The 110870-nt window shown below is 71.1% G+C and carries 114 protein-coding genes and 1 tRNA gene (2 of these 115 cut by a window edge); 71 read left to right on the top strand and 44 right to left on the bottom strand.

The window, feature by feature from the left end:
- A protein-coding gene (locus NYZ95_RS17790; RefSeq protein WP_262852673.1) for a TrmH family RNA methyltransferase crosses the window boundary here: on the top strand, positions 1-664 show its 3' portion. It extends 161 nt beyond the left edge of the window; only the last 664 of its 825 coding nucleotides appear in the window; its start codon lies off the left edge, out of view; it ends in the stop codon at positions 662-664.
- 19 nt (positions 665-683) lie between these two features.
- On the opposite strand, the gene def is transcribed toward NYZ95_RS17790, so the two are convergent.
- Positions 684-1277 (bottom strand): peptide deformylase, encoded by a 594-nt coding sequence (gene def / locus NYZ95_RS17785; protein WP_262852672.1) that lies wholly within the window; start codon positions 1275-1277, stop codon positions 684-686.
- A gap of 147 nt (positions 1278-1424) precedes the next feature.
- On the opposite strand from def, the gene NYZ95_RS17780 reads away from it, so the two are divergent.
- From NYZ95_RS17780 to NYZ95_RS17765, 4 genes are all read left to right on the top strand, one after another.
- Positions 1425-2747, top strand: coding sequence for an acyl-CoA dehydrogenase family protein (locus tag NYZ95_RS17780; protein WP_262852671.1), 1323 nt, complete (start codon positions 1425-1427; stop codon positions 2745-2747).
- A gap of 28 nt (positions 2748-2775) precedes the next feature.
- Positions 2776-3987: an acyl-CoA dehydrogenase family protein gene (locus NYZ95_RS17775; protein ID WP_262852669.1), complete on the top strand. Its 1212-nt coding sequence runs from the start codon at positions 2776-2778 to the stop codon at positions 3985-3987.
- Between the two features lie 170 nt (positions 3988-4157).
- Positions 4158-4631 carry a MarR family winged helix-turn-helix transcriptional regulator gene (locus tag NYZ95_RS17770; protein WP_262852668.1) on the top strand — a complete coding sequence of 158 codons (474 nt, stop codon included), beginning with the start codon at positions 4158-4160 and terminating at the stop codon, positions 4629-4631.
- A 31-nt stretch (positions 4632-4662) separates the two neighbouring features.
- The gene (locus tag NYZ95_RS17765; protein WP_262852667.1) at positions 4663-5031 is read left to right on the top strand and encodes an FKBP-type peptidyl-prolyl cis-trans isomerase; all 369 of its coding nucleotides are present in this window, start codon (positions 4663-4665) and stop codon (positions 5029-5031) included.
- A gap of 54 nt (positions 5032-5085) precedes the next feature.
- On the opposite strand, the gene NYZ95_RS17760 is transcribed toward NYZ95_RS17765, so the two are convergent.
- A complete protein-coding gene (locus NYZ95_RS17760; protein ID WP_262852666.1) occupies positions 5086-5916 on the bottom strand; it encodes a DUF427 domain-containing protein in 831 nt (276 codons plus the stop codon).
- A gap of 69 nt (positions 5917-5985) precedes the next feature.
- Between NYZ95_RS17760 and NYZ95_RS17755 the strand changes: the two genes are divergently transcribed.
- A complete protein-coding gene (locus NYZ95_RS17755) occupies positions 5986-6459 on the top strand; it encodes a hypothetical protein (protein WP_262852665.1) in 474 nt (157 codons plus the stop codon).
- 12 nt (positions 6460-6471) lie between these two features.
- Here the strand turns inward: NYZ95_RS17755 and hrpA are convergent, their stop codons facing one another.
- The 5 genes from hrpA to NYZ95_RS17730 are packed head-to-tail and all read right to left on the bottom strand — an operon-like array spanning position 6472 to position 13081.
- Positions 6472-10338, bottom strand: coding sequence for an ATP-dependent RNA helicase HrpA (hrpA, locus tag NYZ95_RS17750; RefSeq protein WP_262852664.1), 3867 nt, complete (start codon positions 10336-10338; stop codon positions 6472-6474).
- A gap of 25 nt (positions 10339-10363) precedes the next feature.
- Complete coding sequence (locus tag NYZ95_RS17745) at positions 10364-11158, bottom strand: CPBP family intramembrane glutamic endopeptidase (protein WP_262852663.1); 795 nt, start codon at positions 11156-11158, stop codon at positions 10364-10366.
- A gap of 5 nt (positions 11159-11163) precedes the next feature.
- Positions 11164-12060, bottom strand: a complete 897-nt coding sequence (ypfJ, locus tag NYZ95_RS17740; RefSeq protein ID WP_262852662.1) for a KPN_02809 family neutral zinc metallopeptidase — start codon at positions 12058-12060, stop codon at positions 11164-11166.
- Between the two features lie 44 nt (positions 12061-12104).
- Positions 12105-12416 carry an AzlD domain-containing protein gene (locus tag NYZ95_RS17735; RefSeq protein WP_262852661.1) on the bottom strand — a complete coding sequence of 104 codons (312 nt, stop codon included), beginning with the start codon at positions 12414-12416 and terminating at the stop codon, positions 12105-12107.
- The gene (locus NYZ95_RS17730) at positions 12413-13081 is read right to left on the bottom strand and encodes an AzlC family ABC transporter permease (RefSeq protein WP_262852660.1); all 669 of its coding nucleotides are present in this window, start codon (positions 13079-13081) and stop codon (positions 12413-12415) included. The genes NYZ95_RS17735 and NYZ95_RS17730 overlap by 4 nt, the downstream gene beginning before the upstream one ends.
- A 131-nt stretch (positions 13082-13212) precedes the next feature.
- Here NYZ95_RS17730 and NYZ95_RS17725 point away from each other — a divergent pair, with 131 nt between their 5' ends.
- The 4 genes from NYZ95_RS17725 to NYZ95_RS17710 are packed head-to-tail and all read left to right on the top strand — an operon-like array spanning position 13213 to position 17327.
- Complete coding sequence (locus tag NYZ95_RS17725; RefSeq protein WP_262852659.1) at positions 13213-13740, top strand: helix-turn-helix domain-containing protein; 528 nt, start codon at positions 13213-13215, stop codon at positions 13738-13740.
- 29 nt (positions 13741-13769) lie between these two features.
- Positions 13770-15044 (top strand): DUF445 domain-containing protein, encoded by a 1275-nt coding sequence (locus tag NYZ95_RS17720; RefSeq protein WP_262852658.1) that lies wholly within the window; start codon positions 13770-13772, stop codon positions 15042-15044.
- 25 nt (positions 15045-15069) lie between these two features.
- A complete protein-coding gene (locus NYZ95_RS17715; protein WP_262852657.1) occupies positions 15070-15948 on the top strand; it encodes an AAA family ATPase in 879 nt (292 codons plus the stop codon).
- The gene (locus tag NYZ95_RS17710) at positions 15945-17327 is read left to right on the top strand and encodes a vWA domain-containing protein (RefSeq protein WP_262852656.1); all 1383 of its coding nucleotides are present in this window, start codon (positions 15945-15947) and stop codon (positions 17325-17327) included. Before NYZ95_RS17715 ends, NYZ95_RS17710 begins: the two co-directional genes overlap by 4 nt.
- Here NYZ95_RS17710 and NYZ95_RS17705 read toward each other — a convergent pair.
- Both NYZ95_RS17705 and NYZ95_RS17700 read right to left on the bottom strand, forming a co-directional pair.
- Positions 17307-17960 carry a GrpB family protein gene (locus NYZ95_RS17705; RefSeq protein ID WP_262852655.1) on the bottom strand — a complete coding sequence of 218 codons (654 nt, stop codon included), beginning with the start codon at positions 17958-17960 and terminating at the stop codon, positions 17307-17309. The genes NYZ95_RS17710 and NYZ95_RS17705 overlap by 21 nt on opposite strands.
- A complete protein-coding gene (locus NYZ95_RS17700; protein WP_262852654.1) occupies positions 17957-18592 on the bottom strand; it encodes a LysE family translocator in 636 nt (211 codons plus the stop codon). Before NYZ95_RS17700 ends, NYZ95_RS17705 begins: the two co-directional genes overlap by 4 nt.
- A gap of 48 nt (positions 18593-18640) precedes the next feature.
- On the opposite strand from NYZ95_RS17700, the gene NYZ95_RS17695 reads away from it, so the two are divergent.
- Genes NYZ95_RS17695 through NYZ95_RS17680 form a run of 4 tightly spaced genes read left to right on the top strand, consistent with a single transcriptional unit; the run spans position 18641 to position 21088 of the window.
- Entirely contained in the window at positions 18641-19159 is a 519-nt protein-coding gene (locus NYZ95_RS17695; RefSeq protein WP_262852653.1) for a CGNR zinc finger domain-containing protein, read from the top strand.
- Entirely contained in the window at positions 19156-19512 is a 357-nt protein-coding gene (locus tag NYZ95_RS17690; protein WP_262852652.1) for a DoxX family protein, read from the top strand. Before NYZ95_RS17695 ends, NYZ95_RS17690 begins: the two co-directional genes overlap by 4 nt.
- Positions 19509-19934, top strand: coding sequence for an SRPBCC family protein (locus NYZ95_RS17685; RefSeq protein ID WP_262852651.1), 426 nt, complete (start codon positions 19509-19511; stop codon positions 19932-19934). The genes NYZ95_RS17690 and NYZ95_RS17685 overlap by 4 nt, the downstream gene beginning before the upstream one ends.
- Positions 19935-19963: 29 nt before the next feature.
- The gene (locus NYZ95_RS17680) at positions 19964-21088 is read left to right on the top strand and encodes an aromatic acid exporter family protein (protein WP_262852650.1); all 1125 of its coding nucleotides are present in this window, start codon (positions 19964-19966) and stop codon (positions 21086-21088) included.
- A 9-nt stretch (positions 21089-21097) separates the two neighbouring features.
- On the opposite strand, the gene NYZ95_RS17675 is transcribed toward NYZ95_RS17680, so the two are convergent.
- Both NYZ95_RS17675 and NYZ95_RS17670 read right to left on the bottom strand, forming a co-directional pair.
- Positions 21098-22243 (bottom strand): GTPase family protein, encoded by a 1146-nt coding sequence (locus NYZ95_RS17675; RefSeq protein ID WP_262852649.1) that lies wholly within the window; start codon positions 22241-22243, stop codon positions 21098-21100.
- A gap of 24 nt (positions 22244-22267) precedes the next feature.
- A complete protein-coding gene (locus NYZ95_RS17670) occupies positions 22268-23167 on the bottom strand; it encodes a DMT family transporter (protein ID WP_262852648.1) in 900 nt (299 codons plus the stop codon).
- A 28-nt stretch (positions 23168-23195) separates the two neighbouring features.
- Here NYZ95_RS17670 and pdxR point away from each other — a divergent pair, with 28 nt between their 5' ends.
- From pdxR to NYZ95_RS17615, 11 genes are all read left to right on the top strand, one after another.
- Entirely contained in the window at positions 23196-24698 is a 1503-nt protein-coding gene (pdxR, locus tag NYZ95_RS17665) for a MocR-like pyridoxine biosynthesis transcription factor PdxR (protein WP_262852647.1), read from the top strand.
- Between the two features lie 23 nt (positions 24699-24721).
- On the top strand, positions 24722-26182 hold the full coding sequence (locus tag NYZ95_RS17660; protein ID WP_262852646.1) for a hypothetical protein: 1461 nt from the start codon (positions 24722-24724) through the stop codon (positions 26180-26182).
- A gap of 67 nt (positions 26183-26249) precedes the next feature.
- Positions 26250-29741 (top strand): TM0106 family RecB-like putative nuclease, encoded by a 3492-nt coding sequence (locus NYZ95_RS17655; protein WP_262852645.1) that lies wholly within the window; start codon positions 26250-26252, stop codon positions 29739-29741.
- 61 nt (positions 29742-29802) lie between these two features.
- Complete coding sequence (locus NYZ95_RS20505; protein WP_262852644.1) at positions 29803-30681, top strand: Rv0361 family membrane protein; 879 nt, start codon at positions 29803-29805, stop codon at positions 30679-30681.
- A gap of 88 nt (positions 30682-30769) precedes the next feature.
- Complete coding sequence (locus NYZ95_RS17645) at positions 30770-32377, top strand: MFS transporter (protein ID WP_262852643.1); 1608 nt, start codon at positions 30770-30772, stop codon at positions 32375-32377.
- Complete coding sequence (locus NYZ95_RS17640) at positions 32374-32754, top strand: VOC family protein (protein WP_262852642.1); 381 nt, start codon at positions 32374-32376, stop codon at positions 32752-32754. Before NYZ95_RS17645 ends, NYZ95_RS17640 begins: the two co-directional genes overlap by 4 nt.
- A gap of 34 nt (positions 32755-32788) precedes the next feature.
- Complete coding sequence (locus tag NYZ95_RS17635) at positions 32789-34192, top strand: cytochrome ubiquinol oxidase subunit I (RefSeq protein WP_262852641.1); 1404 nt, start codon at positions 32789-32791, stop codon at positions 34190-34192.
- Positions 34189-35196 carry a cytochrome d ubiquinol oxidase subunit II gene (locus tag NYZ95_RS17630; RefSeq protein WP_262852640.1) on the top strand — a complete coding sequence of 336 codons (1008 nt, stop codon included), beginning with the start codon at positions 34189-34191 and terminating at the stop codon, positions 35194-35196. The genes NYZ95_RS17635 and NYZ95_RS17630 overlap by 4 nt, the downstream gene beginning before the upstream one ends.
- Positions 35197-35247: 51 nt before the next feature.
- Positions 35248-36396: a zinc-dependent alcohol dehydrogenase gene (locus NYZ95_RS17625; RefSeq protein WP_262852639.1), complete on the top strand. Its 1149-nt coding sequence runs from the start codon at positions 35248-35250 to the stop codon at positions 36394-36396.
- A gap of 12 nt (positions 36397-36408) precedes the next feature.
- On the top strand, positions 36409-36999 hold the full coding sequence (locus NYZ95_RS17620) for a hypothetical protein (protein WP_262852638.1): 591 nt from the start codon (positions 36409-36411) through the stop codon (positions 36997-36999).
- Positions 37000-37088: 89 nt separating this feature from the next.
- The gene (locus tag NYZ95_RS17615; RefSeq protein ID WP_262852637.1) at positions 37089-37895 is read left to right on the top strand and encodes a restriction endonuclease; all 807 of its coding nucleotides are present in this window, start codon (positions 37089-37091) and stop codon (positions 37893-37895) included.
- Between the two features lie 23 nt (positions 37896-37918).
- On the opposite strand, the gene NYZ95_RS17610 is transcribed toward NYZ95_RS17615, so the two are convergent.
- On the bottom strand, positions 37919-39292 hold the full coding sequence (locus NYZ95_RS17610; RefSeq protein ID WP_262852636.1) for a chymotrypsin family serine protease: 1374 nt from the start codon (positions 39290-39292) through the stop codon (positions 37919-37921).
- Positions 39293-39450: 158 nt separating this feature from the next.
- Positions 39451-39536 (bottom strand) — tRNA-Leu (locus NYZ95_RS17605).
- Between the two features lie 127 nt (positions 39537-39663).
- On the opposite strand from NYZ95_RS17605, the gene NYZ95_RS17600 reads away from it, so the two are divergent.
- A complete protein-coding gene (locus NYZ95_RS17600) occupies positions 39664-40986 on the top strand; it encodes a M20/M25/M40 family metallo-hydrolase (protein ID WP_262852635.1) in 1323 nt (440 codons plus the stop codon).
- A 248-nt stretch (positions 40987-41234) separates the two neighbouring features.
- Here NYZ95_RS17600 and NYZ95_RS17595 read toward each other — a convergent pair whose 3' ends face one another.
- Together NYZ95_RS17595 and NYZ95_RS17590 are read right to left on the bottom strand one after the other, a co-directional pair.
- Positions 41235-41423 carry a DUF5703 family protein gene (locus NYZ95_RS17595; protein ID WP_443677485.1) on the bottom strand — a complete coding sequence of 63 codons (189 nt, stop codon included), beginning with the start codon at positions 41421-41423 and terminating at the stop codon, positions 41235-41237.
- Between the two features lie 8 nt (positions 41424-41431).
- The gene (locus NYZ95_RS17590) at positions 41432-42376 is read right to left on the bottom strand and encodes an aldo/keto reductase (protein ID WP_262852633.1); all 945 of its coding nucleotides are present in this window, start codon (positions 42374-42376) and stop codon (positions 41432-41434) included.
- Positions 42377-42491: 115 nt separating this feature from the next.
- On the opposite strand from NYZ95_RS17590, the gene NYZ95_RS17585 reads away from it, so the two are divergent.
- Together NYZ95_RS17585 and NYZ95_RS17580 are read left to right on the top strand one after the other, a co-directional pair.
- Positions 42492-43544, top strand: a complete 1053-nt coding sequence (locus tag NYZ95_RS17585; protein WP_262852632.1) for an LLM class F420-dependent oxidoreductase — start codon at positions 42492-42494, stop codon at positions 43542-43544.
- A complete protein-coding gene (locus NYZ95_RS17580) occupies positions 43541-44380 on the top strand; it encodes an undecaprenyl-diphosphate phosphatase (protein ID WP_262852631.1) in 840 nt (279 codons plus the stop codon). The genes NYZ95_RS17585 and NYZ95_RS17580 overlap by 4 nt, the downstream gene beginning before the upstream one ends.
- Here the strand turns inward: NYZ95_RS17580 and NYZ95_RS17575 are convergent.
- A complete protein-coding gene (locus NYZ95_RS17575; protein ID WP_262852630.1) occupies positions 44377-45231 on the bottom strand; it encodes a helix-turn-helix transcriptional regulator in 855 nt (284 codons plus the stop codon). The two genes, NYZ95_RS17580 and NYZ95_RS17575, sit on opposite strands and share 4 nt — an antisense overlap.
- 111 nt (positions 45232-45342) lie before the next feature.
- Between NYZ95_RS17575 and NYZ95_RS17570 the strand changes: the two genes are divergently transcribed.
- On the top strand, positions 45343-46059 hold the full coding sequence (locus tag NYZ95_RS17570) for an SDR family oxidoreductase (protein ID WP_262852629.1): 717 nt from the start codon (positions 45343-45345) through the stop codon (positions 46057-46059).
- A 4-nt stretch (positions 46060-46063) separates the two neighbouring features.
- On the opposite strand, the gene corA is transcribed toward NYZ95_RS17570, so the two are convergent.
- On the bottom strand, positions 46064-47050 hold the full coding sequence (corA, locus tag NYZ95_RS17565) for a magnesium/cobalt transporter CorA (RefSeq protein ID WP_262852628.1): 987 nt from the start codon (positions 47048-47050) through the stop codon (positions 46064-46066).
- Positions 47051-47099: 49 nt separating this feature from the next.
- Here corA and NYZ95_RS17560 point away from each other — a divergent pair, with 49 nt between their 5' ends.
- Genes NYZ95_RS17560 through NYZ95_RS17530 form a run of 7 tightly spaced genes read left to right on the top strand, consistent with a single transcriptional unit; the run spans position 47100 to position 52564 of the window.
- A complete protein-coding gene (locus tag NYZ95_RS17560; protein WP_262852627.1) occupies positions 47100-47792 on the top strand; it encodes an MSMEG_4193 family putative phosphomutase in 693 nt (230 codons plus the stop codon).
- Between the two features lie 49 nt (positions 47793-47841).
- A complete protein-coding gene (locus NYZ95_RS17555) occupies positions 47842-48366 on the top strand; it encodes a DUF3090 family protein (protein ID WP_262852626.1) in 525 nt (174 codons plus the stop codon).
- A complete protein-coding gene (locus NYZ95_RS17550) occupies positions 48359-49177 on the top strand; it encodes an SCO1664 family protein (protein ID WP_262852625.1) in 819 nt (272 codons plus the stop codon). The genes NYZ95_RS17555 and NYZ95_RS17550 overlap by 8 nt, the downstream gene beginning before the upstream one ends.
- 23 nt (positions 49178-49200) lie before the next feature.
- Entirely contained in the window at positions 49201-50433 is a 1233-nt protein-coding gene (gene mshC, locus NYZ95_RS17545; protein WP_262852624.1) for a cysteine--1-D-myo-inosityl 2-amino-2-deoxy-alpha-D-glucopyranoside ligase, read from the top strand.
- 47 nt (positions 50434-50480) lie between these two features.
- Positions 50481-51335, top strand: a complete 855-nt coding sequence (locus NYZ95_RS17540; protein ID WP_262852623.1) for a PAC2 family protein — start codon at positions 50481-50483, stop codon at positions 51333-51335.
- A gap of 41 nt (positions 51336-51376) precedes the next feature.
- On the top strand, positions 51377-52075 hold the full coding sequence (locus tag NYZ95_RS17535) for an HAD family hydrolase (protein WP_262852622.1): 699 nt from the start codon (positions 51377-51379) through the stop codon (positions 52073-52075).
- A 9-nt stretch (positions 52076-52084) separates the two neighbouring features.
- On the top strand, positions 52085-52564 hold the full coding sequence (locus NYZ95_RS17530; RefSeq protein ID WP_262852621.1) for an anthrone oxygenase family protein: 480 nt from the start codon (positions 52085-52087) through the stop codon (positions 52562-52564).
- Here the strand turns inward: NYZ95_RS17530 and NYZ95_RS17525 are convergent.
- The 3 genes from NYZ95_RS17525 to NYZ95_RS17515 all read right to left on the bottom strand — a co-directional run bounded on the left by NYZ95_RS17525 (position 52537) and on the right by NYZ95_RS17515 (position 55382).
- Positions 52537-53829 carry an MFS transporter gene (locus NYZ95_RS17525; protein WP_262852620.1) on the bottom strand — a complete coding sequence of 431 codons (1293 nt, stop codon included), beginning with the start codon at positions 53827-53829 and terminating at the stop codon, positions 52537-52539. The genes NYZ95_RS17530 and NYZ95_RS17525 overlap by 28 nt on opposite strands.
- Positions 53826-54428 (bottom strand): winged helix-turn-helix domain-containing protein, encoded by a 603-nt coding sequence (locus NYZ95_RS17520; RefSeq protein WP_262852619.1) that lies wholly within the window; start codon positions 54426-54428, stop codon positions 53826-53828. Before NYZ95_RS17520 ends, NYZ95_RS17525 begins: the two co-directional genes overlap by 4 nt.
- Before the next feature lie 63 nt (positions 54429-54491).
- Positions 54492-55382: a RecB family exonuclease gene (locus NYZ95_RS17515; protein ID WP_262852618.1), complete on the bottom strand. Its 891-nt coding sequence runs from the start codon at positions 55380-55382 to the stop codon at positions 54492-54494.
- 63 nt (positions 55383-55445) lie between these two features.
- On the opposite strand from NYZ95_RS17515, the gene NYZ95_RS17510 reads away from it, so the two are divergent.
- The 5 genes from NYZ95_RS17510 to metH all read left to right on the top strand — a co-directional run bounded on the left by NYZ95_RS17510 (position 55446) and on the right by metH (position 63887).
- A complete protein-coding gene (locus NYZ95_RS17510) occupies positions 55446-56633 on the top strand; it encodes a site-2 protease family protein (protein ID WP_262852617.1) in 1188 nt (395 codons plus the stop codon).
- The gene (locus NYZ95_RS17505) at positions 56626-57522 is read left to right on the top strand and encodes a tRNA (adenine-N1)-methyltransferase (protein ID WP_262852616.1); all 897 of its coding nucleotides are present in this window, start codon (positions 56626-56628) and stop codon (positions 57520-57522) included. The genes NYZ95_RS17510 and NYZ95_RS17505 overlap by 8 nt, the downstream gene beginning before the upstream one ends.
- A 168-nt stretch (positions 57523-57690) precedes the next feature.
- Positions 57691-59451: a proteasome ATPase gene (gene arc / locus NYZ95_RS17500; protein WP_262852615.1), complete on the top strand. Its 1761-nt coding sequence runs from the start codon at positions 57691-57693 to the stop codon at positions 59449-59451.
- A gap of 86 nt (positions 59452-59537) precedes the next feature.
- On the top strand, positions 59538-60017 hold the full coding sequence (locus NYZ95_RS17495; RefSeq protein ID WP_262852614.1) for a GNAT family N-acetyltransferase: 480 nt from the start codon (positions 59538-59540) through the stop codon (positions 60015-60017).
- A 72-nt stretch (positions 60018-60089) separates the two neighbouring features.
- Entirely contained in the window at positions 60090-63887 is a 3798-nt protein-coding gene (gene metH, locus NYZ95_RS17490; RefSeq protein WP_262852613.1) for a methionine synthase, read from the top strand.
- Between the two features lie 216 nt (positions 63888-64103).
- Here metH and NYZ95_RS17485 read toward each other — a convergent pair whose 3' ends face one another.
- Positions 64104-64628, bottom strand: a complete 525-nt coding sequence (locus NYZ95_RS17485) for an NUDIX hydrolase (protein WP_262852612.1) — start codon at positions 64626-64628, stop codon at positions 64104-64106.
- A 52-nt stretch (positions 64629-64680) separates the two neighbouring features.
- Between NYZ95_RS17485 and dop the strand changes: the two genes are divergently transcribed.
- From dop to prcA, 4 genes are all read left to right on the top strand, one after another.
- The gene (gene dop, locus NYZ95_RS17480; RefSeq protein ID WP_279307888.1) at positions 64681-66198 is read left to right on the top strand and encodes a depupylase/deamidase Dop; all 1518 of its coding nucleotides are present in this window, start codon (positions 64681-64683) and stop codon (positions 66196-66198) included.
- Between the two features lie 426 nt (positions 66199-66624).
- On the top strand, positions 66625-66834 hold the full coding sequence (locus NYZ95_RS17475; RefSeq protein ID WP_262852611.1) for a ubiquitin-like protein Pup: 210 nt from the start codon (positions 66625-66627) through the stop codon (positions 66832-66834).
- Positions 66834-67649 carry a proteasome subunit beta gene (gene prcB / locus NYZ95_RS17470; RefSeq protein WP_262852610.1) on the top strand — a complete coding sequence of 272 codons (816 nt, stop codon included), beginning with the start codon at positions 66834-66836 and terminating at the stop codon, positions 67647-67649. Before NYZ95_RS17475 ends, prcB begins: the two co-directional genes overlap by 1 nt.
- 48 nt (positions 67650-67697) lie before the next feature.
- Positions 67698-68396, top strand: coding sequence for a proteasome subunit alpha (gene prcA, locus NYZ95_RS17465; RefSeq protein WP_262852609.1), 699 nt, complete (start codon positions 67698-67700; stop codon positions 68394-68396).
- Positions 68397-68424: 28 nt separating this feature from the next.
- On the opposite strand, the gene NYZ95_RS17460 is transcribed toward prcA, so the two are convergent.
- Entirely contained in the window at positions 68425-69261 is an 837-nt protein-coding gene (locus NYZ95_RS17460) for an ABC transporter permease (protein ID WP_262852608.1), read from the bottom strand.
- Positions 69258-70250, bottom strand: a complete 993-nt coding sequence (locus tag NYZ95_RS17455; RefSeq protein WP_262852607.1) for an ATP-binding cassette domain-containing protein — start codon at positions 70248-70250, stop codon at positions 69258-69260. The genes NYZ95_RS17460 and NYZ95_RS17455 overlap by 4 nt, the downstream gene beginning before the upstream one ends.
- A 152-nt stretch (positions 70251-70402) precedes the next feature.
- Here NYZ95_RS17455 and pafA point away from each other — a divergent pair, with 152 nt between their 5' ends.
- The 7 genes from pafA to NYZ95_RS17420 all read left to right on the top strand — a co-directional run bounded on the left by pafA (position 70403) and on the right by NYZ95_RS17420 (position 78826).
- Positions 70403-71764, top strand: coding sequence for a Pup--protein ligase (gene pafA / locus NYZ95_RS17450; RefSeq protein WP_262852606.1), 1362 nt, complete (start codon positions 70403-70405; stop codon positions 71762-71764).
- A 114-nt stretch (positions 71765-71878) separates the two neighbouring features.
- A complete protein-coding gene (locus tag NYZ95_RS17445) occupies positions 71879-72793 on the top strand; it encodes an FKBP-type peptidyl-prolyl cis-trans isomerase (RefSeq protein ID WP_262852605.1) in 915 nt (304 codons plus the stop codon).
- Positions 72794-72852: 59 nt separating this feature from the next.
- Positions 72853-73854, top strand: a complete 1002-nt coding sequence (locus tag NYZ95_RS17440) for a helix-turn-helix transcriptional regulator (protein ID WP_262852604.1) — start codon at positions 72853-72855, stop codon at positions 73852-73854.
- Entirely contained in the window at positions 73851-74816 is a 966-nt protein-coding gene (locus NYZ95_RS17435) for a helix-turn-helix transcriptional regulator (RefSeq protein WP_262852603.1), read from the top strand. The genes NYZ95_RS17440 and NYZ95_RS17435 overlap by 4 nt, the downstream gene beginning before the upstream one ends.
- Positions 74817-74855: 39 nt before the next feature.
- The gene (gene tatA / locus NYZ95_RS17430) at positions 74856-75125 is read left to right on the top strand and encodes a Sec-independent protein translocase subunit TatA (RefSeq protein WP_262852602.1); all 270 of its coding nucleotides are present in this window, start codon (positions 74856-74858) and stop codon (positions 75123-75125) included.
- Between the two features lie 65 nt (positions 75126-75190).
- Positions 75191-76063 carry a twin-arginine translocase subunit TatC gene (gene tatC, locus NYZ95_RS17425; RefSeq protein ID WP_262852601.1) on the top strand — a complete coding sequence of 291 codons (873 nt, stop codon included), beginning with the start codon at positions 75191-75193 and terminating at the stop codon, positions 76061-76063.
- A 9-nt stretch (positions 76064-76072) separates the two neighbouring features.
- Positions 76073-78826: a DEAD/DEAH box helicase gene (locus NYZ95_RS17420; RefSeq protein WP_262852600.1), complete on the top strand. Its 2754-nt coding sequence runs from the start codon at positions 76073-76075 to the stop codon at positions 78824-78826.
- A gap of 52 nt (positions 78827-78878) precedes the next feature.
- On the opposite strand, the gene NYZ95_RS17415 is transcribed toward NYZ95_RS17420, so the two are convergent.
- Entirely contained in the window at positions 78879-79178 is a 300-nt protein-coding gene (locus NYZ95_RS17415) for a thiamine-binding protein (RefSeq protein ID WP_262852599.1), read from the bottom strand.
- Positions 79179-79289: 111 nt separating this feature from the next.
- On the opposite strand from NYZ95_RS17415, the gene NYZ95_RS17410 reads away from it, so the two are divergent.
- The 8 genes from NYZ95_RS17410 to NYZ95_RS17375 all read left to right on the top strand — a co-directional run bounded on the left by NYZ95_RS17410 (position 79290) and on the right by NYZ95_RS17375 (position 86971).
- Positions 79290-80216, top strand: coding sequence for a 5'-3' exonuclease (locus NYZ95_RS17410; RefSeq protein ID WP_262852598.1), 927 nt, complete (start codon positions 79290-79292; stop codon positions 80214-80216).
- 34 nt (positions 80217-80250) lie between these two features.
- The gene (locus NYZ95_RS17405) at positions 80251-81357 is read left to right on the top strand and encodes a M24 family metallopeptidase (protein ID WP_262852597.1); all 1107 of its coding nucleotides are present in this window, start codon (positions 80251-80253) and stop codon (positions 81355-81357) included.
- A gap of 74 nt (positions 81358-81431) precedes the next feature.
- A complete protein-coding gene (locus NYZ95_RS17400) occupies positions 81432-81872 on the top strand; it encodes an Lrp/AsnC family transcriptional regulator (protein ID WP_308212260.1) in 441 nt (146 codons plus the stop codon).
- 6 nt (positions 81873-81878) lie between these two features.
- Complete coding sequence (locus tag NYZ95_RS17395; RefSeq protein ID WP_262852596.1) at positions 81879-82478, top strand: GNAT family N-acetyltransferase; 600 nt, start codon at positions 81879-81881, stop codon at positions 82476-82478.
- On the top strand, positions 82478-84031 hold the full coding sequence (locus NYZ95_RS17390; RefSeq protein WP_262852595.1) for an amidohydrolase: 1554 nt from the start codon (positions 82478-82480) through the stop codon (positions 84029-84031). The genes NYZ95_RS17395 and NYZ95_RS17390 overlap by 1 nt, the downstream gene beginning before the upstream one ends.
- Before the next feature lie 199 nt (positions 84032-84230).
- The gene (gene lnt / locus NYZ95_RS17385) at positions 84231-85766 is read left to right on the top strand and encodes an apolipoprotein N-acyltransferase (protein ID WP_262852594.1); all 1536 of its coding nucleotides are present in this window, start codon (positions 84231-84233) and stop codon (positions 85764-85766) included.
- On the top strand, positions 85763-86506 hold the full coding sequence (locus NYZ95_RS17380; protein WP_262852593.1) for a polyprenol monophosphomannose synthase: 744 nt from the start codon (positions 85763-85765) through the stop codon (positions 86504-86506). The genes lnt and NYZ95_RS17380 overlap by 4 nt, the downstream gene beginning before the upstream one ends.
- A gap of 12 nt (positions 86507-86518) precedes the next feature.
- The gene (locus NYZ95_RS17375; RefSeq protein WP_262852592.1) at positions 86519-86971 is read left to right on the top strand and encodes an FxsA family protein; all 453 of its coding nucleotides are present in this window, start codon (positions 86519-86521) and stop codon (positions 86969-86971) included.
- Positions 86972-87071: 100 nt separating this feature from the next.
- Here the strand turns inward: NYZ95_RS17375 and NYZ95_RS17370 are convergent, their stop codons facing one another.
- The 4 genes from NYZ95_RS17370 to NYZ95_RS17355 form a co-directional block, all read right to left on the bottom strand.
- Positions 87072-87479 (bottom strand): RNA polymerase-binding protein RbpA, encoded by a 408-nt coding sequence (locus NYZ95_RS17370; RefSeq protein ID WP_262852591.1) that lies wholly within the window; start codon positions 87477-87479, stop codon positions 87072-87074.
- Between the two features lie 130 nt (positions 87480-87609).
- Positions 87610-89004, bottom strand: a complete 1395-nt coding sequence (locus NYZ95_RS17365) for an MFS transporter (protein WP_262852590.1) — start codon at positions 89002-89004, stop codon at positions 87610-87612.
- Positions 89001-89792, bottom strand: coding sequence for a glycerophosphodiester phosphodiesterase family protein (locus NYZ95_RS17360; protein ID WP_262852589.1), 792 nt, complete (start codon positions 89790-89792; stop codon positions 89001-89003). Before NYZ95_RS17360 ends, NYZ95_RS17365 begins: the two co-directional genes overlap by 4 nt.
- Positions 89793-89907: 115 nt before the next feature.
- A complete protein-coding gene (locus tag NYZ95_RS17355; RefSeq protein ID WP_262852588.1) occupies positions 89908-91437 on the bottom strand; it encodes a helix-turn-helix domain-containing protein in 1530 nt (509 codons plus the stop codon).
- 128 nt (positions 91438-91565) lie between these two features.
- On the opposite strand from NYZ95_RS17355, the gene add reads away from it, so the two are divergent.
- The gene (gene add, locus NYZ95_RS17350; protein ID WP_262852587.1) at positions 91566-92627 is read left to right on the top strand and encodes an adenosine deaminase; all 1062 of its coding nucleotides are present in this window, start codon (positions 91566-91568) and stop codon (positions 92625-92627) included.
- A gap of 3 nt (positions 92628-92630) precedes the next feature.
- Here the strand turns inward: add and NYZ95_RS17345 are convergent, their stop codons facing one another.
- Genes NYZ95_RS17345 through NYZ95_RS17335 form a run of 3 tightly spaced genes read right to left on the bottom strand, consistent with a single transcriptional unit; the run spans position 92631 to position 94535 of the window.
- Positions 92631-93341, bottom strand: coding sequence for a VIT1/CCC1 transporter family protein (locus NYZ95_RS17345; RefSeq protein WP_262852586.1), 711 nt, complete (start codon positions 93339-93341; stop codon positions 92631-92633).
- A 1-nt stretch (position 93342) separates the two neighbouring features.
- The gene (locus NYZ95_RS17340) at positions 93343-93990 is read right to left on the bottom strand and encodes an MBL fold metallo-hydrolase (protein WP_262852585.1); all 648 of its coding nucleotides are present in this window, start codon (positions 93988-93990) and stop codon (positions 93343-93345) included.
- Positions 93991-94046: 56 nt separating this feature from the next.
- Positions 94047-94535 carry a class I SAM-dependent methyltransferase gene (locus NYZ95_RS17335; protein WP_262852584.1) on the bottom strand — a complete coding sequence of 163 codons (489 nt, stop codon included), beginning with the start codon at positions 94533-94535 and terminating at the stop codon, positions 94047-94049.
- Positions 94536-94622: 87 nt separating this feature from the next.
- Between NYZ95_RS17335 and NYZ95_RS17330 the strand changes: the two genes are divergently transcribed.
- Positions 94623-94958, top strand: a complete 336-nt coding sequence (locus NYZ95_RS17330) for a YnfA family protein (RefSeq protein WP_262852583.1) — start codon at positions 94623-94625, stop codon at positions 94956-94958.
- A gap of 30 nt (positions 94959-94988) precedes the next feature.
- The gene (locus tag NYZ95_RS17325) at positions 94989-95381 is read left to right on the top strand and encodes a hypothetical protein (RefSeq protein ID WP_262852582.1); all 393 of its coding nucleotides are present in this window, start codon (positions 94989-94991) and stop codon (positions 95379-95381) included.
- Here NYZ95_RS17325 and NYZ95_RS17320 read toward each other — a convergent pair.
- Positions 95327-95527 carry a DUF1918 domain-containing protein gene (locus NYZ95_RS17320; protein WP_262852581.1) on the bottom strand — a complete coding sequence of 67 codons (201 nt, stop codon included), beginning with the start codon at positions 95525-95527 and terminating at the stop codon, positions 95327-95329. The genes NYZ95_RS17325 and NYZ95_RS17320 overlap by 55 nt on opposite strands.
- Before the next feature lie 59 nt (positions 95528-95586).
- Positions 95587-95967, bottom strand: a complete 381-nt coding sequence (locus tag NYZ95_RS17315) for a nuclear transport factor 2 family protein (protein WP_262852580.1) — start codon at positions 95965-95967, stop codon at positions 95587-95589.
- Between the two features lie 130 nt (positions 95968-96097).
- On the opposite strand from NYZ95_RS17315, the gene NYZ95_RS17310 reads away from it, so the two are divergent.
- Positions 96098-96928, top strand: coding sequence for a helix-turn-helix domain-containing protein (locus NYZ95_RS17310; RefSeq protein ID WP_262852579.1), 831 nt, complete (start codon positions 96098-96100; stop codon positions 96926-96928).
- Between the two features lie 13 nt (positions 96929-96941).
- Here the strand turns inward: NYZ95_RS17310 and NYZ95_RS17305 are convergent, their stop codons facing one another.
- The 4 genes from NYZ95_RS17305 to NYZ95_RS17290 all read right to left on the bottom strand — a co-directional run bounded on the left by NYZ95_RS17305 (position 96942) and on the right by NYZ95_RS17290 (position 99639).
- A complete protein-coding gene (locus NYZ95_RS17305) occupies positions 96942-97517 on the bottom strand; it encodes a CG0192-related protein (protein WP_262852578.1) in 576 nt (191 codons plus the stop codon).
- Positions 97518-97521: 4 nt separating this feature from the next.
- A complete protein-coding gene (locus tag NYZ95_RS17300; RefSeq protein WP_262852577.1) occupies positions 97522-97947 on the bottom strand; it encodes an SgcJ/EcaC family oxidoreductase in 426 nt (141 codons plus the stop codon).
- Positions 97948-97997: 50 nt separating this feature from the next.
- Positions 97998-98918, bottom strand: coding sequence for a sulfite exporter TauE/SafE family protein (locus NYZ95_RS17295; protein WP_262852576.1), 921 nt, complete (start codon positions 98916-98918; stop codon positions 97998-98000).
- A 97-nt stretch (positions 98919-99015) separates the two neighbouring features.
- Positions 99016-99639 (bottom strand): LysE family translocator, encoded by a 624-nt coding sequence (locus NYZ95_RS17290; RefSeq protein ID WP_262852575.1) that lies wholly within the window; start codon positions 99637-99639, stop codon positions 99016-99018.
- Between the two features lie 69 nt (positions 99640-99708).
- Here NYZ95_RS17290 and NYZ95_RS17285 point away from each other — a divergent pair, with 69 nt between their 5' ends.
- Complete coding sequence (locus tag NYZ95_RS17285; RefSeq protein ID WP_308212259.1) at positions 99709-100173, top strand: Lrp/AsnC family transcriptional regulator; 465 nt, start codon at positions 99709-99711, stop codon at positions 100171-100173.
- Between the two features lie 110 nt (positions 100174-100283).
- Here the strand turns inward: NYZ95_RS17285 and NYZ95_RS17280 are convergent, their stop codons facing one another.
- A complete protein-coding gene (locus tag NYZ95_RS17280; protein WP_262852573.1) occupies positions 100284-101219 on the bottom strand; it encodes an SMP-30/gluconolactonase/LRE family protein in 936 nt (311 codons plus the stop codon).
- 136 nt (positions 101220-101355) lie between these two features.
- Here NYZ95_RS17280 and NYZ95_RS17275 point away from each other — a divergent pair, with 136 nt between their 5' ends.
- Positions 101356-102669: an HNH endonuclease gene (locus tag NYZ95_RS17275; RefSeq protein WP_262852572.1), complete on the top strand. Its 1314-nt coding sequence runs from the start codon at positions 101356-101358 to the stop codon at positions 102667-102669.
- Position 102670: 1 nt separating this feature from the next.
- Here NYZ95_RS17275 and NYZ95_RS17270 read toward each other — a convergent pair whose 3' ends face one another.
- Entirely contained in the window at positions 102671-103603 is a 933-nt protein-coding gene (locus NYZ95_RS17270; RefSeq protein ID WP_262852571.1) for a sigma-70 family RNA polymerase sigma factor, read from the bottom strand.
- 149 nt (positions 103604-103752) lie between these two features.
- Between NYZ95_RS17270 and NYZ95_RS17265 the strand changes: the two genes are divergently transcribed.
- Both NYZ95_RS17265 and NYZ95_RS17260 read left to right on the top strand, forming a co-directional pair.
- A complete protein-coding gene (locus tag NYZ95_RS17265) occupies positions 103753-104103 on the top strand; it encodes a DoxX family protein (RefSeq protein ID WP_262852570.1) in 351 nt (116 codons plus the stop codon).
- Positions 104104-104131: 28 nt separating this feature from the next.
- Entirely contained in the window at positions 104132-104569 is a 438-nt protein-coding gene (locus NYZ95_RS17260; protein WP_262852569.1) for a phosphatase domain-containing protein, read from the top strand.
- On the opposite strand, the gene NYZ95_RS17255 is transcribed toward NYZ95_RS17260, so the two are convergent.
- From NYZ95_RS17255 to NYZ95_RS17245, 3 genes are read right to left on the bottom strand one after another with little or no spacing between them, the layout of a single operon-like run.
- Positions 104550-105305, bottom strand: coding sequence for an SDR family NAD(P)-dependent oxidoreductase (locus NYZ95_RS17255; protein ID WP_262852568.1), 756 nt, complete (start codon positions 105303-105305; stop codon positions 104550-104552). The two genes, NYZ95_RS17260 and NYZ95_RS17255, sit on opposite strands and share 20 nt — an antisense overlap.
- Before the next feature lie 37 nt (positions 105306-105342).
- Positions 105343-105597, bottom strand: a complete 255-nt coding sequence (locus NYZ95_RS17250; protein ID WP_262852567.1) for a helix-turn-helix domain-containing protein — start codon at positions 105595-105597, stop codon at positions 105343-105345.
- Positions 105597-106085 (bottom strand): DUF2975 domain-containing protein, encoded by a 489-nt coding sequence (locus NYZ95_RS17245; protein ID WP_262852566.1) that lies wholly within the window; start codon positions 106083-106085, stop codon positions 105597-105599. The genes NYZ95_RS17250 and NYZ95_RS17245 overlap by 1 nt, the downstream gene beginning before the upstream one ends.
- Before the next feature lie 92 nt (positions 106086-106177).
- Here NYZ95_RS17245 and NYZ95_RS17240 point away from each other — a divergent pair, with 92 nt between their 5' ends.
- Genes NYZ95_RS17240 through NYZ95_RS17230 form a run of 3 tightly spaced genes read left to right on the top strand, consistent with a single transcriptional unit; the run spans position 106178 to position 109507 of the window.
- Positions 106178-106663: a helix-turn-helix transcriptional regulator gene (locus NYZ95_RS17240; RefSeq protein ID WP_262852565.1), complete on the top strand. Its 486-nt coding sequence runs from the start codon at positions 106178-106180 to the stop codon at positions 106661-106663.
- 20 nt (positions 106664-106683) lie between these two features.
- Positions 106684-107091 (top strand): VOC family protein, encoded by a 408-nt coding sequence (locus tag NYZ95_RS17235; RefSeq protein ID WP_262852564.1) that lies wholly within the window; start codon positions 106684-106686, stop codon positions 107089-107091.
- A 55-nt stretch (positions 107092-107146) separates the two neighbouring features.
- Positions 107147-109507, top strand: coding sequence for an ATP-binding cassette domain-containing protein (locus NYZ95_RS17230; protein WP_262852563.1), 2361 nt, complete (start codon positions 107147-107149; stop codon positions 109505-109507).
- Positions 109508-109786: 279 nt separating this feature from the next.
- Here the strand turns inward: NYZ95_RS17230 and NYZ95_RS17225 are convergent, their stop codons facing one another.
- Positions 109787-110395: a VOC family protein gene (locus NYZ95_RS17225; protein WP_262852562.1), complete on the bottom strand. Its 609-nt coding sequence runs from the start codon at positions 110393-110395 to the stop codon at positions 109787-109789.
- Between the two features lie 112 nt (positions 110396-110507).
- On the bottom strand, positions 110508-110870 hold the 3' portion of the coding sequence (locus tag NYZ95_RS17220) for a Fic family protein (protein WP_262852561.1). It continues 1113 nt past the right edge of the window; 363 of the gene's 1476 nt are visible here — the last part of the coding sequence; its start codon lies beyond the right edge, outside the window; its stop codon occupies positions 110508-110510.

Raw genomic sequence — 110870 nt, 5'->3', positions numbered from 1 at the left:
GGCCCGTTCGTTCCTCATGGCGCCGCGCTGGCTGGAGACGCTGTCGGACGTGCTGGAGACCGCTGACGCGCCGGTGTACGTGATGAGCGAGAAGGCGATCGAGGGGGTGACGGGCTTCCACGTCCACCGCGGCGCGCTCGCGAGCCTCGACCGGCGTCCTGTCGCCCCGGTCGAGGAGGTGCTTGCAGGTGCCCGGCGCGTCGTCGTGGCCGAGGACCTGGTCGACCACACGAACATCGGTGCGGTCTTCCGCAGCGCCGCCGCGCTCGGCTTCGACGCCGTGATCCTGTCGCCGCGCTGCGCCGACCCGCTCTACCGACGCGCGATCAAGGTCTCGATGGGCTCGGTGTTCTGGCTCCCGTACGCCCGGGTCGAGGACTGGTACGGGTTCCCGGCGCTGCTGCGCGAGCTCGGCTGGACGAGCCTCGCGATGACCCTCGCCGAGGACGCTCGCGACCTGCGCGAGCTCGCCGGGACCGAGGTGGGGGAGCGGATCGCCGTGATGGTCGGCTCCGAAGGCGACGGCCTCTCCCCGCACTGGACGCGTAGCGCCGACGTCCGGGTGACCGTACCGATGGCCGCCGGGATCGACTCGCTCAACGTCGCTGCCGCCACCGCGGTCGCCTGCTGGGCCCTCGGCGGCACCCCCCACCCCAGCGCCTAGCGCCCGAGGGAGCGGGAGGTCAGAGGTCGTGGGCGCCGCTGACGCGGGCGACGGCGGGCCACTCCGGCGGGTAGTCCTCGGCGATCGCCTCGGCCTGCTTGTAGAGCTTCTTGCGCGCCCGCGAGGAGACGCGGTCGCCGAAGACGGTGCCCATCAGGTGGTCGGTCTCGTGCTGCAGGCAGCGCGCGAGCGTGCCGCCCTCGCCGACGTACGTGACGGGCGTGCCGGTGTGGTCGGTGCCGTCGACCTGCGACCAGTCGGGCCGCGCGCAGAACGTGTACGCGCCGGGCAGCGAGAGGCAGCCCTCCTCGCTGTCGTCGAGGTTGCGGTCGCCGGCGTCGGGGAGCGTGAGCACCGGGTTGCACACGACGCCCGCGACACGCTTGCCGGCGCCGTCGGTGCAGTCGAACACGAAGACCTGGAGGTCGACACCGATCTGGTTGGCGGCGAGCCCGGCGCCCTCCGCGGCGTACATCGTGGCGAACATGTCCGCGACGAGCCTCTCCAGCTCCTCGTCGTACTCCGTGACCGGCTGCAGCTTGTGGTGCATCACGGGCTCACCCCACCGGGTGATCGGACGTACGGTGCCTCCGGAGGGCAGGGTCACGGACAACGGGGGCTCCTTCAAGGGCGTACGAGGCCTGCGGGGACTGACGGGGGAAGGGTATCTCGACAAGAATCACGGGTTGCTGTGCACATTTGTGCAACTCAGAGTTACAGTAGGCCCCAGTCCTACTCGTATGACTCACCAGGAGACGCTGTGACCGCGCACTCGACGCGCCGAGACCCGATGAGCAAGGGGCTCGCCGTCCTCAACCGGATCGCCTCACTCCCCGTCCTCGACCGGCTCAACCTGCGCGGCCCGTCCGAGCAGGCGGTCTACCACGGCGCGCGCGTCGGGTTCCGTACGGCCGCGGCGGTCAGCCGGGGCTTCACCCGGGTCCCCGGCAAGGGCGCCCCGGTACGCCCGGTGGCCGCGCGCGAGAGCGGGATCTTCGACCTGACGCCGACCGAGGACCAGCAGATGCTCGTCGGTCTCGTCGACGAGTTCGCCGCCGAGGTGGTGCGCCCCGCCGTGGAGAAGGCCGAGGCGGCCACCGACACGCCGAGCGACCTCGTCGCCGCCGCCGCCGAGCTCGGTCTCCCGCTCCTGGGCCTGCCCGAGGACCTCGGCGGTCTTGCCGCGGAGCGTTCGGCGACCACCGGTGCGCTGGTCGCCGAGGCGCTGGGCAAGGGCGACATGGGCATCGGCGCGGCGCTGCTGGCCCCCGGCTCGGTCGCCACCGCGATCGGCCTGTGGGGTGACGCGGCGCAGCAGGCGACTTATCTGCCGGCGTTCACCGGTGCGGACGTCCCCGCCGCCGCGCTGGCGGTCGCCGAGCCGTACGCGCTGTTCGACCCGATGGCGCTGCGCACGACCGCCCGCAAGGTGCCGGGCGGGTACGTCCTCGAAGGCGTGAAGTCCGGCGTGATCCGCGGCGCTGCCGCCGAGCTGTTCGTCGTCGCCGCACGGCTCGACGACGATCGCCACGGGCTGTTCGTCCTCGAGTCGACCACCCCAGGGCTCCTGATCGAGACCGACCCGTCGATGGGTCTGCGTGCGGCCGCGCTCTCTCGCCTCGTGCTGGACGGCGTCACGGTCAGCGACGACGCGCTGCTCGCCGAGAGCGTCGACGGCTACGCCGACTCGGTGCGCCTGGCGCGCATCGCGTGGAGCAGCCTCGCCCTGGGCGCGATGCGCGCGGTCCTGGACTACGTCGGCCCGTACGTGAAGGAGCGCAAGGCGTTCGGCGAGCCGGTCGCGCACCGCCAGAGCGTCGCGTTCATGGTCGCCGACATCGCGATCGAGCTCGAGGGCGCCCGGCTGGCGACGCTGCGCGCCGCCTCGCGCGCCGACCTCGGGATGCCGTTCGCGCGCGAGGCTGCGCTCGCACGCCGGCTCTGCACGGACTACGGCATGAAGATCGGGACGGACGGCGTCCAGCTGCTGGGCGGGCACGGGTTCACCAAGGAGCACCCGGTCGAGCGGTGGTACCGCGACCTGCGTGCCGTCGGCGTGATGGAGGGCGGGCTCCTCGTCTGAGGGGGCCGCAGAAGAGGAAGAGCAGCAGATGATCAATCTCGAGACGCCGAAGAAGTTCCGTACGTTCGTCGAGCAGGCCCATCGGGTCGCGACGGAGTTCCTTCGCGCCAACTCGCGCAAGTACGACCTCGCCGAGCACACGTACCCCAAGGAGCTCGACATCCTCGCCGCCCTCGTGGACGGCATGGGCGACTCTGGGGAGGGGCAGGGCGCGGGCGCCACCGGAGTGCGGCGGGCCTCCGGCGACAGCGGTGACGGTGTGCGCAACGCCTCCAACATGGCGTCCGTCCTGTCCGTGGCCGAGACGTGCTGGGGTGACGTGGGCCTGACGCTGTCGATGCCGCGGCAAGGCCTCGGCAACTCGGCCATCGCGTCGGTCGCGACCGATGAGCAGCTCGAGCGCTTCAAGGGCATGTGGGCGTCGATGGCGATCACCGAACCCGCCTGCGGGTCGGACTCGGCCGCGATCACGACGACCGCCGTGAAGGACGGCGACGCGTACGTGCTCAACGGCGAGAAGATCTTCGTCACCTCGGGGGAGCGCAGCGACGCGGTCGTCGTGTGGGCAACCCTCGACAAGTCCCTCGGCCGGGCCGCGATCAAGTCGTTCGTGGTCCCGAAGTCGCTGCCCGGCATCACCGTCGAGCGGCTCGAGCACAAGCTCGGCATCAAGGCCTCCGACACCGCGACGATCGTCCTCGACAACTGCCGCGTGCCCGCGGAGAACCTCCTCGGCGATCCGGAGGTGCACGTCGACAAGGGCTTCGCCGGCGTCATGCAGACCTTCGACAACACCCGCCCTCTCGTCGCGGCGATGGCGGTCGGGTGTGCGCGCGCCTCGCTGGACCGTACGCGCGAGATCCTCGAGGAGGCGGGCGTCGTCGTGGACTACGACCGTCCCGCGATGGCGCAGTCCGCGGCGGCCGCGACCTTCCTGCGGATGGAGGCCGACTGGGAGGCGGCCTACCTGATGATGCTCGAGGCGGCGTGGATGGCTGACAACCGCAAGCCGAACTCGCTCGAGGCGTCGATGGCCAAGGCGAAGGCCGGCCGCGTCGGCAACCAGATCACGCTCACGTGCGTCGAGCTGGCGGGGACGCTCGGCTACGGCGAGGACGAGCTCCTCGAGAAGTGGGCCCGCGACTCGAAGATCCTCGACATCTTCGAAGGCACGCAGCAGATCCAGCAGCTCATCGTCGCCCGACGCGTCCTGGGCCTGAGCTCGGCTGAGCTCAGGTAGAGACACCCTCGTGCCCCAGGTCGGCCGCCTCACCGACCGTCCTGGACCCGTCACGGCGACGTGGCGCTCCCAGCCCCGGCTGCTGCCCCCGCGCCGGGGCTGGGGTGCGCGTGCCGACGCTTCGTGACATCACCGATGCCGACGGCTGCGGGCTGGTTACCCTTGCCGCTATGACCACGCCTGCGCAGGTGCCGTTCGACCTCACGCACGACGTCGAGTACGAGGTGACACGGCTGCTCCGCCGCGCTCGGCTGCGTGGTCTGGGGACGATCGCCCAGATCCATCCCGAGCTCGACTTCGCCTCGTACCTGCTGCTCGTCGCGATCTCCGACGCCAAGCCGGGAGGTGGCGGCATCCGCGGGTCCGACCTCGCCGACGCCGTCAGCGTGCACAAGTCGACGGTCAGCCGCGGCATCGCGCAGCTGGAGCGGCTCGGCCTCGTCGAGCGGGTGCCCGACCCGACCGACGGCCGCGCCCGCCTGATCTCCCTCACCCCCGTCGCGGCCGAGCGGATCGCCGCCGTCCAGGCAGCACGCCGCGCCACCCTCGCCCGCGCCATCGCCGACTGGGACGAGCAGGACCTGGACGTCCTCGCCCAGCTCCTCGGCCGTCTGAACGCCGGGCTGGAGAGGCCCGTGGAGTGAGGTCCGCAGGGATCTCTGGGAGGGTAGGAGCATGAGCAATCTCGAGAAGCCAGTCATCGAGTTCCCCGAGGGCGACGAGCCCGAGGACCTCGACATCCTCGACATCGTCGAGGGCACCGGAGCCGAGGCGAAGCCCGGCGACTACGTGACGGTGCACTACGTGGGAGTCAAGTTCCGTGACGGTGCCGAGTTCGACGCGTCCTGGAACCGCGGAGAGTCGATCCGGTTCCCGCTCCAGGGCCTCATCCAGGGGTGGCAGGAGGGCATCCCCGGCATGAAGGTCGGAGGGCGCCGTCAGCTGACCATCCCGCCGCACAAGGCGTACGGCCCGGCCGGCGGCGGTCACCCGCTTTCGGGCGAGCCGCTGATCTTCGTGATCGACCTGCTGGGCGTCGGCTGAGCGACACCGACGAGCCTGGGCGGGGGCCGCGGTCGGACCGGCCGCGGCACCCGGTCAGGACCACGGCGTGACCGGACGCTCCTGCGCCACGCCGTCGACGCGGCGGTCGACCCGCTCGTCGAAGAAGGCCACCATCCCCGCGACCGGGGTCGCGTCGTGACGGGGCGAGGGGTAGGACCACGCGACGTCCTGACCGACCTCGCCCGGTGACGCGTACGACCAGGACCGCGCCGTTCCCTTGTACGCGCACACCGAGGTGGTGTCCGACGCGTCGAGGAGGTCGTCCCTGACGTCGTCCCACGGCAGGTAGTACCGCGGCGGGAGCCACGTCTCCAGGAGCATCACGGGCCGGCGGCTGTCAGCGAGCACCTGCCCGTCGACCGCGACCTCGACGTGACGGTCGCTCGCGAGACAGTCGATGCGCGAGAACGGGTCGTGCGGATGGCCCACCATCTCCTCGTCCTCCTCCAGCCAGTGGTCGAACGCCGCCCAGTCCAGCACCACGTACCCGCGCAGCGCGGGGTCGTCGGGAGCGAACGCGGCGCCGTCGAGCACCGCCTCGGGCGTACGGAGGTCGAGCGCGGTGCCGTCGGTGGTGTGGGCACCGAAGCCGGTGCTCGGGTCGAGCACGGGCGATCCACCCTCGTCGATCTGCACGGCGTGCTCCTCACCGCGCCCGGCGGCGGCGTCCACGGTCTCGGCAGCGACGTGCGCGACCGGGACGGCGTACGAGGGCACGATCCGGCGCGGTTCCCAGACGAGCAGCGCCGCGGTGCTGTCCACGACGGTCGTCGTGCCGACGAGCGCCCGGACCCGCTGAGGCACCGGGTGCGCCCTCAGGTCCTCGCGCGCGGCCCCGAGCGTGTCACGCATCCACGTGGTCATCCTCTCAGTGTGCGCGTACGGGGTGCCGGGCGCGCGGAGCATGCGCACCCCGCCGGTACGGTAGAGACGATGAGCAACTTCTCGGGACGTCCTCCGCGACGCGCGGCCCTCACGGCGGGTGGCGCGCTCGCCGTGCTCCTCGCCGTCTCGGCCTGCTCCGCAGACGAGCCGGCCGATCCCGGCCCGAAGGAGCCGGCCGAGCCGACGCTGTCCAGCCTGGGCGAGCTGTCGGGCCTCACGATGATCGACACGTCGTGGGAGAGCTTCCGTACGGCGAAGGTGACCGCGGTCACGGGGCGCCCGGACTCGCGTGCCGTGGACGTCACGTACGAGGCGAGCGACGCCACGTGCGAGCGCTTCGCGGGCTTCGCCGAGGACCGGACCGACGACGAGCTCCAGGTGACGATCGTGATCGGGCGGGAGGACGGCTGCGAGCCGGGCGCACCGGTCCCCACCACCACGTCGATCCCGCTCAAGGAGCCTCTCGGCACGGTGACGCCGGTCGCCTCCCCGTTCTCCAAGGAGTCGATCGCGATCGGATGAGCCGGTCTGCGCTCAGCCGATCGCGTCGATGAGCTTCGTCACCCGCTTGGCAGACACCGTCGTCGCGGTGCGCAGGCGCTGGGCGAAGAGGCTCACCCGCAGCTCCTCGAGCGCCCACCGCGCCTCGAGCACGGCGTCGGAGCGGCGCTCGACGTCGGGGAGGTTCTCGACGACGTCGTAGAAGCGGGCCTCCAGGTCCTGGACGGTGTCGCGCTTGTGCGCCTCGCTGCGGTCGTCGGCGTGCTGCAGCCGGTGCGCGGCGGCACGGAGGTAGCGCGGCAGGTGCCGCAGGTGCTCCAGCCCGGTCTCGGCGACGAAACCGTCGTACACGAGCCAGGAGACCTGCACCTCGACGTCACGCACGATCTGCGGCTTCGCGGTGCGGTAGCGGTCGAGATCGCCGCGCAGCGCGCCGAGGTCGGAGATCGTGCGTTCGACCTCTCGTGCGACGGCGAGCGTCTGGGCGTACCCCTCCGAACGCACCTGCTCGCGCAGCAGCGCGAACGCCTCACCGTCGCGGACGACCGCCCGCCCGGTGACGGCGTCGATGCCGGCCAGGACGCAGTCGGCCATGAGCAAGGACGTCGACCGGTACGGCGCGCCGGCGAGGACGAGCAGCGACCGCGTGCCGAGGTCCTTCGAGACCTGGGCGGCAGGCGAGCTGGTGTTGAGCGCGAGGAGCCTGCGCACACCCTCGCGCATCGCGATCTCGGCGTGCTGCGCCGACGCGAACACCTTGAGGTCGACGTGCGTGACGCGGTCGACGAGCGCCGGGTACGCGGTCACCTCGTGGCCGCGGCTGGTCGACGTCACCTCCGAGGGGATCGTCCCGAGGTCCCAGGCGAGGATCCCGTCGCGCTCGATGCTGCTCGACGCGGCGGCGATCGTGGCACCGACCTTCGGACGCAGCGCGAGGCGGAGGCTGTCGAGGTCCTTCCCGCGTGCCACCTCGGTCTCCCCGTCGAGGACGCGGAACGTCACCCGCAGGTGCCGGGGGAGGGAGGACAGGTCGAACGTCTCCGGCTTCACCACGTCACCGGTCAGCGCGCGCAGCCCGGCCGACATCGCCTCCGCGACCGGCAGCGAGGTGTCGAGCGGCAGCGCCATCAGGCGTCGGGCGACGTCAGGTGCAGGGACGAACTGCCGCCGGACCTGCTTGGGGAGGCCGCGCAGCAGCGCCGTCACCAGCTCCTGGCGGTATCCAGGGACGCCCCACAGGAACGCGGTCTCGTCCAGGTCGGCCAACCGCTCCAACGGCACGTCCACGGTGACGCCGTCGACGTCGCTGTCGGGCTCGAACGCGTACGACAGCGGCAGGGCGAGGCCGGCTGACTCCCAGGTCGTCGGGTAGGCGTCGAGCGACACGGTGTCGGCCTCGTCGCGGACCAGGTCCTCCGGAGTCAGGTCGAGGAGGTCGGGCTGGCGTCGGCGTGCCTTCTTCCACCAGGAGTCGAAATGGCGGACCGAGACGACCTCGGGTCCGACACGCTCGTCGTAGAACGCGAACAGTGCCTCGTCGTCGACGCGGATGTCGCGTCGGCGGACCCGGTCCTCGATGCCTTCGATCTCGGCGAGGACCTCGGCGTTGTGAGTCCAGAACGGGTGGTGGGTGCTCCACTCGCCCTGCACGAGCGCGTGGCGGATGAACAGCTCGCGCGCGACCTCGCGGTCGACCTTGCCGTACGAGACGAGCCGGTCCGCGACCACGGGCACCCCGTACAGGGTCACGCGTTCGTGCGCCATGACGGCGCCGCGGCGGCGCGACCAGTGGGGCTCGGAGTACGTGCGCTTGAGGAGGTGCGCGCCTTCCTCCTCGATCCACGCGGGCTCGACCTTGGCGACCGTACGGGCGAAGAGACGTGAAGTCTCGACGAGCTCGGCGGCGACCACCCACTGCGGCGGCTTCTTGGCGAGGCCGGAGCCGGGGAAGAGCGCGAAGCGGGCGTTGCGGGCGCCGAGGAAGTCGCGCGTGTCGCCCTCGCGGAGCCCGATGTGGGAGAGCAGGCCGGCGAGCGCGGCCTGGTGGACCCGGTCGGGGTCGCCGGGTGTGCTGTTGAGGTCGAGGCCCATGCCGCGGCACTGGTCGCGCAGCATCGCGTGGACGTCCTGCCACTCGCGGATGCGCAGGAAGTGGAGGTACTCGTCGCGCACCATCCGGCGGAACGCGTTGCCCGAGAGCGCGCGACGCTGCTCGCGGAGGTAGTTCCACAGGTTGAGGTAAGCGAGGAAGTCCGAGGTCGAGTCGCTGAACCGCGCGTGCTTCGCGTCGGCCTGCTGCTGCGCCTCGAGCGGCCGCTCGCGAGGGTCCTGGATCGACAGCGCCGAGACGATCACGAGCATCTCGCGCAGCACCCCGTACGAGGACGCCGCGACCAGCATGCGCGCCAGGCGCGGGTCGAGCGGGAAGGCGGCGACCTGCCGCCCCGTCTCGGTGAGCGACGAGCGCATCCCCCTGGCGCCCTCGGTGAGAGCGCCGAGCTCCTCGAGGAGGCTGACGCCGTCGCGCACGGCACGCTGGTCGGGCGGGTCGAGGAACGGGAAGTCCTCGACCGGGCCGAGGTCGAGCGAGGCCATCTGCAGCAAAACGGCGGCGAGGTTCGTGCGGAGGATCTCCGGGTCGGTGAACTCCGGGCGGCCCTCGTAGTCCTCCTCGGAGTAGAGGCGGATGCAGATGCCGTCCGAGGTACGCCCGCAGCGGCCGGCGCGCTGGTTCGCGCTGGCCTGCGAGACGGGTTCGATCGGCAGCCGCTGGACCTTGAGCCGCTGGCTGTAGCGGGAGATGCGGGCCGTGCCGGGGTCGATGACGTACCGGATGCCGGGCACGGTCAACGACGTCTCGGCGACGTTCGTCGCGAGCACGATCCGGCGCCCGGTGTGGGGTTCGAAGACCTTGTGCTGCTCGGCCGCCGACAGCCGGCCGTACAGCGGGAGCACCTCCGTACGCCGCAGCTTGCGGTCGCGCAGCATGTCCGCGGCGTCGCGGATCTCGCGCTCGCCCGACAGGAACACGAGGACGTCGCCGTCGGACTCGCGTCCCAGCTCGTCGACGGCGTCGCTGATCGCAGCGAGCACGTCGCCGTCCTCGCGCTCGGCGAGCGGACGGTAGCGGACCTCGACGGGGTACGTCCGCCCGCTGACCTCGATGATCGGCGCCGGGTTGCCGTCGGCGTCGGCGAAGTGCTCGGCGAACCGCTGGGGGTCGATCGTCGCGGAGGTGATGACGACCTTGAGGTCGGGCCGCCGGGGGAGGAGCCGCTTGAGGTAGCCGAGCAGGAAGTCGATCGTCAGCGACCGCTCGTGCGCCTCGTCGACGATCACGGTGTCGTAGCGCAGCAGCAGCGGGTCGTCGTGGATCTCGGCCAGCAGCACGCCGTCGGTCATGACGCGGACGAGCGTGTCGCGGCTCGAGCGGTCGTCGAAGCGCACCGCGTAGCCGACCTGCTCCCCGAGGCTTGACTTGGTCTCCTCGGCGATGCGGGCGGCGACGCTGCGGGCGGCGATCCGCCGCGGCTGCGTGTGGGCGATCGTGCCGCGCACCCCGCGGCCGAGAGCGAGGGCGATCTTCGGCAGCTGCGTGGTCTTGCCCGAGCCGGTCTCGCCGGCGACGACCACGACCTGGTGCGCCTCGATCGCGTCGGCGATGTCGTCGCGACGGTCGGTGACGGGCAGCTCGGCGGGGTACTCCAGCGCCGGCACGGAGGCCGCCCGGCGGGCGACCCGACGTTCGGCCGCCTCGACCTGCTTCTCGAGCTCGGCGATCTCGTGCGTACGGCGGCCCGCGTCGCGCTGGGACGCGGCGCGGTCCAGGCGGCGGCGCAGGCGTCGCTCGTCGCGCAGCGACACCTCGCGCAGCCGCGTGCGCAGCTCGCCGACGGTCATCCGAGAACCCCTAGGGCTGTAGTGATCAGGGAAGGTTCAGCGCGTCCTTGAACAGCGCGTACCCGACGAACGCGACGATGTCGAGGACCGCGTGCGCCACGACCAACGGGACGACGCGCCCGGTCCGCTGGTACCAGTACCCGAACACGATACCCATCACCGCGTTGCCGAGAGCCGGCCCGATGCCTTGGTAGAGGTGGTACGAGGCGCGGATCACCGCGCTGGTCGCGAGCACCGTCCAACGGTTCCAGCCCAGCTGGGTCAGCCGCCACATCAGGTACCCGACGACGATGACCTCCTCGAGCACCGAGTTCATCAGCGCCGACGCGAGGAGGACGGGGATGCGCCACCAGTGGTCGTCGAGCGCGCTGGGGACGATCGTCGCGGTGATCCCGAGCGCGCGCCCGACGAAGTAGAGGCCGAGCCCCGGGATGCCGATGAGCGCCGCGAGGCCGACCCCCCAGCCCGCGTCGCCGGCCGCCGAGCCGCGGCCGATGCCGAGCACGCGGCGCGGACGGTCGCCCGACCGGACCAGCAGGTACAGCACGAGCGCGACCGGCATCAGCGCGAAGCCGATGCCGAGCACCTGGTACGTCAGGTCGAGCCACGGACGGTCGCTGCGCGAGGCGTTGAGCGTCGCCGTCTGCTCGGCCAGCGGCCCCCGGGTCAGCTTCGCGATCAGCGACACCGTCGCGTACACGCCCGACTGCAGCAGCGAGAGCAGGAGGACGATCCAGACCTCGGTGCTCAGCAGCCGCCGCTCGGGGGCGGCGACGCGGGCGGGATCGGGGACGAGCGTGCCCGGGAAGGCAGGGGCCACCGGACTCAGAGCTTCTTGGCGGACAGGGTGTCGCAGGCGTTGAGGGTGCCGGCCTCGTACCCGGCCAGGAACCAGCGCTGGCGCTGCTCGGCCGAGCCGTGGGTCCAGCTCTCCGGGTTGACCCGCCCGGTGGCCGACTCCTGGATGCGGTCGTCACCGACGGCGGCGGCGGCCGAGAGGGCCGAAGAGATGTCGGACTTGGTCAGCGGCTTGATCAGCGTGGTGCCGTCCTCGTCCTGGGTGTTGGCTGCGTGGTGGGCCCACACGCCGGCGAGGCAGTCGGCCATCAGCTCGACCCGTACGGCGCCGGAGGTCGGGCCCTGACGGTCCTGCTGCGCGTACTGAAGGACGCCGAGGATGTTCTGGACGTGGTGACCGTACTCGTGCGCGACCACGTACATCTGCGCGAGAGCGCCGTCGTCGGCTCCGAAGCGTGACGTCAGCTCGTCGAAGAACGCCGCGTCGATGTAGATCTGCTCGTCGGTCGGGCAGTAGAAGGGACCGACCGCGTTGCTCGCGGTGCCGCACGGCGACTGGGTCTGCCCCGAGTAGAGGACGGTGTAGGCGTCGCGGTACTGCCGGTTCGCGTCGGCCGGCAGGGCGTCACGCCAGTAGTCCTGGACGCTGTTGACCGTGCCGACGATCCGGCAGGTCACGTCGCGGTTGGCGTCGGCACCGGTCTGGCACTGCGAGAAGTCCGCCTCGGACGCGCCCGCCTGCTGGACCTGCGAGGTGTCGAATGCGGCGCCGCCGCCCTGGTCGAACGGGTTCACGCCGAGCAGGAGGCCGATGACGAGCAGGATGATCGAGCCGGCACCACCGCCGATGAGAACTCCGCCTCGGCTGGAGCCCCCGCTGCGCACCTGGCTCGTGTCGAGATCGGCGCCTTCGTTGAACGTCATGGTCGGAGTCTAGGACGCGCGCGTGCGCCCGGCGGCGCGAGCGTTCACGCGGCACGCAGGGCGGCTGTCGTCACCGCGGCGACGACCACGACGACGACCAGCGGCGCGCGAAGGACCGCGGCGGCGACGCCGGCCGCGACCCCGGCTGGACGGGCGGCGTCGGCGGGGGAGGAACCGTCGAAGAGCGCTCCGGTGAGTGCGACTGCGACCAGGAGCACCGCGACCGCGCGGTCCACCAGTCCTCGGACGTCGTCGGTCATCGGCATCCGGCCTCCTGCCGCGACCCCGCCGAACCGCAGTGCGTACGTCCCCAGGGCCAGGACGGTGAGGCCGACGACGAAACCCGCGGCGCTCACGGTCGCCTGCCTGACCCCGGTCGGCGGTGCTGGGGCCGTCGTACGAGGCCGGCCAGCGGGACGACGAGGAGACCCAGCAGCGCGGCCACGGGCGCGAGCCCGGGTGCGAGGTGGGGGAGCGCGACGACGGCGACCGCACCGCCGACCGCGGCGGCCGCGAGGGTCTCCCTCTGGCGCAGCGCCGACAGCGCCAGGGCGGCGATGACGGCTGGGAACACGGCGTCGAGGCCCCACACGCCCGGGTCCGGCACGACCCGGCCCAGCCCCGCGCCGAGCACCGCCCCGAGCGGCCACGCGACCGCGATCCCGAGACCGCAGACCCAGAACGCCCGACGGCCGGCGGCCCTCGTGGGTGCGGCGGTGGCGAGCGCCGTCGTTTCGTCGTTGACCAGGTGCGCACCGACCGCCCGCTCCCGGCCCGGACGCAGCAACGGCGCGAGCGCCATCCCGTACGCGGTGGTCCGCACGTTGACGAGGAGCCCCGCGGCCGCAGCGACGACAGGATGGGCTCCGGCTGCCGCGAGCGCGACGAAGAGCAGCTCCGAGGAGGCGCCGAGCACGCCGACCGCGAGCAGGACCACCTGCCACAGCGCGAAGTCGGCACTCGTCGCGCTCACCCCGTACGAGACGCCGATCAGCGCGACGGTGAGGCAGAGCGGGAGCACGGTCCTTGCGAAGGACCGATCAAGTGTTCGCCAAACCGAACGCATCGTTCTAGCATGAGAGGGTGAGCACCGATCGTCAAGCCGAACACGCAGACTTGTCTACCGAACGGCCGACCGACCTCCGTCCCGTCGTGGCGCGTGCACTGCGCCATGAGCGCACGGCGGCAGGCCTGAGCCTCTCGAAGCTCGCCCAGCAGGCCGGCGTCGCGAAGTCGACGCTGTCCCAGCTGGAGGCAGGGAGCGCGAACCCCAGCGTCGAGACGCTGTGGGCGCTGAGCACGGCGCTCGGCATCCCGTTCTCGCGCCTGGTCGACGCCGAGACGCCCCATGTCGCGGTGGTCAGGGCGGGGACGGGACCGCAGGTCGCGGCAGGCGAGGCGGCGTACGCGGCGACGCTCTTGTCGGCCTGCCCTCCGCACGCACGGCGCGACCTCTACCTGGTGACCGCCGAGCCTGGCTCTGCGCGGCGGTCCGAGCCGCACCCGCGGGGCACCGTCGAGCACGTCGTCGTCAGCGCGGGGCGCGCGCGCGTGGGTCCGGCAGACGACCCAGTCGTGCTCGACCCCGGCGACTACATGGTCTATCCGGGCGATGTGCCGCACGTGTTCGAGGCGCTCCAGCCCGCGACCACGGCGGTCGTCGTGACGGAGCAGCGGTGACGCGCGGAGCGGCCCGATAGCCTTCACCCGTGACTGACACGCGCGCTCTCGGGTTCACCGTGCCGGCGTCGCTCGGGGGATCCGACGAGGTCCGCCGACGTGGCCTGCGCCGCATGCGCACTCTCGCGACGAGCCTGCTCGTCCTCGCCGCGATCGTGTACGCCTTCACGTACGGGGAGGAGGGCGGGCTCGGGTACGTCAACGCCGGCGCAGAGGCGGCGATGGTCGGTGCGCTCGCGGACTGGTTCGCCGTGACCGCGCTCTTCAAGCACCCGCTCGGCCTCCCGATCCCGCACACCGCGCTCATCCCCAAGCGGAAGGACGCCCTCGGCGCCAGCCTGCAGGAGTTCGTGTCCGACAACTTCCTCAACGAGGCGGTCGTCCGCGAGCGGGTCGAGGCGGCCCGCATCAGCCTGCGGATCGGGCAGTGGGTCTCGCGCCCCGAGCACGCGCGCCGCATCGTCGACATCGGCTCGCGCGTCCTGCGCGACGGGCTGTCGCGCATCGACGACGACGACGTGGCCGCGATCGTTCGCGAGGTCGTGGTGCCGCGGCTGAAGTCCGAGGAGCTCAGCCCAGCAGCCGGCCAGGCGCTGGGCGAGATCGTCCGCGACGGGGCGCACCACGGGCTGGTCGACATCGGGGTCGAGGAGATGCACCGCTGGCTCCTCGAGAACCAGGAGACCGTCGAGGGCATGGTCGCCGACCGTGCGCCGTGGTGGACACCGCAGTGGGTCGACGACAAGATCTCGACCCGTCTCTACCGCGAGGCGCTCGCGTGGGTCGACGACGTCCGGTCCGATCCGGAGCACCGCGTACGCCAGTCGCTCGACGCGTTCCTCGTGACGCTGTCCGAGGACCTGCAGCACGACCCGGACACCATCGCGCGTGCGGAGGCGTTGAAGGAGCGGGTGCTGTCGCAGCCGCGTGTCGTCGACGTCGCGGTCGCGCTGTGGAGCGGGCTGCGGCAGGCGCTGCTCGACTCCCTCGACGACGCTGCGGGCATGCTGCGCAGCCGTACGGAGACGATCCTGCGCGAAGCCGGCGAGCGGGTCGCCTCCGACACCGAGCTCCAGGCGCGCCTCGACCGGACGCTCAGCGACACCGCCGCCTTCGTCGTCACGAACTACGGTGACGAGATCGCGACCGTGATCTCCGAGACGGTCAACCGGTGGGACGGCAAGGAGGCGTCGCGCAAGATCGAGCTCCACGTCGGACGCGACCTGCAGTTCATCCGGATCAACGGCACGGTCGTCGGCGCGCTGGCCGGGGTCACGATCCACGCCTTGTCGCACCTGCTGTGACGGGACCGGGCCTTAGGCTGGGCCCGTGAGTGAGCGATTCGCCTCCGTCGAGGACGTGACCGACCGTCTGGCCGAGCTCGGCTACCTCGCGTCGCCGTCCGTCGCGACCACCGTGTTCCTGGCCGACCGGCTCGACAAGCCGCTGCTGGTCGAAGGGCCGGCCGGTGTCGGCAAGACCGAGCTGGCGCGCGCCGTCGCGCAGGCCACGGGAGCCGACCTCGTACGGCTCCAGTGCTACGAGGGGGTCGACGAGGCGCGGGCGCTCTACGAGTGGAACCACGCCAAGCAGCTCCTGCGCATCACCGCCGGTCGGGGCGAGACGTGGGACGAGACGCGCGACGACATCTTCACCGACGGGTTCCTGCTCGCCCGGCCGCTGCTCCAGGCGATCCGCTCCGAGACGCCGCGCACGCTCCTCATCGACGAGGTCGACAAGGCCGACATGGAGATCGAGGGCCTCCTGCTGGAGGTCCTCAGCGACTACGCGATCACCGTCCCCGAGCTCGGCACGCTGACCGCGCGGCACGCGCCGTTCACCGTGCTCACCTCCAACGCCACCCGTGAGCTGAGCGAGGCCCTGCGTCGTCGCTGCCTCTTCCTGCACATCGACTTCCCGGACCCCGAGCTGGAGGAGCGCATCGTCCGGACCCGCGTCCCGGGCGTCGACGAGGTGCTCGCCGCCTCCCTCGTACGGGTCGTCAACGCGCTGCGCCGCATCGACCTCCGCAAGGCGCCGTCGGTCTCGGAGAGCATCGACTGGGCCCGTACGCTCCTGGCGCTCGGTGCCGACACCCTCGACGAGGCCGTCGTCCGCGAGACGCTCGGGGTCCTGCTCAAGCACACCGACGACATCGCGCGTGCGCGCCAGCACCTGCAGCTCGACGAGGCGGACGTACGACGATGAGCGAGGCGCTGCCGGCGAGACTGGTCGCGATGGTCGAGGCGCTGCGCGGCCACGGACTCGTCGTCGGCACGAGCGAGACGGTCGACGCCGCGCGCGCGATGGAGGTGCTCTCGCTCGCCGACCGCACGCTCCTGCGTGAAGGGCTGGCGGCGTCCCTGGTCCGGCGGACCGGGCAGCGCAGAGTCTTCGACGCCGTCTTCGACGTGTACTTCCCTCTGGGTGTCGGCGCGCGCGAGAACGACCGCGAGGCGGACGCTGCCTCCGAGCCGCAGGACTCGGTCGGGTCTCTGCGCGACGCGCTCGTCGACGCCCTCGCGCGGGGCAGCAGCCAGGCGCTCGAAGACGTCGCCGCGTCGGCCGTCGAGGCGCTCGGGCAGGTCCACGGCGGCGAGGGCCCCGGCGCGTCAGGGTCGGGCTGGTCGGCGCGCCAGACCTTGGAGCAGTTGCGCCCGCAGACGACAATCGTGCGCGCCCTGGCCGCGCGCGGAAGCAGCGAGGGGTTCGTCGAGCGCCTCGACCGCGACGAGGTCCGCCGCGATGTCGAGCGGTTCCGCGCGCTCGTCCAGACCGAGGCGACGCGGCGCACCGCCGAGGTGCGCGACCGCGACCGCGTGGCCAGGTACGCCGTGCGGCCCGACGCCGAGCAGGTCGAGTTCCTCTCGGCGAGCCGTGACCAGGTCCTCGAGCTGCGCCGGACCGTCCAGCCGTTGGCGCGACGACTCGCGACCCGGCTCTCGGCACGCCGTCGACGACGCAACCGCGGCCAGGTCGACATCCGGCGGACGCTGCGGCGTTCGATGTCGTACGGGGGAGTGCCGCTGAGCCCGGCGTACGAGCACCGGCGCAAGGCCCGTCCTGAGCTCGTGCTGCTGTGCGACGTCTCGGGGTCGGTCGCGGGGTTCGCCGGCTTCACGATGCTCCTCGTGCAGGCGCTGCGCGACCAGTTCAGCAAGGTGCGCGTGTTCGCGTTCGTGAACCACACCGACGAGGTGACCGAGCTGATCACGTCGGGCGAGGCGGACCCTGCCGCGCTGGCGGAGCGGATCATGGCGAACGCGAACGTCGCCCCGTGGCACCCGTCGAGCGACTACGGCCGCTCGCTGCGCTCGTTCGTCAGCCGGTACGGCGCCGCAATCGGCCCGCGGACGAGCGTGCTGATCCTCGGTGACGCGCGCTCCAACCACCTCGACCCCGACCTCGACGCGCTGCGCGACATCGTCGGCCGCGCGCGCCGGACGTTCTGGCTCAACCCCGAGCACGAGAGCCGGTGGGGGCTCGGCGACTCCGTCGCCCCGGCGTACGCCCAGGTGGTCGACATGCACGAGTGCCGCACCGTCGACCAGCTCTCGGGCGTGGTCTCACGGCTCCTGCCGGTCTGAGGTGTTCTCGAGCGGCTGGGGGTCGTGCGGGTGCTGCGGGTCCGCCGCGAACGCACGCTCGTAGATCGCGTAGATCAACGCCGCCTTCGCTGCGTTGTACTCCATCACCCGATCGAACCGCTGCGCCGCGAGGTCGGTCTTGAGCGTCGCGTACGCCGCGCGGTCCGCAGCGTCGCTGCGCAACCGCTCGCGGAACATGAGGTGGCGTCGCGGCTCCGCGGCGTCCGGCCCGAAGACGTGCAGGTTCACCAGCGGCGCCTCGAGCCGCAGCATGCGGTGCTGCTCCCACCACGGCTCACGGATCCGCAGCGTGTAGCCGAGGCGCTCCAGCGCCGGCACGTACGATGCCTCGTCGGCGGGGTCGGGCACGACGAGGTCGATGTCGAGGATCGGCTTCGCGGCGAGCCCGGGCACGGAGGTGGACCCGACGTGCTCGAGCGCCACCACCTGGTCCCCGAGGGCGTGGCGGATCGCAGCCGCCAGCTCCGCGTACGTCACCGGCCACGACGGGTCGTACGGGACGACCGTGATGCGGCCGGTCGTGTTGCGCGGCTCGGTGCCGGCGACGAACGCGGCATCGGTCGTCGCCTGGTCGGGGATCTCGTACGGGCGCCAGAGGGGGTGCGTGCTCACTCCGCGAGCGTACGGGCGGCCTCGACGAGCAGGAGCACCGCGAGCCCCGCGTACACGCAGGCGGCGACCACGGTCAGGGTCGTGCCGGCCCGTCCGTGCGCGTCGAGCGCGCGCCCGAGCCGCCCGGCGAGGACGCCGATGGCGACGTCGCAGACGAGGCCCACGAGGAGGAAGAGCGTCCCGAGCGTGAGCATCTGGACAGCGGGACTTCCGTGACCGTCTTTCACGAATCCGGGGAGGAAGGCCGCGAAGAAGAGGATCACCTTCGGGTTCGTGAGGTTGGTGAGGGTCGCGCGGACGAGCACGTCGCGCGTCGCGGGGACGCCGTCCATCGCCGTCCGGCTGCCGAGCCCGCGGACCGCGTCGAACGCGAGCCAGGCCAGGTAGGCCGCTCCGCCCACCTGGATCACGACGATGATCTCCGGGTTGAGACGGAGGAGGGCTGCGAGGCCGAGGGCGGCCGCGGTGACGTGGACGACCATGCCGCACGCCATGCCGAACGCGGAGAGGACCCCCGCCTTCGGCCCGTGCCTCAGGGCGACCGCGGCGATGTAGGTGTTGTCGGGCCCTGGCGCCAGCGTGACGGCCGTGACGGCCAGGACGAATGCGGGAAGGGCGGACACATCGACCATCGAGTAACAGTAACGCAAAAAGCGGTGTTTAGCGTTACAGTAGCTGGCATGACCCACCTACGGCCCTACGCCCTGGTCACGCTGGTGAACGAGTGGGGGACCCGTCCCCGCGTCGAGGCCGGCGAGCAGGGACAGCCCTTTCCGGACCCAGGTGTCGTCGGCCTGGACGCCGGAGCGGATCCCGACGACCTCGTGCGCGTCGCCGACCTCCTGCACCCGGTCTTCGCCGCCGCGTCCGTGGGCGAACGCGTACGCCGCCTCGACGCGCTCCTTGTCGATACCGGGCTGACGGTCCGTCTGCGCGAGGCGCCCACGGGCCAGGCGTACGAGGAGTGGGAGCCGGCGCGGGCCGTGGACGCCCTCCTCGTCGCCACCCTGCGGACGCTGACCGAGGTCGTGCTGACCCGGGGGCCGGCCGCGATCGGGGTGTGCGGAGGCGAGGAGTGTGTCGACGTCTGGATCGATGCGCCGCGTGGCCGCCCCCGGCGCTACTGTTCCTCTCAGTGCGGCGGACGCGTCCGCGTCGCGGCGCACCGCCGTCGACAGCGCACGGAGGAGAGAGCGTGAACGCACTTCCCGACCCGGTGTGGCCGGTCGTGGTGCTGGCCGTGATCAGCGCGGTCGATGCCGTGCTGTGCATCGGCCCGGTGGCCTTCGTCCGTGCATGCCTGACCGACGTCCGATTCCCGGCTCGGTACTGGTGGGTCCTCACCCCGGTCAAGCTGGCCGCCGCAGCCGGGCTCGTCGCCGGCATCTGGATCCCCTACCTGGGGGCGGTGACGACGGTGGCGCTCATCGCCTACTTCCTCGTCGCTCTCACCATGCACGCCCGCGCCCGCGACTTCGGTCGCAACATGCTCGTGAACGCCACCGGCATGCTCGTCCTCTGCGTCGCGACGCTCTGGTGGTCGTTCCTGTGAGGTACGAGGTGCAGGTCGACGTCGACGCCCCTCCCGTGGTGCTGTGGTCGGTGCTCGCTGATCCCACGGAGTGGCCGATGCTCAGCGACAGCTTCCTCAAGGTCGAGCAGGTGCGCGGCAGCGGCCTGGAGCGGGGAGCCGCCTACAAGGTGCGCCAGCCGAGCATCCGCGCGATGCGCTGGACGGTGACGGCGTTGGAGCCGGGGACAGCGTTCACCTGGCGGATGGCGGTCCCCGGCACCACCACGACCGGGGCCCACCGGGTGGTCCCGCGGGGGACGGCCTCGCGCCTCGAGCTGGTGCTGGAGCAGACCGGCTTCCTCTCGCGCCCGCTGTGGGCGATAGGCGGCGCGCACTACCGCGCGCTCGTCGAGCGGGAGGCAGCGACCTTCGCGGGCGCGGCCGAGCACCGGGCACGCTGAGCGCGGCGCCGCGGCACTACCGTGGCGGGATGAGGTCGACCAGCAGCAGCGACCCCCTGCTCGGGTCACGTCTCCACATCGCCGTCAAGGCGGCCGTCGCGGCCGCGGTCGCGTGGCAGCTCGGCAACCTCATGCCGTCGCCGCTCGGCGACTACGCCTACTACGCGCCGCTCGGGGCGGTCCTGGTCGTCCACCCGAACGTGGTGGGCTCGCTGCGTGACGCCGGGCAGCTGTTCGGCTCCCTGCTGCTGGGCGCCGCCATCGGGGCCGCGTTCCACGCGATGCCGATGCCCGGGTCGGTCGGCGTCGGTCTGCTGGTGGGGGTGGCGGTGGTGGCCGCCGGGTGGGACCTGCTCGGGGGCCAAAGGAACTGGGTCATCTCGGCGGCACTCTTCACGTACATCCTCGGCAACCTCGACACCTCCGCCTTCGTGTCGGGTCTGGTCGGCCAGGTCTCCTTGGGGGCGGCCATCGGGTTCGCGGTCACGTTCGTGCTGCCGCCGGTGCCGGTCCGCGTCGCGCAGCGCCACCTGGAGGCGGTGGCCGACCAGGCGGCCGCCCAGCTCGACGACATCGCCGCGGCGCTGGTCGCGACCGACGACAGCGTGGCGTGGCAGAACGTCACGCGCGAGCTCCTCCCGGAGGCGCTGCGCCTGCGCGAGAGCCACGACGCGCTGGACGACGCACTGCGCGGGAACGTCCGTGCCGGACGGTGGCGCGACGTCGTCGCCCGGCGCCGTGCGATCGCGGACGTGGTCGAACGCGTGGCCGCGCTCAGCGAGAACCTCGCCTACACGCTCGGCGAGGTGCAGACCTCGGAGGGACGGTGGCTGCGCCCCGGTGGCGAGGCTGCCTCGATCGTCGCGGAGACGCTGCGCGACCTGGCCGTGGTCGTGCGCCGGTTCGCACGCCACGAAGAGGTCCGCGCCGCCGAGGCGGAGGTGCTGTCCGCGGCCGTGGAGCGGCTCGCCGGCGTGGTCGCCGCCTCCGTCGACCGGGGCGAGGAGTCGTACCCGGGCGCCGCGGTCCTCGTCAGCCTGCGCCGCATCCTCGGCGCGATCCCGGTGGAGGAGGGTGCGACCGACCTCGGCGGGATCCCCCCGCTCGCCTCACCTGCCTGGCCCCCGCGACGGCGCCGCCGCCCACCGGCTTGAGCCGTGCGGTCAGCCGTCGATCGCGTCCGTACGCCGGCGCTTGGCCTGCTTGCGGAACTCCTCCATGAACACCTTGCGGATCAGCGCGCTGTCGAGCACGCCGCCGACGCTCTGCAGCTCACCCTGGGTGAGGCGTTCGCAGACGCGGGTCCACGCGTGGCCGACCGCGTACGTGAGCGTCCCGGCGACGGCCGCGTTGATCGTGCCGCCCACCAGCGTGCCGGCACCCGGCACGAACTTGATGAGGCTCGTGACCGCCGTCCGCCCCGCGACCGTCGCCGCGGCGGTGGCGGCCAGCGACGCCGCCGTCGAGCGCTCCAGCGACAGGCCGTACGTGTGGGCGATCGAGGCCATCATCGTGATCTGGAGAGGCACGAGGACCGCGGCGTCGGAGAACGGGATCGGGCTCGCGCCCGCGGTGCCGGCCGCGCTCGTCGCGACCTTGATCGCGTCACCGGCACGCTTGCGCTTGCGGGCGAGGTCGATGCGCTGGGCGGCGGTGATCGCCGCCGCTACGCCGTCCGGGGCGCAGCGAAAGGTGGCATCGAGCAGCTCCATGAGGCCGTGCGCCTCGTAGCCGGAGAAGGTGTCGGCGACCGCCATCGTGAGGAAGACCTTGCCGCGGTGCACGGGCAGCTCGCGTGCTTCGATCTCCGCCGCGAGCGCCAGGGCGTCGGGGTGGATCCGGCCACCGACCTGCGGCACCTGCGTCATCACGAGCATGACCGGGACGCCCAGCCGCGCAAGCTCGCGGACGAAGTCGGCTTCGGTGTCCTCGAAGCGGCGGTCACCCGCCCGTACGCAGAACCACGCGACGTGCACCTGGTCCTCGAGCGGACGACGTCGCATGCGGGTCACGTGGTCGGTGACCTCGGCGAGGATCGCGTCGTTGTCGACGCCGACCTCGAGCCCGCGGGTGTCGAGCACCCCGAGCGTGCCGCTGGTGTGGAGGTAGAGGTGCTCCTCGCGGGTGACCGGCTCACCGATGCCGGTGGCGGCGATCTCGTCGCCGAAGATGGCGTTGACCAGCGTGCTCTTGCCGACGCCGGTCTTGCCGAAGATCGCGAGGTTGAAGCGTCCCAGCTTGCGCTGCTCGTTCTCCCAGGCGCCGCGGAAGGCGTCGGCGAACCAGCTCTCGGTCGGTGTCTCGGGCACGCCTCCAGCCTGCCAGAGGTGTGGTCACCGTCGGGCGAAGCGCACCGGCCGCCTGCGCACCCTCAAGCCGCTCGCGAGCCCGGCCACCACGACAGCGACGCCGGTCCAGACCAACGGGCCGGGCAGGTGACCGGTGACCGCCACGCCGAGCAGGGCGGCGGCGACCGGTGCCACCCCGGTGAGCAGACCCGCGGACGCGCTCCCGACGCGCGCCACCGTCGCGTACCAGAGCACGAAGGCGACGGCCGTCACCATCACCGCGAGGTAGGCGACGGCGGCGAGGTGGGTGGCGTCCAGCCGACGTACGGCGCCGACGCCCTCGAGCGGCACCGCCAGCGCGGCGAACATCACCGCGCCGATCACCACCGCGTACGTGGAGACGCCCCAGGCGCCGAGGCGGGGCAGCAGCGGGACGGCGAGCAGGGTGAACGCCGCCTCGCACGCCAGCGCCAGCCCGGCGTACGCGACCCCCGTCGCGTCGGTCTGTCCGGTGCCCTGGACGAGGATGCTGCCCGCGGTGACGACCCCGGCCGCGACGAGGATGCGTGCGGTGGGGGTGCGTCCTTCGAGGAGAGGGCCGACGACGCCGAGCACCACGGGCACCGACGCGACGGCGACGGCGATCGCGGCTGGCTCGGCGTGCTCCGCACCTCTGACGAGCGCGACGTTGAAGAGCACGAGACCCGACCCGGCGAGCAGCAGGAGGAGCGGCCACTCGCGACCGCGGGGGAGAGGCAGGGCGCGGCCCAGACCGCGCGCCACGAGGACGAGGACGAGGGCGGCCGCGGCGTACCGGACGGCCTGCGCCGTCATGAGCGGCGCGTCGACGAGGACGTGGGAGACGGCGACGCTGCCGCCGACGAGGGCCATGCCGAGCGCGCCGGGGAGGTAGGAAGTCGGGTGCGGGGTCTTGGTCTGGTGCATGACTCCACGCTCCGGCACGATTGGTCTCGTGGACAGGTCCAAAGCGACGTCGACCGACAAGGCCAATTCCGACAAGGCCGGTTCCGGCGCGGACTTCCTCGGCCTGAACCTCTCGGGAGCGCCCGTGGGATCTCTCGCGGCGCGCCTGGCGGAGGGGATCCGCGACGCGGTCCTCGACGGGTCGCTGCCGGTCGGCACCCGGCTGCCGGCTTCGCGCACGCTCAGCGACGACCTCGGCGTGTCCCGCGGCGTCGTCACCGAGGCCTACCAGCGGCTGGCCGACGAGGGGCACGTGGAGGGCCGCGGACGCGCGGGGACGATCGTCGTGTCCAGTCCCGTACGACCGGCCGCGGCGGAGCCGGCGCGTCCGCGTACGACGTCCGGACCGGTCTTCTCCGACCTTGAGGACGCCGACTTCGTCGACCGGCTGCGCGCGGCGCCGGCGCGCATCGACCTGTCGCCCGGCGTTCCCGACCTCAGCGCGTTCCCGCGCGCGGCGTGGCTGCGTGCGGAGCGCGAGATCCTCACGGGCCGAAGCGCCGCTGACCTCGGCTACGGCGACCCGCGTGGCACCCCGGCGCTGCGCGTCGCCGTGTCGCGCTGGCTGGCCCGCAACCGCGGCATCCGCGTGACTCCTGACGACGTCGTGGTGGTCGCCGGGGTCGCGCAGGCGTTCTTCCTCCTGGCGCACGTGCTCCGCGGCGAGGGCCTCCAGCAGATCGGTGTCGAGGACCCGGGCTCGTTCGGTGCGCGGCAGCAGCTGCGGCGCCAGGGCGTCGAGGTGGTGCCGGTCCCGGTGGACGCCGAGGGCGTGCGGGTGGACGCGCTGCGCGCGAGCGGAGTCGGCGCGGCCGTGCTGACCCCTGCGCACCAGTTCCCGACCGGCGTCGTCCTCAGCGGAGCGCGGCGCCGGTCGCTGGCCCGCTGGGTCGCCGACGGCGGGCTCGTCCTCGAGGACGACTACGACGCCGAGCACCGCTACGACCGCGCGCCCGTCCCCGCGCTCCGCGGGACGCTCGGAGACGACGTCGCCTATGCCGGGAGCGTGTCGAAGCTGCTGGCGCCGGCGCTCCGTACGGGGTGGCTCGTGGCTCCGGCGCGACTGAGGCAGAAGGTCCTCGCCCTCAAGCGCGACGTCGACCTCGGCAACCCCGCGCTCGGGCAGCTCGTGCTCGCCTCCCTCATGGAGTCGGGAGCGATGGAGACGCACCTGCGGACCCTGCGTGCGCGTCACCGGCGACGCCGAGACGCGATGGTGTCCGCGCTGGCGGCGCGGCTTCCCGAGGCCGAGGTCCAGGGCGCTGCGGCCGGCCTGCACCTCGTGGTGACCCTGCCCGCAGGTCTCGACGACCGTGCGATCGCCGAGGAGGCGCTGGCCAGAGGCGTCAAGACGCACCCGCTGTCGCTCCACCGCGTCCTGCCGGGGACGCCCGGTCTGGTGCTCGGCTATGCCGCGAACTCCGCCGGGTCGGCCGATGCCGGTATTCGCGTCGTCGCGGACGTCGTACGAGGGGTGCTGGACAAAACGTGAGGGTTACCTCAGATACTGGGGGTGTGCAGTCACCCACGAGTCCTGAGATCGCCTTCCCGACCCTCGACGACCAGCGCCCCTCGACGCCGACCGTACGCGGGGTGCTCGCCGACGCCGTCCGCGACGTCGACCTGACCCTCGCCGACGAGATCGACCGCTCGTCGTCCTGGCGGTCCGACTACGTCTCGCTCGTCGGCCGTGCCACGGCGGCGTCGGCGCAGACACCCAAGGCAGCGCTGGCGATGGCCCAGGCCGGGCTGCGCGCGGTCCACGAGCGGATGGTCGTCACCCACGGCTCGTCCGAAGTCCGCCTGAAGGACTGGGACGCGGACGGTCTGCCGCTCGCCACGCGCACGGTCTCCGGCAGCGCCCCACGCGTCCCCGAGCTGCGCGTGCCGTACAAGGGCCGCTCGCTGAGCGGCGGAGCGCTGCGCGACCAGCTCGCACGGTGGCAGGCCGACGGCGTCGTCGAGCCGTCGTTCGTCGAGGCCGTGAGCGAGGTCGTCGACCATCCCGAGTGGCTCGCGCTCGGCGGCCGCACGCTCGTGCTGCTCGGCGCCGGAGCGGAGATGAGCCCGCTCGGACCGTTGTGCGCGTGGGGTGCCGACGTGCTCGCCGTCGACGTGCCGGTCGAGCGCGTCTGGGACCGGATCCTCGGGATCGCCGAGAGCGGCGCGGGCACGCTCGCGTACCCGGTCGTCGGGGACGTGCCCGGCGCCGACCTGGTGGGCCGCACCGCCGAGGTGCTCGCCTGGCTGCGGCAGGCCCGGGACGTGCGCGGGGAAGGCAGCCTCGCCGTCGGCATGTACGCCTATGCCGATGGCGGCGCCCACGTACGGGTCACCGCCGCGGTCGACGCGATCCTCGCGCGCCTCACCGAGGAGGACCCGCGGACGGCGCTCGCCTACCTCGCGACCCCCACGGACGCCTTCGTCGTGCCGGCTGACGTGGTCGAGGCCGGCACGCGGGCGTTCGACGAGCGCGGGCCGGTCCGGTGGCTCCAGGCCCCGCTGCGTGCAGCCAGCCGGGGTCGCCTGTTCCTGCCGAACTACGCCACGGTGCTCCCGGACGGCTCGGGGGTCGCCGACATCCTCGTGCCGCAGCAGGGCCCGAACTACGCGATGGCCAAGCGGATCCAGCGCTGGCGCGGGATCGTCGCGGAGGACGCCGGGCAGCGGGTGTCGTTCAACGTGGCGCCGGCGACCTGGACGCGGTCGGTGACCAAGAACCGTCTCCTGGCCGCTGCGTACGCGGGAGCGCACCACTTCGGCGTGGAGATCTTCCCGCCCGAGACGACCCGCACGCTCATGGCCGCGCTGCTCGTGCGCGACCTGAACCGGCCCGTCCCACGACGCGAGCACCCCGAGGAGCTGTTCGCCGACGCGGCGGCCCACGGCGGCCTGTGGCGCGTGGGGTACGAGCCCCGTTCCGCGCTGGGTGTCGCCGCCGTGGCGGGGCTGCCGTCCACGCTGCGCCGGCGCTGACGCCTCCCGCGACCTGTCGGTCCCGTCCCGTACGCTCACTGGCACGTCAGCGGAGAGGAGCCGACCCGTGTTCGTGCTCGAGGGTCACGTGGTCTGGAGCGCGTCCGACCTGACGCTCGCGTCGGAGTGCGAGTTCGCGTTCCTGCGCAGCCTCGACGCCCGGCTCGGCCGTGCACAGGCGGTGCCCTCCGGCGACGACGCGATGCTCGAGCACATCGCCCGGCTCGGCGACGCCCACGAGGCGCGCGAGCTGCGACGGCTGCGCGCCGCGTACGGGGATGCCCAGGTCGCCGAGATCGCGCGCGTCGGGCGGCCGAGCGTCGAGGTGCTCGGCGACCTGCAGGCGGCGACCCTTCGGGCCCTGCACTCGGGGGCGCGCGTCGTCTCCCAGGCCGGGTTCTTCGACGGCGAGTTCCACGGCTACGCCGACTTCGTGGAGCGTTCCGAGGCCGGCTGGGTCGTCTGCGACGCCAAGCTCGCCCGCGAGGCGCGGGCGAAGGCGCTCCTGCAGCTCGCCGCGTACGCCGACCAGCTGGCGCGGCTCGGCGAGCCCGTGGCGCCCTCGGTGGTCCTCCTGCTCGGCGACGGGCGGCGAGAGCTGTTCCCGCTCGCCGAGGTGCTGCCGGTCTTCGAGGCGCGTCGTGCACGGCTGCGCCACCTCGTCGCCGAGCACCATGCGGAGCAGGGCGCGGTGGTGTGGGGCGACGAGCGCTACGTCGCGTGCGGGCGCTGCGCCGCGTGCACGGAGTCGATCGCGGCGACCGGTGACGTGCTGGTCGTCGCCGGGCTACGTGTCGACCACCGCAAAAAGCTGCGCGCCGCCGGCGTGCGGACGCTCGACGAGCTCGTCGCTGCGACCGAGCCTCCGCCCGGCATGCCGCAGGCGGTGTTCGAGCGTCTGCACGCCCAGGCGAGGCTTCAGCAACGACAGCGCGACGCCGGGCCGGGCCCCGACGGCCGGCCGGAGGTCAGCTACGAGCTCGTCTCGCCCACCCACCTGGCGATGATGCCGCCGCCGTCCCCGGGTGACGTGTTCTTCGACTTCGAGGGCGACCCGCTCTACCACGAGGGCGACCTCTCCGAGTGGGGCCTCGAATATCTCTGGGGCGTCATGGAGGCGCCGGCGCCCGGGCAGTCGCGCGGCGCGTTCCTGCCGTGGTGGGCGCACGACCGCGCGGGTGAGCGCGACGCGCTGGTGGCGTTCCTCGACTACGTCCTCGCGCGGCGCGAGCGCTACCCCGACCTGCACGTCTACCACTACGCGCCGTACGAGACCGCGGCCCTCAAGCGCCTCGTCGCCCGCTACGCGACCCACGAGCGTGAGCTGGACGCGCTGCTGCGGGCGGGCGTCTTCGTCGACCTGTACGCGGTGGTGCGCGGAGCGGTCCGCGTCTCGCAGCCGTCGTACAGCATCAAGAAGCTCGAGCCGCTCTACATGGGCGCCGACGAGCTGCGTGCCGGCGAGGTCCAGGCGGGGGACGCCTCGATCGTCGAGTACCACGCGTACCGCGCGCTCGTCGAGGACGGCCGGGCCGACGAGGCGGAGGGGCGGCTCAAGGAGCTCGCCGACTACAACGCCTACGACTGCCTGTCGACGCTGCGGCTGCGCGACTGGCTGCTCGGCGTGGGAGCCGCGGCGGGCGTCACACCAGGGCGACCGCCCGCCCAGGTCCCCGAGCCCGGGGACGAGGAGGGCGAGGAGCCGCGTGACGACGCGGCGCTCGCCTCCGAGCTGCTCGCGCGCTCCGGCCCGGTCGACCGCGGCGAGCGCACGGCGTCCGAGCAGGCGTACGCGATGCTGGCCGCGGCGCTGGGCTACTACCGCCGCGAGTCGCTCCCGTACTGGTGGGCGCACTTCGACCGGCTGCGGGCCCCGGTCGACGAGTGGGCCGCGTCGCGCGACGTGTTTGTGGTGGAGTCCGCCGAGGTCGTCGACGACTGGCGGGTCGAGGGGCGCAAGCTCGCTCGGCGCACCCTGCGGCTTGAGGGGGAGTGGGGGCCCGGCACGACGGTCGGCGACGGTGACGGTGCCTTCCTCCTGTACGACCTCCCCGGGCCCGACGGCGGCAGGACGTCCGTCGACGGCGTCCGGGCGTACACCCCGACGGTCGACGGCCTGACTCCCGTGGGCCAGGGCGACGACGGCGCGCCCGAGGCGGTGCTGGTCCGTGAGAAGGCGACCCGCGCCGTCGGCCCGCACGACCGGCTCCCCACGGCGATCACGCCCGGTCCGCCGCCGTCCGCGGAGTCGATCCGGGTGGCGATCGCGGAGTGCGCGGCCGCCGCGGCCGAAGGCCCGACCCTCCCGTACGGGCCGGCCTACGACGTGATCGCGCGACGCCGACCACGGCTGCGTGCGGGCTCCGCGCTCCCGCACACCGGTGACATCGTCGACGACCTCGTGACCGCGCTGCGCGACCTCGAGGCCTCGTACGTCCCGGTGCAGGGTCCACCGGGGACCGGCAAGACCTACACGGCCGCGCGCGTCATCCGCCGACTCGTCGCCGAGTACGGCTGGCGGGTCGGGGTCGTGGCGCAGTCGCACGCGGTCGTCGAGCACGTCCTCGACAAGGTCGTCGAGGCAGGGCTCGACGCCGAGGTCGTCGGCAAGCCCAAGGCGAGGACGACCGATCCGGCGTGGCGGCGGCTGCCCGACCACGGCGTCGCCGACTTCCTGGCCGAGGCCGCCGGACGGGGGTACGTCCTCGGCGGGACCGCCTGGGACTTCACGAACGCCGACCGCGTCGCCCGCGGCGCGCTCGACCTCCTGGTCATCGACGAGGCAGGACAGTTCGCGCTCGCCCCCACCGTGGGAGTGTCGGTCGCCGCGCAGCGGCTGCTGCTGCTCGGCGACCCGCAGCAGCTCCCGCAGGTGAGCCAGGGGACCCACGGCGAGCCCGTCGACGCCTCCGCCCTCGGGTGGGTGATGCAGGGGGCAGCCGCCATGCCGCCGGAGCTCGGCTACTTCCTCGGCACCAGCTATCGGATGCACCCGTCGCTCTGCGGGGCCGTCTCCCACCTGTCGTACGCCGGCGCGCTCGAGGCACACCCGTGCACGACCGAGCGCGACCTTGCCGGAGTCTCGCCCGGAGTCGTGTCGGTCCTGCTGGACCACCACGGCAACCGCACGTCCTCGGTCGAGGAGGCTGCCGAGGTCGTCGTCCGTGTCCGCGAGCTCCTCGCGACGCCGTGGACGCCTAGCCCTGGGAGGGAGGCGCGTCCGCTGACGACCTCCGACATCCTCGTCGTCGCGCCGTTCAACGCCCAGGTCCACCTGGTCCGGCGCGTGCTCGACGAGGCCGGCATCGAGGGCGTACGGGTCGGCACGGTCGACAAGTTCCAGGGCCAGGAGGCGCCGGTCGTGCTCGTCACGCTGGCGGCGTCGTCGCCTGACGACGTGCCGCGCGGCATGGGGTTCCTCCTCGACCGGCACCGGGTGAACGTGGCCATCTCCCGCGCCCAGTGGCGCGCCGAGATCGTGCGCTCGGGCGCCCTCACCTCGTTCATGCCGCGCACCCCGGGCGGCGTCCTCGAGCTGGGGGCGTTCCTGCGCCTGTGACCGGCCAGAACGTGCTCGCAGGGGGCTCCTGAGAGACACCCGAGTCGCGTAACGTATCGGCGTGAGCGATCAGTGGTCAGGCCGACCCTCGAACGGCCCTCAGCCCCCCTACGGACAGCAGCCGCCCCAAGGTCCCCCGCAAGGCCCTCCGCCCGGCTACGGCCAGCAGCCCCAGCAGCCCTACGGCCAGCCCCACCAGGGCCAGCAGCCGTACGGCCAGCAGCCCCAGCAGCCGTACGGCCAGCCCCCGCAGGGTCAGCCGCCGTACGGTCAGCCGCAGGGCCAGGCCCCGTACGGCCAGCAGCCGTACGGGCAGCCCCAGCAGGCGTACTACGGCCAGGGTCCGCAGGGCCCGGAGCCCCAGGGCAAGAACAAGGGCCTGCTCCTCGGCCTGATCGGCGGGGCGGCCGTTCTCCTGGTCGCCGTGGTGGCCGGTGCCGTCTTCCTCCTCGGCGACGGCGGTGGCGGTGGATCGACCGCAGAGGACGCGTCCGAGAAGTTCTTGTCCGCGATGAAGGACATGGACTGCGACGCGCTCGTCGCGGTCACGACGGACAACTTCCGCAGCGGCGAGGGCGCCGACAAGTGCAAGGAGTCGCTCAAGGACGAGCAGTCCTCCGAGGGCATGGCGAAGGCGTTGAAGGACGCCGAGTACACGCTCAAGGACACCAAGGTCGACGGGGACAAGGCGACCTCGACCGTCACCATGAAGATGATGGGCAGCGAGTACGACCAGAAGCTCGAGCTCGTCAAGGAAGACGGCGAGTGGAAGGTCGACGCCTTCGGCACCGCCGACGTCTCGCAGATGAAGATCCCCGACATGGACATCCCTGACGTCGAGGTTCCGGACATTGAGGTTCCGGACATCGAGATGCCCGACCTCGACGAGATCCCCGGTGGTGGCAGCCTCGGCAGCCCGGTGACGCCTCCGGCACCCTGATGCCGTTCTCCGCGCGCCGCAGCCTCCGGGCTGCGGCGCGCGTGCAATTCCTCCCAGCTTTCTCCCCTTCGGCGTGAGACTGTCGAACGTGGGCGAGGGACGCGGAGTCGTGCTGTTGACGCTGGCGTCGGGCCAGTTCCTCATGACTCTCGACAGCTCGGTGATGAACGTCTCGATCGCGCAGGTCGCGGCCGATCTCAACACGACCGTGACAGGCATCCAGACCGCCATCACGTTGTACACGCTTGTGATGGCCGCGCTGATGGTGACGGGCGGCAAGATCGGCACGATGATCGGGCGGCGTCGCGCCTTCGCCCTCGGGTGCGTCGTCTACGGCCTGGGATCGCTGACCACCTCGCTCGCGCCGAACCTTGCCGTCCTGCTCCTCGGCTGGTCCCTTCTCGAAGGGCTGGGGGCGGCCCTGATCATGCCCGCCATCGTCGCTCTCGTGGCGGCGAACTTCCCCTCGGAGGAGCGCCCGCGGGCATACGGGCTCGTCGCCTCGGCGGGCGCGATCGCCGTCGCGGCCGGCCCGCTGATCGGAGGCGCGGTCACGACCTACCTCACATGGCGCCTCGTCTTCGCCGGCGAGGTCGTGCTGGTCGTGGCGATCCTGCTGCTCACACGACGCATCCATGACAGCCGTCCTGCCACGAGGGGGTCGCTCGACGGCGTCGGCTCGCTGCTCTCGGCCGTCGGTCTCGCGCTCGCCGTGTACGGGGTCCTGCGTGCCGGGGAGTGGGGATGGGTGCGGCCCACTCCTGGCGGCGCGTCGTTCCTCGGGCTCTCCCCGACGCTGTGGTTCGTCCTCGCCGGCCTGCTCGTCCTGCGGGTCTTCTTCTGGTGGGAGGCGCGCACCACTGCTGCCGGTCGTGAGCCGCTGGTCGACGTGACGATGCTGAGCAACCGGCAGCTCACCGGCGGGCTGACCATGTTCTTCTTCCAGTTCCTCGTGCAGGCCGGGTTGTTCTTCACGATTCCGCTGTTCCTCTCGGTCGCTCTCGGCCTGAGCGCCATCGAGACCGGGGTCCGGATCCTCCCGCTGTCCGTGACGCTGCTCCTCGCCGCGATCGCGGTCCCGCGGTTGTGGCCGGAGGCGTCCCCTCGGCGTGTCGTCGCGTGGGGCCTGGGTGCACTCCTCGCGGGCGTGGCCTCGCTGGTGCTCGCCTTGGAGGCGGGGGCCGGGCCGGAGATCGTCACCGTTCCGCTGCTGCTCGCCGGGCTCGGGATCGGCGCCCTCTCCTCGCAGCTCGGCGCGGTGACGGTGTCGTCGCTGCCCGACAGCCGCAGCGGCGAGGTCGGCGGCCTTCAGAACACGGCGACGAACCTGGGAGCGTCGCTCGGCACGGCGCTCGCCGGCTCGGTGCTCATCGGTGCCCTCAGCGCCTCGTTCCTCTCGGGGATCGAGGCGAACAGCGTCGTCCCTCGCGACCTCTCCGACCGCGCCGAGGTCACCCTCGCCAGTGGTGTGCCGTTCGTGTCCGACCGCGAGCTCGAGGACGGGCTGGCCGAGGCCGGCATCCCGGCGCCTCAAGCGGAGGCGATCGTCGCGGAGAACACCGACGCCCGCATCGCCGGTCTGCGCGCGAGCCTTCTCGTGCTCGCGTTCTTCATCGTGGCGGCGCTCTACTTCACGCGTCTGCTGCCGACCCGTCCCGCGGCGGCCGTGAGCGAGCACCCGACGGCGTCGCCGTGATCGGGCGCCGGCACCACCTCGTGATCGACGCCCCAGACCCGGGGGCGAGCGGTGCGTTCTGGTCAGCGGTCCTGGGGGAGCCGATCACCTACGACGACGGCGACTTCGTGGTCGTCTCGGTCGACGAGGAGACGTCGGGGATGGCCTTCCAGCGCGCGCCCGGCCTCGCCGCACCCACGTGGCCCGACCCCCGCATCCCGCAGCAGATGCATCTCGACATCATGGTCGACGACGTCGACGCCGCCCGGGCGCAGGTCGTCCGACTCGGTGCCCGGTCGCTCGGCGGTGACGTGTACGCAGACCCTGCGGGGCACCCGTTCTGCCTGATATCGCGGCCGTCGTGGGCGGACCCGATCGGAGCCGACACCGACTCCTGAGCATGGGGGAGCGTGCCTCGGGTACCTCGGACCCATGTCGGTCGCCGTGGCAGACATGCTCGTCTCGCTGGCGTCGGAGCCGCCCGCGGGCCTGCTGCCGGCGCGTCAGCAGATGGCGTTCTCGCTCGGCTGGCACATCGTCCTCGCCTGTTTCGGGGTGGCGTTCCCGGCGATGATCTTCGTCGTCCACCTCCGCGGCGTCGTGAAGAGCGACGCCGACGCCCTGGCACTGGCCAAGCGCTGGGCGAAGGTCTCGGCGGTGCTGTTCGCGATCGGGGCGGTCTCCGGGACCGTCCTGAGCTTCGAGATGGGTCTGCTGTGGCCTGGCCTGATGGGCAGGTTCGGCGACGTCCTCGGGTTCCCGTTCGCGCTCGAGGGGCTGTCCTTCTTCATCGAGGCGATCTTCCTCGGGCTGTATCTGTACGGATGGGGCCGGCTGCCTCCCCGCCTGCACCTCGCGATGCTGGTGCCGATGGCGGCGGCCGGCGTCGTCGGCACGTACTGCGTGGTGTCGGTCAACGCGTGGATGAACATGCCGACCGGGTTCCGGATCGTCGACGGTGAAGTGACGGACGTCCAACCGTGGCGGGTGCTCTTCAACAGCGGCGCCTTCCTGCAGTTCCTCCACATGTGGGTCGCCGCCTTCATGGTTGTCGGTTTCGTCGTGGCCGCGGTCTACGCCGCCGGCATGCTGCGGGGACGGCGCAACCGTCACCACCGTGTCGGCTTCACGGTCCCCTTCGTCTTCGCGTCGGTCGCCGCGCTCGCCCAGCCCGTGGTCGGCCACCTCCTCGGCATGCGGCTCGGCGAGACGCAGCCCGGGAAGCTGGCGGCGTTCGAGCTCGCCACCAGCACCGAGAAGCCCGCGCCGCTGCGGATCGGCGGTCTGCTCGTCGACGGCGAGCCGCGGTGGTTCCTGGAGATCCCCGCGTGGGGCTCGTTCATCGCGAGGGGATCGTTCGACAAGCCCGTCCAAGGCCTCGACACCCTCCCACCGGTGGATCGTCCGCCCGTGAACATCACGCACGTGGCGTTCCAGTCGATGGTGGGGATCGGCATGCTGCTCGCCTTCGCCGTGATCGTCTTCTGGCTGCTGCGTGCGCGTCGCACGGACCTCCTGCGACGCAAGGCGTTCCTCTGGTTCGCCGTGCTCGCCGGCCCGCTCGCCGTCGTTTGCATGGAGTCGGGGTGGATCGCGACGGAGGTCGGCCGACAGCCGTGGACCGTATGGGAGGTGCTGCGCACCGAAGACGCGGCGGGCAACAACCCGGACCTGTGGTGGGTCTTCGGAGGTGTGGTGGTCGTCTACGCCGGGATGACCGTCGGCGCGGTGCTCGTCCTGCGCTCGATGGCCCGTCGATGGCGGGCGGGGCAGGAGGACCTCCCGAGCCCGTACTCGCCTGACGCGCCAGCGCCGGCGGAGAGGGTGGCGGAGTGAACACGGCCGACCTCGTCGCAGCGGCACTCTTCGCGGGTGTGGTCGCGTACGGACTGTTCGGCGGTGCCGACTTCGGGTCGGGGTTCTACGACCTCACCGCAGGAGACGCCCGGAAGGGCGCGGCCATCCGGACCTTGATCGACCGGAGCATCGGCCCCGTCTGGGAGGCGAACCACGTGTGGCTGATCTTCGTGCTCGTCATGTGGTGGACGGCGTTCCCCGGCACCTTCGCCGCAGCGATGCAGACCCTGTTCATCCCCTTCCTCCTCGCCCTGGCCGGGATCGTGCTCCGTGGGGCCAGCTTCGCGTTCCGCAAGTACGCGGAGACCCTGTCGCAGGCGCAGCTGTTCGGCGCCCTGTTCGCCACCTCGTCGGTCATCACGCCGTTCTTCCTCGGGACGGTGGCGGGTGCCGTGGCCTCGGGGCGGGTGCCCGGCGACGGCGTCGGCGACCGGCTCACCTCGTGGACGGGCCCTGTCTCCCTGATCGGAGGTGCGATCGCGGTGGGCACGTGCGCCTTCCTCGCGGGGGTCTTCCTCACCGCGGATGCGCAGCGCGCGGGTGAGGCCGCACTGGCACAGACCCTTCGCGTACGCACCCTGATCGTCGGCCTCGTGACCGGGGCGGTGGTCCTTCTCGCGCTCGTGCCGATACGGGAGGACGCGCCCACGCTGAGCGACGGGCTGAGCGGACGTGCGGCGCCCCTCGTCGCCGTCTCGGCGGCCGCCGAGACGGCGACGCTCGTGCTGCTCCTCCGCCGGCGGTACGCGGTCGCGCGTGTCACCGCGGTCGTCGCGGTCGCTGCAGTCCTGCTCGGGTGGGGAGTCGCTCAGTACCCGTGGATCCTCGTGGACCAGGTCACCATCGACGAGGCGGCCGGAGCCCGCGCGACGCTCACCGCCCTGCTGGTCGCCGTCGTGCTGGCGGTCGTGCTGGTCGTGCCCCCGCTGGCGTACCTCTACCGATTCACGCAGACCGAGCCGTCTTCGACCGAAGAGGCATGAGGTCGGCAGCCGAGGGCACCCTGTCAGCCACGACCACCGAAAGGAACCCTGATGCGCGCGATGGTCTACCGCGGTCCTTACCGGATCCGTGTCGAAGAGAAGGACCGCCCGACGATCGAGCACCCTAACGACGCGATCGTCAAGGTATCGATGGCGGCGATCTGCGGCTCCGACCTGCACCTGTACCACGGGATGATGCCGGACACCCGGGTCGGCCACACGTTCGGCCACGAGTTCATCGGCGTCGTGGACGAGGTTGGGCCGTCCGTCGAGAACCTGCAGGTCGGGGACCGGGTGATGGTGCCCTTCAACATCTTCTGCGGCACCTGTTTCTTCTGTGCCCGCGGTCTCTTCGCGAACTGCCACAACGTCAACCCGAACGCCACGGCTGTCGGCGGCATCTACGGCTACTCGCACACCACGGGCGGGTACGACGGCGGCCAGGCGGAGTACGTCCGCGTGCCGTTCGCCGACGTTGGGCCGGCGCGCATCCCTGAGTGGCTCGACGACGAGGACGCCGTCCTGCTCACGGACGCGGCGGCGACCGGCTACTTCGGGGCGCAGCTGGGCGACATCCACGAGGGCGACGTGGTGGTCGTCTTCGGCGCGGGGCCGATCGGGCTCATCGCGGCGCGGTCGGCGTGGTTGATGGGAGCGGGCCGGGTGATCGTGATCGACCACCTGGAGAACCGGCTGGAGAAGGCGCGGACCTTCGCCTTCGCCGAGACGTACAACTTCGTGGAGTACGACGACATCGTCGTCCACCTCAAGAAGATCACCGACCACCTCGGCGCAGACGTGGCCATCGACGCCGTCGGTGCGGAGGCCGACGGCAACCTGATCCAGCACGTGACCGCGGCGAAGCTGAAGCTGCAGGGCGGGTCGCCCGTCGCGCTCAACTGGGCGATCGACGGTGTCCGCAAGGGCGGCACGGTGTCGGTCATGGGGGCGTACGGTCCGATCTTCAGCGCCGTGAAGTTCGGTGACGCGATGAACAAGGGCCTGACCCTGCGGATGAACCAGGCGCACGTCAAGCGGCAGTGGCCGCGCCTGCTCGAGCACATCCGCAACGGCCACCTCAAGCCGAGCGACATCGTCACCCACCGGGTGCCGCTGGAGCACATCAACGAGGCGTACCACATGTTCTCCGCCAAGCTGGACGGCTGCATCAAGCCGCTCATCATTCCCGACGCCGCCTGAGGAGGCCATGACATGAGCGCCACGGACAACGCGGAGCTGTACACCTACACGCAGACCAAGCCGCCGCTCCCGCGATCCCTGGAGGAGGTTCGCGCGACCATCCCGGGTTGGGGCGCTGATCTCGACCCGCACGACCGCCCGGCCTTCCCGCGCGAGCAGCCGCAGCCCGACCACTCCGGTGCGCACTGGGCGTTCCCGGAACGCCAGCCGGAGACCTACCCGCGCGAACGTTCGATCGAGCACGCCTTCCTGACCCCGGTGTTCGGCACGTCCTGCCCACCCCGGGGACTGTCCGGCAAGGTGCGCCGGTACGCGTACGCCCGGTACAGCGAGGGCCGTGCCGCCCACTGGCTGCTCCTCATCGCCGCCGACCGCATCGACACGAAGGAGGCGGCGTTGCGCTCCTTCGTGTCACGACGTCCGGACAACCCGCTCACACAGACCGGCATCACGGCCGAGTTCTCGCGGAAGGGGCTGAGTTCACGGGTCGGCCGAAACCGTACGGACCTCGTCCATCAGGCGCTGGATCCGGTGATCGTCGCGGGCCCGTGGGTGCTCGGCGGCTGGCTGGCATACAGGGCCGTCAAACGGCTGGTCGGCTGACTCCTCGACCCCGCCACGAGGCCCCGACCTCCTCTTCCGAAGGTGTCCTCGCGACCCGCTACCCTGATGCGACCTTAGGGAGGGGAAGCGTGTCGGAGTCGGACCTGTTTCACGTGGCTCGGTGGGAGGACGCCGAGGAGAACGCCGCACGGTGGCTCCGGCACTGGGGGTACCACGACGCACGGGCATCGCCCGGTGGCGCGGACGGCGGGATCGATGTCGTCGCCTCGCACGCGGCTGCCCAGGTGAAGTTCCAGGCCTCACAGGCGGGCCGGCCGGAGATCCAGCGGCTCGTCGGCGCGGTCGGCCGAGCGTCGAACGCCGACCTGTTCTTCTTCTGCGGGTCCTCGTTCACCGCGCATGCCATCCGCTACGCCGACGCGAACCATGTCGCCCTATTCACCTACGACATCACCGGAGCGGTCCACCCCGTGAACGGGCTGGCGGTGGAGGTCATGGGACGCGGCAGCGCGCCGACGACCGACGACCTGGGGGACGGGTACGCCGAGGGCGGCGACAGCACGGCCTCGCCTGGTCTGAAACTCGGCTGGTGGTTGGCGGGGCTCGTCTGTCTCTGGGCGGGATCGTCGGCCGGTCTGGCCGGCCTCTACGCAGCCGTCTCCCGGCGCGAAGCCACCTTCCTCCTTCCCCTCGTGGGACTGGTCCTCGTCCCGCTCGGGATCGGTCTGCTGAGCATCGCCGTCGAGGCCTCGCGTACCCCGCGCACGTGGACGGCCGTCGGCTGGGTCGGACTGCCGGGCGCCGCAGCCGGGATCACCACGGGGTTCCGGGCCACGCCGTCGCTTCCGGCGGCAGCGGCGTGTGGAGCCCTCGCGGTGATCCTGGCGTGCTTCGCGTTCTCGCACGTTCGACACGCGGGGGAGTCGAGACGGTGACGGTAACGCCCGGCAGGGTGCCGTCAGTCGGTCGTCACGGCCGTGACGTTGAGGTGGTTCGAGATCGACGTGTAGCGCTCGGCGAACAGTCGGACCCCTGACATGTCGAACGCCACGATGATGCCGCGCACGGAGGCCCGCGCCTGCGTGCTGTTGCGCTGGTAGACCGGGCCGCCACTGTCACCCCTGCGGGTGATGACCCTGTCGTCGTCGCGACGGCCTCGCAGCAGGTAGTACGTGCACGTCGACTCGACCGCAGGGTTGTCGCAGAACGTGGCATTGAGGGCCTTGATCTTGATCCCGCAGATCGATCGCGTCACCGTACCCGAGGCGCAGATCGAGTCGCCGACCTCGCCGTTGTTGGCGCCGGTGACCTTCCGCGTGCTGAAGTTGTCCAGTCCGTCGGTGTAGATCGTCGGCGCGTAGGTCGATCCCTTCAGCCGCGCCTGGTCGTAGTCGGGGTAGTTCGCCTTGCCTGCCATCTCCCCGTAGTAGTACGTCCCAGAGTTCCAGCTGGAACCGTTCGCCCCGCAGTGGCCGGCGGTCAGCGAGTACAACGTGCCGGTCGTCTTGCCCCGGACCGTGAAGCCGGAGGTGCACGTCGTGCCGCCGCTGGTGATCTTCGCGGCACCCCAGTGCGGTGCGCTGTCATTGACGCGCGACGCGCGCCCGGACTCACCGCCGTACTCGACGACCACTGCTTCCGCGGGCACGCCCTCCAACGGCTGCCTCATCGTGTCGGCCCTGCCGACCGGCGGGGCCTCTCCACCGAGGACGACCTCGACGGCTTCGCGTTCGGGGCTGAGGTCGACCGCCATGGAGCGGCCGGTCACGTCCACCGACGACTGCCAGTCGCCCGCGAACACGGCGACCCAGGCATCCCGGAGCTCGTCGGCGGTCCGCTCCGAGACGCGGAAGCTGAGCCCGGCGGCAGCCTCGGTCGGCAGACCCTTCACGATCGTGGAGATCAGCGCCTTCCCGTCCGTGCCCTTCGTGAGCACGAGCGTGTAGCCGGCGGCCGGGCTGCCGAGGACGCCGATGATCCCGTGGTCGAGGCTGGCGGGAACGCTTTCCTCGGGCTTGGTCGGCTTGGTGTCAGGTGGTGACACGAGTGCGGTGACCCGGCGCGCCACCTGGCGTTGGAGGGGAGTGGCCGGGCGGCCGTCGAGCGCGGCCGGGTCGGGCCCGAGGTCGTCCTTCGGGTCGGCAGCTGCTGCCGCTTCAGCGGCGGTGATCGTGGCGGCGGCTGAGGTCGCTGCCGCAAGTGAGGCGGCGGCGTCGATGTCGGCGGGATCGGTGGAGTCGTTGGTCTCTCCGGGCGCAGCCTCGGCACCGTACAGGACGCCGGTGGTGAGGATGGTCGCGAGGAGAATGGTGGGACGGAAGACTCGGCGCACGGCGCCTCCCCAAGGGTCGTCGCGGAATATATCCTATGAGGAGGATAGGGGGTCCGGCGTTCAGTTGCACTCGCAGTTGCACCCGCGGTGGAAAAACAAGAAGCCCCTCCCTGGGCCTCAGTGTGAGTTGAGAATCCAGAAAGGGGCTCTGACCTGTGTGTCCGAGGGGGGACTTGAACCCCCATGCCCTAATACGGGCACTAGCACCTCAAGCTAGCGCGTCTACCTATTCCGCCACCCGGACTTGGGTCGGTGACCGTCGTCTTGCGTCGTTCACCGTGCGTCAGAACTCTAGCAAACACCCGCCCGTGGACCCCAAACCGGGGTCCACCCGTTCACGGCCACCGCCCCTGGCCAGGCAAGATGGGGCAATGACCACCGAGGAGAGCACCCAGACCGTCCGCGTCGATCCTGCCGAAGAGGTCGTCGAGATCTGCCGGAACCTCATCCGGAACGACACCACCAACACGGGAGACGACTCGGGGCCCGGGGAGCGGAAGGCGGCCGAGTACGTCGCCGCGCTGCTGTCCGAGGTGGGGATCGAGTCGACGATCGTCGAAGCGACGCCGGGGCGTACGAACGTGGTCGCACGCTGGGAGGGCACCGATCCGTCGCTCCCTCCGCTGCTGGTGCACGGACACCTCGACGTGGTGCCCGCGCAGGCGGCTGACTGGTCGTACGACCCTTTCGCGGGCGAGATCGTCGACGGGTACCTGTACGGCCGTGGCGCGGTCGACATGAAGGACTTCGACGCGATGGTCCTGTCGGTGGTCCGGGCCCGGCAGCGTTCGGGCCTGCGTCCGCGACGCACGATCGTCCTCGCGTTCACCGCGGACGAGGAGGCCGGATCGATCCACGGCGCCCACAAGATCGTCGACCACCACCGCGACCTGGTGGCGGACTGCACGGAGGCGATCGGCGAGGTCGGCGGGTTCTCCACGGAGATCGGCGGCAAGCGTCTCTACCTGCTCGAGTCCGGCGAGAAGGGGCTGGCCTGGATGCGCCTGTCGGCCCAGGGGACCGCAGGGCACGGGTCGATGGTGCGCGACAACAACGCGGTCACCGCGATCGCGCGCGCCATCACCGCCATCGGCGAGCACGACTGGCCCTACGAGCCGGGGCCGTCCATGCAGATCCTCCTGGACAAGGTCCGTGAGCTCACCGGGTCGTCGGACGCCTCGACCGAGGAGCTCGTCGCCGAGTTCGGCCCGGCGGCGCGGATGATCCGGGCCGGCATGCGCAACATCAGCAACCCGACGATGCTCGACGCGGGCTACAAGGTGAACGTCATCCCGGGGGAGGCGCACGCGCACGTGGACGGCCGTTTCCTGCCTGGCCAGGAGGAGGCCTTCATGGCCGAGGTGCGGGGGCTCGCCGGCGGGGCGGTGACCGTCGATCCGCTGACCTTGCAACCGGCGCTGGAGTACCCGTTCAGCGGCGACCTCGTGGACGCCATGACCGTCGCGCTCCACGGGGAGGACCCGGACGCCCACGTGGCTCCGTACCTCATGTCCGGCGGCACTGACGCGAAGGCGTGGGACCGGCTCGGCATCCGTTCGTACGGGTTCACGCCGCTGCGGCTGCCGGCCGACCTCGACTTCACGGCCCTCTTCCACGGTGTGGACGAGCGCGTGCCGACCGACGCGCTGGAGTTCGGAGCGCGTGTGTTTCACCGCTTGCTGGACCTGGCGTAGCCGCCTCTTAGATCCGATCCGGCGTGTGGGTGGGTCGAGTAGTCCGAGCCGCTGGGCGAGGGCGTATCGAGACCGGGTGGTCTCGATACGGGCTCCGCTGGTGCTCCGCCCTACTCGACCAGCCAGGGTTTGGTGGTCGAGTAGTCCGAGCCGCTAGGCGAGGGCGTATCGAGACCCGGTGGTCTCGATACGGGCTCCGCTGGCGCTCCGCCCTACTCGACCAGCCAGTGGGCTGCTCGACCGGCGGGCTACAGGGTGCTGCGGACGCGGATGATGCGTCGGCGCAGCGTGACACGACGACTGCCGTCGGGGAAGAGGCGGAGCCGGTCGAGCTCCCAGCCTTGGTGCTCGGCCGCATCGGTCAGCAGGCGTCGCACCGATTGGCGCGACTCCGTCCGCGGGAGCCAGAACCGCTGGAACTCGTACTCGGTCAACACCGCCTCCGTCACACCGCCTCTGCTGACACGTCGTCCAGTGCGTCGGCGATCTCGCCGGGGAGGGTGACCTCCTCGGCCGAGAGCGCTGCCTTCAATTGTGCCGCTGTCCGGGGTCCGATGAGGGCACTCGCGACAGATGGCCTGTCTCGGACCCAGGCGAGCGCGACCTCGAGAGGCGTGAGCTGGAGACCCTCCGCGGCACGGCAGACGGCCTCGACGACGAGGCGGGCGTCCTCGTCGAGGTACGGGTCGACGAAGCCGGTGAGGTGGTCGGAGGCCGCCCGCGAGTCCGCCGGGATGCCGTACCGGTACTTGCCGGTCAGCACGCCCCGACCGAGCGCGGACCACGCGAGGACGCCGAAGCCGAGGGCCTCCGCGGCGGGGACGACCTCACGCTCGGGCTGGCGGGCGAGCAGTGAGTACTCCACCTCGGTCGCCACGACCGGCGCTGCGAGGTCGCGCGACGCCTGCCGGGCGACCGCGTACGCCGTCTGCCAGCCGGTGTAGTTGGAGACGCCGACGTAGCGCGTACGGCCGGTGGTCACCGCGTGCTCCAGCGCGCCGAGCGTCTCGTCGACCGGGACGCGTGGGTCCCACCCCTGGACGAGCCACAGGTCGAGGTGGTCCGTCCCGAGTCGGCCCAGGGTCTGGTCGAGCGTGGCGAGCATCGCGCCGCGCGACGTGCCCGCTCGTCCGTGCGGGACAGAAGAGCCTGCTTTCGAGACCAGGACGACGTCGTGACGGGGGACGTCGGCGAGCAGCGTGCCGAGCAGCGACTCGCTGGCGCCCGCCCCGTACGAGGCGGCGGTGTCGATGAGCGTGCCGCCCGCGTCGAGGAACGTGCGGAGGATGTCGGCGGCCTCGTGCTCGTCGGTCTCACGCCCCCAGGACGCCGTCCCGAGCCCGACTCGGGAGACGGAGAGCCCGCTGCGTCCGACGAACCGTTCCTGCATGTCACTCCTCGGCTGAGGCCCCTGTCGGCCTTGTCGGAAGGCTAGTCGAGACGGGCCCCGCGCCCACGCTAGGCTCGCCCTGCGCATCGCGGTCCCCATCGATCAGGAGCAGGTCATGAAGCTGGGAGTCAACGTCGGGTACGTCGCCGGCCCGGACGTCGCGGAGAGGGTCGAGACGGCCGTGTACGCGGAGTCGTTGGGCTACTCGTCGGCATGGGCGGCGGAGGCGTACGGCTCTGACGTCCCGACGCTTCTCTCGTGGATCGGGGCCAAGACGACGACCCTCGAGCTCGGCACCGCGATCCTCCAGATCCCGGGCCGCACCCCTGCGATGACGGCGATGACCGCGGCGACCCTCGACCGTCTCTCCGAGGGACGTGTGCGTCTCGGGCTGGGCGTCTCGGGCCCGCAGGTCTCCGAGGGCTGGCACGGCGTGAAGTTCGACAAGCCGCTGGCGCGGACCCGCGAGTACGTCGAGATCGTCCGCACGATCCTCGCCCGCGAGGAGCCGCTCAACTACGCAGGCGAGCACTTCACGCTCCCGCTGCCCGACGGCCCCGGCAAGCCGCTCAAGATCATGCTCCACCCGTACCGTGCCGACCTCCCGATCTACCTCGCCGCGGTGGGCCCGAAGAACCTCGAGCTCGCGGGCGAGATCGCCGACGGCTGGCTCGCCATCTTCTTCAACCCCGAGCAGGCCGCTGCCTCCACCGACCACCTCCGCGTGGGGCGCGAGAAGGCCGGCAAGACGATGGAGGGCTTCGACATCGTCCCGACCGTGCCGGTCGTGATCGGCGACGACCTGGAGGAGTGCGCCCAGATGGTGCGCGCCTACACCGCCCTGTACGTCGGCGGCATGGGCAGTCGCAAGCAGAACTTCTACAACGCCCTGGCCCGCCGGATGGGCTTCGAGGACGCCGCGCAGAAGATCCAGGACCTCTACCTGGACAAGAAGCAGGGTGAGGCGGCTGCGGCGGTCCCGTTCGAGCTCGTCGACCAGACCGCGCTCATCGGCCCCAAGGAACGCATCGCCGAGCGGCTGCACGCGTACGCCGAGGCCGGCGTGACCACGCTCGCGGTGTCGACCTTCGGCAGCACCCACGACGAGCGCGCCCACGTCCTGCGCACCGTCGCCGACGCTCTCGAGACCTCGGGCCTCGGCGAGTGAACGACCTCCTCCAAGCACTCGTCCTCGGCCTCATCCAGGGCCTCACCGAGTTCCTCCCGATCTCCTCGTCGGGACACCTCGCGATCTACCCGAAGTTCTTCGGCTGGGAGGACCCTGGCGCTGCGTTCACGGCCGTCGTCCAGATCGGGACAGAGCTCGCCGTCGTCCTGTACTTCTGGCGTGACATCTGGACCATCGCCGGCGGCTGGCTGCGCGGCCTGGTCAAGCGCGACGCGCGCGACACCCTCGAGTGGCGGATGGGGTGGTTCGTCATCGTCGGCTCGCTGCCGATCGTCGTCCTCGGCATCGCGCTCAAGGACGTCATCGAGAGCGACTTCCGCAACCTGTGGGTCATCGCCACGATGCTGATCGTGATGGGCATCGTGCTCGGGATCTGCGACAAGCTCGGCCGCCAGGACCGGACGATCGAGGACCTCAACGGCAAGCACGCCGTGCTCTTCGGCTTCGCCCAGGCGATGGCGCTCATCCCGGGCGTCTCGCGTTCGGGAGCGACGATCAGCATGGGGCGCGCCCTCGGGTACGACCGTGCGGCGGCGACGCGCTACGCGTTCCTGCTGGCGATCCCGGCCGTCGTCGGAGCGGGCCTGTTCCAGCTCCCGGAGATCCCCGGCGGCGACAACGCGTACGGGGTCGGCCCGACGATCCTCGCGACGATCGTGTCGTTCGTCGTCGGCATCTCGGTCATCCACTGGCTGCTGCAGTACGTGAGCAAGCACTCGTACACGCCGTTCGTGATCTACCGGATCGGGCTCGGCACGCTCGTGCTGGTCCTGCTCGCGACGGGCACCATCGCCGCGACCACGACCGTCGGCTAGGAAGGGGCGTCGGCGCCCAGGCTCTGGGTGCCGACGACCTTCACCAGCGCGAGCAGCTCGGCAGCGCGCGAGCCCGGTTCCGCCGAGTAGACGACGACCTTCTGGTCCGTGTCGGCGATCTCGAGCGCGTCGCAGTCGAGCGTCAGGGTCCCGACGACCGGGTGCGCGACGGTCTTGCGGTGGCTGCGCCAGACCTGCGACGGCGCGTCGGCCCACAGCCGAGCGAACTCGGGGCTGCGGGTGCGCAGCTCCTCGACCAGCCGGCGCAGGTCGGTGTCGGCCGGGTACTTCGCCGCGGCCGCGCGCAGCGAGCTCACGGTCTGCGCGGCGGCGAGCGCGGCCTCCTCGGAGGAGGAGACCGCCACGCGACCCGGGTCACCGAGGAAGCGCTGCCACGCGAGGTTGCGCTGCGCCGGCGGGATCGCCGAGAAGTCCCCGAGGAGCGCGACCGCCAGCGGGTTCCACGCGAGCACGTCGCCTTTCGCGCTCAGCACGATCGCGGGCTGGTCTTCGAGCCGGTCGAGCAGACGGAGGATGCTGGCGCGTACGAGCATCGGGACGTGACCGGCACGCGGAGACGCGACCTCCGCCAGGTCGAACATCTCGCGCCGTTCGTCGTCGCTCATCTGCAGCGCGCGGGCCAGGGCGTTCAGCACCGAGGCCGAGGGGTGCGCGCCACGGCCCTGCTCGAGCCGCGTCACGTAGTCGACGCTGATGCCGGCGAGGACCGCGACCTCCTCGCGTCTCAGACCCGCCACCCGGCGCCGCGACCCTGCAGGGATGCCGACCTGGTCGGGGGACACCCGCGTGCGTGCACGCACCAGGAGGCGACCGAGCTCACGACGATCCACGCCCTCAGCCTGGCACGCGGGGCCGCTCCTCACCACGTGCCAGCCTGGTACCGCCCGTACCAGGAGGAAGCGGTCCTGGTACGTCGGTCGTCGGGCGACGAGGGTCGAACCATGACGACGACGACGGCCCTGGTCACCGGGGCGAACAAGGGAATCGGGCTCGAGACGGTACGGCAGCTCGCAGGGCTCGGATGGACGGTGTGGCTCGGGGCGCGCGACCCCGAGCTGGGACGCAAGGCCGCCGAGACGGTGCGGCGCGAGGGTGGTGACGTCCGGCCGGTGGTGCTGGACGTCACGGACGACGCGTCGGTCGCCGCCGCCGTAGGCACGATCGAGGGCGCGGACACCGGACTGGACGTCCTCGTGAACAACGCGGGGATCGGCGGGCCCGCCACGGCACCTTCCGAGACGGTGCCGCCGGACTTCCTCGCCGTGTACGGGGTCAACCTCCTCGGACCTGTCCGGGTGACGCACGCGCTCCTGCCGCTTCTGCGTCGGTCGCCGCACGGCCGCATCGTCAACGTGTCGAGCGGGATGGGCTCCTTCGGGGTGACCACCGACCCGAGCCGGCTCGAGCACGGTCTCGTCGGGCTGGTGTACCCCTCGTCGAAGGCTGCCCTGAACATGGTCACGACGATGTACGCCAAGGAGCTGCCCGAGCTCCGTATCAACGCCGCAGACCCGGGCTACACCGCGACCGACCTCAACGGCCACCACGGCACACAGACCGTCGAGGAGGGAGCGACAGCGACCGTGCGGGCGGCGACCGTGGCGCCGGACGGGCCGACCGGGGCGTTCTTCGGGCGTGACGGCTTCGTCCCCTGGTGAGCGTCTACAGCCACCCGGAGCGCTTGAAGGCACGCCACAGCAGGGCCGAGAGCACAACCATCGCGATCAGGGCGAGCGGGTAGCCGAACCGCCAGCTCAGCTCGGGCATGTAGCGAAAGTTCATCCCGTAGATCCCGGCGATGAGCGTGGGCGCGGCGATCATCGCGGCGTACGCGGCGAGCTTGCGCATGTCGTCGTTCTGCTGCACCGAGATCTGCGTCGCGCGTGCCTGCATGACGTTGTCGAGCAGCCCGTCGAGAGAGTCGATGGTGCCGTGCGTGTGGGCGAGGTGGTCGGCGACGTCGCGGAAGTAGGGCAGCATCCCTTTCGGGACCGCGATCGTCGACCGTCGCCTCAGCACGTCCTGCAAGGGGAGGTGGATCGGCACCACGGCACGGCGGAACTCCAGCACCTCCCGCTTGAGGAGGTAGATCCGGTTGCTGTCCGTACGGGACGGGTCGTCGGAGAACACTGCCGCCTCGAGGTCCTCCACGTCGTCGGAGAGCGCGTCGGCGATCACCTCGTACTGGTCGACGACGGCGTCGATGACGTGGTAGGCCGCCGCGATGGCGCCGTACTGCACGAGCGGCTTGTCGTGCTCCGCACGCTCGCGCAGACCGTCGAGCGTCGGCCAGTCGCCGTGCCGGACGACGATGAGGTGCCGCTCGCCGACGAAGATCGAGATCTCGCCCGTGTCCAGCCGCTTGGTCTGCTCGTCGTAGCGGAGGGCGCGCAGCACCACGAACCCGGCGTCGCCGTAGACATCGACCTTGGGGCGCTGGTGGGCGGTGACAGCGTCCTCGACGGCGAGCGGGTGCAGCGCGAAGACGGTCTGGAGCTCGCGGAACTCCTCGTACGTGGGGTCCTGCATGAACATCCAGATGAAGTCGGCCGGCTCTTTGCAGGTGGCGACCGTGTCGGCGAGCTCGTCGATCCGCAGGCCCGACTTGAGCGGCTTGCCCCCGTGGTAGACGGCACAGTCCAAGATCACCGTCTCATTGTCGCGCCCTTTGGCATAGTCGGCCGACTACGCTCGGAGCGTGCCGACCTTGATCCTCGTCCGCCACGGGCGGACCGCTGCGAACGCGGACGGTGTGCTCGCGGGGCGCGCGCGGGGCGTGGGCCTGGACGAGACGGGACGTGCGCAGGCGGCGCGCGCGGCCGAGCGTCTCGCGGCGCTCCCGCTGTCGTTGGTCGTGAGCAGCCCGCTGCTGCGGACGATGCAGACCGCACGCGCGATCGCCGAGGCCCAACGAGACACCGTCTCCGTCCGCCGCGACCCCGGGTTCATCGAGTGCGAGTACGGACGGTGGACGGGCCGGTCGATCGCGGAGCTCGCCAAGGAACCGTTGTGGGCGGCCGTCCAGCAGCAGCCGAGCAGCGTCGTCTTCCCCGGTGGCGAGGCGATGGACGCGATGGCGGCGCGTGCAGTCGAGGCGGCACGGCGCATCGACCGACGGGTGGCGAGGCGGTACGGCGCCCGTGCCGTGTGGGCCGCGGTGAGCCATGGTGACGTCATCAAGGCCGTCGTCGCGGACGCGCTCGGGACTCATCTGGATCTCTTCCAGAGGATCGCCATCAGTCCCGGATCGCTCAGCGTGATCACCTACGGCTCGCACCGCCCGACCGTCCATCACGTCAACGACCTCGGCTCCGACCTGAGCGCCCTCGCGCCCGCTCCGGGCGACCCGGAGGAGGCCACGGGTGACGCTCCGGTCGGCGGTGGGGCGTGAGGATGGACAGGAGTCGCAGCGCTCCGGGGCCCTGTCTAGGCTCGGTCCCATGCTGATCCACAGGTACGAGCGTCCGCGCCGCTTCGTTGCCGGTACGGTCGGAGTCCCGGGAGAGCGGGCGTTCTTCCTGCAGGCCAGCGACGGGTCTCGCGTCACCTCGGTCGGACTGGAGAAGCAGCAGGTCGAGGTGCTCGCCGAGCGTCTGGAAGCGCTCCTGCTCGAGGTAGAGGCGCCGGCCTCGCCCGGGGGAGGACTCGGATGGGCGGTCGACCTGGACCCGCTCGAGCAACCGATCGAGGAGGAGTTCCGTGTGGGCGCGATGACCCTCGCGTGGGAGCCCGACACCGGCGAAGTGGTGGTCGAGGCGTTCGCGATGACCGAGGACGACGAGACCGAGGCCAGCGACGTGCTCGTCGTGACGATGCCTCCCGAGGTCGCGCTCGAGTTCGCGGAGCGCGCGCGCAGCGTCGTCGCCGCCGGTCGTCCCACCTGCCCGTTCTGCGGGGGAGTGGTCGAGCCGGACGGGCACCTCTGCCCCCGCGCCAACGGCTTCCGTCGGGTGGCCCGTGACTGAGTTCGCCTCGCCGCGCGGCTTCGCGGCAGACCCCGGAGCCGTCGACCTCCTGGAGCGCGGGACGCTCGACGTCACCGGGCGTCTGGTCGAGGCGTCCAACGGCACGTTCTTCGCCCAGATGTCCGAGGGCTCACGTTCGGTCGCGTCCGTGTACAAGCCCGTCCGCGGGGAGCGCCCGCTGTGGGACTTCCCCGACGGCACGCTGGCGGCCCGCGAGCGCGCTGCCTACCTCGTCTCCGAGGCCGGCGGCTGGCACGTCGTCCCCCCGACGGTGCTCACCGACGGGCCGTTCGGACCGGGCATGGTGCAGCTGTGGGTGGAGTCCGACCCCTCGATCGCCACCATCGCCGTGGTCCCGGCCGGCAGCGAGCCCGAGGGCTGGTTCGCGGTCGTCGACGCGATCGGCCCCGGCGACCGCGAGGTGACGCTGATCCACCGCGACTGGGCGCCGCTGCGTGCCGTCGCGCTCTTCGACGCGGTCGTCAACAACGCCGACCGCAAGGGCGGGCACCTGCTCCCCGTCGACGGCGCGGTGTTCGGGTGCGACCACGGGCTCACCTTCCACGTGGAGGACAAGCTCCGCACGGTGCTGTGGGGCTGGGCGGGAGAGGAGCTGCTTCCGGCCGAGCGCGAGCAGCTCACGGACCTCTCCGAGCAGGTGGAGTCCGGCCCGCTGCGCGAGACCCTCTGCACGCTGATCAGCGAGGACGAGATCGCGGCGCTGGCGGCACGTCTGGACGCCCTCCTGAGGACGGGCACGATGCCGACCGACGGCGATCGGTGGCCGACGATCCCGTGGCCGCCGCTGTAGGGGCAGCCTTATACCCTCGTCGCATGCGTGCTTGGACGTCTCCCGAAGTGCCCGACCTCACCGCGCTGGGCCTCGGTCCTGGCCCGGCGGCCCACGTCCACGACACGGCGCGCGGCAAGGCAGTGGTCCTCGACCCGGAGGGCCGCGCACGCATGTACGTCTGCGGCATCACCCCGTACGACGCCACCCATCTCGGGCACGCCGCCACGTACCTGACGTTCGACCTCCTCCAGCGCGTGTGGCGCGACCGGGGCCTCGAGGTCGTGTACACGCAGAACATCACCGACGTCGACGACCCGCTGCTGGAGCGCGCGGCGGCCACCGGGATCGAGTGGACCGACCTCGCCGAGCGCGAGATCGCTCTCTTCCGTGAGGACATGTCCGCGCTGCGCGTGATCGCCCCCGACCACTACATCGGGGCGGTGGAGTCGATCCCGCTCGCGGTCGCGCTGATCGAGCGTCTTCGTGAGCGTGGGGTCACGTACGAGCTCGACGGGGACGTGTACTTCTCCGTCCACGCCGACCCTGCCTTCGGAGAGGTCTCCGGCTACGACCAGGCGACGATGCTGCGGCTGTTCGGGGAGCGCGGGGGAGACCCTGGGCGCGAGGGCAAGCGCGACCCGCTCGACTGTCTCCTCTGGCAGGCCGAGCGCCCGGGGGAGCCGTCGTGGGACAGCCCGTTCGGGCGGGGACGACCCGGCTGGCACGTCGAGTGCTCGTCGATCGCGCTGGAGACGCTCGGGCACGACTTCGACGTCCAGGGCGGCGGGACCGACCTGATCTTCCCGCACCACGAGATGTCCGCCTCAGAGGCGCAGGTCGCGACCGACGACCGTTTCGCCAAGGCGTACGTGCACCAGGCGATGGTGGCCTACGCGGGCGAGAAGATGTCCAAGTCGTTGGGCAACCTGGTCCTGGTCTCGCGGCTGCGCGCCGACGGCCACGACCCGATGGCGATCCGGCTTGCAGTGCTCGACCACCACTACCGCACAGGCTGGGAGTGGGCGGACAGCGACATCGTCGACGCCGCAAAGCGCCTCGGCCGCTGGCGCGAGGCCTTCGCGTCCGGCGGGCCCGCTGCGGAGCCGGTCGTGGCCGCGGTCCGCGAGGCGCTCGCCGACGACCTCGACGCCCCGCGTGCGATCGCGGCCGTCGACTCGTGGGTCGATGCGGCGATGGCGGCGGCCGGTGACGGCGTCCCCGGCTCCGGTCGTACGGTCGCCTCCGCGGTCGACGCGCTGCTCGGCGTCATCTGAGCGCGCACCCTCCGCGGCGGGTTCACCGCTCGGCATAGAGTGAAGCCGTGAGCGAGCAGACCGAGTTCCCGACCGTTGTCGACCCGTGGTTCGTCGTCGCGTTCGAGGGATGGAACGACGCGGCCGACGCCGCCAGCTCGGTGATCGACCACCTCGTGGAGTGGTGGGACGCCGAGCTCGTCGCAGAGATCGACCCTGACGACTACTACGACTTCCAGGTCAACCGTCCCTACATCGGGACCGACGAGGCCGGCCACCGAGAGATCACCTGGCCCACGACACGTATCTACGTCGCCCGGCCGGTCGGCTCGGACCGTGACGTGGTGCTCGTCCGGGGCATCGAGCCCAACATGCGCTGGACCGCGTTCTGTGACGAGCTGGTCGCCATCGCCGACCGGGTGGCGAGCCACGCGGTCGTCACCCTGGGCGCGCTGCTCGCCGATACGCCGCACACGCGGCCGGTCCCGGTCACGGGGACCACGAACGACACCGACCTCGAGGCGCGGCTCCACCTCGACGACTCGACGTACGAGGGACCCACGGGCATCAACGGGGTCTTCACCCTCGCATGCATCGAGTCGGGCTTCCCGACGGTCTCGTTGTGGGCCGCGGTGCCGCACTACGTCGCCCAGCCGCCGAGCCCGAAGGCGACGCTCGCGCTGCTGGGCTACCTGGAGGACGTGCTCGAGATCAGCCTGCCGATCGGTGACCTGCGCGAGATGGCCCGGGCGTGGGAGCGCGGCGTCGAGGAGCTCGCGAGCTCTGACGCCGACATCGCCGCGTACGTGGAGTCGCTGGAGGAGGCGCGGGACACGTCCGAGCTGCCGGAGGCGTCGGGCGACGCGATCGCCCGCGAGTTCGAGCGCTACCTCAAGCGACGTTCCCGCGACACCGACTCCTAGGGTTGCTCACGCAGCGCCCGCCTTCGACACAGAGTGAGCACATGACGACCGACGTCCACCGCACGACCCTGCCCGACGCCGTCCTCTGGGATCTCGACGGCACGATCGTCGACACCGAGCCGGTGTGGCTGGGGGCCGAGCACGCGCTCGCCGCACGCTACGGAGCCTCGTGGTCGGAGGAGGACGGCCTCGCGCTCGTGGGGAGCGACCTCATGGAGGCCGGCCGCGAGATCAAGCGCCGGATGGGCCTCGACCTGTCCGCCGAGGACATCGTCGACGCCCTCGTGGGCGAGGTCGCCCACTACATGCGCCACGGCGAGATCGCGTGGCGACCCGGCGCGCGGGAGATGATCGCCGCCCTGTCCGAGGCAGGCGTGCCGCAGGCGCTGGTGACGATGTCGTACGCGGTCGTCGCCGAGCCCATGATCGCGCGGCTGGGCGGCAGCCCGTTCGGCGCCGTCGTCACCGGTGACACCGTCACGAACGGCAAGCCCCACCCGGAGCCGTACCTCGCCGCGGCAGCCGCACTCGGAGTCGACCCGTCGCGGTGCGTCGCCATCGAGGACTCCAACACGGGCACCCGCTCGGCGGCCGCCGCGGGGTGTCACGTGCTCGTGGTCCCGAACCTGGTGCCGGTCGACGAGGGCGAACGCCGTACGCACGCGTCGACGCTGGCCGGGCTCGCCCCCGTGGACCTCGGTCTGCTCCTGGAGGCGGAGAGCGACCCTCAGAGCCGATAGCGTCGACCCGTGTCGACGCTTGCGGTGGTGCTCACGTACGTCGCGCTGGTCGGTGCGGGCGTCATGTCGGGCGTGTACGTCGCGTTCTCGGTGATGGTCATGCCGTCCCTCGATCGGCGCCCTCCCACTGAGGCGGTCGGGTTCATGCAGGAGACGAACCGGTTCGCCGTGCGCCCAGGGTTCCAGCTGGCCTTCTCCGGCACGGCGGTCGTCTCGCTCGTGGCCGCGCTCCTCGCCGTCCTCGAGGGAGGAGACGGACGGTGGTGGACGGTCGCCGCGGCACTGGCGTACCTCGCCTCCGTGGTCCTGACCGGCACGTTCCACGTCCCGCGCAACAACGCCCTCGACCGCGTCGACGCCTCGACGGTGCCGGCCGCGGGCAACGCGTGGGCGTCGTACGCGCGTCCGTGGACTCAGGCCAACCACCTGCGCGCGCTGATGTGCGTCGCCTCCGTGGTCGCCTACGCGGTCGCGCTGCGCGTCGGTTGACCTGCGCCCACGGAAGGCCGCTCGTCCATCTCGCGCCACTCGGGTCGCAGGCCGGTCAAGGTCGTCGTCGACGCGTAGACGAGGGCGCAGACGAGCAGGACGGGTCCGAGCCCGACCGCCGTGACGGCGAGCCCTGCCAGCACGCCGCCGAGCGGCATGCCGGCCCAGGCGGCGGCGTCCGTGAGCGAGCCGACCCGGCCGTACAGACGTGACGGCACGCGCTCGAAGAACACCGCGCTGATGATCGGGTTGAGGAAGCCGGAACCGAGGCCGGCGACGGCGTACACCGCGACGACGGCGGGGACCGGTACGTCGAGGAGAAGGACGAGGAAGCGCGGTGCCCCGGCGACGAGGAACCCCCAGAAGAAGACGACGCGGCGCTTCATCCGGTGGGCGAGAGCCGCCGCGAGCAGGCTTCCGACGACGGCGCCCGCACTCATCACCGTCAGTGCGAGCCCCATCACCGGCGCGCCGTGGCCCGACTCGTGGGCCCAGATGGGGAGGAGCACGGCGGCGAAGGCGATGTCGAGGAGGTTCGTGATCGCGACCATGAGGACGAGCGACATGAGCAGCCGGTCGCGTCGGAGGAACGCGACGCCTTCGGCGAGCCTGCGCAGGTAGGGGGCGGCGTCTGCCTCGTCCTCGGTCTCCGCGTCGTCCGTGCGGACCGCGCGCCCCATCCCGCGAGGCAGCGCGAACGCCACGACGAGAGAGCCCAGCACGAAGCAGACCGCGTTGACCGCGACGCCGGTGAGCGGACCGGAGAGGGCGATCAGCGCCGCGCCCACCGCGGGCCCGAGCGTGGACGCCAGGCGCTCGACCGTCCCCGACAGCCCGGTCGCCCGCACGAGCCGCACGCCGCCGCGTTCGGCCGCCTCGGGGACCATCACCTCCTTCGCCAGGTCGCCGGGCCCGCGGGCGGCTCCCACCACCGCGACCAGGGCGAGGAAGACGCCCAGGGGCAGCGCGTCCAGGACGTACAGCAACGGGATCGCTCCCGCGGCGGCTGCGCTGACGAGATCCGTCGACCACGAGACGACACGTCCGCCGACCCGGTCGACCCACGGCCCCGCCAGGGCCTTCACCGCCACGTACGGCGCGAGCTCGAAGAACGCGACGAGCCCTGTCGCCGTCGCGCTGCCGGTGGTGGCGAGCACGAACCACGGGAACGCGATCGCGGAGACGCGCGTCCCGGTGTGGGCGACCGCCATCGCGACCAGGAGGCCGACGAGGGGTCTCGTACGACTGCTCGCCAGGCCGGTCACGACACGCCGTCCTCGGAGTCGGGATCTCCGGGGTCGAGCTGGGGGAGGACCTGGACGACGACGGTGACCCGCTGGGCACCGTCGGGGTGCCGAGCGTCGGGGGTGTCGAAGCGGTACTCCCGGAGAAGGGCGTGGATGCGTGCGTCGAGCGTGCGCGCCTCGTCCGGCGTCAGGCGCAGCAGGTAGTCGCTCAGATCCATCACCTGGCGCCACTGGTCGGGCATCGTCGCCCGCTCGTTCACCGCCTGCTGCAGCACCAAGGAGTAGCTGGCGGCGATCGAGTGGAGATACGCGTCGACGGCTTCGGGCTCGGCGGCGTCCAGGTCCGCCTCGTCGAGGACGCTCACGCGGTGCTGCGCGCGCCACCAGCGGTCACGGGCGTTCCCGCGGCCGGACTCCTCGGCGACCAGCCCAGCGCCGGCGAGCTGTCGGAGGTGGTAGCTCGCCGCGCCCGAGGTCACGCCGAGCCGCTGACCGAGGATCGTGGCGGTCGACGGCCCGTGGCGGCGCAGGGCGCCCAGGAGCTGCACCCGCAGCGGGTGCGCGAGGGCCTTGAGGGCGGCGGTGTCGAGGACGATCCGGTCGGGCTGGCTGCTCATGCGGCCAGCCTAAGACTGCAAAGAAACCTTTGCAAAGGACTCTTTGCAGAAAATGTGGGCGAATCAGTCGGCGTCTGCGGGGCTCTCCGCCGGCGAGTGGACGGCGGGCTCGACCGGCAGCGCGTCACGCTCCGGGAGCGGAGGCGGGGTGCCGCCCCACTCCGGGCAGAGCTCCTTGTGGTCGCACCAGCCGCAGAGTGCGCTCTTGCGGGCCCGCCACTCGCCGGTCGTCGCCGCCCGCTCGATCGCCGCCCACAGCGCGCGCAGCTTGCGCTCGGTCGCGACCAGGTCGTGCTCGTCGGGGGAGTAGCGGAGGATCTCCTCGTTGCCGAGGTACATCAGCTGGAGGAGCGTCGGGACCGTCCCCGTCGTCCGCCACATGACCAAGGCGTAGAACTTCATCTGGAACATCGCTTTGGCCTCGAACACCTCGCGCGGCGCCCGCCCGGTCTTGTAGTCGACGACGCGGACCTCGCCGGTGGGAGCCACGTCCACCCGGTCGACGTACCCCCGCAGCAGCAGACCGCCGTCGACCACCGTCTCCACGTACTTCTCCCGATCGGCAGGCTCCAGCCGGCGCGGGTCCTCAAGGGCGAAGTACGAGCCGAGGAGGGCGCCGGCGCTCTCGAGCCACTCGGCCAGCGCCGTGCCGTCGGTGAAGAGCGCGGTCAGCTCAGGGTCGGCCTCGCGCAGGCGGTCCCAGGCGGGGCCGACCAGCGACCGGGCGTGCTCGAGCGTCCGTTGCGCCGCGGGCGCGTCGAACAGGTCCTCGAGCACCGCGTGCACCAACGTCCCGCGGACGGCGTCGGGCGTCGACTCCTGGGGGAGCCGGTCGACCACGCGGAAGCGGTAGAGCAGCGGACAGGTCATGAAGTCCGAAGCCCGGCTCGGCGACAGGGAGCCGACCACGTCGACCCCGTCCACCAGCGTGTGCTCGACCGTCTGTGCCCTCATGCCCGTCAGCGTAGGCGAGCCGACCGACAGTCCGTTGTGCCGTGACCCGATACGGTGGAAGGCGTGACCGCGTCGTCCACACCCCCCACGCCGAACCGCCCGCCCGGGACCCTTCGCATCGGCGAGATCGGGGGGATCGACGTTCTCGTGCGGTCCTCCTGGCTGCTCGTGGCCGTCCTCATCGCCTTCGTCCTCGCCCCCACCATCGAGACGATCGCCCCGGGCCTCGGTGCGCTCACGTACGTCGCCGGGCTCGCCTTCGCGGTCCTGCTCTACCTCTCGGTGCTCCTGCACGAGATCTCGCACGCCCTGATGGCCAAGCGCTTCGGCTACGACGTACGGTCGGTGACCCTGAACTTCCTCGGCGGCGTCACCGAGATCGACGGTGAGCCCGACACCCCGGGTCGCGAGTTCTGGATCGCCGTCGTCGGCCCGCTGACCTCCCTCGCCGTGGGCGCCGCCGCATGGGGCGCGTCCCTGGTGGTGCCGGACTCGGGCCTGGTGCTGTTCGCGTTCCGGGCGCTGGCCCTGGCCAACCTCGTGGTCGGCGTCCTCAACCTCCTCCCGGGTCTTCCGCTCGACGGCGGACGCGTCTTCCGCGCGATCGTCTGGAAGGTCTCCGGCAACCCGTACGCGGGGACGGTCGCCGCAGGGTACGGAGGGCGCGTCGTGGCGCTGCTCGCGCTCGCGTTCCCGTTCGTCGCTCGCGAGGTGCTCGGCTGGAACATGTCGATCCTCGACTACGTCATCGGCTTCGTGATCGCGCTCTTCCTCTGGACGGGCGCGACGCAGGCGATGCTGGCGGCGCGCCTCCGCCGCGGCCTGCCGTCCCTCACCGCCCGCGGGCTCGCCCGGCGCGCGGTGGACGTCCCGCGCAGCATGCCGGTCGCGCAGGCCATCGAGGAGGCGCGTCAGGCCGGTGCCGGTGCGATCGTCGTCCATGGCCAGACCGGGACGGTCGACGGCGTCGTCGACGAGCGCGCCGTCCTCGCCACCCCCGAGGCGCGGCGCCCGTGGATCGAGGTCGGAGCGCTGGCGCGTACGCTCTCCCCGGGCCTCACGCTGCCCGTGGACCTGGCCGGTGAGCCGTTGATCCGCGCGCTGCAGCAGACGCCGTCCAGCGAGTACCTCGTCGTGGACGGCGAGAGCCTGTACGGGGTCCTCGTCACCAGCGACGTCGACCACGCCTTCGCGGCGCGGGTCCGCGAGGGTGGCAAGCAACGCGACGCAGGAAGGCACACGCATGGATGAGCGCCTCTCGGGGGTGCACCGCGGTCCGATGTCGGCAGGGGAGTGGGTCCGCCTCACCGACGCCAAGGGCCGTCGCCACAACATCCAGCTCGAGGAGGGCAAGAAGTTCTTCACGAAGTTCGGAGAGATCGCCCACGACGACCTCATCGGACAGCCTGAGGGGATCGTCGTCGAGTCCTCGCTGGGCGGCCAGTACCTCGTCTTCCGCCCGCTGATGCACGAGTACACGACCTCGATGCCGCGCGGGGCGGCGGTGATCTACCCGAAGGACGCCACCCAGATCGTCACCTTCGCGGACATCTTCCCCGGCGCACGCGTCCTGGAGGCCGGTGCCGGCTCCGGCGCCCTCACCACCTTCCTCCTGCGCGCTGTCGGGGAGACGGGCCTCGTCTCGTCGTACGAGCAGCGCGAGGACTTCGCCGAGATCGCCACCCGCAACGTCGAGCAGTTCTTCGGCGGACCGCACCCGGCGTGGCGCCTGACCGTCGGCGAGCTCGGTGAGGCCGTCACCGACACCGAGGTCGACCGCATGATCCTCGACATGGTCGATCCCTGGGAGTACGTCGCGCTCGCCGGCCGCGTCCTCGCCCCCGGCGGGATCCTCTGCTGCTACGTCGCGACGACGACCCAGATGTCGCGCGTCGTGGAGACGATCCGTGCTCACGGCGAGTTCGCCGAGCCCGCCGCGTGGGAGACCATGCAGCGTGGCTGGCACCTCGAGGGCCTTGCGGTGCGTCCGGAGCACTCGATGAACGGCCACACGGCCTTCTTGGTCACGGCGCGCCGGATGGCCCACGGCCACCGCACGCTCGCGAAGAAGCGCCGCCCCGCCCCCGGAGCGTACGGGCCCGACTACACCGGCCCGCGTCCCGTCGACCTCCCGGAGTGACCTGAATCACACCGGTCGTATCTCTTTGCGAGCAACCGCGCGCCGACCCGAGCGAATCGTCACTTCCTGCGGGTAGTGTCGACACACGAGGAGCAGCACGCCGCGCCACGGGACGACCCCGGCGGTGTCGGGGTCGACGGTGGGGTGGCCTTCGCGGGAGGGTACGACATGACCGAGTTCGACCACAGCGACCGGCGTCCGCACGAGACCGAGCAGACCCTGCTCCAGCAGCAGGCCGAGATCGACTACCTGCGCGCGGAGGTGGAGCACCTCCGCCAGCGACTCGCGAGCGGGCGTCCGGACTCGTCGGTGGACGCGCGGCTGGCCGAGACCGAGGCGCGGCTCGCGGCCGTGACGGCGCAGAACGCCCGCCTCGGTGACACGCTGCGGGAGGCCCGCGACCAGATCCTCTCGCTCAAGGAGGAGGTCGACCGGCTCGCGCAGCCGCCGACCGGCTTCGGGACGTTCATCCAGCACAACGACGACGACACCGTCGACGTCTTCACCGGGGGCCGCAAGCTGCGGGTCAACGTGAGCCCGTCGGTCGAGGTCGAGGACCTGCGCCGTGGCCAGGAGGTCATCCTCAACGAGGCGCTCAACGTCGTTGCGGCTCTCGAGTACGAGCAGGTCGGTGAGGTCGTCATGCTCAAGGAGCTGCTCGCCGACGGTGAGCGTGTCCTCGTCATCGGCAACGCCGACGAGGAGCGGATCGCCCGCATCGCCGACTCCTTGCACGACGAGAAGCTCCGAGCGGGCGACTCGCTGCTGCTCGACTCCCGAGCCGGCTACGTGTACGAGCGCGTCCCCAAGTCCGAGGTCGAGGAGCTCGTGCTGGAGGAGGTCCCGGACATCGACTACTCGAGCATCGGCGGCCTCCACGGGCAGATCGAGTCGATCCGCGACGCGGTCGAGCTGCCGTACCTCTACCCGGAGATCTTCGTCGAGCACGAGCTCAAGCCGCCGAAGGGCGTCCTCCTGTACGGCCCGCCCGGCTGCGGCAAGACGCTGATCGCGAAGGCGGTGGCGAGCTCGCTCGCCAAGAAGGTGTCGGCAAAGACGGGGGAGGAGGGCCGCTCGTACTTCCTCAACATCAAGGGTCCCGAGCTGCTCAACAAGTACGTCGGCGAGACCGAGCGCCACATCCGTCTCGTGTTCCAGCGGGCGCGGGAGAAGGCGTCCGAGGGCACGCCGGTCATCGTGTTCTTCGACGAGATGGACTCGCTCTTCCGCACCCGCGGGTCGGGCGTGTCCTCCGACGTCGAGAACACGATCGTCCCGCAGCTGCTGAGCGAGATCGACGGCGTCGAGGGTCTCGAGAACGTCCTCGTGATCGGCGCGTCCAACCGCGAGGACATGATCGACCCCGCGATCCTGCGTCCGGGCCGGCTCGACGTGAAGATCAAGATCGAGCGTCCGGACGCGGAGTCGGCGCGCGACATCTTCTCGAAGTACCTGACGCCCAGCCTGCCGCTCCACGAGGACGACCTCGCCGAGTTCGGCGGCGACCGCGTCGCGTGCGTCAACGGCATGATCCAGCGCACGGTCGAGCGGATGTACACCGAGTCCGAGGAGAACCGCTTCCTCGAGGTCACCTACGCCAACGGTGACAAGGAGGTCCTCTACTTCAAGGACTTCAACTCCGGCGCGATGATCCAGAACATCGTCGACCGCGCCAAGAAGATGGCGATCAAGGACTTCCTCGAGCTGCGCCAGAAGGGTTTGCGCGTCCAGCACCTCCTGCAGGCGTGCCTCGACGAGTTCAAGGAGAACGAGGACCTCCCCAACACGACCAACCCCGACGACTGGGCCCGCATCTCCGGCAAGAAGGGCGAGCGGATCGTCTTCATCCGTACGCTCATCTCCGGCAAGCAGGGCAGCGAGCCCGGGCGCTCGATCGACACGGTCGCCAACACCGGCCAGTACCTCTGACCGCCGCCCGGTGAGCCTGGTCCCACCCCGGTCCGTCCGGTGGGACCAGGCTCACCGCGGCCCGTGGCCGTCGCACAATGGGACGCGTGACGACGCCCACCAGCCCCGCGCTCGCCATCCGGGTCGTCCCGTACGACCACCCGGACGCCGCGCTCCTCATCGAGGAGGTCCAGGCGCTCTACGCGCAGCGCTACGGCATCCACGACGTCAGCCCGACCGATCCTGCGGAGTTCGAGGCGCCCGACGGGCTCTTCGCGGTCGCCTACGATGCCGCCGGGGCGCCCGTCGCCACCGGCGGGTGGCGGATGCTGGGGGAGGGGCGTGCCGAGGTCCGGCGGATGTACGTGCGCGAGAGCGTCCGGCGGCGCGGCCTCGCCCGTACCGTCCTCGCGTGGCTTGAGGAGTCCGCCCGTGCTGCGGGAGCGACGACCATGGTGCTCGAGACCGGACGGCCGCAGCCGGAGGCGATCGCGCTCTACCGGGCCTCGGGCTACACCGACGTCTCGCCGTTCGGCTACTACGCCGAAGACCCGAAGTCGGTCTTCCTGGGCAAGCCGCTCACCTAGGCAGGGGCCCGCCCATCCGTCCGCATGGTGGACGCTATGTCCGTAGACCGGACCTGGACTATCCTCGGGGAAGTGCCTGCCACCCCGAACCATCGCCCTGACGCGACCGCAGAGCTGACCGAGGCCCTCCGGTCGCGCATCCTCGTGCTCGACGGCGCGATGGGGACGGCGATCCAGCGCGACCGTCCGGACGAGGCGGGCTACCGGGGCGAGCGGTTCGCGGACTGGCCCAGCGACGTCCAGGGCAACAACGACCTGCTCTCGCTGACTCAGCCCGCCCTCATCGCCGGCATCCACCGCGAGTACCTCGACGCCGGCGCGGACATCATCGAGACCAACACCTTCAACGCCAACGCGATCTCGCTGAGCGACTACGGCATGCAGGACCTCGCGTACGAGATGAACCTCGCGTCCGCGCAGCTGGCCCGTGAGGTCGCCGACGAGGTCGCCGCCGCCACGGGCCGTGCCCGTTACGTCGCCGGCGCGCTCGGGCCCACGTCGCGCACGGCGTCGATCTCGCCCGACGTCAACGATCCCGGCGCGCGCAACGTGACGTACGACGAGCTGGTCGAGGCCTACGCGACCGCGACCCGTGGTCTGCTCGACGGCGGTGCCGACCTCGTGGTCATCGAGACGATCTTCGACACGCTCAACGCGAAGGCGGCCATCTTCGCGGTGGAGTCGGTGTTCGCCGAGCACGGCCGCCGCTGGCCGGTCGTCGTGTCGGGGACGATCACCGACGCCTCCGGCCGTACGCTCTCGGGCCAGGTCACGGAGGCCTTCTGGTACTCCGTACGCCACGCCCGTCCGCTGCTCGTGGGGCTCAACTGCGCCCTGGGTGCGAAGGAGATGCGCCCGTACATCGCGGAGATCTCCCGCATCGCCGACACCTTCGTGAGCTGCTACCCCAACGCTGGACTGCCCAACGCGTTCGGTGAGTACGACGAGGCGCCCGAGGAGACCGCGGCGATCCTCACCGAGTTCGCCGAGGCGGGCTTCGTCAACGTCGTCGGCGGCTGCTGCGGGACGACGCCGGCGCACATCGCCGCGATCGCTCGCGGCGTCGACGGGCTCGCCCCTCGCGTCCCGCCGCAGAGCGTCCCGGCGCTGAGACTCGCGGGCCTGGAGCCCGTCACCGTCGTCGAGGACACCCTCTTCGTCAACGTCGGCGAGCGTACGAACATCACCGGCTCCGCCCGGTTCCGCAACCTCATCAAGGACGGCGACTACGCGACCGCCCTCAGCGTCGCCCGCCAGCAGGTCGAGAACGGCGCGCAGGTCATCGACGTCAACATGGACGAGGGCATGATCGACGGCGTCGAGGCCATGGTCCGGTTCCTCAACCTCATCGCCTCCGAGCCCGACATCAGCCGCGTCCCGGTGATGGTCGACTCGTCGAAGTGGGAGGTCATCGAGGCCGGCCTCAAGTGCGTGCAGGGCAAGCCGATCGTCAACTCCATCTCCATGAAGGAGGGCGAGGAGGCGTTCATCGAGCACGCGCGTCTGTGCCGCCGGTACGGAGCGGCGGTCGTGGTGATGGCCTTCGACGAGGAGGGCCAGGCCGACTCGCTCGAGCGTCGCAAGGAGATCTGCGAGCGGGCCTACCGCGTCCTCGTCGACGAGGTCGGCTTCCCCGCCGAGGACATCATCTTCGATCCCAACGTCTTCGCGGTCGCCACCGGCATCGAGGAGCACGCCGCGTACGGTCTCGACTTCATCGAGGCGACGCGCTGGATCAAGCAGAACCTCCCGTACGCGCTCGTCTCGGGTGGCGTCTCGAACGTCTCGTTCTCCTTCCGGGGCAACAACGCGGTGCGCGAGGCGATCCACGCGGTGTTCCTGTACCACGCGATCGCTGCCGGGATGGACATGGGCATCGTGAACGCCGGTGCCCTGGAGGTCTACGAGGAGGTGCCCGAGCTCCTTCGCGACCGCATCGAGGACGTCGTCCTCAACCGTCGGCCGGACGCCACGGAGCGCCTGCTCGAGATCGCCGCCGACTTCGCCAGAGATGGCGCCGCGAAGGAGGTCGCCGACGAGGAGTGGCGGTCGCTCCCGGTGGCCGAGCGGATCACCCACGCCCTGGTCAAGGGCATCGACGAGCACGCCGAGGCCGACACCGAGGAGCTGCGCCAGGAGATCGCGGCCCGCGGCGGACGCCCGATCGAGGTCATCGAGGGCCCGCTGATGGACGGCATGAACGTCGTCGGCGACCTCTTCGGCGAGGGCAAGATGTTCCTCCCGCAGGTCGTGAAGTCGGCACGCGTGATGAAGAAGTCGGTCGCGTACCTGATCCCGTACATCGAGGCCGAGAAGCAGCCCTCCGACGCCGAGCGCAGCAACGGCAAGGTCGTCATGGCGACGGTCAAGGGCGACGTCCACGACATCGGCAAGAACATCGTGGGTGTCGTGCTCCAGTGCAACAACTACGACGTCGTCGACCTCGGCGTGATGGTGCCTGCGCAGAAGATCCTCGACACCGCGAAGGCCGAGAACGCCGACGTGATCGGGCTGTCCGGGCTCATCACCCCGTCGCTCGACGAGATGGTGAACCTCGCCGGCGAGATGGAGCGACAGGGCTTCGACATCCCGCTGCTCATCGGCGGCGCCACGACCTCGCGCGCCCACACGGCCGTCAAGGTCGACCAGAAGTACCACGGCCCGGTGCTCTGGGTGAAGGACGCCTCGCGCTCCGTACCGGTCGTCGCGGCGCTGCTGTCGGACGACCAGCGACCCGGGCTCCTTGCGGAGACGGACACCGAGTACGCCGCGCTGCGCGAGCGCCACGCCGCCCGCCAGAACGCCCGGCCGCTGCTGCGCCTCGAGGAGGCGCGTGCGCAGGCGACGCCGATCGACTGGACCGGCTACCGCCCGCCGCGGCCGCACATGATCGTCCAGCAGGCGCGCGATCTCTGCTCCGGCGCCGGTTGCGACCACCGCCACGACGGGCGCGTGCAGTTCGTCCGCACGCTCACGGACTACTCCCTGGAGGAGCTGCGTCCGTACATCGACTGGCAGCCCTTCTTCAACGCCTGGGAGATGCGCGGACGGTTCCCCGACATCCTGCACAACCCGTCGACGGGCGAGGCCGCGCGCCGGCTGTACGACGACGCGCAGGCGATGCTCGACCGCCTCATCGCCGAGCGGTGGATCCAGGCCAACGGCGTGTTCGGTCTCTTCCCGGCCAGTCAGATCCCCGGCGACGACATCGAGGTCTACACCGACGAGTCCCGCACCGACGTCCTGACGACGCTGCACCAGCTGCGCCAGCAGGGGGAGGGGCGCCAGGGCTCGGCGCGCAAGTCGCTCGCGGACTTCGTCGCGCCGCGGGACTCGGGAGCGCGCGACTACGTCGGTGCGTTCGCGGTCACCGCGGGTCTCGGTGTGGCCGAGAAGATCGCCGAGTTCAAGGCAGACCTGGACGACTACAGCGCGATCCTGCTCGAGTCGCTGGCCGACCGGCTCGCCGAGGCGTTCGCCGAGCGTCTCCACGAGCGTGTGCGCAAGGAGTTCTGGGGCTACGCCCCTGACGAGGCCCTCGACAACGAGGCGCTGATCAAGGAGTCGTACACCGGTATCCGTCCCGCGCCGGGCTATCCCGCGTGCCCGGAGCACACCGAGAAGCAGACGATCTGGGAGCTCCTCGACGTCGAGCGCAACACCGGCATCGAGCTGACCGAGAGCATGGCGATGTGGCCGGGAGCGGCGGTGAGCGGCCTCTACTTCTCGCACCCGGAGTCGCAATACTTCGTCCTGGGCCGGATCGGGCGCGACCAGGTCGAGGACTACGCCAAGCGCAAGGGCTGGACGGTCCCCGAGGCCGAGAAGTGGCTCTCGCCTAACCTCGGCTACCGCACCGACGACGACTGACGCGTACCCCGTTGGTCGAGTAGCCGAGCCCCTGGGCGAGGCGTATCGAGACCTGGGTCTCGATACGGGCTCCGCTGGCGCTCCGCCCTACTCGACCATCGGAGTGCCGCGCGGAAAGGTTGGTCGAGTAGCCGAGCCCCTGGGGGTCTCGATACGGGCTCCGCTGGCGCTCCCCTCCTCGACCATCGGAAGGGGCTGGCGCTCCGCCCTCCTCGATCACCGGGGGCTTGCGGCGCGGTCGCGGAGCCAGGGTCCCACCAGGGCGTGCGAGTCGGGCACGAGGGGCCAGCCGGGGTCGTCGAGCCGTGCCACGACCTCCTGGAGCGGCATCCAGCCGCCCCACGCGACCTCCTCCGGCTGCCAGCGCACCAGTCCGGCCCAGCCCTCCACGAGGTAGCCGAAGGCCTCGTACGACGTGTGGGAGTCCTCGTACGCGCCTCTGAAGATCGGCACCACCGGCACGCCCGACACCCCGAGCTCTTCCTCGACCTCGCGGACGGCACCGTCGTAGGGATCTTCACCCGCCAGGAGGACGCCGCCAGCACAGACGTCGTACAGGCCGGGATAGACGTCCTTGCTCTCGGTCCGACGGTGCACGTACACCTGTCCCGCAGGGTCGAGCACCACCACGGCCGTCGCCGCGTGGTGCAGGTTGTCGCGCCGCACGCGCGAGCGGGGTGCACTCCCGCAGGGGTTGCCGTCACGGTCGTAAAGGGCCACGATCTCGTCCACGTACGCCATCCTCCCAGCGCAGCGCCAAGGAAAGCGGGCGCGCGGTGGCTAGGCTGGCGACATGACGGTGCGACGGGTGATGGGGTCCGAGGTCGAGTACGGCATCTCGGTGAAGGGGCAGCCCACAGCCAACCAGATGGTGGCGTCGACCCAGGTCGTGAACGCGTACGCCAGCGCTCACGGGCTCACCCGTCGCGCGCGCTGGGACTTCGAGGAGGAGAACCCGCTCCGCGACGCCCGCGGGTTCGACCTGAGCCGCGACCGCGCCGATCCGACCCAGCTCACCGACGAGGACCTCGGTCTCGCCAACGTCATCCTCACCAACGGTGCGCGTCTGTACGTCGACCACGCTCACCCGGAGTACGCGACGCCCGAGTGCACGACGCCGCGCGACGTCGTGCTCTGGGAGAAGGCCGGCGAGCTCGTGATGCAGCGCGGGGCCGACCTGGCTTCCCAGATGCCCGGATCGCCTGGGCTGCTGCTCTACAAGAACAACGTCGACAACAAGGGCGCCTCGTACGGCTCCCACGAGAACTACATGATGCGGCGCGACGTGCCCTTCGGAGCGATCGTCGAGCACCTGACGCCGTTCTTCGTCTCGCGGCAGGTGGTATGCGGGGCCGGCCGCGTCGGGCGCCAGCAGGACGGGTCGGAGAGCGGGTTCCAGATCAGCCAGCGTGCCGACTACTTCGAGGTCGGCGTGGGCCTGGAGACGACGCTCAAGCGCCCGATCATCAACACGCGAGACGAGCCGCACGCCGACCCGTCCAAGTACCGGCGTCTCCACGTGATCATCGGCGACGCCAACCTCGCCGAGATCTCGGCGTACCTCAAGCTCGGGACGACCTCCTTGGTGCTGGCGATGATCGAGGCGAGGTTCCTCGACAGCGGTCTCGAGCTGGCGCAGCCGGTCAACGCCCTCCACGCGATCTCGCACGACCCCTCGCTGCAGACCACGGTCGACCTCGCGGACGGCAGGAGCGTCACCGCTCTCGACCTGCAGTGGATCTACCTCGAGAAGGCGGTCGCGTTCGTGGAGCAGGCCGATGACGACGTCGACCTCGGCGCGGGCCAGACCAAGGACGTGCTCGACAGGTGGGAGTCGGTCCTCACCCGGCTCGGCAACGACCCGATGACGCTGCGCGACGAGCTCGACTGGGTCGCCAAGCTGTCGTTGCTGGAGTCGTACCGCGAGCGCGACGGGCTCGACTGGGACCACGCCAAGCTCCACCTCGTCGACCTCCAGTACGCCGACCTCCGCCCGGAGAAGGGCCTCTACCACCGCCTCGTACGGACGGGCCGGATGAAGCGTCTTCTCTCCGACGCCGAGATCGAGCGTGCCGTCACGGAGCCGCCGGAGGACACCCGCGCGTACTTCCGTGGTCAGTGCCTGTCCCGCTATCCCGAGGCGGTCGCGGCCGCGTCCTGGGACTCGGTGATCTTCGACCTCCCGGGCCGCGACACTCTGCAGCGGATCCCGACCATGGAGCCCTTGCGCGGCACCCGCGAGCACGTCGGCCGTCTGTTCGAGGAGAACGACAGCGCCCAGAGCCTGTTCGACGCCATCACCGGCCGCTGACCCATCCTCGGTTCCCGCTCGCGAGAGACTCCCCGCACTGTCGCGAGAGGATCACGCGATGCGCAGCTCCACCTCAAGATGGCGTGTGCTCGCACCTGCGAGGACGTCGAGCGCTTCCGGGGTGAGAGGTGAGAAGGTCGGGGCCGTCCAGGAGCGCACGGGCGTCCCGCGGGTCCCGTCGCCGACGACGCGCGTACTGCTGCGAGGTGCGCGACGTCGACCGCTGCGCGCCAGTCGTGGGTCGTGTTCTGCCCCGACCTCCCATCCGGGCAGTCTTCACCGCCGAAGTCTCTCGCCGCAGGGCTGGGGGTCTCTCGCGAGCGGGGGAGCGGGGGCGTTCGCGGCGGGCGAAGTCGACCACGCTCCGTCACCCGCGCGGTATAGGGTCGAGACCACGGCACGGACAGCCGACTCGAGGAGGTTGTGATGGCACGCGACGGCGGACAGCAGCACAAGACCACACGCAAGAGCACCGATTCCGAGGAGGACGTCGAGGTCACGCCCGCGGAGGATGTCGCGGAGCGCAAGGAGAAGCTCGACGACGACATCGACTCCATCCTCGACGAGATCGACGACGTCCTCGAGGAGAACGCCGAGGAGTTCGTCCGCAGCTTCGTGCAGAAGGGTGGGCAGTGATGCTGCCAGAGGCCTTCCTGACCTCCGGTTCTTCCTCCTTCAGCGAGTTCCTCGCCCGGCACCAGCCTGAGCTCCTCCCGTCTGCTCGGCTGGGCGAGGCGACGGTGACGCAGCAGGTCACGCACGCGACGACGATCGTGGCGGCGACCTTCCCCGGCGGTGTCGTGATGGCGGGCGACCGCCGCGCGACCATGGGCAACGTGATCGCCCAGCGCGACATCCAGAAGGTCTTCCCGGCCGACGAGTTCTCCGCCGTCGGCATCGCCGGCACCGCGGGCATCGCGGTCGAGATGACGCGGTTGTTCCAGCTCGAGCTCGAGCACTACGAGAAGATCGAGGGCACGCCGCTGTCGACTGACGGCAAGGCCAACCGCCTCGCGACCCTCATCCGCAACAACCTCGCGATGGCCATGCAGGGGCTGGCCGTCGTCCCCCTCTTCGCCGCGTACGACCTCGAGGCCGAGGTCGGCCGCATCTTCGTCTTCGACGTCACCGGCAACCGCAACGAGGAGCGGTCGTTCCACTCCGTCGGCTCCGGCTCGATGTTCGCGCGTGGCGCCCTCAAGAAGCTCTACCGGCCCGACCTCGACGAGACCGAGACGGTCACGGCCTGCATCCAGGCGCTGTACGACGCGGCCGACGACGACTCGGCGACGGGCGGGCCCGACCTGACCCGCCGGATCTTCCCGATGGTCGCCGTGATCACGGCTGCCGGCTACCGCGCGTACGACGACGACACGACGGCGGCGATCGCCGACCGGGTCATCGGTGGTCGGATGACCCGACCCGACGGCCCGTCGGCTCCGCTGGAGTAGTCCCGCCCGACCGTCCTGACCGTCGTCCCAGAACCAGAGAGGAATCCCGTGAGCGCAGGGTTCTACGTCTCGCCCGAGCAGCTGATGAAGGACCGCGCGGACTTCGCGCGCAAGGGGATCGCCCGCGGCCGCAGCGTCGTGGTCGTCCAGTACGCCGACGGCGTGCTCTTCGTCGCCGAGAACCAGTCCAACGCGTTGCACAAGATCAGCGAGATCTACGACCGCATCGGGTTCGCGGCCGTGGGGCGCTACAACGAGTTCGAGAACCTGCGCATCGCGGGCGTCCGTCTCGCCGACCTGCGCGGCTACTCGTACGACCGCAGCGACGTGACCGGCCGCGGCCTCGCCAACGCGTACGCCCAGACGCTCGGGACGATCTTCTCCTCCGGCGGCGAGAAGCCGTACGAGGTGGAGCTGTTCGTGGCCGAGGTGGGGGTGACACCGGAGCAGGACCAGATCTACCGCCTCACGTACGACGGCTCCGTCGCCGACGTCCAGGCGCACGCCGTGATGGGCGGACAGGCGGAGTCGGTGGAGGGCTACCTCAAGGACCACTACACCGACGGGCTCGGGCTCGACGACGCCATCTTGCTCGCCGCCAAGGCCCTCGGGCACGACGACGCGGCCCCACGGACGCTCACCGCGTCGCAGCTCGAGGTCGCGGTGCTCGACCGTACGCGCACCCAGCCCCGCAAGTTCAAGCGGATCTCGACGGCGCAGATCGAGGCGGCGCTCGCCGCCGGCTGATCCCAGGTCGGCCGGCGGCGAGCTCCGGTCAGCGGCGGCGAGTGTAGGCCCGCATGGTGAGCGGGGCGAAGATCGCGATGAGCACCGCGGCGGCGATGAAGGTCCACAGGACCTCGTCACCGACGGAGTCACCCGACATCAACCCGCGGACGGCGTAGACCGCGTGGGAGATCGGGTTGATCTCGACGAAGGTCTGCAGCCACTCGGGCATCGTCTTCGGGTCCACGAAGACGGGGCTGAGGAAGGCCAGCGGGAACAGCACCATCATGCTGATGCCCATCACCGACTGAGCGCTGCGCGCGAGCAGACCGACCCAGGTCCAGATCCAGCTGAACGCGAAGCAGAACACCATGAGCACCGCGACACCGGCGACGACACCCGCGGCGCCCCCGTCCGGGCGGTAGCCGAGGATCAGGCCGAGGGCGACGACGAAGATCGACGCGAGCGTGTAGCGCACCGCGTCGCCGAGGAGCGCTCCCACGAGCGCCGACGGCCGCCACACCGGAAGGGTGCGGATGCGGTCGAAGACGCCCTTCTCGATGTCGGTGTTGAGCGCGACCCCGGTGTACATCGTGATCATCACGACCGTCTGGACGAGGATCCCCGGCAGCAGGAACTGCAGGTAGGCGCTCGTCGAACCGGCGATAGCCCCGCCGAACAGGTACGTGAACATCAGCACCGAGATGATCGGGAACAGCGTCACGTCGAAGAGCTGCTCCGGGACGTGCTTGATCCGCAGGATCGCCCGCCAGCCGAACGCGAGGGTCGTCGTGAGGGCGTTCGCGCGCGGAGGCCGCGGTCCGGAGGCGAGGACGGCGTCGAGCTTCTCGCTGACGATCTGGTTGTCGGTGGTCGTGGCGGTCATGCCACCGCTCCTTCGGTGTCGTTGGTCTGAGCCGCCGCCTCGGCGTCGTCGGCGGTGTGGCCGGTGAGGGCGAGGAAAACCTCGTCGAGCGTCGGCTGGCCGTAGCTGAACCCGGCGAGCGCGATCCCGTCAGCGGCCAGGGTCGCGAGTGCCGCGGGCACCTTGGACCGGTCGTCGACCCTGCCGGTGACGTCTGCCGGGTCGCTGCCCGGGAACACCTCGTCGCCGAACGCCCGGCTGAGGATGTCGATCGCACGGGGCCGGTCGGCCGCGTCGTTCAGGTGGACGTGGAGGGCGCCGGACCCGACCGACGCCTTCAGCTGGCTGCTGGTGCCCTCGGCGATGATGCGACCGGTGTCGATGACGGCGATGCGGTCGGCGAGCTGGTCGGCCTCGTCGAGGTACTGCGTGGTCAGGAGCACGGTCGTACCGCGGGCGGTCAGCGCGCGCACGATGTCCCAGACCTGGTTGCGGCTACGCGGGTCCAGGCCCGTCGTGGGCTCGTCGAGGAAGAGCAGCTGGGGGGTGACGACGATGCTGGCGGCGATGTCGAGACGACGACGCATGCCCCCGGAGTAGCGCTTGACCTGCTTGGTCGCGGCGTCGGTCAGTCCGAACGCCTCCAGCAGGTCGTCGCAGCGGTTGCGCGCCTGCTCGCGCGAGAACCCCAGGACCCGCCCGAGCAGGAGGAGGTTCTCGCGACCGGTGAGGTCCTCGTCGACCGACGAGTACTGGCCGGTCAGGCTCACCAGGCTGCGGACCGCCTCAGGGTCGCGCGCCACGTCGTGGCCGAAGACCTTCGCGATGCCGCCGTCCGGCCGCAGCAGCGTCGCCAGGATCTGGATCGTCGTGGTCTTGCCCGCGCCGTTGGGGCCGAGGAACCCGTACACCCCGCCCTGTGGGACGCGGAGGTCGATGCCGTCCACGGCGCGCTTCTCCCCGAATGTCTTGACGAGCTCGTTCGTCTCGATCGCGATGCCGGTTTCCATGTCTCCTCACCCGATGGTTGCCCTGCGCAAACTGTTCCTATTAGGAACATCATCACCTTCGCACAGGGGTATGACAGTTCTCGATCGAATAACTCGTCGCCCAGCGGGCGAACGTCCGGGTGCCTCGGCCGCTTCCGGCATAGGGTAGAGACGTGGAGCGACGGATCTTCGGCATTGAGAACGAGTACGGCGTCACGTGCACGTTCCGGGGGCAGCGACGCCTGTCGCCGGACGAGGTCGCGCGCTATCTCTTCCGCCGCGTCGTCTCGTGGGGGCGCAGCAGCAACGTTTTCCTCCGCAACGGCGCGCGGCTCTACCTCGACGTAGGGAGCCACCCGGAATACGCCACGCCCGAGTGCGACGACGTCGTCGAGCTCGTCACCCACGACAAGGCGGGGGAGCGGGTGCTCGAAGGGCTCCTCCTCGACGCGCAGACGCGGCTGCGGGAGGACGGGATCCTCGGCGACATCTACCTCTTCAAGAACAACACCGACTCCGCCGGCAACTCCTACGGGTGCCACGAGAACTACCTCGTCTCGCGCGACGGCGAGTTCAGCCGGATCGCCGACATCCTGATCCCGTTCCTCGTCTCGCGGCAGATCATCTGCGGCGCCGGCAAGGTCCAGCAGACCCCGCGCGGGGCGATGTTCTCGGTCTCGCAGCGGGCCGAGCACATCTGGGAGGGCGTCTCGTCGGCGACGACGCGCTCGCGCCCGATCATCAACACGCGCGACGAGCCGCACGCCGACGCGGAGCGCTACCGCCGCCTCCACGTCATCGTCGGCGACTCCAACATGAGCGAGACGACGATGCTGCTCAAGGTCGCCACGACGCACCTCGTGCTGCAGATGATCGAGTCCGGCATCCCCATGCGCGACATGACGCTCGACAACCCCATCCGGGCCATCCGCGAGATCTCGCACGACATGACGGGGCGGCGGAAGGTCGCGCTCGCCAACGGGCGCGAGCTCTCGGCGCTGGAGATCCAGTCCGAGTACCTCGCGAAGGCGCGTGGCTTCGTCGACCGCTACACCCCCGACGACCCGGTCTCCGTACGGGCGCTGGAGCTGTGGGAGCGGACGCTGAAGGCCGTCGAGTCCGAGGACCTCTCGCTCGTGGAGCGCGAGATCGACTGGGTCATCAAGTATCGGCTGCTGGACCGCTACCGCGAGAAGAACGGCCTCACGTGGGGCCATCCGCGGATCGCCCAGATGGACCTCGCGTACCACGACATCCTGCGCGACCGCGGCCTCTACTACCTGCTGGAGCGCCAGGGTGCGGTCGCCCGGGTGACCGACGACCTCGCGATCTTCGAGGCCAAGTCCAAGCCACCTCAGACCACGAGGGCCCGGCTGCGGGGCGAGTTCATCAAGCGTGCGCAGGAGCGCCGCCGCGACTTCACCGTCGACTGGGTGCACCTCAAGCTCAACGACCAGGCGCAGCGCACGGTCCTCTGCAAAGACCCCTTCCGATCCCACGACGACCGTGTGCAGAAGCTCATCGACGGAATGTGAGACGGCCTCTCAGACTCCTCATGGTTTTCTGAGGTTCGTCGGCTACGGTTGCACACGTTGTTTGCCCTGACTCCGAGTGATTGGTTCCACCGCGTGCGCCGCCTAGCAGCACTGATGATTGCCCCGCTCCTCGTCTTCACCGCCGCCTGCGGCAACGGTGACGACGAGTCGGACGCGGGCACCTTCGACGACGTGACCGTGACCGGGAAGGTCGGCGAGGCTCCGGAGGTCAAGGACGCCAAGGGCGTCGAGGTCGACAAGATGACCAGCCGCGTGATCACCGAGGGCGACGGCCCCAAGGTCGCCGAGGGCGACAACGCGACGATGAAGTACGTCATCATCCAGGCCAAGGACGGCAAGGAGATGGGCGGCACCTTCGAGACCGAGGGCACGAGCGCGACCACCCTGAGCTCCGAGCAGGACACGATCCTCGCGCCGGCGCTGGTGGGCAAGCCGTACGGCACGCGCGTCCTCATCGGTCTCACGGGCAAGGACCTCGGCCAGACCGAGGGCGAGGCCGCCGACGACACGCTCCTGATCGTGGCCGACGTCCTCGAGAAGTGGCAGGCTCCCAAGCCGACCGGCACCATCGCGGACGTCAGCGTCTCCGGCAAGGGTGACGCCGAGCCGAAGATCACGCTCAAGAAGAAGCCGCTGGTCGTCGCCAAGACAGAGTCGAAGGTCGTCACGCCGACCAAGGCCAAGAAGGCCGAGACCGTCAAGGTCAACGACTCCGTCTCCGTGCGCTACGTGGGCGTGAACGGCCGCGACGGCAAGACCTTCGACAGCTCGTACAAGAACGGCGGCGGCACCGTCGACTTCCAGCTGACCGAGGGCCAGATGATCCCGGGCTTCATCACCGGCCTGGTCGGCAAGAAGATCGGCGACCGCGTCCTCATCACGATCCCCTACAACGACGCGTACGGCGCTGCCGGGCGTCCGGACGGCGGGATCAACGGCGGCGACACCCTCGTGTTCGTGGTCGATCTCGTGAAGAAGGCCGATCCGGCGGCCCAGCCCACGCCGTAACGGCGCGAGCCCGTCCTCCTCGTCGGGTCCGGCCCGTAGGTCTGCGACGATGTAGTTTGTTGGCTGACCTGCTGGTCCGACCCGACGAGGAGCACCTGGTGGCACCACGCACGACCGAGCGGCTGATGAACCTGCTCATCGCGCTCCTGGTGACACCGACCTACCTCCCGAAGTCCCGGATCCGGGAGATCATCGAGCCCTACCGGGGCCAGTCGGACGCGGCGTTCGACCGGATGTTCGAGCGTGACAAGGACGCCCTGCGCACCATCGGCATCCGCATCGAGGTGGGGGAGACGGAGTCGTACCACGGCGTCGAGCCCGGCTACCGGATCCGGCGCGAAGACTTCGAGCTCCCGCCCATCGACCTCGAGCCCGCCGAGGCAGCGGTGATCGGTGTCGCCGCGCGGGTGTGGCAGAGCGCCCGGCTCGGGGACGCGACCGCGGTCGCTCTCCGCAAGCTCGTGGCCGCCGGCGTCCCTGTGGACCCCGAGGCGTTGTCGGGCGTCGAGCCCCGCCTCGCGGCGAGCGAGCCGGCGTTCGAGGCCGTGTGGGACGCCGTCGTCACCCGTACGCCGGTCACGTTCCTGTACGAGCGCGCCGACGGCGCCCGTGCGCAGCGCATCGTCGAGCCGTGGCGGGTCGTGTCGTGGCACGGCCGCTGGTACCTGGTCGGCTACGACCGCGACCGCGCCGACCACCGGCTGTTCCGCCTGAGCCGCGTCGTGGGCGACGTCGAGGCCGCCGGGGCCCCGATGGAGTTCGACGTGCCCGACGACGCGGACGTCCGCGAGATCGCGGCGTCGCTGTTCCCTGCGCCGCCGGTCTCCGACGCCGTCGTCCACGTCCGCAAGGGCCGCGGCCTCGGTCTGCGGCGGCGCGCCACCACGCAGGAGCCCGGCGACGAGGGGTGGGACGTCATCCGCGTGCCGTACGGGTCCGTGGGCGAGCTCGCCTCCGACATCGCCTCGTACGGCCCGGACGCGGTGGCGGTCTCTCCGCCCGACCTGCGTGACGAGGTCCGTGACCGGCTGGCGCGGGTCCTGGAGGTGTCGAGCCGATGAGCCCGTCCGCGAAGCAGATCGAGCGCATGCTTGCGCTCGTCCCGTACCTGCGCAGCAACGACGGCGTGCCCGTCGCCGAGGTCGCCGACCTGTTCGGCGTCCCGAAGGCGCAGATCGTCAAGGACCTCAACGTCTTGTGGTTCTGCGGGCTCCCCGAGGCGGTGACGGGCGAGATGATCGACGTCGACATGGACGCGCTCAACGCCGACGGGGTCGTCTACATCGACAACGCCGACTTCCTCGAGCGCCCGCTGCGGCTCAACGGGTACGAGGCCGCCTCGCTGATCACGGCGCTGCGCGCCCTGAAGGAGACCGTTGCGGGCCGAGAGCTCGAGGCGCTCGAGTCCGCGCTCGCCAAGCTCACCGCGGCGACGGGGGAGACCGATCTCGGTGCCGCCGCCGAGGTGCTCGTCGAGGACGCCGAGTCGCAGGTGCACGAGCGCGCCGCCGAGGCGCTCCGCCAGGGGCGGCGCGTGCACCTCCAGTACCGCGTCGAGTCCCGCGACGAGCTGACGGACCGCGACGTCGACCCGTTGCGGCTCATCACGGCCGAGGGGCGCCTCTATCTCGAAGGCTGGTGCTACCGCGCGCAGGACGTGCGGCTCTTCAGGCTGGACCGTGTCGAGCACATCACGATCCTGGAGGACGCCGTGGCCGAGCACGAGGGCGTCGAGCGCCGTGACTACGCCACCCGGCTCTTCCACCCCCATGACGACGCGTACGAGGCGGTCGTCGCGCTCCACCCCAACGCGTTGTGGGTCCGCGAGTACGTCGACCACACCGAGCTCGGTACCGACGAGGACGGCTGGGTCCGCATCAAGGTCGTGACCGGGGACGAGGCGTGGCTCAAGCGCTTCGTCCTGCGCGCAGGCGGAAACATCCGTGTGGTGGAGCCCACACGTCTCGCGGAGCAGATAGTCAGCGAGACTCGTGCTTCACTTGCGGCGTACGATGCCGAGTGAAGGCGTAAGCAGCCCGCCCTGAGAAACTGAGGTCACCCTATGTTCAGGCAAATCGGCCCGATGGAGATCATCCTCATCCTGGCCGTCCTCGTCCTCCTGTTCGGCGCCAAGAAGCTGCCGGAGCTCGCCCGTGGCTCGGGTCGTGCGCTGCGGATCTTCAAGTCGGAGACCAAGGGACTGATCGACGACGACGAGGACGACAAGACGACCACGGTCAAGGCTGTCGAGGAGAAGCCCGCCGCGCTGCCGTCGGACGTCGTCCAGCCGGCGCGACCGACGTCGTACGACAAGCAGTCCGACACGCCCTGATCTGATCCGTGGCGCTCATCTCCCGGGGGAAGCGGCCGAGGCCGGCCGGCTCCCCAGATGGCACGATGCCGCTGGCCGAGCACCTGCGGGAGCTTCGTGACCGCCTTCTCAAGGCGGTGCTGGCGATCGTCGCCGCCACCATCTTCGCGGCGTTCTTCTACGACCAGCTGCTCGACCTGCTCACGGGTCCGTGGGAGCGCGCGATCGACAACCTGCGCGACAGCGGCCACCCCGTCCAGGCCGAGCTGACCTTCCCGGGCATCGCCGAGCCGTTCACCTTCGCGCTGAAGATCTCGCTGGTCGCCGGGCTCGTGCTCTCGAGCCCGGTCTGGCTCTACCAGATCTGGACGTTCATCGTCCCCGCGATGCACCGCAACGAGCGTCGGTGGACGCTGCTCTTCTGCGCGATCGCGGGGCCGCTGTTCATCATCGGCTTCGTCACCGGCTACTACGTGCTGCCCAAGGGCATCGAGCTCCTGATCTCGTTCACGCCGGAGGGTGTCTCCAACCTCAACTCGCTGTCGGACTACCTCGGGTTCGTGCTGCGGATCCTGCTGGTGTTCGCTGTGGCGTTCGAGATCCCGCTGTTCGTGATCCTGCTCAACGGGATGGGTGCGGTCAGTGCGAAGCAGCTCGCGGCGGCCCGTGCCTGGATCATCGTGGGCACCTTCGTCTTCGCCGCGCTGGCGACGCCGTCGACCGACCCGATCACGATGCTGTTCCTCGCGCTGCCGATGACGGTGCTCTTCCTCATCGCGGAGGTCGTCGCGATGATCGTGGACCGCCGACGTGCCAAGCGCGACGAGGCCCTCGGTCTCGCCGGAGTCGCCGACGACGAGCGCTCCGAGATCCTGCTGACGCAGGATCCCGACGACGACAGGCCGAGCGACCTCCACGACGAGGGCGAGGAGCCGGGTGGGTCGCGACCGGCCCCGTAGGCTGGAGGCATGACCTCACCGGCGGAGCGCTACGCCCAGTTCCGGGCCGCGCAGGCCAACCCTCTCCTCGCCGAGTTCGAAGGACTGTACGACTTCTCGCTGGACCCGTTCCAGATCGAGTCGTGCGAGGCCCTCGAGGCAGGGCACGGCGTGCTCGTCGCCGCGCCCACCGGCTCCGGCAAGACCCTCGTCGGCGAGTTCGCCGTGCACCTGGCGCTGGCCACCGGGCGCAAGTGCTTCTACACGACGCCGATCAAGGCGCTGTCGAACCAGAAGTTCCACGACCTCGTCGAGCGGTACGGTGCCGACCGTGTCGGGCTGCTCACCGGCGACAACACGATCAACGGGGAGGCGCCTGTCGTCGTCATGACGACCGAGGTGCTCCGCAACATGCTGTACGCGGGCTCCCGTACGCTCGAGGGCCTGGGCTTCGTGGTGATGGACGAGGTGCACTACCTCGCCGACCGGTTCCGCGGTGCCGTCTGGGAAGAGGTCATCATCCACCTCCCCGAGTCGGTCCAGGTGGTGTCGCTGTCCGCGACCGTCTCCAACGCCGAGGAGTTCGGCGACTGGCTGTCCGAGGTCCGGGGGGACACCGTCACGGTCGTCTCCGAGCGCCGGCCCGTCCCGCTCTACCAGCACGTGCTCGTCGGCAGGCGCCTGTACGACCTCTTCGAGGGCGGTGACTCGGGGTCGGACACGAGGGTCAACAGCGAGCTCGAGCGCATCGCCCGCGACGAGTGGCGCATGCGGCAGGTCGGGCGCGCCGGTGGCGGACCGGGCAAGCGCGGCAAGCGGGGGCAGTCGTACGGTGCGCACCGCCACCGCTCCCGCCACTTCACGCCCAACCGGGTCGAGGTCCTCGACAGGCTGGACGCGGCGGGCCTCCTGCCCGCGATCACCTTCATCTTCAGCCGGGCGGGATGTCAGGCCGCCGTCGAGCAGTGCCTGGCGTCCCACCTGCGGCTCACCACGCCCGCGGAGGAGCGCGAGATCCGGGCGTACGTCGAAGAGGCGACCGCGTCCCTCCCGAGCGCCGACCTGCACGCGCTCGGGTACGCCGACTTCGCCGAAGGACTTGCCCGCGGCGTCGCCGCCCACCACGCGGGGATGCTGCCGACGTTCAAGGAGATCGTCGAGCACCTGTTCAGCGAGGGCCTGGTCAAGGCCGTGTTCGCGACCGAGACGCTGGCCCTCGGCATCAACATGCCGGCCCGCTCGGTGGTCATCGAGAAGCTGACCAAGTGGAACGGTGAGACCCACGCCGAGATCACCGCGGGGGAGTACACCCAGCTGACCGGTCGCGCCGGCCGCCGCGGCATCGACGTGGAGGGGCACGGCGTCGTCCTGTGGCAGCCCGGGCTCGACCCGAAGCACGTCGCGGGCCTCGCCTCGACCCGCACGTACCCTCTGCGCTCCTCGTTCCACCCCTCGTACAACATGGCCGTCAACCTCGTCCACCAGGTCGGCCGCGCGACTGCCCGGCAGATGCTGGAGCAGTCGTTCGCGCAGTTCCAGGCCGACCGGCAGGTCGTCGGGCTGGCCCGCCAGGTCCACAAGGCGGACGAGGCGCTGGCCGGGTACGCAGAGGCGGCGACGTGCTCGCAGGGTGACTTCATGGAGTACGCGAACCTGCGGCGCCGCCTGAAGGACCTCGAGCAGTCGGCCTCGCGCAAGCGCCGCTCCGCCCACGCCGACGACGTCGCGGCCTCGCTCGCGCGCCTGCGCCCGGGCGACGTCATCGCTGTCCCGGCCGGTCGCTGGGCAGGCTGGGCCGTCGTGCTCGACCCCGGCGCCAGCCAGGACCGCAGCGCCCCGCGTCCGTTCGTGCTCACCGCGGACCGCCACGCGCGGCGTCTCGGGCTGGTGGACTTCCCGACGCCGATCGAGGCCACCACCCGGATGCGGGTGCCGAGGACGTTCAACGCCCGCAACCCTCAGCAGCGGCGCGACCTCGCCTCGACGCTGCGGCAGAAGACCCGCGACCTCGACCTCCCGAAGGTGGGGAGGTCGAAGGGCGCGCCCGTCCACGACCCGCAGATCGACGAGCTGCGCCGCGCCCTGAAGGACCACCCGTGCCACCAGTGCCCCGACCGCGAGGACCACGCCCGGTGGGCCGAGCGCTGGTTCAGGCTCGAGCGCGACACCAGCAACCAGCGTCGCCGGATCGAGCAGCGCACCAACACCGTCGCGCGTCAGTTCGACCGGGTGTGCGAGGTCCTCGACGAGCTCGGCTACCTCGACGGAGACAAGGTCACCCCCGACGGTCAACGTCTCCAGCGGCTCTACTCCGAGCTGGACCTCCTCGCCGGCGAGTGCCTGCGGCGCGGGACCTGGGACGACCTGGAGCCGGCCGAGCTCGCGGCGGTGCTCAGCGGGCTCACGTACGAGTCGCGCAACCCCGAGGGCGACGGGCCGCCGCGCTTCCCGCGGGGCCGTGCCGCGATCGTGGCCGACGAGATGGGTCGCACGTGGGCCGAGCTGGAGCAGGTCGAGCGTGCACACCGGTTGTCGTTCCTGCGGCGGCCCGACTTCGGGTTCGCGTGGACGGCGTGGCAGTGGGCGTCGGGGTTCGACCTGGACGTGGTGCTGGAGTCGAACGACATCGCCGCCGGTGACTTCGTCCGCTCGGTGAAGCAGCTGCTCGACGTGATCGAGCAGGTCGCTGCCGCGGCGACGGACAAGGACCTGCGTGCGAAGGCCCGTGCCGCAGCGGACCTGCTGCGCCGCGGCGTCGTCTCGTACACCTCCGTCTCCGAATAGCCCGCGAGTCACGCGCTGCGCGCCCGCGAGTCACCCTGCGCGTGCTCGCGAGTCACTCGCCGAGGATCTGCTCGATCCGTTCGACCTTCTCGACGAGCTGTCCCGTACGGCCGGGGCGGATGTCGGCCTTGAGCACGAGCGAGACCCGAGGCGACACCTCGGCGACGGCGTCGACGGCGCGCTTGACCACGTCCATGACCTCGTCCCACTCGCCCTCGACGTTGGTGAACATCGCGTTGGTCTCGTGGGGGAGGCCGCTCGCACGTACGACCTCGACGGCCCGGGCGACGGCTTCGGCGACGCCACCGGTCTCGTCGGCGGTGGCTGGGCTGATGCTGAACGCTGCGATCATCGCCCCAGCGTACGGCGGTGACTCGCGGGTGCGCCCAGAGTGACTCGCGGGTGCGCCGGGAGTGACTCGCGGGCCGTGGCGGTGTCGGCGGCGAGCGGTACGGTGCGGGGTATGCCCGGACAGAAGCTCCTCCTTCTCGACTCCGCCTCGCTCTACTTCCGCGCGTTCTTCGGCATGCCCGACAGCCTGAAGTCGCCTGACGGGACGCCGGTGAACGCGGTCCGGGGGATGCTCGACTTCGTCGCGACGCTCGTCGAGACCACCCGACCGGCAGCGATGGCCGCGTGCTGGGACAACGACTGGCGTCCGCAGTGGCGCGTCGACCTGATCCCGTCGTACAAGGAGCACCGCGTCGAGCAGGCCACGGCCTCGGGCCAGGACGTCGAGGAGACTCCCGACCTGCTGGACGTCCAGGTCCCCGTGATCGCGCGCGCCCTCCAGATCCTCGGGATCCCGATCGTCGGCGCGGACGGCTACGAGGCCGACGACGTCATCGGGACGCTCGCGACCACGTGGGACGGTCCGGTGGACGTCGTGACCGGCGACCGTGACCTCTTCCAGCTCGTGGACGACGACCGGGGCGTCCGGGTGCTCTACCCCGCGAAGGGTATGAGCAAGCTGGAGTACGTCGACGCCACCTGGATCCGGGACCGGTACGGCATCACGCCGTCGCAGTACGCCGACTTCGCGGTGCTGCGCGGCGACCCGTCCGACGGCCTGCCGGGTGTCGCGGGGATCGGGGAGAAGACCGCGGCCTCCCTCCTCACGTCGTACGGCGACCTGGACGGCATCCTTGCCGCCGCCGCTGACCGTCATGCGAAGGTCGCGCCGCGCGCCCGTACGAACCTGCTGGCCGCCGCCGACTACCTCGCGGTCGCCCCACGGGTCGTCGAGGTCGTACGTGACCTCCCGCTCGACACCGACCTGACCCTCCGACCGGTCTCCACCGAGCAGGTCCGGGAGATGGCAGAGCTGGCCGAGGCGTGGGGTCTCGGACGCCCTGCCGAACGCGCCGTCGCCGCCCTCACAGCACCCTGATCGGTGCCATCGGCGCGCGAGTAGGGTCGACGCCATGAGCACCGACATCACCCGGCGCCTCGACGCCGCTCGTACGGCCGCCGCCGAGGCGGGCGTGGACGCCCTCCTCGTGACCCCGGGCGCGGACCTGCGCTACCTGACCGGGTTCGTGGCCATGCCGCTCGAGCGGCTGACCTGCCTCGTGCTGCCCGTCGAAGGCGACCCGACGCTGGTGCTGCCGCGTCTCGAGCTGGCGATGGCTCTCGAGGCGGGCGTCGACGACCACGGCATCGTCCTCCACGGCTGGGGCGAGACCGAGGACCCGTTCGCCGCCGCGGCTGCGCCTCTCGCCGGTGCGCGGCGTGTCGCGGTGGACGACCACATGTGGGCCGAGCGCGTCTTCGCGTTCCGGAGGGCGGTCCCCGACGCCGAGCAGGTCCTGGCGGGCCCGGTGCTGCGCCGGCTGCGGCTGCGCAAGACGCCGGGCGAGGTCGAGGCGCTGCGCGAGGCAGGAGCTGCCATCGACCGCGTGCACGCCCGCGTAGGGGAGTGGCTGCGCCCCGGCCGTACGGAGCGCGAGGTCGGCCGTGACATCGCGGAGGCGATCCTCGCCGAGGGCCACGAGTCCGTCGAGTTCGTGATCGTCGGGTCGGGTCCCAACAGCGCCTCCCCGCATGCGGAGGTGAGCGACCGGGTGATCGAGCCCGGTGACGCGGTCGTCGTCGACATCGGCGGGGTCATGCCGTCGGGCTACTGCTCCGACTCGACCCGGACGTACGTCGCGGCCGGGACGCCGTCGAGCGAGCTCGTCGCGTTCTACGAGGTGCTCCAGCGCGCCCAGGAGGAGCAGTGCGCGTACGCCCGTCCGGGCGTGACCGCGGAGTCCGTCGACGCCGTCGGGCGTGACATCATCGCCGCTGCTGGCTACGGCAAGCACTTCCTGCACCGTACGGGGCACGGCATCGGTCTGGAGACCCACGAGGAGCCGTACATCGTCTCCGGCAACGACCTCGTCCTCGAGCCGGGCATGGCGTTCTCGATCGAGCCGGGCATCTACTTCGACGGCGTCCAGGGCGCGCGCATCGAGGACATCGTCGTCACCACCGACGACGGGCTCGAGCGGCTCAACCTGAGGCCTCGCGACCTGGTCGTGCTGGACTGACCGCCTGCGCGTGCTCCGTCTCTCCTGATGAGCGGGTCGGTGACTCGCGGGACGGCGCGTATATCCTGTCCAGCGTGGAGGAGACCGATGCGCAGATCGTCCGGCTGTTGTCCGTCGACGGCCGGATGTCTTTCACCGATCTCGGACGTGCCACGGGACTCTCGACGAGCGCCGTCCACCAGCGGGTGAAGCGGCTCGAGGCTCGGGGGGTCATCACCGGCTACCAGGCCCGTCTCGACCCGGAGGCCGTCGGTCTCGCCCTGACGGCGTTCATCTCGATCCGACCGATCGACCCGAGCCAGCCGGACGACTCGCCCGAGCGGCTTCGTCACCTGGACGCGATCGAGTCCTGCTACTCGGTCGCCGGCGAGGAGAGCTACGTGCTGAAGGTGCGCGTCGCCACCACCAGAGACCTGGAGACGTTGCTCGCGGAGATCCGGGCGGCCGCGAACGTCTCGACCCGGACGACCATCGTCCTCTCGACCCCGTACGAGAACCGCCCGATCGGAGGCTGACCCTGCATGGCCGATGTGGCCACCTACACCGTCCGTCGTGTCGTCGAGCCGGAGCCTGCGCTGCTCGACTCGCTGCACGCACTCATCACGAGACTGGTGGAGGAGGGTGCCGCTCTCGGCTGGCTCGAGCCACCGAGCCGCTCCGACGTCGGTGACCTCCTGGGCGACCTCGTCCACGAGAGCGACCTCGACGACGCATGCCTGGCGGTCGCCGAGGACGCGGAGGGCGAGGTCGTCGGCTTCGCGTACTGGTCGCGCAGGATCGGCGAGACCGAGCAGCCGCACGCCGACATCGGCCGCGTCGCCGTCTCGCCGGATGCTCGTGGGGGCGGGCTCGGCCAGAGGCTGGTGTCCGAGCTGATCGACTACGCGCGCAAGGCGGGCATCGAGATCCTCACGCTGGACGTCCGCGGCAACAACCACGCCGCGATGGCGCTGTACGAGCGGCTCGGCTTCCGCGAGTACGGCCGCATCCCCGACTTCGTCGCGATCGGCGACCAGCGTTGGGACAACGTGTACTTCTGGCTCGACCTCCGCCCGGACGAGCACGACCTCACCCTGCACGGCGACACTCCGACCGGGCCCGGGGCCTCCGAGGTGCGGTGATGGTGCCGACGTCCGGCAGGGTCCTCTACCGCGGCCTGAGGGCCATCGACGCGCCGCAGCGCGTCGCGCTCGCCGTCGAGGACGGCGCGATCGCGTGGCTCGGCCCGGACGCCGAGTCGGCGGCGTGGGCCGACGGCGCGGAGGCGGTCGTCGCGCTGCCGGACGTCCTGGTGACTCCCGGCTTCGTCGACGCGCACGTCCACCTGGAGATGACCGGGCACGCGATGCGAGGGCTCGACCTCGCCGGCTCGCGCTCGCGCGTGGAGGCGCTGCAGCGGCTGGCCACGCACGTCTCCCGGGTCGACGACCAGGTCGTCCACGGGCACGGGTGGGACGACAGCGAGTGGCACGACGGCACCCTGACCGGACCCGACCTCGACCGGGCAGCCGAGGGGCGACCCGTCTACCTCGCGCGTGTCGACGCCCACTCCGCGGTCGTCTCCGCGGCGCTGGAGGGGCGTGTGCCGTCGCTGCGCGAGACGGACGGGTGGCTCGGCGACGGCCGGATCGAGCGCGACGCCCACCACCTCGTACGCGTCTACCTCGAGACGGTCCCCGACGCCGCCGACCGCAAGGCGTCGATCGCCACCGCGCTGGACGCCGCCGCGGCGGCCGGCATCGTCTCGGTCCACGAGCAGGCGGCCCCGCACATCGCCCCGCTCGACGACCTGATGCGCGTGCGGGAGCTGTCCGCCTCGCGCGTCGTGCCGCACGTCGTCACGTACTGGGGCGGGCTCGACGCGTTCGAGGCAGCACGCGAGCACGGCGTCGCCGGCCTCGCCGGCGACCTCAACATCGACGGCTCCCTGGGCTCGCGTACGGCCGCGCTGCACGCCCCGTACGACGACGACCCGACCACGTCGGGTCACCTGTACCTCGACGCCGACGCCGTCTGCGCGCACGTCGTCGCGTGCACCCGTGCCGGTCTGCAGGCGGGCTTCCACGTCATCGGCGACCGGGGGAGCGAGGCCCTCGTGGCTGGGCTGCGGCAGGCCCGCGACCTCCTCGGCACCGACAGCGTCCGCTCGGCGCGCCACCGCGCGGAGCACCTCGAGATGCCCTCAGGTGCCCACCTGGAGCTCCTGGCGCAGCTGGGGGTCACTGCGAGCGTCCAGCCCGCGTTCGACGCGGCGTGGGGCGGAGACGACGGAATGTACGCGGCGCGGGTCGGGCGTGACCGCGCTCGGCGGATGAACCCGTTCGCGGCGATGGCCGCCATCGGCGTGCCGATGGCGTTCGGCTCGGACGCGCCGGTGACGCCGTTCGCGCCGTGGAGCGCGATCCGTGCGGCGACCCAGCCCCGGTCGGGCGACCGCGGGCTGTCCGTCGCCGCGGCGCTCCACGCCCACACCGTCGGCGGGTGGCACGCGGCGCGGGTCGACGGGGCCGGGACCCTCGAGGCCGGGGCGCCTGCACACCTGGCGTTCTGGGAGGTACCGACCGACGCCGACCCGCTCGAGGCGGCGCTCGCCGGCGATGCACGATGCGTCCGTACGGTGGTCGCCGGGCGCGTCGCGCACGACACGACAGACTCCACTACGCTTCACAGTTGACAGCAGCGCCGAGGTTCGGCACTGTCGTACGAGATCGCCTCTCGGATGCCGGCGAGTATCACGGGGAGAGGCCTCACGCCAGGGGCTCTGGCGCCCACTAGACAACAGCGCACGCTGGTCCGAAGGGTGCCAGGCCTCTGGCGGATCTCGTTCCGGCCTCTCCGCGAGGTCCGCTGTGGCCGTTCGGTAGCGTAGTGACGTGCCACCCGTCCTCTCCTCACTCGACCGGACCTGGCTTCGTCGGACCGGTTCGGCCGTGGTCGCGGGGCTCGTGGTCTCCTGCGGCTTCGCGCCCGTCGGTCTGCCGTGGCTGGTCTGGCCCGGCCTCGTCCTCTTGGTCGTCGCGCTGCGCGGCGCGTCACCCGCCGTGGGCGCCTGGGTCGGATGGGTCTTCGGGACGTCGTTCCTGCTGGTCCTCCTCAACTGGGTGCTGGTCTTCGAGGTCCCCGGCGCGTACGTGGCGCTGGCGGCGTTCGAGGGACTCTTCTACGCGGGGTTCGGCGCGGTGTTCGCCGTCCTCGTCCGGTGGCGTGCCTGGCCGTTCCTCGGTGCGCTCGCGTGGATGGCCACGGAGATGCTGCGCAGCCTCCTGCCGTTCGGTGGGTTCCCGTGGGGACGCCTGGCGTTCGCCGCCGTCGACACGCCGCTGGCCTCGATCGCACGCTGGCTGGGGGTCTCCGCGCTGTCCGGCGCGGTGTTCCTCACCGCCGCGCTCGCGGTCTGGGCGTTCACACGGCCGGCGCCCGAGGCCGGGCGTGCTCGTCGCCTTGTCGCAGGCGGTGCCGCCATCGGGGCCGTGTTCGCCGTCGGCGCTGTGCTCCCGGTCGGCCTGGCGGGGGAGGGCCGCAGCCTCCAGATCGCGGTGGTGCAGGGAGACGTGCCCGGGACCGGCGCGCAGTGGTACGGCGAGCAGCGCGAGGTCCTCGAGAACCACGTGCGGGTCACCTCGGAGTACGCCGCGCGGGTGCGAGCCGGAGAGCTGCCGCAGCCCGACATGGTCCTGTGGCCGGAGAACGCCTCCGACCTCGACCCGATCACCGACCCCGACGCCGGCGCGATGATCGCCGGAGCGGCGCGTGACGTCGGCGCCCCGATCCTCGTCGGCGCGATCCTCGACGGACCGACCGACGACACCGCGTACAACGCCTCTGTCGTCTGGGACCCCGAGACGGGCGCCGGTGACCAGTACGTGAAGCAGCACCTGGTGCCGTGGGGTGAGTACGTCCCCATGCGCGACTTCTCCGAGTGGCTCGTCCCGCTGCTCGCCGAGGAGGTGCCGCGCGACATGCTCTCGGGAGACGAGTCGGGCGCGGTGCGGATCGGTGACGGTGTCGTGGGCACGATGACCTGCTTCGACGTCGTCTTCGACGGGCTCGTCCGCGACGCCGTGATGGACGGTGCCGAGATGCTCGTCGTCCAGACCAACAACGCCACGTTCACGGGCACGCCCCAGCCGGAGCAGCAGTGGCAGATCTCCCGGCTTCGTGCGATCGAGTCGGGCCGGTACGTGGCGGTGCCCTCCACGAACGGGATCAGCGGGGTGATCGCCCCGGACGGTAGCGTGCAGGCGACGGCACCGGTGCAAGAGCCGGCGTACCTCTCCGAGGAGGTCCGGGCCGCGACCTCGGTCACGACCGGGACGCGGTTCGGCGTGTGGATCGAGCGTGCCGCGCTCGTCGTGGTCGGTGTGGTGCTGGTCGCGGGGATGGTGCGGCGGAAGGTGCGTCGCCGGTGAAGACCCTCGTGATCGTCCCGACCTACAACGAGGCGGACAACGTCGTCCCGCTCGTCGGTCGGGTCCGCAAGGCCACGCCCGACGTGGACGTGCTCGTCGTCGACGACGGGTCACCGGACGGCACGGGACGCCTCGCGGGCGGCCTCGCGGCCACGGACCCCCAGGTCCACGTCCTGCACCGGACCGCCAAGAACGGCCTCGGCGCCGCCTACCTCGCCGGCTTCGCCTGGGGCCTGGAGCGGGGCTACGAGGTCCTGGTCGAGATGGACGCGGACGGTTCTCACCAACCCGAGCAGCTCTCCCGGCTCCTCGAGGAGATCGACGCCGGAGCCGACCTGGTCCTGGGGTCGCGCTGGGTGCCCGAAGGCGAGGTCGTCAACTGGCCGCGCAGCCGCGAGGTGCTCTCGCGTGGCGGCAACCTGTACACGCGCATGGCGCTCGGGCTGCCGCTGAAGGACGCGACCGGCGGCTACCGGGCGTTCCGGGCCGACGCGCTGCGCGCGATCCTCGACGGGCACGTGGCGTCGCAGGGCTACTGCTTCCAGGTGGACCTGGCCCGGCGGGCGGTACGCCGCGGGTTCGACGTCCGGGAGGTCCCGATCACCTTCGTCGAGCGGGTCGCCGGCGAGTCCAAGATGGACGGCGCGATCGTCCGCGAGGCGTTGTGGCGGATCACGGTCTGGGGCGTGCACGACCGTGCGGATTGGTTGCGCCGCGTACGCTCGAAGGCAGGACAGTGAGGGGGTGACGAGATGAGGGTGCGCCGAGCATTCACCGCAGCTTTCCTGCTGCTCCCCGTCATCGAGATCGCCATCGTCGTCGCGCTCGCGAGCTGGATCGGTGTGGGCCCCGTGATCGTGGCGCTCCTGGCGCTGTCGCTCATCGGCGTTCTCATCATCCGCGAGACCGGACGACGCGGCTGGCAGGACCTGCGCCTGGCCGCACGTGAGGGCGTCACGCCTGCGGGCCACCACGGCCGCGGGCTGACCATGCTGTCCGGCGTGCTCCTCGCCGTTCCCGGCTTCCTCACCGCCGTGCTCGGGGCGCTGCTGCTCCTCCCGCCCGTGAAGAAGGCCGTACGCGCGCGCAGCCGCCGCTGGGCCGAGAAGCAGGGCACCTGGGTCGTCGCCGAGCAGTTCCAACGGCGGGGGAGCGGGCCTGCTGGCTCCGGCCCCGTCGTACGCGGCGAAGTCGTCGACGACTGACCCGGGGCAGGAAAGAGCCTGGGCCGCACCACGGGGGGACGGTGCGACCCAGGCGTTCAGGGGATGTCGAACGGGTTCCCGAGAAGGGTGGCGTTCGAGATCAGGCGGAGCGCTTGCGCGCCTTCGGCTTGGCCTTGGTCTTGGTCTTCGACGGCCGGTGCAGGTGGGCGGGGCCGATCTCGCCGGCCCGCAGCAGCTCGAGCCGCTCGGTCAGGATCTCCTCGAGCTCCGGGATCGAACGCCGCTCGAGCAGCATGTCCCAGTGCGTACGCGGGGCCTTGACCTCTTTGTGCTCCGGCTCGGTGCCGTCGACGAGCCGACCCATCTTGCCGGTCCGCGGGTCTTCCCACTCGGCAGGGATCTCGGCGTCGTCGGCCATCGTGACCGTGAACGTACGACCGTCGGGGAGGACGTACTCCACCTCTTGACGCGGAGCCATCTCCACGCCACGCTCATCCTCGAAGCTCTGGGTTCCGAGGCGCGCCCCCCGGAGTGCGCGTTCTGCCATCACTGCCCTCCCGACTTCATTATCGTCCGATGCGTACGGCCACGTCTGTCCGTTTCCGTACGCCCTGTCCAACGTATCGGGGGCTTGTGAGATTCCCCTGAGAGCAAAGCGTGTTCTACGCCACGCTGCCTCAGACGGTGCGGGGCACCTCGCGCCCCGCGTCCGTGATCGCACGTCTTGCGTCCAGGCGCACCAGGAGGACAAGTCCGACGGCGAAGAACGCGATCAGCGCGAAGATCGCCGGTCGGTACGAGCCGGTCAGCTGGTGCACCAGACCGAAGACCAGGGTACCGAGCCAGCTGGTGCCGCGCTCGGCAGCTTGGTACAGCGAGAAGTACTCAGCCTCCCGCCCGCGGGGGATCATCTGCGAGAACAACGACCGTGAGAGGGCTTGTGTTCCCCCCATCACGATCCCGATGCCGGTGGCCAGCACGAGGAACGGGACGACCTCACCCTTCGGCATGACGTAGCCGGCCGAGACGATCCCCATCCAGACGACCAGGCCGCCCATGATCGTGCGCCGCGCACCCACGCGCTGAGCGATGGCGCCGAACGACAGGGCTCCGGCGATCGCGACGAACTGGACGAGGAGGATCGTGGCGATGAGCACCTCCGCCGAGAAGCCGAGCTCCTTCTGGCCGAAGATCGACGCCGAGTAGATGACGGTCTGGATGCCGTCGTTGTAGAAGAGGTAGGCGATCAGGAACAGCATCGTCTGGGGATAGTTCTTCAGGTGCTTGAGCGTGGTCCACAGCTGCCCGAAGCTCCGGCGGACGAGCGCGCCCTCCGTACGCTCGAGGCCGTCGGGGAGGGGCGCCGGGGGGTGGTCCCGCAGCCCCTTGTAGGCGCGGATCGTGAACCCGCCCCACCACAGACCGGCCGACAGCAGGCTGATCCGGACGGCCGTGTCGGTGCCGATGGCGTCGCCCGCGCCGAGCACGAGACCGAGGTTGAGGACGAGGAGGGTGCCGCCGCCGAGGTAGCCGAAGGCCCAACCCCGCGACGAGACGCGGTCGCGCTCGTCCGGGGTCGCGACGTCGACCAGGATCGCGTCGTAGACCGTCAGCGACGCCCCCATGCACAGGTTGGCGACGACGAGCAGCGCCGCGCCCAGCTCCCAGTTGCTGCCGGTCACGAAGAACATCGCGCACGCGGCCGCCGCGCCCGTCCAGGCGAACCGCGCCATGAGGCGACGCTTCGAGGCGACGCGGTCGGCCACGGCGCCGACGACCGGGAGGATCAGGGCCGACAGAAGGGTCGCGAACGTGACGACGTAGAAGACGAGCGAGCCCGCCGAGAGCCCGAGCCCGAAGAGGTCGACGTCGGCGTGGCACGGGTTGTCCGCCGTCCCGACCCTCCCGCAGGCGTCCCGCTCGGCGACGGACGTGAGGTACGGGCCGATCAGGACGGTCCCGACGCTCGTGATGTACGCCGAGTTGGCCCAGTCGTACCAGTACCAGGCGCGCTGCTCGCGGCGGCGGTCGACCGCCGTGCCGGCGCCGTCGGCAGGGTTGGCGAGGGTCATCTCGGAGCTCCTCCGGTCCATTGGCCGCGTGCGGTCAGGACGTCACGCAGGACGTCGATGCGGTCACTCATGAGGCCGTCCACCCCGAGGTCGAGGAGACGGTGCATCTCGTCGGCGTCGTCGATGGTCCACACGTGGACCGCGAGGCCCAGGTCGTGGGCGGTGCGGACGAACCGGGGTGTCACGATCTCGAGCCAGCCGCGCCGTGTCGGGACCTGGACGCAGCTGACGCCGCCGGCGCGCAGCCGCGGCAAGACGCGCCAGGGTCGGGCCAGCACGCGGGCGATCTCGGGCGGGGACGCCGAGGTGGGCAGGTGCGGCGCGACCGCGCGGATCTTGGCGAGGCGGCGGTGGGAGAAGGACGCCAGGCACACCCGGTCCTCTGCACCGGCCCGTGCGATCGCCTCGAGGGTCGGCGTGACCGCGGCCGCCTCCTTCACGTCGATGTTGACGTACGCGTCGGGGAACGCGGCCAGCATCTCGCTGAGCAGGGGGATGGGCTCGCGGCCGCCGATGCGGGCGCGCTGCACCTCACGCGCGGGGAGCTTGGCGAGGACGCCCCGCCGGTCGGTCGTACGGTCGAGCGAGGTGTCGTGGAAGGCGAAGACCGTGCCGTCCGCAGACGTCCGTGCGTCCGTCTCGAGGTAGCGGTAGCCGAGCCTGACGGCGTTCTCGAAGGCGGCGAGGGAGTTCTCGATGCCGTGGTTGGGGCCGTAGTGCGCGCCGCCTCGGTGCGCGTACGCCACCGGCGTCGGCGAGGCGAGGAACGGCGGCACCTGGTCGGTCACTGGGCCAGTATGCCGCTCCGGGGTTCACCCGCGGAGCGCTTCGCGCATCGGTGCGTGAGTGGTCACCGGGCGCGGCGCCGTGACCACCCACGCACCAACGCGGCGCGGGTCTGGCTCAGATGTCGCGGAAGGTCTCGATCTCCGCGCCCAGCGCGTTCAGGCGCGCGGCGAGGTCCTCGTAGCCGCGGTTGATGACGTAGACGCTGCGCAGCACCGAGGTGCCCTTTGCGGCCAGCATCGCGATGAGGATCACGACGGCGGGCCGCAGCGCCGGCGGGCAGACCAGCTCGGTGGCGCGCCAGCGCGTCGGCCCCTCGATGAGCACGCGGTGCGGGTCGAGGAGCTTGACGTTGGCGCCCAGCTTGTTGAGCTCGGTGAGGTAGATCGCGCGGTTCTCGTAGACCCAGTCGTGCAGCAGCGTGGTCCCGGACGCCGTCGCCGCGATGACGGCGAAGAACGGCAGGTTGTCGATGTTGAGGCCCGGGAACGGCATCGGGTGGATCTTGTCGATCGGCGCGTGCAGCACCGACGGGTGCGTCGTGATGTCGACGAGGCGCGTGTGGCCGTTCTCGGCGAGGTACTCGGCGCTGCGGTCGTAGGTGAAGCCCATCTCCTCGAGCAGCGCGAGCTCGATCTCCATGAACTCGATCGGGACGCGGCGCACGGTGATCTGGGACTCGGTGACGATCGCGGCGGTGATGAGGCTCATCGCCTCGATCGGGTCCTCGCTCGGCGCGTACTCGACGTCCACGTTGATCCGCGAGCGTCCCGTGACGCGAAGGGTGGTGGTGCCGATGCCCTCGATCTCGACCCCGAGGCGCTCCAGGAAGAAGCAGAGGTCCTGGACCATGTAGTTGGGGCTGGCGTTGCGGATCACGGTCACGCCGTCGTAGCGGGCGGCCGCCAGCAGCGCGTTCTCGGTCACGGTGTCGCCGCGCTCGGTCAGCACGATCGGCCGCTCGGGGGAGACCGACGAGTCCACGGTTGCGTGGTAGCTGCCCTCGGTGGCCTTCACCTCGAGCCCGAAGGGCCGCAGGGCCGTCATGTGCGGCTCGACCGTACGGGTGCCGAGGTCGCAGCCGCCGGCGTACGGGATCTCGAAGGTCTGCTCGCGGTGCATGAGCGGGCCGAGGAACATGATGATGCTGCGCGTACGACGCGCGGCCTCGGCGTCGATCGACGAGAGGTCGAGGGTGGCCGGGGGCACCAGCTCGAGGTCGCCCTCGTCACCGATCCACGTGGTCTTGAAGCCGATGGACTCCAGCACCTCGAGGAGCCGGTTGACCTCCTCGATCCGGGCGACCTTGCGCAGCGTGGTCCGGCCCTCGTTGAGCAGCGCCGCGCACAGCAGGGCGACGCCGGCGTTCTTGGAGGACTTGACGTCGATCGAGCCGGAGAGCTTGGTCTCGCCGCCGACGCGCAGGTGGCTCGGGCCGGAGGTGCCGAGGGCCACGAACTCCGAGTCGAGTGCGGCGCCGATGCGGGCGAGCATCTCGAGGGTGAGGTTCTGCTGGCCCTGCTCGATGCGGTTCACCGCACTCTGGCTGGTCTTGAGGAGCTGAGCGAGCTCCGCCTGGGTCAGGCCGCGATGCTTCCGCGCGTCGCGGATGAGGTTCCCGATCCGGGTCAGGTAGTCGTCAGTCATGGGCTCCACCGTATCTCATATCTGAGATAAATCGTCAAAGGTCGAAGTGTTCCGCGTGTCACGTCACGCGAGTGCCGGACCCGAGCGCAGACACCCGCACCCACCGTACGGGGTGGTTCAATGGCGCGATGAGCAACCCCTCCGCCGTGTCGGTGACCGAGCGCGGGCGCCCGGTCGATCCCTTCGTGCACGCCCTTCCCAAGGCAGAGCTGCACGTCCACCTGCTCGGCGCCGCCTCCGTCGAGACGGTGCTCGGGCTCGCGCGACGTCACCCCGAGGTCGGGGTTCCGGTCGACGAGTCCACGTTGCGCGACTTCTACCGATTCCGCGACTTCGCGCACTTCATCGAGGTCTACATCCAGACCAACCAGCTCGTCACGACCCCGCAGGACGTGGAGGACCTCGTGGCGGGTGTGGGGGCCGACATGGCCGCGCAGAACATCCGGTACGCGGAGCTCACCGTCACGCCGGACAGCCAGCTGCTCATGGGGATCGCACCGGACGAGCTCGCGGAGGCGTTGACCCGCGGCCGCGCACGCGCTCGTACGGAGGGCGTCGTGCTGGGGTGGATCTACGACATCCCCGGCGAGCTCGGCCTGCCGTCGGGGGAGCGGACCATCGACTGGGTCGAGCGATACGCGCCGGAGGGGTCGGTCGGGTTCGGTCTGGGCGGTCCCGAGATCGGGGTGGAGCGGCCCCAGTTCGCGGAGGTCTTCGCGCGGGCACGGGCGCTCGGTCTGAAGAGCGTCCCGCACGCGGGGGAGACGACCGGCCCGCAGACCGTACGGGACGCACTCGACGCCCTCGGCGCGGTCCGGATCGGCCACGGGATCCGCGCCGCGGACGACCCTGCGCTCGTGGCGGAGCTCGTCGAGCGTCAGATCCCACTGGAGATCGCGCCCACCTCCAACCTCTGCACGGGCGCTGTCGCGTCGCTGGAGGAGCACCCGTTCCCCGTGCTGCGCGACGCCGGGGTGCTGGTGACGCTCAACAGCGACGACCCGGGGATGTTCGACACGACGCTCGAGCACGAATACCAGCTGGCGCACGACGCCTTCGGCCTCAGCCTGGCCGACCTGGCCGACCTCGCCCGCGCGGCCGTCGACGCGTCCTTCGCGCCCGACGACGTCAAGCTGGCGGTCCGCGACGAGATCGACGAGGTCGTCGCGGAGCTGTTGCTCGAGTCGTGAGCGTCAGACGTTGAAGGCCCGACCGAGGACGTAGGTCGTCACCATCGCGAGCGCGCCCCCGATCACCGTCCGGACGGTCGCGCGGCCCGGTGGGGCGTGGCCGAGACGGGCGCTGACCCACCCCGTGAGGACGAGCGCCAGGACGACCGCACCGAACGTCACCGGGATCCGCACCTCGACGGGGCACAAGATGATGGCGAGGAGGGGAAGCATCCCGCCGATCGTGAAGGACACGATCGACGCGAACGCCGCCTGCCACGGGTTGGTGAGCTCGTCAGGATCGAGGTGCAGCTCGGCGTCCGCGTGCGCCGCGAGCGCGTCGCCGGCACTGAGCTCGGTCGCCACCTGACGGGCGAGGCTCTCGCTGAGGCCCTTGCCGACATACTCGTGCGTCAGCTCGTCCAGGGCGGCGTCGGGGTCGCGGGCCAGCTGCTCGCGCTCGGCCTCCAGCAGCGCCCGCTCCGTGTCACGCTGCGTGCTCACCGACACGTACTCGCCGGAGGCCATCGACAGGGCGCCTGCTGCCAGACCCGCCAGCCCTGCGGCGAGGATGACCGGTACCCGCGTGGTCGCGGCCGCCATGCCGATGACGATGCCGGCGGTCGACACGATGCCGTCGTTCGCGCCCAGGACGCCGGCGCGCAGCTGGTTGAGGCGGCCGCCGAGGTCCTCGTCCCCGGAGCGGTCCCGACGACCGTGCGCGCCCGCGGTCATCTCACACCGTCGTCTTCCCGTCCTGGCCGAGGAGAAGCGGCTCGTCGGCGCCACCCATCTCGGCGACCCGTCCCCAGTAGACCTGGTACGCCAGCTCGGAGACCGTGCAGTCGTGGATCGGGAAGACGACCCGCGGGCTGACGGCGCGGACGAAGTCGACCGTCTCGCTCACCTTCGCCCACGGCGCGCTCAGCGGCACCGCGAGCACGTCGACCCGTGGGGGGACCGTGGCGTACGAGTCGCCGGGGTGGAAGAGGCGGAGGTCCTCGGCCTCGATCAGGACACCGACGTTGCCGATCCTCGGCATGTCCGGGTGGATCACCGCATGGACGAACCCGACGCCGGTCAGCGTCATCGACGGGCCGAGCTCGACGGTCACGTCGGCGGCCGTGGCCTCCCAGACGCCGAGCCCGTCGAGCGCCGAGACGGTCTGTGGCTCGGCGAGCAGGCGAGCGGACGGGTTCTTGGCGAGCAGCCGCTCGATCCGGGCAGGGTCGACGTGATCGGGGTGCTGGTGGGTCACGACGATCGCGTCGAGATCGGTCAGGTCGAACGCCTCGTCCCGGCTGAAGGTCCCGGGGTCGATCAGCACCCGGTGGGGGCCGGACTCGACGAGAAGGGCAGCGTGACCGAAGCGCGTGATGTCCATACGGGAAATCTACTCACGACGGCGGCGACACCGCCCGTCGTGGCCGCCGTGCACGCTCAGGGGCGGCGGGCCACGACCTCGAGCGTGGCGCCGGTGTAGCGCTCGCTCAGCAGCTCCCACCCGCGCAGCCGCCGCGCCGTCGCCTCGGTGAGACGCGCGGCGAGGATCCCGCCCGGCCGCAGCGCCTCGACGATCCGCGGCCACAGCGACGTCGCGTGCTCGCCGAGCAGCGCGCTCCGGGTGAGGACGAGGTCGGCCTCGGGGAGGCGGTCCTGGCCCGCGGCGCTGCCGACGACGGACGTCAGCCGCTCACGTGACGCCTCGTCGGTGAGGGCATGCAGCTTCTCGTGGACGTCCGGGTCCTCGTCGATGCCGATGACCGTCCAGCCGAGGGCCAGCAGCGCGGTCGTCTCGGCGCCGTTGGCGCACCCGATCACGACGGCCGTGCGCCCGGCACCGGCGCCCGCGAGCGTGAGGGCGGTCGAGCAGAGCGGAGGAACGGCCGGACGGGGAACACCGACGCCAGGGGATGAGTCGTGTCGCACGAGACGATGCTGCCACGCGGGCGTGCGCGCTGTCCCACCTCCCCATGCCCGTGCGTCGTCTTCGTGCCCGAGCGGCAACAATGTCCCATGACCGTCACGCGTTCGATCCTGCTCTTCGGCGTCGCCGCGTTCCTCGAGATCGGCGGCGCGTGGCTGGTGTGGCAAGGCGTGCGCGAGCACCGCGGCTGGGTGTGGGTCGGGGCCGGCGTCCTCGCGCTCGGCGCGTACGGCTTCGTGGCCACGCTGCAGCCGGACGCGAACTTCGGCCGCATCCTCGCGGCGTACGGGGGAGTGTTCGTCGCCGGCTCGCTGGTGTGGGGGATGGTCGTCGACGGGTTCCGTCCGGACCGGTGGGACGTGACCGGCGCCTTGGTGTGCCTGGCCGGCGTCGCCCTCCTCATGTACGCCCCGCGAAGCGCCTGACGCGGCCTCGCCCTGCGCTAGTCTCCGCCCATGAAGAGCCCTCGCAGGATGCCGCTGGACACTCGGCGCCTCTTCCTGATCGCCGCGGGCGCCACCCTCGCCGTCGGACAGCAGGCCGGTCAGATGGAGGGGGCCGTGCTCCCGCTGATCCTCCTCGCGCTCGCCGTGCTCGGCGTGCGCTGGGCCCGCGTGGTCGTCGCGTTCGTGGCCGCGTTCTTCGCGGTGCTCGCGGGATACGGCTGGGCTTCCTACGTGCTCGACGGCGGCGCGGGCAGCAGCGACGACAGCAGCATCCTCGCCGGGTTGACGATGTGGGTCGTCGTGCTGCTCTGCGTGACCTCGCCGGCCGTGAAGCAGTGGGTCTCGCCTCAGCCGCCGGTCGACCCCTCGCCGCGGACGATCTCGCAGTCCGCCCCCGGGTAGACGAGCGCCTCGTGCCCGTCGTCGAACCGCACGACGTACGGCGGCTCTCCGTCCTGTCCCCGTACGGTCACGATCTCGCCGTCATGGTCGGGCGCGCCGACCGTACGCCCGTGGAACCGGATCCGTTCTCCGACTGTCGCGTGCATGACCTCACCCCCTCCCGCCAGGCTACGGCGGGAGAGGGCTGGGGGTAAGTCCTGCCTGGTCAGGCCTGCGGCACGCGGTCGAGGAAGCCCGCGATGTGACGCATCCGGCCCTCGGGGGACAGCACGGCGACGTCCGCGCCGATGATGAGGTCCGGAGCATCGTCAGGCCCGAGGTTCCAGGTGAACCGCAGGAGGTCGTGGTGCCCGTCGACGAGGTCGCCCGGGCTGAAGCGCATCCCGGGCATCTGCTGGTGGACGGCACCGACGAGGTCCGACAGGGCGTCGCGGCCGTTCACCGCCGCCTGGGGATCGGTGTACGAGACGTCCGGCGTGAACGTCCGCTCGGCGATCGTCGCGCGGACGCCGGCGTCGGTCTCGTTCCAGAACGCCAGGTAGTCCGCCAGGAGGGTCTCGTTCGCCGTGGTGGTCAGCTCGGTCATCGCTGGGTCCTTCCGTCATGAGCCGCCGGTGCGGCTCGCTCGAGGCACCACCGTGCCGGTCGCGGGGGAAGCGTGTCGATGACCTCCGAGGTCATGGCTGTCGACCCACGGATGCGCCAGAGTGGGCATCGTGACCACGCAGACCGAGACCACGAGACCCTCCGGCGAGACGCTCGGCGACCTTCTCCGTCTGTGGCGCACCCGGCGGCGCTACAGCCAGCTGGCGCTCTCGTCGGAGACCGGCATCTCCACCCGGCACATCAGCTTCGTGGAGACGGGACGGGCGCGCCCGAGCAGCGAGATGATCCTCCGGCTCGCGAGCGCGCTGGACGTGCCGCCGCGCGACCAGAACCGGATGCTGCTGTCCGGCGGCTTCGCTCCGGCGTTCCCGGAACGCCCGCTCGCGCACGAGGACCTCGAGGCGGCGCGCACCGCCGTACGCGAGGTGCTGGTCGCGCACGAGCCGTATCCCGCCCTGGCGGTCGACCGGCTCTGGAACGTCGTCGACGCCAACGCCGGCGTCGCCGCGCTGACCGCCCTCGCGTCGCCCACCCTGCTCGAGCCGCCCGTCAACGCCCTGCGTCTCACGCTGCACCCCGACGGACTCGCTCCGTACCTGGTGAACCTCCCGCAGTGGCGCGAGTCCGTGCTCTCCAGCCTGCGCCGAGGGGCGGAGGCGCGAGGCGACGCGGAGATGTTCGCCCTCCACGACGAGCTCGCCGCGTACGAGAGGCCGGGCGGACCCGTCGAGCGCGGCGCCGACGGCGGACACGTCTTCGTGCCGATGGTGGTCCGTGTCGGCGACGACGTGCTGACGTTCCTGTCGATCATCTCGACGTTCGGCACGCCGCTCGACGTGACGGTCGAGGAGCTGGCGATCGAGACGTTCGTCCCCGCCGACGACGCCACGCGACGGTGGCTCGCGACGCACGTACGAAGGACCGCGCCGGATCCTTCGTGAGCGGCCGGAGGGCTCAGACCGTCACCAGCACGACGTCGGTGTCCTGCCCGCGCCAGCGGCCGCGCAGCGTGGCGGCGGCGCCTTCGGTCGGCTCCTCGTCCGTGAGGACGCGCCGCACGTCCGGCTGCCCCACGGGCGCGACCGCGTCGTCGGCGCGTCCGCTCCCGAACGCAGACGCCGTGCTCTCGCGGGGGACGGGGCCCTCGGCGGTCTCCACGACCTCGTCCGCCTGGCGTGCGCCGGTCAGCATCGCGTGCAGGACGGCGGTCACGTAGACGGGATCGCCCACCCCGTCGTACACCCAGCGCGACCCCAGGACCGAGTGCTCCATCGTGCCGATCAGGGCGGCCTCGGCGCCGGCGAGGGGAGCGCCGCGGTAGGTCAGCGGGACCTGGAGGACCGGCCCGTCGCCGCGACGGACGAGCAGGGTCTCGATGCCGACCTCGCCGTCCGGGTCGTCGAACCGGAAGGCGCCGACGCTCTCGAGCGGCCCCTCTCCGGCGGTCGCCGCCCACGGCTGGGACGGCAGCCACTCCTCGAGGAGCTCGAGCTTGGTCGGTCGGATCTCGGCGCGGTGGAGAACAGCCATGAGGTCATCCAACCACCGCTGTGTTCTGACAGGCGGTCAACAGCCAACGGCCGTCGTCCTGCTTCGCCATCACGTAGAGAGGAGTGCCCTCGCTCTCTTCGCCCGGAGTCAGGTAGCGCTGGCGCACCTTGACGGCGGCGACGTCGGGGCGGATGAAGAGCACGTGCACCACCTCGTACGTCACCTGGCCGTCCCACTCGGCGGCAGGCAGAACCCGTCGGGTGAAGTCGGCGATCGCGTCGAGGCCGATGAGGAGGCGGCCGCCCCCGGTGGTCCAGACCGCGTCAGGATGGAACAGGCTCAGGAACTCGTCCGGGTCCTTGTGCTGCTGAGAGTGCTCGACGACGGCGACCACCTGCTCGATCGCCTCGAGGTCGGTGAGGGCTGCGGGGATAGCTGCTGGGGTGGTTGCTGGGGTGTCGGTGTCCATGCGCCTCAGCATGGGACTTCAAGCGCGCTCGAGGTCAAGCGCTCGGCGGGCTAAGCGTGGGTGGCCTCGCCCGCCTCGACTGCTTCGGCCTCGAGGCGCTCGGCAGCACGCTCCTCGCGGTGACGCTTGAACGAGTAGCCGACCGCCGCGACCCACAGTGCGACGATGAGGACGTAGACCACAGAGCGCACGTCACCGGGGGCATCGATCCAGTCGCTCTTGAGCAGCGTGCGGACGTTCGTGAGGATGATCAGGCCGCCCACGAGGGACCCGAGGAGACGCGGCGGGATGTGACGCACGAGCCAGGCGGCGATCGGCGCGGCGATCATGCCGCCGATGAGGAGCGCGAGCGCCCAGGTGTAGTTCACGCCCTGCGAACCGATGCCGACGATGAAGCCGAGGCTCGCGGCGACGGCGACGAGGAACTCCGAGGTGTCGATGGAGCCGATCGTCTTGCGCGGCTCGAGGCGACCGCTGGCCAAGATGGCGGGCGTCCCGACGGGACCCCAGCCGCCACCGCCGGTGGAGTCGACGAACCCCGCCACGAGGCCGAGCGGCGCAAGGAAGCGCTTGCGCAGCGGCTTGCCGAGGTTGCCCTTCGGGAGACCGGCGACGGTGAACCGCGTGAGGATGTAGAGGCCGAGCGCCAGGAGGATGAGCGACATCAGCGGGGCCGCGGCCTCGGTGGAGAGGCTCGAGAGGAATGTCGCGCCTGCGAACGCGCCGATCGCGCCGGGGATGCCGATCTTGGCGACGACCTTCCAGTCGACGTTGCCGAACCGCCAGTGGGCGGCGCCCGAGACGAGCGTCGTCCCGATCTCCGCCAGGTGGACCGTCGCCGAGGCGGCTGCCGGGTTCGTCCCGATCGCCAGCAGCAGGGTCGTCGACGTCACTCCGTACGCCATCCCGAGGCTGCCGTCGACCAGCTGGGCCCCGAGGCCGACGAGAGTGAGGAGGACCAGGCTTCGCATGCGTACCCACCAAATTAATAAAGTCGATTCGGTCGGTACACAATAGGCACAGTTCTGCTCACACTGCAAGAAATTGCCGGGCGTGTCCGGCGACGTGTCAGGGGGCGAGCAGGCGCTCGGCGAGGAGCGCGACGCCGACGACGATCATCGCGACCCCCGACACGCGCGCGAGGACGCGTGAGGCGGCCGGGCGCGCGCCGAGGACGGCACGGGCGCCGAGCCCGAGGGCGGTGTAGAAGAGGCCGCACGTGGCGACGTACAGGAGGCCCAGGGTGCCGAGCTGCACCGGTGTCGACCACGTCCCTCGCGGGTCGGTGAACTGCGGCAGCATCGCGAGGAAGAGCAGGGGGCCTTTGGGGTTGAGGCCGCTGACGCCCATGCCGCGGAGCATCCGGCCACGCCAGCCGCCCGCCGGCGCGGCGTCGGGGGAGGCCTGAACCGTGCCGGGATCGGAGAGGACGCCGGTTCCCACGTAGATCAGGTACGCGGCTCCGACGAAGGTCAGGACGTCCAGGACCGTCGGCGTCTGCGTGACGAGCGTGCCGACGCCGGCGGCGACGATCCCTGTCAGGACGACGTAGCCGAGCATGAGGCCACCGACGGCAGGGAACACCACGCGGTCGCGGATGCCGGAGGCCAGCGTGAACGCCCAGTCGGGACCGGGGACGGCGATCAAGGCGAACGCCATCATCCAGAAGGCGAGGACCAGACTCAGGCTCATAGGGGGAAAGTACGCCGGAACCGCCCGAAAGTGTTTCTGTCTCTTCCCTCAAAACAGGGGAGTGGTGGAATGATCGTGCCCATGGACTCCGTAGACCGGAAGATTCTTGCTGCAATGCAGGCTGAGGGGCGGCAGAGCATCACCGAGCTGGCGGCCAAGGTCGGCCTGACGGTGTCTCCGACCCACCGTCGGTTGCGTGACCTCGAGCGGACCGGCGCCATCCGCGGCTACCGAGCCGTCATCGACCCGGTCGCGCTCGGGCTGACGTTCGAGGCGTTGGTGTTCGTCACGATGAAGCAGGAGGACCGGGAGACGCTCCTGGGCTTCGAGGCGGCCGTGCAGGAGATCCCGAACGTCGTGCAGGCGCAGCGGCTGTTCGGCGACCCCGACTACATGCTTCGCGTGGTGACCACGGACCTCGCGGCGTACGCGCAGCTGGAGGACGACGTGCTCTCTGCGGTGCCGGGGGTGCTGCGCCTCAACTCGACGCTGGTCATGAAGCACGTGGTCAGCGACAGGGCGCTCCCGGCATGAAGAAGTGTTGAAGGAAGGGCAGAACGAGAAATAACAGGCCCAAGCCTTCGGGAACGACAGCCGCCTCCACAACAGGGGGAGTGACCGTCCCAGCAGCGACGCGGCCCGGGTCAGCCGCGCCAGCGCGGAACGCGGGTGACCCAGTACGGCGTGTCGGTTGCGGGGGGAGTGGTGAACCGGCCGTTCGGCAGGTAGAGCCAGCGTCCGAAGGACGCGACCGTCGTCGGGACGTCGAAGTCGGGATCCGTGAGGACACCGACGAGGCGACCTGACCGGCCCGCGCGGTCCAGCTTGAGCACGGCGATCTGGTTCAGCCGGTTCTGGACGACGTACAGAGTGCGTCCGTCGAGCAGCATCCCGTCGCCGTTGACCAGCGAAACCCCGCCCAGGTCCACGCGCCGAGTGACCCCGCTGCGGGGATCGACACGGTGGAGCTCGCCGAGCGTCGAGTGGACCACGAGCAGTGCCTTGCGATCCGGGGTCTCGGTGATCCCGTTCGCCGCGAAGCCCGTCCCCTGCACCCAGTCACCGGACAGCGGCAGCGCCGAGACGTGCGAGTCGCCCGGAAGCCTGCCGTGGCGACCGAGGGGGACGCGGTACAGCTGGGGGTTGGAGGAGTCGGTGAACCACGCCGAGCGTTTCGTGAGGACGACGTCGTTGACGAACGACGGACCCGAGGTGAACACGTACGACGCCAGGATCTCTCCCGTACGGGTGCTGACGACGCGACCGTCTCCGGCCGGTCCACCGGCGACGAACAGGCGGCCGCGTCGGTCGGACTTCATGCCGACCGAGGGGGTGCCGGGTCCTTGGCTGACGACCGCGCCGGCGCCCGTACGCAGGTCGACCTGGTAGATGTCCCCGTCTGCCCGCGAGCCGAACCAGGCGGTGGGGCCGGGCCCGACAGCGATGCCCTCGGGCATGAAGCCGTTCGGCAGCTCGATCCGGTCAGGGAAGGCGTGGGTGTGGGCCGAGGCCGGGGGCGGCGCCAGGAGAGCGGCGGCGAGCACCGAGGCGACGGCGACGACGATCGTGCGCAGGTGCATGTCCTCGTCACTCCTCGTGGTCAGGAGAGGGGGATCTGCCCACGGTAGCCGCGATCGTGCGGGCCCGCCGGGACGCCGAGGGCACGACGTGCACGGTGCGGACGCGGGTGTCGGAGGGCGTTCCTAGGTTGGACGCATGTTCGACTCACGCATGATCGACGCCCTCACCGAGGCCGTCGACGACGTCTGCGCTCAGCCGTTGGCTCTCGCCGACGGCGCGCAGGTGCGTGCGTGGGCGCGGCAGCTGCAGGCCGGGATCGACCGGCTGGAGGGCCTGAAGGCAGCCGTCCTCGACCGGATCGACGAGAGCGGGGCGTACGCCGACGACGGAGCGTCCTCGGCACTCGGGTGGGCACGCCGCGAGCTGCGCCTGGGCGACGCCGAGATCAAGCGGCGCCGCGCAGCGGGCCGTTCGATGCGGCTCCTCCCGGAGCTGCGCGAGGCGGTGCTCGCAGGTCACGTACGCGTCGAGCACGCCGAGGAGTTCACGGTCGGCCTCACCAGGCTAGGCGCCGGCCCCATGAGAGAGGCGAGCGCAGAGATCCTGCTGCCGCTGGCGCGCGTCGGGACGCCGCGGGACGTGCGGGCGGCGATCGCACGGATGGACGAGCTGGTCTACCCCGAGCGTCTCGACGAGGCCTACAAGCGCGGCATGGACCGTCGCGACCTGTCCCTCACGCGATGCGGAGAGGGCTACCACGTCACGGGGTTCTTCGACCTCGTCAACGGCGCGAAGCTCGCCACGTGGCTGACCGCGGCCTCCGCACCGCGTGACGGTGACGACGCTCGTACGCCCGCGCAACGCCGGCTCGACGCGTTCGGCGACCTGATCGACGCCACGCTGACCCACGGCATGCCCAGCGACCGAGGCGTACGCCCGCAGCTGCACATGACGGTCGACGCGTCCTGGCTGGCCGGACAGGCGGGTGCGCCGCTTCCGCGGCTGGTCGGGTTCGGGTCGGTCGGGCCCGAGCTCTTCGACCGGCTGAGCTGCGACGCAGACGTGACGCCGGTCCTCACCGACGGGACGACGAGCGGTCCCACGCCGCAGGCGGACGTCTTGAACGTCGGGCGTGCGCAGCGGCTCGCCACACCCAAGCAGAGGATCGCGGTGCTCGTCCGTCAGGGCGGGACGTGCGCTGCCCCCGGCTGCCGCCACCGGGTCGCCGAGCTGCACCACACCATGTGGTGGTCGCGCGGCGGCCGCACCGACCTCGACGGGTTGGTCGGGCTGTGCGGGCGCTGCCATGCCGCCGTGCACGCGTCCAGGCTCCACGTCGAGCCCGACGGCCGTCGCGGTTTCGTGTTCCGACGTGGTGGCGGCACCGCCGGGGCCCTCCTGGAGGATCACGAGCGTGTGCAGGAGCACCGCCTCGACGGGTTCCTGCGCGGCTTCGCCGACGGTCTCGAGCGGGCACGACGGCGTCACCTGCTCGATCCTCGGTGCTGAGTCACGCACGCTGAGCAGGGGAGTCGTCCGGCCCGACGATGCCTCGAAGGTCGAGGGAGGCGAGCCGGTCCGGGTCGGACAGGACGTCGATGGCCGCCACCAGGCCGTCGACCACCGTGAAGGCCATGACGACCTGCGCGGAGCGGCGCGGCGCCACGACGACGCCCGCCACGCCGTTGACGAGGACGCGGTGCACGAACGGGAAGAGCCGCCCGGTCGACGCGGCCTGCGACGCCACGCTCGAGGCGCCGCGGAGCACCATCGTGAGCTGCGGCCTGCCCGCGCCGCCGTCCGACCGCAGCACCACCTCGGGGTGCAGGACGGCCACGAGCGCCTCGAAGTCGCCCTCGCGCGAGGCGGCGAAGAACGCATCCACGACCTCACGTTGACGGGCGAGGTCAGGGTCGGGCGACGTCGCCTGGCCGCGTACCCGTAAGCGCGCGCGGCTGGCGAGCTTGCGCGCCGCGTCGGGGGAGCGGTCGAGGAGGACCGCGAGGTCGGCGAAGCCCACCCCGAACATGTCGTGGAGGACGAAGGCCAGCCGTTCGGCGGGGGAGAGGGTCTCGAGGACGACGAGAAGTGCCAGGCCCACACCGTCGGCCAGCAGCGCTGACTCCTCAGGGTCGGCGACGCCGGACTCGGGGCTGACGATCGGGTCCGGCACGTGCACCAGGGGAACCTCGGTTCGTTGGCGTCGTCGCCGCAGCTCGTTGAGGCAGACGCGCGCCACGACCGTCGTGAGCCAGGCGCCCATGTTCTCCACCGCGGAGACGTCGGCGCGGCTGACGCGCAGCCAGGCGTCCTGCACCGCGTCCTCCGCATCGCCGCGCGACCCGAGCATCCGGAAGGCGACCGCGCGCAGGGTCGGGCGGTGCTCCTCGAACACCGCCTCGAGCCCGCCGTCGTCCGTGCCTGGATCTTGTCCCGCGCTCACCGCACACTCCTTCCGTTCCGACACCTCGTAGGGGAGACACGTGACAGCCCGCGAACGTGACGTGCGTCCCCGTCACATCGTGGCGGTCCCGCGGTTCGACCGGACAGAGCGACCGCCGCTGGAGGGGTCGCCGTACGAGAGGACCTGCCATGGGAACCCTGACGACGCTCCTCGTCGTGATCACCGCCGCCTGGATCGCCTTCTCCGGAGTCAGCGTGCTGGCCCGCCGGGCGTTCATCGTCGACAACCTCACGGACTACGGAGTCCCGGAACGCTGGTGGCCGTGGCTCGGGGCGGCGAAGCTGCTCGGCGCCCTCGGCCTGCTCGCGGGCCTCGCCGTGCCTGCGCTCGGCGTCGCGGCTGCGGTCGGGCTCGGCCTCTACTTCGTCGGGGCCGTGGTCACCGTCGTCCGCGCGCGCTCGTACGGGCACGTCCCGTTCCCGCTCCTCTACCTCGCGCCCGCGGTCGCCGCCGGCGTGCTCCTCGCGAGCGAGCTGTAGCGGCCCCGCTGTCCGGTAGAACGGGAGGGTGACCTCCTGGGACGTCGAGACCGCGGGCGTCCTTCCGCTGCCCTCGGGCCGGCTCGTCCGGGGGCGGAGCCTGCGAGCGCCACGCGACAACGGCGACGAGCCCGCCCTCGCCGTCCAGCTCGCGGGCACACGCCCGTCCCCGCCGCCGTGGGAGCAGCGGTGGATCCAGTGGCGAGACTTCTGGGTGCCGTCGCGCCCGGCCGAGGCGACGGCGACGCTGCACGAGGCGTACGACCGTGCAGCGCACGAGCGTGTCGAGATCGGCTGCGGCGGCGGGATCGGGCGTACGGGGACGGCGCTGGCCGTGCTCTGCGTGCTCGACGGGCTCGCCCCGGACGACGCGATCGCGTGGGTCCGTGCGCACTACCACCGACGTGCGGTGGAGACGCCGTGGCAGCGGCGGTACGTCAGGACGGTCAGACCAGGCTCGCCGTGAGCCCACCGTCGAGCACGTACGCGCTCCCGGTCACCCAGGTCGCGCGGTCGGACGCGAGGAAGCACACCACCTCGGCGATGTCGTCGGCGGTGCCGAGACGCCCCTGCTTCGCCGCGACGAGGTCACCGAAGGGCATCTGGGTCGCGCTCTCGAAGTCAGGCCGGAGCCGGTCCACCATGCTCGTGTCGGCGAAGCCAGGGCACACCGCGTTGACGCGCACGCCCGACGGGCGCAGCTCGACCGCCGCGACCCTGGTCATCTGGATGAGCGCAGCCTTGGTGGCGCAGTACGAGCCGAGCAGCGGGCTCCCGCCGAGCCCGGCGACCGACGCGATGTTGACGATGTTGCCGCCGGACTCGACGAGGTGCGGTACCGCGGCCTTGGTCATGAGGAACGGTCCACGGACGTTGACGGCGAAGATCCTGTCGAAGCTCTCCGTCGACTGGGTGGCCAACGGGCTCGCCACCTCGATGCCGGCGTTGTTCACCAGGACGTCGAGGCCGCCGAGGATCCCGACGGCCTGCTCGAGGGCTGCCTGCACCGATCCCTCGTCGGTGACGTCGCAGTTGGCCGTCCCCTCCGCGTCGAGCGCGGCACACGTCGCCTCGGCCGCGTCGACGTCCACGTCGCTGATCACGACGCGAGCCCCTCGTGCGAGCGCCTGCGCGGCGATCGCGCGCCCGATGCCGCGAGCCGAGCCGGTCACGAAGATGCGCTTGCCGTCGAGCTCTGACATGGGGGCCTCCTGAGGCGCGTCGTCCGGTGCCTGGAGGCTAGCGTCCCGCGGCGCCCTCGGCTGGGGAGATGTCGACGCGGTCCGGAGGGTCGGGCTCCCACCGCAGGAGGTCACCCGGCTGGCACTCCAGCACCTCGCAGAGCGCCTCCAGGGTCGTGAACCGTACGGCCTTGGCGCGGCCGTTCTTGAGGACGGCGAGGTTCGCCGGAGTGATGCCGACGCGGTCGGCGAGCGCGCCGACCGACATCTTGCGGCGCGCGAGCATCACGTCGATGTCGACCACGATCGCCATCAGATGACCTCGTCGAGCTCGGACTGGAGGGTGGTCGCCTCGGCGTCGCGAGCGACCGCCTGGGCGAGGAGCATCCGCAGCACGTACACCAGGAGCGCGACCCCGGCGACCATCAGCGCGAACCCGCCGATGAGCAGCACCACGCCGGGGGCCACCGCCTCGCCGGGGGCCAGGACCACTCCGAGGGCGAATGCCAGCAGGGAGGCGACCGCGACGGCACCGATGATCACGTCGACGTCGCGGAAAGCCGCATGAGTGAACACGGTGCCGCGCCGCACCTTCGTGAGGAGGCGCCACACGCAGATCATCACGACCTGGGTCGCGACGATCCCGAGCACGACGATCACGACGACGGGCACTCGTACACCGGCGGGCGCGTCGTCGAGGTCGACCGCCAGGAGCGGGACCATCACGCCCTGCACGAACAGGGAGCCTGCGAAGCCCAGGACGAGCACGACGCGTAGGGCAAGGACGACGATCCGGCCCATGGGCCACCTCCATCAATCGAGCAACGATTTGAAAGTATCGTTTTTCGATAGATCGGTCAATAGCGGGCCCTCGTGCGTGGCACGATCGGCGGGTGAGCGTGAGTCCCGCCGAGAAGCAACGGATCCGTGACCTCGGCCTGCTGCGCCGCGTCCGCGACCGGATCGACCGCGAGTTCGCCCACCCGCTGAACGTCGAAGGGCTCGCTCGGGGCGCCGGGATGTCGGCGGGACACCTGAGCCGCCAGTTCCGTGCCGCGTACGGGGAGTCGCCGTACGCCTACCTGATGACCCGTCGCATCGAGCGAGCGATGGCGCTGCTGCGTCGCGGCGACCTGAGCGTGACCGACGTCTGCTTCGAGGTCGGGTTCTCGTCGCTCGGCACGTTCAGCACCCGGTTCACCGAGCTGGTGGGAGTGCCGCCCAGCACGTTCCGTCGCGCGGCGGAGGACGGCACGATCCCGGTCCTCGAGGGCATGCCGGCCTGCATCGCGAAGCAGGTCACCCGCCCCGTCCGTACGCGCAAGCCTTCACGGTCGACCGCCGAGGCGGTCAGGAATCGAGAAGCGGCGACCGCCTGATCGGCGCTAGCGTCACCGCCATGAAGATCACCATCCACTACGCCTTCCTGCCGCACACCGACCCTGACGCGGCGCTGGCGTTCTACCGCGACACGCTCGGCTTCGAGGTCCGTCAGGACGTCGGGTACGGAGGGTTCCGCTGGCTGACCGTCGGTCCGCCGAACCAGCCGGAGACAGGGCTCGTCCTCACCCCGCCCGCCGCCGACCCGGGCATCACCGAGGAGGAGCGCCAGACGATCCTCGAGCTGATCGCCAAGGGCACGTACGGCGCGCTCACCCTCGCGACCGACGACCTCGACACGCTCTTCGAGAAGCTCGAGGCGAGCGGCGCGGAGGTCGTGCAGGAGCCCACCGACCAGCCGTACGGCGTCCGCGACTGCGCGTTCCGCGACCCCTCGGGCAACCTTCTCCGGATCAACCAGACCTGACCGCTCTCGCCCCTAGGGTGGAGGACCAGGACGGCTTGATGACGAGGGAGAGACGATGACCACGGTGCAGGTCGCCGACAGCCACGACATGATCCGCGTGCAGGGGGCGCGCGAGAACAACCTGAAGGACATCAGCGTCGAGCTCCCCAAACGTCGGCTGACCGTGTTCACCGGTGTCTCGGGCTCCGGCAAGAGCTCCTTGGTGTTCGCCACCATCGCGGCGGAGTCGCAGCGGATGATCAACGAGACCTACTCGGCGTTCGTCCAGGGCTTCATGCCGTCGCTCGCGCGCCCGGAGGTGGACCACCTCGAGGGACTGACGACGGCGATCATCGTCGACCAGGAGCGGATGGGCGCCAACCCGCGCTCGACCGTGGGTACCGCGACCGACGCGAACGCGATGCTGCGGATCCTGTTCAGCCGCCTCGGCGAGCCCCACATCGGGCCTCCGACCGCCTTCGCCTTCAACGTCCCCACCCGGACGGCGAGCGGCGTCATGAAGACCGAGAAGGGAGGCAAGGAGGAGAAGTCGGTCGTCCGCAACGCGGTCTACCAGGGCGGCATGTGCCCCCGCTGCGAGGGCATGGGCTCCATCAGCGACTTCGACCTCACGGCGCTGTACGACGACTCCAAGTCGCTGGCCGACGGCGCCCTCACCGTGCCGGGCTACAGCATGGACGGCTGGTACGGCCGGATCTTCAGCAACGCCGGCCTCCCGATGGACAAGCCGATCGCGAAGTTCACCAAGAAGGAGCTCCAGCTCCTGCTGTACGCCGAGCCCACCCGGATCAAGGCCGAAGGCATCAACGTCACGTACGAGGGGCTCATCCCGAAGATCCAGAAGTCGATGCTCTCGAAGGACGTCGACGCGCTCCAGCCGCACGTGCGGCGCTTCGTCGAGCGCGCGATCACCTTCACGACCTGTCCCGACTGCGACGGCACCCGCCTGAGCAAGGAGGCGCTGTCGTCGAAGATCAACGGCAAGAACATCGCCGAGCTCTGCGCGATGCAGATCAGCGATCTCGCGGTGTGGATGCGCACGATCGACGAGCCGGGGGTCGCGCCGCTCGTCGCCGGGCTCCAGCACCTGCTCGACGCGTTCAGCGACATCGGCCTCGGCTACCTCAGTCTCGACCGTCCCGCCGGCACCCTGTCGGGTGGCGAGGCGCAGCGGACCAAGATGATCCGTCACCTCGGCTCCTCGCTCACCGACGTCACGTACGTCTTCGACGAGCCGACCATCGGCCTCCACCCGCACGACATCGCGCGGATGAACGACCTCCTCCTGCAGCTGCGGGACAAGGGCAACACGGTCCTCGTCGTGGAGCACAAGCCGGAGACGATCGCGATCGCCGACCACGTGGTCGACCTCGGTCCGGGCGCAGGCACCGCGGGCGGCACGATCTGCTTCGAGGGCAGCGTCGACGGGCTGCGGGGGAGCGACACGATCACAGGACGCCACCTCGACGACCGCGCGACGCTCAAGGAGACGGTCCGCGAGCACGCCGGAGTGCTGGAGGTGCGCGGGGCGTCGACCCACAACCTCAAGGACGTCGACGTCGACGTGCCGCTCGGTGTCCTCTGTGTGGTGACGGGTGTCGCCGGCTCCGGCAAGAGCTCGCTCATCCACGGCTCGATCGCCCCGCGGGAGGGTGTCGTCGTGGTCGACCAGAGCGCGATCCGCGGGTCACGGCGCAGCAACCCCGCGACGTACACAGGCCTTCTCGACCCGATCCGCAAGGCGTTCGCGAAGGCGAACGGCGTGAAGCCGGCGCTGTTCAGCTCGAACTCCGAGGGCGCGTGCCCCGCCTGCAAGGGTGCCGGCGTCATCTTCACCGAGCTGGGCGTCATGGCGACCGTCGAGTCGGTGTGCGAGGAGTGCGAGGGGCGCCGGTTCCAGGCGTCCGTCCTCGAGTACGAGCTCGGCGGGCGCAACATCGCCGAGGTGCTCGCGATGTCGGTGACGGAGGCGGAGGAGTTCTTCGGCGAGGGCGACGCACGTACGCCTGCCGCGCACAAGATCCTCGACCGCCTCAGCGACGTCGGGCTCGGCTACCTGAGCCTCGGCCAGCCGCTCACGACGTTGTCGGGCGGCGAGCGGCAGCGCCTCAAGCTCGCAGCGCAGATGGCCGAGAAGGGCGACGTCTACATCCTCGACGAGCCGACGACCGGTCTGCACCTGGCGGACGTCGAGCAGCTGCTCGGTCTCCTCGACAGGCTGGTCGAGTCGGGCAAGTCGGTCATCGTGATCGAGCACCACCAGGCGGTCATGGCGCATGCCGACTGGATCATCGACCTCGGTCCGGGCGCCGGCCACGACGGGGGCACCGTCGTGTTCGAGGGGACACCCGCCGACCTGGTCGCAGCACGGTCGACGCTGACCGGAGAGCACCTCGCCGACTACGTCGCCTCGTGAGCGCCGAGGGGCGCCGACGGACGACCATCCGGACGCGCCGCTGAACGGGAGGGAGGTCACCGAGTTCGGTCTCCTGGATCCCGTCGTGAGCGGCGAGACGACGACCGCGGGTGTCGGGAACACCCGCGAGACGTTCGACGAGGCGGTCGCGGGCGTGGGTTCCACGTGCGGTACCGCAGCGCCGGCCGTGAGCACCAGGTCTTCTCGCCGTTCGGCATCCACTTCTGCGAGCCCCAGGGACGCGAGTTCTGCGCGCAGCGGTGAGCTGGGCCGCTCGCGTCAGGCGGTCTCCCAGACGAAGCCGTCGGGGTCGGTGAAGGCACCGGCGTCGCTGTTGATCGCGAGCCGGTGCGAGCCGTCGCCCTCCTTAGGGACGCCGGCGTCCTTCGCGAGGGCCTTGCGCCCGTACAGACCCAGCTTGACGTTGCCCGAGCCGGCCTTGAACTCGACGTACTTCTTGCCGAAGCTCCGCTCGACCTCGAGCCCGTGGTCGACGTAGAAGTCCTTGGTTGCGCCCACGTCCGAGGCGCCGATCAGGAGGACGATCTCGTCGATGTCGCGCACCGGGCGGCCCTTCTCCTTCTTCGACGGAGTCGCGGCCTTCCAGATCGCGCCGTCGGGCGCTTGGACGACTCCGCCGTACCCCCACATGCTCTTGGCGGCAGGGCGGAGCACCGTCGCGCCGGCGTCGACCGCCGTACCGAGGAAGCTGTCGACGCTGGACGGCTGCGGCAGGACCAAGGAGAGCGTGTACGCGCGGAAGCCGCTGGTCGGGTCCGCACCCGCCCGCACGTTCACCCGGTCGCCGAGGCCGAAGGCGTGCTCGTAGAACTGGGAGGCGGCCGTGGGATCAGGCGCCTCGAGCGTGACCGACGCGATGGAAGTCATGACTGTTCCTCTCAGAGATCCCCTCGTCGGGGATGACGGGTGTCGATGACTTCACGCTAGGTCCGGTCGAGCGCCCTCCACTTCTCGATTCGTGACCGATCCGCTGCCAGACTCACGGCAACGTCAGGCGGACGCCCGACTCCTCGGCGGTGTAGGCGTCGCGCAGCGCATGCGTCCGGACGAGGTCGGCCTCGGCGCTCTCGCGACTCGTGAAGTCCACGCGCGCCGTCCAGCGTCGCGCGAACGAGAGTGCGGCGAGGAGTCCGGGATAGTTCTCGTTGTGCGTCGCACCCTTGAGCGCTGACAGGTAGTTCAGGCGGTACACCGTGGGGATGATGAGCCGCACCTCGCCGGCACCGGCGAGCTCGGCGTTCATCATGATCCGGGCGATGCGCCCGTTGCCGTCCGCGAACGGGTGGACCTCGCTCACGACGAACATCATGTAGACCGCCCGGGCGAACGGGCTGATCAGGCC

Origin of the sequence: Mumia quercus, assembly GCF_025506335.1 — a bacterium.
GTDB lineage: Bacteria > Actinomycetota > Actinomycetes > Propionibacteriales > Nocardioidaceae > Mumia > Mumia quercus.
The sequence above is the reverse complement of the archived record's forward strand: the minus strand, read 5'-3'. Positions and strand labels throughout refer to the sequence as shown.

Coding starts and splice junctions, on each gene's coding strand:
- NYZ95_RS17775 (WP_262852669.1), top strand. CDS start 2,776: ATGATCAATCTCGAGACGCCGAAGAAGTTCCGTACGTTCGTCGAGCAG.
- NYZ95_RS17770 (WP_262852668.1), top strand. CDS start 4,158: ATGACCACGCCTGCGCAGGTGCCGTTCGACCTCACGCACGACGTCGAG.
- NYZ95_RS17765 (WP_262852667.1), top strand. CDS start 4,663: ATGAGCAATCTCGAGAAGCCAGTCATCGAGTTCCCCGAGGGCGACGAG.
- NYZ95_RS17760 (WP_262852666.1), bottom strand. CDS start 5,916: ATGACCACGTGGATGCGTGACACGCTCGGGGCCGCGCGCGAGGACCTG.
- NYZ95_RS17755 (WP_262852665.1), top strand. CDS start 5,986: ATGAGCAACTTCTCGGGACGTCCTCCGCGACGCGCGGCCCTCACGGCG.
- hrpA (WP_262852664.1), bottom strand. CDS start 10,338: ATGACCGTCGGCGAGCTGCGCACGCGGCTGCGCGAGGTGTCGCTGCGC.
- ypfJ (WP_262852662.1), bottom strand. CDS start 12,060: ATGACGTTCAACGAAGGCGCCGATCTCGACACGAGCCAGGTGCGCAGC.
- NYZ95_RS17710 (WP_262852656.1), top strand. CDS start 15,945: ATGAGCGAGGCGCTGCCGGCGAGACTGGTCGCGATGGTCGAGGCGCTG.
- NYZ95_RS17700 (WP_262852654.1), bottom strand. CDS start 18,592: ATGGTCGATGTGTCCGCCCTTCCCGCATTCGTCCTGGCCGTCACGGCC.
- NYZ95_RS17695 (WP_262852653.1), top strand. CDS start 18,641: ATGACCCACCTACGGCCCTACGCCCTGGTCACGCTGGTGAACGAGTGG.
- NYZ95_RS17680 (WP_262852650.1), top strand. CDS start 19,964: ATGAGGTCGACCAGCAGCAGCGACCCCCTGCTCGGGTCACGTCTCCAC.
- NYZ95_RS17670 (WP_262852648.1), bottom strand. CDS start 23,167: ATGCACCAGACCAAGACCCCGCACCCGACTTCCTACCTCCCCGGCGCG.
- NYZ95_RS17635 (WP_262852641.1), top strand. CDS start 32,789: ATGTCGGTCGCCGTGGCAGACATGCTCGTCTCGCTGGCGTCGGAGCCG.
- NYZ95_RS17625 (WP_262852639.1), top strand. CDS start 35,248: ATGCGCGCGATGGTCTACCGCGGTCCTTACCGGATCCGTGTCGAAGAG.
- NYZ95_RS17620 (WP_262852638.1), top strand. CDS start 36,409: ATGAGCGCCACGGACAACGCGGAGCTGTACACCTACACGCAGACCAAG.
- NYZ95_RS17600 (WP_262852635.1), top strand. CDS start 39,664: ATGACCACCGAGGAGAGCACCCAGACCGTCCGCGTCGATCCTGCCGAA.
- NYZ95_RS17590 (WP_262852633.1), bottom strand. CDS start 42,376: ATGCAGGAACGGTTCGTCGGACGCAGCGGGCTCTCCGTCTCCCGAGTC.
- NYZ95_RS17585 (WP_262852632.1), top strand. CDS start 42,492: ATGAAGCTGGGAGTCAACGTCGGGTACGTCGCCGGCCCGGACGTCGCG.
- NYZ95_RS17570 (WP_262852629.1), top strand. CDS start 45,343: ATGACGACGACGACGGCCCTGGTCACCGGGGCGAACAAGGGAATCGGG.
- NYZ95_RS17555 (WP_262852626.1), top strand. CDS start 47,842: ATGCTGATCCACAGGTACGAGCGTCCGCGCCGCTTCGTTGCCGGTACG.
- mshC (WP_262852624.1), top strand. CDS start 49,201: ATGCGTGCTTGGACGTCTCCCGAAGTGCCCGACCTCACCGCGCTGGGC.
- NYZ95_RS17535 (WP_262852622.1), top strand. CDS start 51,377: ATGACGACCGACGTCCACCGCACGACCCTGCCCGACGCCGTCCTCTGG.
- NYZ95_RS17520 (WP_262852619.1), bottom strand. CDS start 54,428: ATGAGCAGCCAGCCCGACCGGATCGTCCTCGACACCGCCGCCCTCAAG.
- NYZ95_RS17515 (WP_262852618.1), bottom strand. CDS start 55,382: ATGAGGGCACAGACGGTCGAGCACACGCTGGTGGACGGGGTCGACGTG.
- NYZ95_RS17505 (WP_262852616.1), top strand. CDS start 56,626: ATGGATGAGCGCCTCTCGGGGGTGCACCGCGGTCCGATGTCGGCAGGG.
- arc (WP_262852615.1), top strand. CDS start 57,691: ATGACCGAGTTCGACCACAGCGACCGGCGTCCGCACGAGACCGAGCAG.
- NYZ95_RS17485 (WP_262852612.1), bottom strand. CDS start 64,628: ATGGCGTACGTGGACGAGATCGTGGCCCTTTACGACCGTGACGGCAAC.
- dop (WP_279307888.1), top strand. CDS start 64,681: ATGACGGTGCGACGGGTGATGGGGTCCGAGGTCGAGTACGGCATCTCG.
- NYZ95_RS17475 (WP_262852611.1), top strand. CDS start 66,625: ATGGCACGCGACGGCGGACAGCAGCACAAGACCACACGCAAGAGCACC.
- prcB (WP_262852610.1), top strand. CDS start 66,834: ATGCTGCCAGAGGCCTTCCTGACCTCCGGTTCTTCCTCCTTCAGCGAG.
- NYZ95_RS17460 (WP_262852608.1), bottom strand. CDS start 69,261: ATGACCGCCACGACCACCGACAACCAGATCGTCAGCGAGAAGCTCGAC.
- NYZ95_RS17455 (WP_262852607.1), bottom strand. CDS start 70,250: ATGGAAACCGGCATCGCGATCGAGACGAACGAGCTCGTCAAGACATTC.
- NYZ95_RS17445 (WP_262852605.1), top strand. CDS start 71,879: ATGATTGCCCCGCTCCTCGTCTTCACCGCCGCCTGCGGCAACGGTGAC.
- NYZ95_RS17435 (WP_262852603.1), top strand. CDS start 73,851: ATGAGCCCGTCCGCGAAGCAGATCGAGCGCATGCTTGCGCTCGTCCCG.
- tatA (WP_262852602.1), top strand. CDS start 74,856: ATGTTCAGGCAAATCGGCCCGATGGAGATCATCCTCATCCTGGCCGTC.
- tatC (WP_262852601.1), top strand. CDS start 75,191: ATGCCGCTGGCCGAGCACCTGCGGGAGCTTCGTGACCGCCTTCTCAAG.
- NYZ95_RS17420 (WP_262852600.1), top strand. CDS start 76,073: ATGACCTCACCGGCGGAGCGCTACGCCCAGTTCCGGGCCGCGCAGGCC.
- NYZ95_RS17415 (WP_262852599.1), bottom strand. CDS start 79,178: ATGATCGCAGCGTTCAGCATCAGCCCAGCCACCGCCGACGAGACCGGT.
- NYZ95_RS17410 (WP_262852598.1), top strand. CDS start 79,290: ATGCCCGGACAGAAGCTCCTCCTTCTCGACTCCGCCTCGCTCTACTTC.
- NYZ95_RS17405 (WP_262852597.1), top strand. CDS start 80,251: ATGAGCACCGACATCACCCGGCGCCTCGACGCCGCTCGTACGGCCGCC.
- NYZ95_RS17395 (WP_262852596.1), top strand. CDS start 81,879: ATGGCCGATGTGGCCACCTACACCGTCCGTCGTGTCGTCGAGCCGGAG.
- NYZ95_RS17390 (WP_262852595.1), top strand. CDS start 82,478: ATGGTGCCGACGTCCGGCAGGGTCCTCTACCGCGGCCTGAGGGCCATC.
- NYZ95_RS17375 (WP_262852592.1), top strand. CDS start 86,519: ATGAGGGTGCGCCGAGCATTCACCGCAGCTTTCCTGCTGCTCCCCGTC.
- NYZ95_RS17370 (WP_262852591.1), bottom strand. CDS start 87,479: ATGGCAGAACGCGCACTCCGGGGGGCGCGCCTCGGAACCCAGAGCTTC.
- NYZ95_RS17365 (WP_262852590.1), bottom strand. CDS start 89,004: ATGACCCTCGCCAACCCTGCCGACGGCGCCGGCACGGCGGTCGACCGC.
- NYZ95_RS17355 (WP_262852588.1), bottom strand. CDS start 91,437: ATGACTGACGACTACCTGACCCGGATCGGGAACCTCATCCGCGACGCG.
- add (WP_262852587.1), top strand. CDS start 91,566: ATGAGCAACCCCTCCGCCGTGTCGGTGACCGAGCGCGGGCGCCCGGTC.
- NYZ95_RS17345 (WP_262852586.1), bottom strand. CDS start 93,341: ATGACCGCGGGCGCGCACGGTCGTCGGGACCGCTCCGGGGACGAGGAC.
- NYZ95_RS17340 (WP_262852585.1), bottom strand. CDS start 93,990: ATGGACATCACGCGCTTCGGTCACGCTGCCCTTCTCGTCGAGTCCGGC.
- NYZ95_RS17330 (WP_262852583.1), top strand. CDS start 94,623: ATGACCGTCACGCGTTCGATCCTGCTCTTCGGCGTCGCCGCGTTCCTC.
- NYZ95_RS17325 (WP_262852582.1), top strand. CDS start 94,989: ATGAAGAGCCCTCGCAGGATGCCGCTGGACACTCGGCGCCTCTTCCTG.
- NYZ95_RS17320 (WP_262852581.1), bottom strand. CDS start 95,527: ATGCACGCGACAGTCGGAGAACGGATCCGGTTCCACGGGCGTACGGTC.
- NYZ95_RS17315 (WP_262852580.1), bottom strand. CDS start 95,967: ATGACCGAGCTGACCACCACGGCGAACGAGACCCTCCTGGCGGACTAC.
- NYZ95_RS17305 (WP_262852578.1), bottom strand. CDS start 97,517: ATGGCTGTTCTCCACCGCGCCGAGATCCGACCGACCAAGCTCGAGCTC.
- NYZ95_RS17300 (WP_262852577.1), bottom strand. CDS start 97,947: ATGGACACCGACACCCCAGCAACCACCCCAGCAGCTATCCCCGCAGCC.
- NYZ95_RS17295 (WP_262852576.1), bottom strand. CDS start 98,918: ATGCGAAGCCTGGTCCTCCTCACTCTCGTCGGCCTCGGGGCCCAGCTG.
- NYZ95_RS17290 (WP_262852575.1), bottom strand. CDS start 99,639: ATGAGCCTGAGTCTGGTCCTCGCCTTCTGGATGATGGCGTTCGCCTTG.
- NYZ95_RS17285 (WP_308212259.1), top strand. CDS start 99,709: ATGATCGTGCCCATGGACTCCGTAGACCGGAAGATTCTTGCTGCAATG.
- NYZ95_RS17280 (WP_262852573.1), bottom strand. CDS start 101,219: ATGCACCTGCGCACGATCGTCGTCGCCGTCGCCTCGGTGCTCGCCGCC.
- NYZ95_RS17275 (WP_262852572.1), top strand. CDS start 101,356: ATGTTCGACTCACGCATGATCGACGCCCTCACCGAGGCCGTCGACGAC.
- NYZ95_RS17265 (WP_262852570.1), top strand. CDS start 103,753: ATGGGAACCCTGACGACGCTCCTCGTCGTGATCACCGCCGCCTGGATC.
- NYZ95_RS17255 (WP_262852568.1), bottom strand. CDS start 105,305: ATGTCAGAGCTCGACGGCAAGCGCATCTTCGTGACCGGCTCGGCTCGC.
- NYZ95_RS17250 (WP_262852567.1), bottom strand. CDS start 105,597: ATGGCGATCGTGGTCGACATCGACGTGATGCTCGCGCGCCGCAAGATG.
- NYZ95_RS17245 (WP_262852566.1), bottom strand. CDS start 106,085: ATGGGCCGGATCGTCGTCCTTGCCCTACGCGTCGTGCTCGTCCTGGGC.
- NYZ95_RS17235 (WP_262852564.1), top strand. CDS start 106,684: ATGAAGATCACCATCCACTACGCCTTCCTGCCGCACACCGACCCTGAC.
- NYZ95_RS17230 (WP_262852563.1), top strand. CDS start 107,147: ATGACCACGGTGCAGGTCGCCGACAGCCACGACATGATCCGCGTGCAG.
- NYZ95_RS17225 (WP_262852562.1), bottom strand. CDS start 110,395: ATGACTTCCATCGCGTCGGTCACGCTCGAGGCGCCTGATCCCACGGCC.